The following is an 85,821-nucleotide window of genomic DNA, read 5'->3' on the forward strand; positions in this document are numbered from 1 at the left end:
GTCCCCCTATGCCCAGTACCCCTCCCAGCAGCCGCAGGCCACGTCCGGCATGCCCCAGCTCGTCAACACGGCCTTTTGGCTCATCGTCGCGTCCGGCGTGGTATGGATCCTCTCCCTGCTGATGGCCCTCGGCACCCTGGACTCCCCCGATATGCGGAACATGTTCGAAGAGCAGATGTCCGCAAGCGGCGCGGACGTCAGCTTTGAGGACATCCGGGGCGTCCTCGTTGGCAGCATCCTCGTGTTCGCCTTGATCAGTGCGGGGCTCTACGCCCTGGTCGCCCTGAACGTGCGCAAAGGCAAGAACTGGGCACGGATCCTCGGCACAGTCTTCGCGGCCTTGTCGATCTTCAGCATTTTCCCGCTGAGCCTCGGCACGCTGGCCGTTCTCCTCGGGATCGCCGGCATTGTGCTGTTGTACCTGCCGGCAGCGTCGCCGTACTTCAGTAAGCAGCAGCCGTTTGCCAACCCGTACGGGCAGCCGGGCGGCCCGTACTAGGCACCAGCACTAACGAAGCACCAGCACTAGGCAGGGAAACCCGGCCGCCGCATCCGGCGGCCAGGTGCCAGCGCTGAGGGCGCGGGAGCCGGACGGCTGACTGAAACTAGTCAGCATCCTCCGGGTCCTGCGCCCTTTGTGCGTGGTAGGCAAGGATCTGGAGTTCGGTGGCCATATCCACCTTGCGCAGGTTCACGCCGGGCGGCACCTGCAACATCACCGGCGCAAAGCTGAGAATACTGCGCACACCGGCGGCAATCACACGATCGCAGACGTCCTGGGCCACGGCGGCCGGCAGGGCCAAGACCACCATGTTGGCGCCGGTCCGTTGCAGCACCGGCTCCAGATCCGCGGCGTCACTGACACGCAGCCAGCCCACCTCGCTGCCCACCACCAACTGGTCGGCATCGAAAATCGCAACGATATCGAACCCGCGGGACTCGAACCCGCCATACCGGGCCAGGGCCTTGCCGAGGTTGCCGGCACCGACGATCGCGACCTTCCAGTCGTGCGTCAGGCCGAGCGCCGCGGCGATGTGCCGGTTGAGGTACTGCACTTCGTAGCCGACGCCGCGGGTCCCGTAGGAGCCGACATAGGAAAGGTCCTTGCGGAGTGTGGAGGAGCTGACGCCTGAGGCCTCGGCCAGGGATTCGGAGGACACCCTGTCCACGCCCTCCGAAAGCAGGGTGGTGAGGGCACGCAGATAGATGGTCAGCCGGGCCACGGCTGCGGGCGGAATCTGCTTGGAGGCAGTCCCTGCTCCCCCGGGCAGCGCCTCAGGGGATGAATCGAGCGAAGTCACTATCTGCTCCATTGAGTCGCGTTGTGACTTCCACTCTAGAGCCCCCGCGGTTCAGCGAACAAAGCAGTCTGTCCAACCGCTCCCGGCGCGTCAGGCCTGCCGGTCCAGCACCCGCCGCAGTGTCCGCTCCAGCCGGACTTCATCGATCTTCCAGAAGTCCCGCTGGACACCGTCCACCAGCACCACCGGGATCTCCTCCGCAAAGCGCTCCCGCAGTTCGGCGTCGTCATCCACCGGCTGTTCCCGCCAACCGATTCCCAGGCTCTTTGTCACGCGGTCGACGGCGGCCCGCGCCGCCGAGCATAGGTGGCAGTCGGCTTTGGTGATGAGGACGACGTCGGGGTTCGGCATGGCTCCACGGTAGCCCGGCGGCCCGTCCCGCGTCGACGCGACCCGACACATCCGGCACATCCGGCACCACCGCCGCGGCAGGGCGGCGGGAACGGGCCCCGGCGTTGACTAGACTCGTGGCATGCCCGAAGAGAAGTACGCCGCTGTGGTCACTGAGCCTGTTGCAGCACCGCAGCACGGCGAAGCCGCGTTCTTCGACGTCGACAACACCCTGATGCGCGGCGCCAGCCTGTTCCATGTGGCCCGCAAGATGCACCAGCGCGGGGCGTTCACCATTCCCCAGGCGGCCGGCTTTGCCTGGAAGCAGCTGATGTTCGTGCTGCGCGGGGAAAACATGGATGACGTCCACGCGGTCCGCGACACCGCCCTGGGCTTGGCCTCCGGATTCACCGTTGAAGACATTGAGGCGCTCGGCGAAGAAGTCTACGACGAAATGATTGAATCCCGGATCTGGCCGGGGGCCAAGGCCCTCGCCGAACAGCACCTCCGGGTGGGCCGCAAAGTCTGGCTCGTGACGGCGACACCGATCGAGGTGGCCACGGTGATCTCCACCCGGCTGGGCCTCACGGGCGCCCTCGGCACGGTGGGCGAAATCCTGGACGGCTCCTACACCGGCCGGCTGGTCGGCGAGATCCTGCACGGCCCGGCCAAGGCGGTGGCCGTCAGCGCGATGGCCGAGACCGAGGGCCTGGACCTGGCCCGCTGCTGGGCCTACAGCGATTCCCACAATGACATTCCGCTGCTGAGCATGGTGGGGCACCCCGTGGCCATCAACCCCGATTCCCGGCTCCGCCGCCATGCCCGCGAGCATAACTGGCCGGTCTACGACTTCCGCTCCGGACGGCGCGCGGCCACCCTGGGGCTCAAGGCCGCCACTGTTGGAGGAGCCATCTACGGCCTCTGGCGGGGGTTCTCCCGCTTCCGCGGGCCCACCGTCTGACCCGCACCGCCGACCGACCCGCCCGTTTCCGCTACGCTTCCTGCCTCACGCTGCACTTTCGGACGGACGCTGCGTGGATCCGCGTAGCGTCAGTCCGAACCCGCGGCGCATCTCCGAACCCGGAGCGCCCGTCCGAATCCGCGGCGCATCTCCGAACCACGGGTGGGACGCCAAAGAAAATGCCCGCTGCCATAACGGCAACGGGCATTCACATGGTGTGAAGTATCTCTACTTCTTATTGCGACGCTGGTGGCGCGTCTTGCGAAGCAGCTTGCGGTGCTTCTTCTTGGCCATACGCTTGCGACGCTTCTTAATAACTGAACCCACGAAAGTTCCTTACCGGCTAGATGCAGTACCTGCCTGTTGGAAAGGGTCCGCGGTCTAAGCAGCAGACTGTACAACTGACAGGTTCTTACAATGACGTAAAACGTTCCTTAACAGGGTACCGCCTATCGGGGGCACACCACGACCGCTGACGCCTCATGGTCTCCTGCAGGCCCTATTCCGGCCGCAGAAGACGCGGAAGGGTCAAGCTGTTTCCGTGTGCCCGTCGACAACAGCACCTTTGAGGTACTGCTCGACGGCGGTTTCCGGCACCCGGTAGGAGCGCCCGAAACGGACTGCCGGCATCTCGCCGGAATGAACAAGCCGGTACACGGTCATTTTGGACACGCGCATCACATCCGCGACTTCGGCCACGGTCAAGAAGCGTGCGTTGGAGAAGTTAGCCTCCGAAGACATTTCCTTATTCCTTTACTCAAGCGAACGACAGCCCCATCTGAGTGACATGGCGGTGTGCCGATGCTGAGTCATCAAACAACCATGTACTAGATACTGTAGGGGCTGATGGTGCCCATGTGAAAGACTTGCGCCGCAATCCCAGGTGCCGGAAACGGAAATTCCGCGGCTCCGCCCTGCCGGCACGACTTCCTAGGCCCGCGTCCGGCGGATGCGCGCGGACGCCGCAAGCTGCGTCAGTACCGAGGCCGTGACGTCCCAGTCCATGCAGGCGTCTGTCACGCTCTGGCCGTAGACCAGCGCGTCCGCTCCGGCGGCGTGCTCGTCGACGTCGAGGTTCTGGGCACCGCCCACGAGGAAGCTCTCCAGCATGACGCCGGCAATGGCCCCGGCCGAGGCACCTCCGTGCTCCAGCTGTGAGCCGATTTCGAGGGCGACTTCCGCCTGCCGGTGGTGGTTCTTGCCGCTGTTGGCGTGGCTCGCGTCAACAATGAGGCGCGGGTTGAGCTGCTTGGCCGCGAGCTTGGCGGTGGTGGCCTCGACATCGGCGGCGGAGTAGTTGGGCCCCTTTCGCCCGCCGCGGAGGATGATGTGGGTGTCCGGGTTCCCTGCGGTGGAGACCAGAGCCGCCCGGCCGTCGCCGTCGATGCCGAGGAACGCCTGCGCCGCCCCGGCGGCGCTGCACGCGTCGAGCGCGACCTGCAGGTCGCCGTCGGTCCCGTTCTTGAAGCCGATCGGCATGGACAGCCCGGACGCCAGCTGGCGGTGGATCTGGCTTTCGGTGGTGCGGGCGCCGATCGCGCCCCAGGAGACCAGGTCCGCCATGTACTGCGGGCTGATGGGTTCCAGGAACTCGGTCCCCGCCGGCAGGCCGAGCGCTGTGACCTGCTGCAGGAAGCGGCGCGCGGCGCGCAGCCCGGCGGCGATGTCGTGGCTGCCGTCGAGCCGGGGATCGTTGATGAGGCCCTTCCAGCCCACGGTGGTGCGGGGCTTCTCGAAGTATGCCCGCATCACGATCAGCAGGTCTTCCTTGTGCTGCTCGGCCTGGCTGACCAGCCGGCGGGCGTACTCCAGGCCGGCTTTCGGATCGTGGATGGAGCAGGGCCCCACAATGACGAGCAGGCGGTCATCGACCCCGTCCATGATGGCGCGCACCTCGTCCCGGCCCCGGGCGACGACGTCGGCCAGGCGGGTGTCCAGCGGCAGTTCCGCGACGACGTCCTGCGGGGTCGGCAGCGGGGTGAACTCGCTGACACGCAGGTTCGAGGTGGACTGCTGGGATTCGGGGGCTGCTTCGATGCTCATGTGCGGGGGTCCTGTTCCGGGGGTGCGGAGCGGGCCCAGATCAGAGCCCGCCGGGAAATGGCGAAGGGCAGAGAATGATCTCTGCCCTGTTGGCTCTGAAGGAAGGTTGGATGCGTGTCAGCTAGACGCGGGCCCCTCCAGAGCCAACGAAAAATACGCATACCAACGGTTAGTCATGACTCGACCATAGCCCGGCGATTGTCTCCTCGGCAAAGTCCGGCCCGTAACATAGTGGCCCTGGCCGAAAGATCAGCTGTGGGGTCACGCCCCGGGGCCCAGCCCGGCTTCCGCGTAGTAGCCCTCGATATGGTCCGCCACCAGCTGCGCCGCGCGGCCGCCGTCGTGACTGGTGATGGCCGCCAGGATCCCCCGGTGTTCCGCGCGGAGCCTGGTGGCAGTGGCATCCCAGTCAGGGAGGTTTCCGGTGAGGCGTCCGGCATAATCCTGGATGGCTTCGCGCAGGGAACCCATCATCGCGCTGACCACGGCATTGCCCGCGGCATCCGCGAGGGCCAGATGGAAGCGGACATCCAGGCCAAGGAATTCCTCCGTCCCGGCGCAGCCGTCCATCTGCTCCAGCAGCCGGGCCGCCTCGGCGAGGGCGGGCGACTCCGGCCGCGCCCGGGAGGCGGCCCAAGACTCCAGCAGCACGCGCGTCTCCACGACGTCCCGGACGGGCAGGTGCGAGGTGGCGACGTGCAGCCGGAGCGCCGAGCCCAGGGCCGCGGTGGGATCGGCGATGACGACGGTCCCCGCATCCGGGCCCGAACCCACCCCGGCGCGGAGCACACCCATAGCCTCCAGGACGCGGATGGCTTCCCGGACGGATGTGCGGGAGACCTGGAGCTGCTCGGCGAGCGAGCGCTCGGCCGGGAGCCGCCCGCCCACGGCCAGTTGGCCGCTGGACAGCTGGCCCTCGATCCACTGCAGGACAAGCTGGTGGGTACGCATGCGCTCATACTACTTGATGTGGTTGGACCACACGCCTAGACTGTGGTTGGACCACACTCCCCCGACGGCTGAGCTTAGCTCCTTGGTCCGGCGGGGTCCCGACATCCAGGAACACCAGACCTGCCCGGAGGCAGCAATGACGCAGACGATCGAACCCGGCATCCCCGAGGCGCCCACGACACCCGCAGACACCGGCACGGGCAGCCCCTTAGCCGCACCCGCCCCGGGGAGCATCCCGGCAGCCCTCAAGCGCCGAGTCCCCAAGTATTCGGACCTCGCCCCGCTGATGCAGTTCAAGAAGCCCGAGTTCAGCCGCGCCGCCAGGCTGCGGCGCGCCAGCACCATCTGGGACCTCAGGGAAATAGCCAAACGGCGCACCCCACAGGCCCCGTTCGACTACACCGACGGTGCCGCCGAAGGTGAAATCACGCTCCGCCGTGCCCGCGAGGCCTTCCTGGACATCGAGTTCCGCCCCGGTATCCTGCGCGACGTCTCCCGCGTGGACCTCGGGACGCAGATCCTTGGCAAGCCGTCCCGGTTGCCGGTCGGCATCGCACCCACCGGCTTCACCCGGATGATGCAGTCCGAGGGCGAGTACGCCGGGTCCCAGGCCGCCGCCGCCGCCGGCATCCCCTACACCCTCTCCACCATGGGCACGGCCTCCATCGAGGACGTGGCCGCCGCAGCACCCGACGGCCGGAACTGGTTCCAGCTCTACCTGTGGACGGACCGCGACCGTTCGCTGGAACTGATCGAGCGCGCCGCCAGGGCCGGCAACGACACCCTAATGGTCACCGTGGACACCGCCGTCGCCGGGGCCAGGCTGCGCGACGTCCGGAACGGCATGACCATCCCGCCGGCACTGACTGTCAAGACCGTACTGGACGCGTCCTACCGGCCGGCGTGGTGGTTCAACTTCCTCACCCACGAGCCGCTGACCTTCGCGTCACTGTCGCGCTACACCGGAACGGTCGCAGACCTGATCAACTCGATGTTCGACCCCACCCTGACGTTCGACGACCTCGACTGGCTGCGCGAAACGTGGAAGGGCAAGCTCGTGGTCAAGGGCATCCAGACCGTCGAGGATGCCCGGAGGGTGGTAGACCACGGCGCCGACGGCGTTGTGGTGTCCAACCATGGCGGCCGCCAGCTGGACCGGGCGCCGATCCCGTTCCACCTGCTTCCGGACGTCTCGGCGGCGCTCAAGGCGGACAACAGCGACGCGGCGGTCATCCTGGACACGGGCATCATGAGCGGCTCGGACATCATCGCCGCACTGGCCCTGGGCGCCGACTTCACACTGATCGGCCGCGCCTACCTCTACGGGTTGATGGCCGGCGGACGGGCCGGCGTGGACCGGGCCATCGAGATCCTGGAAAAGGACATGCTCCGCACGATGGCCCTGCTGGGCGTCAGCCGAATCTCGGAGCTGACCCCCGACCACGTGCGGATCCTCAAGAAGTAGCCCGCAGTTCCGCGAGTGGGGCGGCGCGGGAGGTCCTAGATGAGGCCTTGGGCGAGCATCGCGTCGGCCACCTTCACGAAGCCGCCGATGTTCGCGCCCAGCACGTAGTTCCCCGGGTCCCCGTACTCGTCCGCGGTGGCCGCGCAGCGGTCATGGATTCCGACCATGATCTCGGTGAGCCGCTCTTCTGTGTGCGCGAAGGACCAGGAATCGCGGCTGGCGTTCTGCTGCATTTCCAGCGCGGAGGTTGCCACGCCTCCCGCGTTCGCGGCCTTGCCCGGGCCGAACAGGATGCCGGCCTCCTGGAACACCGCAACGGCGTCACGGGTCGAGGGCATGTTGGCGCCCTCCCCCACCGCGAGCAGCCCGTTGCGAACCAGCCGCGCGGCCGCGTCGCCGTCGAGCTCGTTCTGCGTGGCGCACGGCAGGGCCACAGTCGCGTCGAGGTCCCAGACGGAGCCGCCGTCAACGTAGGTGACGGCGGAACGCCGGGCTGCGTACTCCTTGAGCCGGCCGCGCTCCACCTCCTTGATCTGGCGCAGCAGCGCGACGTCGATCCCGGCCTCATCCACGATGTAACCGGAGGAATCGGAGCAGGCGACCACGCTGGCGCCGAGCGTCTGCGCCTTGGCGATCGCGTTGATGGCGACGTTGCCGGACCCGGAAACCACCACGCGCTGGCCGTCCAGGGAAAGGCCCCGGGTCTTGAGCATTTCCTCGGCAAAGATCACGGTGCCGTAGCCGGTGGCTTCGGGCCGGACCAGGGAGCCGCCCCAGGAGATGCCCTTGCCGGTAAGGACACCGGATTCGTAGCGGTTGGTGATCCGCTTGTACTGCCCAAAGAGGTAGCCGATTTCGCGGCCGCCGACGCCGATATCCCCCGCCGGGACGTCCGTGTACTCGCCGATGTGGCGGTACAGCTCGGTCATGAAGGACTGGCAGAAGCGCATGATCTCGGCGTCGGAGCGACCACGGGGGTCGAAATCGGAACCGCCCTTGCCGCCGCCGATCGGCATCCCGGTGAGGGCATTCTTGAAGATCTGTTCGAAGCCGAGGAACTTCACGATGCCAAGGTTCACCGTGGGGTGGAACCGCAGTCCGCCCTTGAAGGGACCAAGCGCCGAGTTGAACTCCACCCGGAAACCGCGGTTGATCTGGAAGCGGCCCGCGTCGTCCACCCACGGGACGCGGAAGATGATCTGCCGTTCGGGCTCGCAGAGCCGCTCCAGGACGGCGCCCTCCAGGAATTCGGGGTGCCGGTCATGGACCGGGCCGAGGCTTTCGAAGACCTCGGTGACGGCCTGGTGGAACTCCCCTTCGCCGGGATTCCGTGCCAGCACCGTGTCCCGGATGGCTTCAAGCCGTGCGTCCATTGCAACTCCCTAAACTTCAGCGCCCCTCATCGGGCGCACCAAAACAAGCCTTTCCATGGTTGCACCGGGCCGGAAGGGATATCCATTCGGGCACCGCTAATCGCCCCGTGTGACAGGAATGCCGGTGACGCGGGTCACAAACGGGCAGGGTTACTTCTTGCGGCCGAACTTCGGCAGGTTGGCCAGGAGGTCGGCGGCTTTGGTGGCCGCCCGGCCGACGGTCCGGCCGATCTGCTGCGGCATTTTATCCTCGCCGGCCGTCCCCACGGGGAGAACGACGGCGGGACTCAGCGGGCTGCCGGCGGCCCGTCCGGCGAGCGCGGCGGCAGGCTGCGGAGCCGGAGCGGCGGTGGCGGCGGCGGCCAAGGTGTCCGGGACGGGTTGCAGCCGGTGGTCGGGCATCCGCGCCGGCGACGGCGCAGATGACGTTTCCTGTGCCGGTGGCTGTGCTGGTGCCGAGGCGGCGCTGGCGACGTCGAACGTCTCCAGCCAGCTGGCGATCCCGGCCAGCGGCTTGGGATTGAGTGTGTAGTAGCGTTTCTGGCCCTGGGCGCGCATGCTCACCAGGTCCGCTTCGCGGAGTACCTTCAGATGTTTGGAAATGGTGGGCTGGCTGGCCTCGAGCTCCTGGACCAGCTCCCCCACTGCTTTGTCCCCCTTGCGAAGGGATACCAGAATGTCACGCCGGGTTGCCTCAGCAATGACGGCAAATACGTCGTCTGTCACCATGCCCTCCACACTAGCGACATATACGCCGGATGGCATCCACTAATTGCGGCCCTCACTGCATGCGCCGGGCATTGCCCCGTGCCCGGCGCGGTGCTAGAACGGGACCCACCGCCTGCCCGGCGGGTGGGGCCGCAGCCTGAGGACGCAGAGGAGTGCACGACCATGGGCGACATCTTCCGGAAACAGCTGTTCAACATCATCGCTGCCGTGTTCCTGGCCCTCTTCGTGATCGTCTGGGGCAACGTGCTGATCCAGGTCTGGGTGTTCATCCCGGAGATTCCGGGCACGCCGCCCAAGCTGAACGGGGCCGTCGTTTGTGCGGCCGGGGCGCTGTCCACGTCGCTGAGCTCACTGACCGCCTCCGCGCTCGGCTTCACCATGGCCGAGGTGCGCCGGGAGGAACAGGCCGGCGGGGGGTCCGCCGGACAGGCCAGCGAAGGCATCTTCGACGCCGGCGGGATCACCACAAAGCTGTCCGGCCGGGTCATCACGGCGTTGATGGTCTATCTGGTGATCGGGATGCTGGTGCTCGGCGTGTGGCTCGTGAAGGGCACCGCCTCCACCGATCTGATCGGGGCATTCTCGCTGTCGCTGCTGGGCTGGATCATTGGCGCGGCGGGGGTCGTGTTCCAGACCGAGAAGCCTAGCCCCCAGCCGTCCGCTGGTTAGCCGCAACTGCCGGTCCCCGCTAGTCGAACCAGGGATCCAGCCCGTAGAGCGGAAAGACTTCCTTGCGGGTGGCCATGACCGTCCGGTCCACGGCGTCGTTCGGATCGAAACCGACTTCCCACGAGCGCCACCAGAGGTCGACGTCGTCGCCCATCATCTCCGGTGCGGCCACACCGTATTTGGCCCCGTACTTCTCCTTCACGTAACTGCGCCAATCCTCCGGCACAGGCGTGCGCAACGGCACGGGGCGCCCGGCCGCGATGGCGATCAGGTGGCTCCAGGCCCGCGGCACCACGGTGACCACGTTGTACCCCCCGCCGCCTGTGGAGATCCAGCGGTTGTCGCAATAGCGGTCCGCGAGGTTGCCGATGGCGGTGGCGGCCTCCCGCTGGCCGTCGACGCTGATGTTCAGGTGCGTGAGCGGGTCCAGCCGGTGGGAGTCGCAGCCGTGCTGGCTGACGATGACCTCCGGTTCGAACGCCCCGACGAGCTGCGGCACTACCGCGTGGAATGCCCGGAGCCAGCCGCCGTCACCGGTCCCGGCCGGCAGTGCCACGTTCACGGCGCTGCCTTGGGCGCTGGGCCCGCCGATCTCGTTGGCGTAACCGGTTCCCGGGAACAGGGTGAGCCCCGTTTCGTGCAGGGAAATCGTCAGTACCCGCGGATCGTCCCAGAAGATGCTCTGGGTTCCGTCGCCGTGATGGGCGTCGATGTCGATATACGCAACGCGCTGCACACCGCCGTCGAGCAGCCGCTGGATGGCCAGGGCCGCGTCGTTGTAAATGCAGAAACCGCTGGCGCGTTCGCGGGCCGCATGGTGCATGCCCCCGCCGAAGTTCACCGCCCGGACGGCGGTGCCGTCCAGAAGGGCGGCGGCTGCCAGGAGGGAGCCGCCCGCCAGCCGGGCACTCGCCTCGTGCATACCGGCGAAGGCCGGGTCGTCCTCAGTACCGAGTCCGCGGTCCAGGTCCGGGGTCCCGGGATCCGCGCTCACGCGCCGCACCGCGGCGACGAAGTCCGGGCTGTGGACCGTGCACAGCTCCGCGTCGCTGGCGACATCCGGGGCCGCCACCGTGACGTGGTCCAGGTCCAGCAGGCCAAGGCTTCCGGCCAGCCGGGCGGTGAGTTCCATCCGCTCCGGGGCCATCGGGTGGCCGTGGCCGAAATTGTAGGCGGTCATGGCTGGATCCCACACCACCGTCGTTGGCAGTGCGGTCTGTGCGAGCCCCGGCAGGTATGTCATCAATCACAGGCTACCCGAGCGTGGGAGCCCCCTCCCCGGTCATTGCGCGGGGTTTAGTGGTTTACTACTGAAGGAAACAGTTTCTAGCAAGGAAATGTCACACATGACGCAGAGCCAGTCGAGGTCCAAGAGCCCGGCCAGCTGGCACCCCGGCACTCCGGAGCGGGAAGGCCTGTGGATCTTCACACGCCTTCGCGACTTCATCGACAACATCGCCAACACCTCTCCCGCCCGCCTGGCCCTGTCCGCGTTCGGCATGGTGATCCTGGTGTTCACCGCCCTGCTGTCCCTGCCGATGGCGTCGGCGACGGGTGATTTCACCCCGCTGTACCAGGCCATGTTCACCGCGGTGTCTGCGGTCTGTGTCACGGGCCTGACCGTGGTGTCCACGGCAGTGCACTGGTCCTTCTTCGGCCAGCTCGTCATCCTGGTCGGCATTTTCGTGGGCGGCCTGGGCACCCTGACCCTGGCCTCGCTGCTGGCCCTCATGGTGAGCAAGAAGCTGGGTGTCCGCGGCAAGCTGATCGCCCAGGAGGCCATGAACGCCGGCCGCCTCGGCGAGGTGGGCACCCTGCTGCGGATTGTCATCGTGACGTCAGTGGTGATCGAGGCGACGCTGGCGCTGGCGCTGATCCCGCGGTTCCTGATGCTGGGCGAAAGCTTCGGCCAGTCCGTGTGGCACGGGGTGTTCTACGCGATTTCTTCGTTCAATAACGCCGGTTTCACCCCGCACTCTGACGGCATCGTCCCTTACGAGACCGATTTGTGGATCCTCGTCCCGCTGATGGTGGGCGTCTTCCTCGGCAGCCTCGGGTTCCCGGTGGTCATGGTGCTGCACCAGAACGGTCTGAACTGGAAGAAGTGGAACCTCCACACCAAGCTGACCATCCAGGTCTCGCTGATTTTGCTGGTCGGCGGGACAGTGCTTTGGGGGTTGATGGAATGGGAGAACCTGCGGACCATCGGCGGCATGAACGTGGCGGACAAGGTCATTCATTCGCTCTTCGCGTCCGTGATGACCCGGTCCGGCGGCTTCAACCTCGTGGACCAGAACCAGATGGATTCCACCACCATGCTGCTCACCGACGCGCTGATGTTCGCCGGCGGCGGTTCAGCGTCGACGGCGGGCGGCATCAAGGTGACCACCATCGCCGTGATGTTCCTGGCGATCGCCGCCGAGGCCCGTGGTGACTCCGACGTGAAGGTCTACGGCCGCACCATCCCCGAGGGCACCATGCGGGTGGCCATCTCGGTCATCGTCGCCGGCGCCACCCTCGTCGCAGTGTCGGCCATGCTGCTGCTCCACATCAGCGGGGCGTCCCTGGACCGGGTGCTCTTTGAGACAATTTCCGCCTTCGCCACGGTGGGCCTCAGCACGAACCTCAGTGCCGAGCTGCCGCCGTCGGGCGTTTATGTCCTTACCGCCCTTATGTTTGCCGGACGCGTCGGCACCGTCACCCTGGCCGCCGCCCTGGCCCTGCGCCAGCGCAGCCAGCTGTACCACTACCCGGAAGAGAGACCGATCATTGGCTAGTTCCTCAGGCGCCGTCAACCGCCCCGCCCACAACGCCCCCGTGCTGGTGATCGGGCTGGGCCGCTTCGGCGCATCCACGGCCGAACAGCTGGTCAAGCAGGGCCGCGAGGTGCTGGCCATCGAACGCGACCGGAGCCTGGTGCAGAAGTGGTCCAGCGTCCTGACGCACGTCGTCGAGGCCGACGCCACCAACATCGATGCCCTCCGCCAGCTCGGCGCGCAGGAGTTCAGTTCCGCCGTCGTGGGCGTGGGCACGTCGATCGAATCCTCGGTGCTGATCACCGTGAATCTCGTGGACCTCGGCATCGAGCACCTCTGGGTCAAGGCAATCACGCCCTCGCACGGCAAGATCCTGACCCGGATCGGCGCCAACCACGTGATCTACCCGGAGGCCGACGCCGGCGTCCGCGCCGCGCACCTGGTCTCCGGCCGCATGCTGGACTTCATCGAGTTCGACGACGACTTCGCGATCGTGAAGATGTATCCGCCGCGTGAAACCGTGGGCTTCACGCTGGACGAATCCAAGGTCCGGTCGAAATACGGTGTCACCATTGTGGGCGTCAAGTCCCCGGGCGAGGACTTCACCTACGCCCGGCCGGAGACGAAGGTGTCCTCACGGGACATGCTCATTGTTTCCGGGCACGTGGACCTGCTGGAACGGTTCGCCGCCCGGCCGTAGCGGCCGTCAACAGCGCCCCGGCGCTAGGCACCTTACCGGGCGGACTTGGCGCGGTCCGGCGCCGGGCCGGCCAGGTTCCTCGTGGCCGGCCCCTGGATAACGATGCCATCAGTGGTGAACCGGGAGCCGTGGCAGGGGCAGTCCCACGTCACGTCCGTCGAGTTGAACTCCACAGTGCAGCCAAGGTGTGTGCAGACTGCCGAGACAGCTTGGACGTCCCCCGCGGGGCTGACGTACACGGCAGTTCTGGCCCCGTCGACCTCCACCACCTTCCCCTCGCCCGGGGCTACCTCGAGCACGGCCATCTCCGAGGGAGCAGCACCGTCGGCGTCAGGCACTGGCTCCTTCGGCACCGCCGGTACCGCACCTGTTGCATGTGCGCTTCTGGTGCTGTCGAAGACGGCGGCCCACGGGTTGTCGGTGCCGCACAGTGTGTCCCGCAGGATCAGGGCTGCGGCCGTGCCGTTGGTGAGGCCCCATTTTCGCAGCCCGGTGATCACGTGGACATGCCGGAACTCCGGAGCCATGAGGCCCACGTAGGGCAGCCCGTCGGCAGGCATGGCGTCCTGGGTGGACCAGCGGAAGGCGATCTCCCCGGCGCCAAGGCGGTCGCGGGCAAAAGCCGCGAGCCTTCGGTACCGTTCGGCGGAATCAACGCTTTCGGCGGCCGGGTGTCCTTCACCGCCGGCCAGCACGTAACTGCTGCCCTCGACGTCGACGGTCAGGATGGAGCGCATCGGCTCATCTACGCTGACAAAGGTTGCGTCCAGCGGAGGAACGGCGCTCCGGCCGGCGACGAGATACGAGCGGTGCGCGTAGCATCGCCCGGCGAAAAGTCCGTGGTCACCGAACGGCAGGTTGGTCGCCACAATGATTTCCGTGGCCCGGATTGATCCCCGCTCCGTAGCCACCACGGCCGGGGAGCCGTCACGGAAACCCGTGGCGGGCGACTCCTCAAAGACAAAGCTGCCGTTCCCGTCCACGGCACGGGCCAGGCCCTGCACGTACCTGAGCGCGTGGAGCTGAGCCTGGCCGTCGAAACGGACGGCGCCCCGGACTGCGAAAGGCAGCGGAACATCTGTGGTGAAGGATGCCGGCAGCCCCAGCCGCGCGGCCAGCGCCGCTTCCTCCCGGACCAGCGCAAGCGCCCGCCCGGATTCGGCGTAGGTGTAGTTGGCCACCCGCCGGAAGCCGCAGTCAATTCCCTCCGCCGCCACGACGCCAGCAATGTGTTCAATTGCCGCCTCGTTGGCCTGCCCGTAGGTGCCGGCGGTGCCGGCGCCGTGGCGGGCCGCCAGTTCGGAGTAGGCAAGCCGGTGCAGGGAGGTGACCTTGCCCGTGGTGTTCCCGGTGACGCCGGTGCCCACCCGCGCCGCCTCTAGCACGGCCACCGTCTGGCCAGCCCGTTTCAGGGCCAGTGCGGCAGTCAGTCCTGCGACGCCGCCGCCAATCACGGCAACGTCCACGTCCAGGGACGCCTCGAGGGGCGCGTACGAGGCGGTTCCGCCGGTGGCCGACCAGAGGGAGAGGAGTCGTCCTACCGGCTGTTCGTTCATGGTCCCGACCTCCACGCACTAGGGGTTCCTCCGCCGTCGGGCGCACTCATCCCGGCAACGCTGGCTGAGCTGCCGCAGGATCAGGGCCCGGCGGTCTTCGCCGCCTTGGCCGCGGCCTTGGCTGCCTGCTTGCTGGCGCGCACCCTGCTCAGCGACTCCGGATCCACAATGTCGGCGACGGACAGGAAGGCGTTCTCCTGGCCATAGTGTCCGGCGGCCTCCCGCCAGCCTTCAGCCTGGAGCCCGCACTGCTTTCCCAGCAGGGCCAGGAAGATCTTCGCCTTTTGCTCGCCGAATCCCGGCAACGCCTTGAGCCTGCGCAGCACCTCCTGCCCGTCAGGGTCACCCTGCGTCCAGATGGCGGTAGCGTCGCCGTTCCAGTCGCTGTGGACCGTCTCGGCAAGGGCTTGGACGCGGCCGGCCATGGATCCGGGGAACCGGTGGACGGCCGGGCGCTCTTTGAACATCTCGACGAACTCTTGGGGATCGTAGCCGGCGATCGCGGCGGGGTCCATGGACCCAAGGCGCGTCCGGATCTTTTCGGGACCGGCAAAAGCCGATTCCATGGTCACCTGCTGGTCCAGCAGCATGCCGGTCAGCAGGGCAAACGCGTCGTCGCTGAGAAGTTTATCCGCCGCGGGGTCCCCCGTGATGTGCAGTTCCATGGGTCCTATCCTGCCACTCGGTCCGGCCTGGGTCTTGGGTTCCGCCTGCGGGGCGGCTAGGCGAGCTGCTGGGTGATCTCCGCGGCCCGGGCAGCGGCGGAGCGGGCGCCGTCGGCAATGATCGCGGGCAGGCCGCGCTCGTCGAAAGTGGCGATCGCGCGTTCGGTGGTGCCGTTGGGGCTGGTGACGGCTTTGCGCAGCGCCGCCGGATCCGCACCCGGTTCGGCCAGCATGAAGCCTGCCCCGGCGACGGTTTCGCGCGCAATCAGCAGCGATAGTTCCCGGTCGAGTCCCAGTTCGACGCCGGCGTCCGCCATTGCTTCGGCCAGGTAGAACGCGTACGCCGGGCCGGACCCGCTGATCGCGGACAGCGCGTCGACCTGGGACTCGGGGATTTCGACGACTGTGCCCGCGGCCGCCAGGACGTCCTTGGCCAGCTGGAGCTGCGCCGCGGAGCAATGCGTCCCCGGCGACACCGACACGACGCCACGGCCGAGCTTCGCAGGGGTGTTCGGCATCGTCCGGATCACGGCCTGGCCAGCCGGCAGGGCGGCTTCCAGCTGCTCCAGCGAGACGGCTGCAGCGACGCTGATAACGATCGCGTCAGGAGCCAGCGAATCGCCAATCTCGCGGGCCAGATCCGCGATGCCCACGGGCTTGACGCCCAGGATCACGACGGCGGCGCCGGTGGTGGCCTGCTTGTTGTTCTCAGGCTCTTCCTCGCCGGCGATGGCCGTGATGCCGTGATGCCGTTTGGCGAGTTCGTCGGCCCGTTCGGCGCGGCGAACGGTGGCGACAATGTCTGCCGGGTCGGCGCCGCCCGCGATCAGGCCGCCCATGATGGCCTCGTTCATTGATCCACAGCCCAGGAATGCGATTCGGTTGCTCATGCCCCCATCATTGCAGTCCGCCCCGATTCACAGCCAGCTCCCATCTTCGGGTCAGCATCTTCACAAACTCCGTGACTAACGTAGTTATTACCTCATTGAGGGTGCGAGTGATGCGGCAGACATGCGGATGTCTGCCCGGCACCGGTGGTCTGCAGCGGGTTTCCCCCCATTTTCCCGCAGCAGACGGCCGGTGCCTTCGTCGTTAACTCCCCTGTTCACATTGCGCGGTCAATTGCCGGGTCATGGAGCCCTGCCCGGTCCCAGGGCCCGCAATCGGTCTTCCAGGAATGTCCTGTCCGCCTCGTTGCGGGCCAGGTTCAGCGCAGACCGGTATGCCGCGGCAGCCTCGGCGCTGCGGCCCAGCCGGACCAGGAAGTCGGCCCGGACGGCGTGGGCCAGGTAATAGTTCTCCAGCCCGAGCGCGTCGACGACCACCAAAGCAGGTTCCGGGCCCTCGAGCTCGGCCAGCGCGACTGCCCGGTTGAGAGCCACCACGGGTCCGGGCGCGACGCCGGCGAGCTGGTCGTAGAGCCGGAGAATCTGCCCCCAGTCCGTTGCTGCGGCATCGTACGCGTCGCTGTGGACGGCGTTGATCGCGGCCTGGAGCTGGTACGGGCCGGGCCGGTTCCTCCGCAGGCATTGACGCAGCAGCTCCTGGCCTTCGGCGATGAGGGCCCGGTTCCACAAGCGCCGGTCCTGCTCCGCCAGGAGCACCAGACCGCCGTTGGAGTCTCTCGCGGGGCGTCGTGATTCGGTCAGCAGCATCAGCGCCAGCAGGCCCGTCGCTTCGGGTTCGTCAGGCATCAGCGCTGCCAGCAGGCGGCCCAGCCTGATCCCTTCCCTGCAGAGGTCCTCCCGGATCAGCGGGCCACCGGAGCTGGAACTGTAGCCCTCGTTGAAGATCAGGTACACCACAGCAAGCACCTGCGGCAGGCGGGCCGGCAGTTCCGCGCCTTGCGGCACCCGGTACGGAATCCTGGCATCCCGGATCTTCGCTTTGGCCCGGACAAGGCGCTGGGCCATGGTGGTTTCCGGCACCAGGAACGCATGGGCGATCTCCGCCGTCGTGAGCCCTCCCAACAGCCGCAGTGTCAGCGCCACTTGCACGTTGGTGGCCAGGGCGGGGTGGCAGCAGGTAAAGATCATCCGCAGCCTGTCATCGTCCACCGTGCCCTCCCTCGTGAGTTCAGCGATGACTTGATCCTCGGGCGTCAAGGGTTCCGGTGAGCGGCCGGCCTGCAACAGCGCGGCCTTGATCTGTTTGTCCCCGCGCCCGGCCTCACGGCGTAACCCGTCGATGGCCCGGTTCCGGGCAGTGGTGATGATCCAACCTGCCGGGCTTGGCGGGATGCCGGTTGACGGCCAGTGCCGGACGGCGAGGGAAAAGGCATCTTGGACGGCGTCCTCGGCGGTGTCGATGTCCCCGAGCACACGGGTCAGGACGGCGACCGCACGCCCGTATTCCTGCCGAAAGACGCGGGCGATGTCCGCCTCCAGGGCCCCGGCGCCGGGAACCCTGGCCAGGGCGGGTGCGGGGGTCCCGCCGGGCTCCGGCGGAGATCGGTCTGGCGTGGCTTCGCGGACCATCCCGGAATACCTAGTGCTGGATGGGGCGCACTTCGATGGGAAGGGTGGTGGCGCGGGCCAGCTTGCCGGCCCAGCCGAGGGCGGCGTCCAGGTCCGCCGCTTCGATAACGGTGAACCCGCCCAGGTGCTCCTTCGTCTCAGCGAAAGGACCGTCGGTGATTAGCAGTCCGGCACCCTGCTGCCGCACCACCGTGGCGGTATCGGTGGGATGGAGACCGGCCGCGAACACCCAGACGCCAGCGGCCTTCATTTCGCGGTTCAGGACCTCGAGGTCCTGCATAATGGGCTCAAGAAATTCCGGCGTCGGAGCGGGGCCGACGGGCTGGTAAACGCTGAGCAGATACTGTGCCATGGTGGTGTCCTCCTTGACGATGCGGTCGGCTCCCTGCCGGCCTCTCACCTTCTAGACGAACGGTACGGGCCAGGATCGACACGACGCCGGTAACCGGGGCACCGAGTCTCACCGGGAGTCGGCTGGTGCGGCTTGCGTGGCGTCCGCCGGGTCACCGTCGGGTGACTGTGGCTCGGCGGGGTGGTCGATCTGCGTCACGTGGGGTGCGGGATCCAGCGGCCCCTCGAAGACCAGCTGGTCCAGCCTCCGGAGGATGAGGCCTTCGCGGAGCGCCCAGGGGCAGATCTCCATGCTGGGGAACTCGAACAGTTCCAGGGCGGCCTCGGCCACGAGGGCGCCGGCCAGTAGCTGGGGTGCCCGGGCTTCAGAAACGCCGGGAAGATTCAGACGGTCCTCCACGTCCATGGCCGAGATGCGCTGAGCCCAGAGTCCCAGATCCGAGGCGAACAGTTCCCGCTTGACGTAGGGGCCGGCGGCACTGGGCGCGGCCCCTGCGATCCGGGCCAGCGAGCGGAAGGTCTTGGACGTGCCTGCCACGTGGTTCGCCTTGCCGAGCTTCCCCAAGTCGCGCACCACCGGCTTGAGCGTGGTCCGGATGTAGCGGCGGAGTTCCTTGACGCTCTTGGCCGAGGGCGGGTCCTCCTGCAGCCAGTCCCGGGTGAGCCGGCTCGCTCCAAGCGGGACGGACGTTGCCAGTTCGGGGAGTTCGTCCTCCCCGTAGGCCATTTCGAAGGAACCACCGCCAATGTCCAGGTTCAGGATGGGCCCGGCACCCCACCCGTACCAGCGGCGGACGGCGAAGAATGTCATTGAGGCCTCTTCGCTGCCCGTCAGTTCCCGGAGCGTCACGGTGGTCTCATGTTTGACCCGGGCCAGCACCGCAGGACCGTTGGCGGCCTCGCGGATCGCGGAAGTACAGAACGCCAGCAGGTCTTCGGCTTTGTGTTTGGCTGCGAATTCCCACGCTTCCAGGACGAACTCAATCAGCTCGTGCTGGCCGGCGTCGTTGATGCTGCCGTCGCTCTCGAGGTACTGCACGAGGGACAGCGGGCGCTTGTGCGAGGCGAACGGCACAGGGCGCGCACCGGGATGGGCGTCCACGAGCAGAAGGTGGACGGTGTTTGATCCGATATCAAGGACGCCTAGACGCATAGTGCCATTATTCCCCCGGGAACACGGCCCGCCTAACGGACCGGCCGTGCCCGGAGCACCAGTTTAGGGCTGGCTGTTCCCGCCGGTGGCCTCATCGGGACCATCGGCCTCGTCGGCCGGCTTGAAGTCGCGGCGGATGTTCGCCACGCCTTCCGGATCGATCTCGAAGCCGAAGGCCGCCCCGGGGTTGATGACCATGCCGAGGTCGTCGCCGAGGTTGCCGAGGATCGCGGCGCCCTGGGTGCCGAGCACGTTGGGTGCGGCCTCCAGGTACTGCTCGGTGACGCGGCTCGGGTGGGAGAACACGGCCAGGACAGGCTTCCCGGCGGAGTTGGCCAGCACCAGCGGCTCCACCTGCGAATCGGCTCCCTCGAGCGCATCGGAGCTGACAATGTAAACCTCGTTGTTCAGGAAAGCGAGGATGACGTCAACGGGGTTGGCGTCCGGCTGCTCCCCCCGGGCAAGCTTCTCTTCGAGGTCGTTCAGCGGCTGGAGGTCCAAGTGATCGGGCTGTTCAGTCATGTCTCTACTCGATCACGTTGCGCCCGGGTCCGCAATTCCTAACTCTCTCCCCGCTGCCCAAACCGGAGTGATCCGGCAGCGTGCGTCTAAGCGAGGAACGAGCGAGCACGCAGAGGATTGCACCGGTTCGGGCAGCACCTTCTACTTCTTGGCGGCAGCCTTGCGGGCAGGGGCCTTGCGGGCCGTCGTCGTGCGCTTGACCGGTCCCTTGGCGCGCTTCTCGGCGAGGAGTTCGACAGCCTGTTCCCGGGTGAGCTCTTCCAGTGAGGTGGAGCGCGGCACGGTGATGTTGGTGACGCCGTCGGTGATGTACGGGCCGAACCGGCCTTCCTTCACCACGATGTTCTTCTCCGAGACAGGATCCGGGCCAAACTCGGCCAGCGGCGGGACGGCGGCGCGGGCGCCGCGCTGCTTCGGCTGGGAGTAGATCTCCAGGGCCTGCTCCAGCGTAATCGTGAAGATTTCCTCTTCCGAGCCGATGGACCGGGAGTCCGTGCCCTTCTTCAGGTACGGGCCAAAGCGGCCGTTCTGCACCGTGATCGGGTTGCCTTCAGCGTCCTGGCCGAGCACCCGGGGCAGGCTCATGAGCCGCAGGGCCTCGTCCAGGGTAATGGTGTCCACGCTCATCGACGCGAACAGCGATCCCGTGCGGGGTTTGGCCTTCACGGGCTTCTTCGGCGGCTTCGGCTTGCCGTTCTTGTAGTACTCCACCGGCTGGTTGGCGAGCTGCTCCTCGGTCATTTCCGGGATGATCTCGGTGACGTAGGCGCCGTAGCGGCCGTTCTTGGCCACGACGGCGTGGCCGGTGTGGGGGTCCGTGCCGAGCACGCGCTCCTCGGGGGCGGCGGTTTCCATCAGCTCCACCGCTTTGGTCGCGGTGAGCTCATCCGGGGCCAGGTCCTCGGGCACGTTGGCGCGGGCGGCCTCAACCACTTCTCCGGTCTTCGCATCGACGGTCGGGACGGAGCTTTCCAGGTACGGCCCGAACTTCCCGACCCGCAGCGTGATGCCCTCGGTGATCGGAATGGAGTTGATTTCGCGGGCGTCGATCTCGCCGAGGTTGTTGACGATGCTCAGCAGTCCCGGGTTGGAATCCTCGCCGAAGTAGAAGTGCTTGAGCCAGGCGGGCCCCTCGGCCTGGCCGTTGGCGATCTTGTCGAGGTCCGCTTCCATGTCGGCGGTGAACTCGTAGTCCACGTAGTCGTGGAAGTGCTGTTCGAGCAGACGGATGACGGAGAATGCGATCCAGCTCGGGACCAGCGCGGAGCCCTGCTTCCGGACGTAGCCGCGGTCCTGGATGGTGGAGATGGTGGAGGCGTAGGTGGACGGGCGTCCAATCCCCTTCTTTTCCAGTTCGGCGGTCAGCGAAGCTTCGGTGTAGCGCGGCGGCGGGGACGTTTCGTGCCCGACGGCGGCAATCTCCGAGGCGGTCAGCGCGTCGTCCTTCGCCACGTTCGGCAGCCGGCGGGCTTCCTCGGAGTCGTCGTCGCGGCTTTCGTCCTTGCCCTCTTCGTAGGCGGCGAGGAAGCCCGGGAAGGTGATGACGGTGCCGGAGGCCGAGAATTCGGCGTCACGGCCGTCGGCAGCGACTGCGCCGAGGCGGATGGTGGCGGTGGAGCCCTTGGCGTCGGCCATCTGCGAGGCGACGGTGCGCTTCCAGATCAGCTCGTACAGGCGGAATTCGTCGCCCGAGAGCTGCTTGGCCACCTGGGCGGGGGTGCGGAACGAGTCACCGGCGGGACGGATGGCCTCGTGCGCCTCCTGCGCGTTGGCTGCCTTGCCGCTGTAGACGCGCGGTGACGCGGGGACGTATTCCGGGCCGTACAGCTCGGAGGCCTGGCGCCGCGCGGCCGTGATGGCCTCGTTGCTCAGCGCGGAGGAGTCCGTACGCATATAGGTGATGTAGCCGTTTTCGTACAGCCGCTGGGCCACCTGCATGGTGCTCTTCGAGGAGAAGCGCAGCTTGCGGCCGGCCTCCTGCTGCAGCGTCGAGGTGGTGAACGGCGCGGCCGGACGGCGCGTGTACGGCTTCGTGTCGACGGAGCGGACCCGGAAATCGGCGTCCTGCAGCCCCGCGGCCAGGGAGGTGGCGAGTTCCTCGTTGAGGTGCACGGCATTGCGGGAAGTCAGCTCGCCGCTGTCGTTGAAGTCACGGCCGCTGGCGACCTTGGCGCCGTCGACCATGGCCAGTTTCGCCTTGAACGAGCCGGAACCGGCGCCGAACTGTCCGGTCAGGTCCCAGTAAGAGGCTGCTTTGAAGGCCATCCGCTCACGCTCGCGGTCCACCACCATGCGGGTCACAACGGACTGCACCCGGCCGGCGGAGAGGCCGCGGGCCACCTTGCGCCACAGCACCGGGGAGATCTCGTAGCCATAGAGGCGGTCCAGCACACGGCGGGTTTCCTGCGCGTCCACGAGGTCCTGGTCCACGTCGCGCAGGTTGTCCATGGCGCGGTGGATGGCTTCCTTGGTGATTTCACCGAAGGTCATCCGGTACACCGGGACCTTGGGCTTGAGCACTTCCAGCAGGTGCCACGCGATGGCCTCGCCCTCGCGGTCCCCATCGGTCGCGAGATAAAGAGCGTCAGCGTCTTTGAGTTGGGCCTTGAGCTCGGCGACCTTTTTCTTCTTGTCCGGAGACACCACGTAGTACGGCTTGAAGTCGTTTTCAATGTCGACGGCGAACTTGCCCACCGAGGTCTTCTTCAGGTCCGCAGGCAGTTCCGAGGGCTGCGGAAGGTCCCGGATGTGACCAATGGAGGCCTCAACAATAAAGCCCTCGCCGAGGTACTTGGCGATGGTCTTGCTCTTGGCGGGAGACTCCACAATCACGAGTTTCTTACCGGTTTTGGCCTTGCTTGGCACGGTGCTCCTACAGAAAAAGGTTTCTCGGGCAGATGCGCCCATACCCGCCTAGTTCACCATATTTTGCGGATTCCCGCGCATCCCGCATGAAAACGCGGGCCTCCGGGCACGACTTCCGGACGTAATGAAGGCCCGCAATTCCAGCCTTCTGCCGGGCGCGGCCCACGCGGCCGGGAGGCTGTCAGGCCGGGGTTCCGGGAGGGGTGCCAGCTGGGGTCGCAGGAGCCTTTCCCCGGTCATCCGGGATCATGGACCACATGGTCGCCATACGCTCCGCACCTGCGGGGACATGGTCCGGGTCCTCCAGTTCATAGTCCCGAAGCAGGTCGAAGAGCCGGTTGTTCAGTTCCGCCCGCTGGTCCGGCGTCAGGTAGAGCAAATTGCTGGCCAGCACCACGGAGGAGGGCCCGTCCACGGCTTCGCCGCGCTGGCGCTGCTCGTCCCGGGTCTTGGCGTAGGCATTGACACGCCGGCGGTAGGCGTCCAATTCGAGGTCCAGCACGGCGAACTCAGGGCTCGCCACACCTCCGCCCGAGTTAATAGTGAAGTCGGTGCCCGCGGCCTTCCAGCGGCGCTCCCTGGCGTCGCCCGCGGTGGCGGCCGGCACCACGATGCCCCACTTCTGCAGGGCGCGCAGGTGATAGCTCATGGCGCTCGGGGTGAGGCCGGTCTGGGCGGCGAGCTCCGTGGCCGTCCGGCTCACCTGGGTTGAATACAGTTCGGAAATTACCTCCAGCCGGGCAGCGTGGGCCAGCGCCCGGATTGCCTTGGGGTCGGTGATTTCCACTTTCTTTTCCGGGCGCTGCCGGCGTTTGGCGGCCGGAGGTACCGGTGGCTCCGCCGTGGGGGATTCTGCATTCACCCCACCAGTCTATCGAGCGGCACCAAACTATGAAAGAACTGCTTGACACTGCATTCCGGGAAAGAGTAGCTTGCTATTTATGAAACAGATACTTCATAACTTGCCGGACGAGTCCCGGGCGGCGCGGCCCCTCTGGCGAAACCACGATTTCCTCCTCGCCAGCAGCGCCCGCTTTGTCGCCACGGCCGGCATGGGCGCCGTCATCGTCAGCGTCATGCTGCACCTGCAGAACCTCGCCGCCGCGGGCCAGACCTCGGTGGCCGGGCCCTGGCTCGTGGCGGCCTATCTGTTCTGCTCGGCGCTCCCCCTCGTGCTGCTCGCCCCGTGGGCCGGCCGGCTGGCGGACACTAGGGATTCCCGGACGCTGGCGACGGCGTCGTCCGTGGTAAGTGCCGCGGCGGTTGCCGGCATGGGTCTGGGCATGCAGTATCTGGACAACTACCTTCCGGCACTGTTCGCCATGACTTTCCTCCTCGATACCGCCCAGGCGGTGGCCGGGCCCACCTGGCAGGCGCTGCTGCCCAGGATCGTCGGGGAAGAACGGACCCCCCGGGCGCTGGGCACCATGCAGGCAACCATCATGATCGCCGGCATGGTCGGACCGGCCGCAGGCGGGCTGCTCAGCGGCTGGGGCGGATCCGGCCTGGTGTTCGCCGTGGCCAGTGCCAGCTACTTGGCAATGGGTGTGGCCGCCATGCTCATCCGGACCCGTCGTGGAACTGCCGCCGAGCGGGTCGGTAAGGACGTTCCCGCCCTGCTGGACGGCCTGCGCATTATCCGCCGGGACAGCCTGGTCTGGGCCCTGGTCCTCGGGGCCCTGTTCTTCATCACCGTCGGCGAGGCGACCAACGTCCTTGAAGTGTTCCTGGCCCGCGACGAGCTCGGCGCCACCGAAACCCAGTACGGGCTGCTGGCAGCCTCGTTCGGTCTCGGCATGGCTGCCGGGGCCGCGATGGCCGGCCGGATCAAGTCCCCGCCAACCAGGCTGCGCGTGCTGCTGGCCTCGATGGCACTGACCTCCGCGTTCCTGGGAATCATGGCCCTGGTGCCGAGTGTGGAACTACTGTTCGTGGCCTACACCGCCATGGGGGCCGCCTGCGGTGTGCTGAACGCGTGCTTCGGGGCGATCGCGATCCTGCGGATCCCGGAAAGCGGGCGCGGCCAGGCGATGGCGATCCTCGGAGGCCTGACCCGGGCCGTCTCCATCGGGGCGCTGGCCCTGGGCGGGCTGCTGGGCGCTCTGCTCCCCATCCGGATGAGTTTCCTGGTCACCGGGGTGGCCGGGGTCTTGGTGGCCCTGGGCGTCGCCGCGTATGTCCTGCCCCGCTTCGGCAGCGAGGGGGCAGCGGAACCGGCAGCCGACGCGGGGCCGGAGGCAGACGCCGCCCCGTCAGCCGGAATTAGCGCCTCAGGCAGGCAGCAGGAAGCCGTCGCGAACCAGGTTCGCCACCTCGGTGAGGAGACCAGCGCGGAAGGTCTCGCCGTTCCAGTCCTCGCCCCCGCCCAGCAGCGCCTCCAGGGCGCCGATGATCTGCCCGACGGACAGGTCGCCGTCGCACGCTGAAACAAAGCCGGCCAGCTCGGTGCTCAGCAGGTTGGTGCGACGCAGGCCAGCACCCTGGCGCAGCAGGATGACGCCGGGGTGTTCGGCGCCCGGGCGCTGGTGCCGCTCCTCGGTGACGTCCTCGGCCACCAGCAGGTGCGCGGCCGCCAGATCGTTAACGGCCAGCCAGTCGGCGCGTTCCACCGCGGCACCCAGGTGCGAGCCGACGGGCTGCTCGATCGGATAGGTGATCTCCTCGAAGCGCCTCAGGACCGGGTCCCCGGCGGGACGCCTCAGCCAGATCATTCCGAAGCCGATGGCATCAACGCCGCGGGAGGCGAAGTCGTCCAGGTAGGCGGCGTACGAGTCCTGGTAGAGCCTCCGGTCCCTCGCCTCGGAGGCGTCCTGCAGCCAGGTCTCGGCGTACTGCTCCGGGCTGACCTGCTCACGCTGGATGAACCAGACGTCCGCGTCCGGACTGGCCCAGCTTTGCGGCCGTTCGGCCCAGTCAGCGCCCGCCGGGATCTCCCAGTTGCCCAAAAGCTGGGCTGTTCCGCCAGGAGCCAGCACCAAAGGCAGGGCCCGGACCAGCGCGGCGACGATGTCATCGCCCGGCAGGCCGCCGTCGCGGTACGTGAACTGGTCCGCGGCGGACTCGCCCGGGGTGCGCGGCGTGATCACGAACGGCGGGTTGGAGACCACCAGCTCAAACTCCTCACCCGTCACGGGGTCGAGCAGGGAGCCCCTGCGCAGGCTCACGCGGGCTTCCAGATCGGCCGGGTCCAGGTGGAGCTCGCCGGCGTTGAGCAGCAGGTTGAAGCGGGTGAACGCCAGGGCGCGGTCCGAGATGTCGGTGGCCGTCACGTGCTCAGCGTGGTGCAGCAGGTGGAATGTCTGGATGCCGCATCCGGTGCCGAGGTCCAGCGCCCGGGCCGCGTGCCGTCGGGCGGTGACCTGCACCAGGGTGGTGGACGCCTGTCCGATCCCGAGCACGTGGTCGTGGCGCAGGACGCCCGGGCGCTGGTGGGCGGCCAGATCGCTCGCCACCCAGAGTTCCGCCCCGCCGCCAGTGTTTTCCCCCTGGGCGTTTTCCCCTTGGGCGTTTTCCCGCTGGGCGTTTTCCCGCTGGGCGTCTTCCCCGGCGGCTCCGTCCCAGCCGTACGGCCGCAAATCCACCTTCGCCTGGACCCGGCCCTCCGTTGCCGGCTCTACGAGGCCCAGCTCCAGCAGCCCCTGCGTGCGGACCCCGGGCAGGGCGGCGTCGAGTGTTGCGGCCGGCTGCGGTTCGGCCAGCAGCCAGAGACGGACGACGGCGGCGAGCGCCGCCGTCGTCGGCTCCCCGTGGCACGCCTTTTCGGTGACAATCAGCGCGGGAACGAGCTGATCCCGGCTGAGGGCGCTGTGCGCGGCAGGGCCGAGGAGTGCGGCGACGCCGTCAACGGTGTAGCCGATGCCGCGCAGGTCCCGGGCCAGGGAATCGAGCAGGTCGGGGAGATCGCTGCGGGGGGCGTCGGGGGTGTTGCCTGCCGTGAAATGCGTTGAGGGAGTCACCGGACAAGTTTAGTCCCGGCCGCGGCGGCCGCGGCGGTCCCGGGCGCCGGGCACTTAACGGCCGGCCACCGGAGCCGGCACAAAAGGGTCCGACCCCCGGGCGGGCACAAAAGGGTCCGACCCTAGAGGTGCTTCGCGGCATAGATCTGCAAGGCGTCACGGACGAACATTGCCCCGGCTTCGCCGCCGTAGTTCGCGGCGAAGCGCGGATCGGCAACGTACATCTCGCCGAGTCCGGTGACGTAGTCCTTCACATCGCCGCTGCCACCAGCCGCGGACGCCGAGGCAGGTGTGCCGGGAATCCCGGTCAGCCATTCGACCTGTCGCCGGGCCAACTCCTGCGCCTCCGCACTGCCCGCTGAGACACCCGATTCGGCCGCCGCAATCCAGTCGCTGCCCAGCTGCCGGGAACGCTGCTTCCACGTCTCCTTCTCGGCAGGAGCCATCCCGCGCCACCACGCGTCGCTTTTCGCGAACGCGTCCTTGCCCCAGCGCTCCTCCACCTCGTCCTTGTAGCGGGTGTGGTCGAAGCCGTCGAACATGTGTTCCGCCATGATCTGTCCTCCATCCTTTAGTGCTTCCATCGTCTGCCGGACCGACACAATCTGACGTGCCAGCCGGTCCTGTTCCTGCCGCAGCCAGTCAAGGTGGCGGCCCAGCGCCTGTTCGGCATCGGGCTCGTGGTCGAGGATTTCGGCGATTGCCGGCAGCCCGAGCCCGAGGTCCCGCAGGAGCAGGATGCGCTGCAGCCGCACCAGAGTCGGCTGGTCGTAAAACCGGTAGCCGTTGCCTCCAGTCCTGCTGGGTTTGAGCAGCCCGATGTCGTCATAGTGGCGCAGCGTCCGGCTGGTAGTCCCAGCGGTTCGGGCGATCTGCTGCACGGACCATTCCATCTGGCTGCCTCCCTCCGCTTCGCCGCCGGCCCTGTCCGGGCCTGGCCGGCCCCGTCCAGGCCGGTAATCCGATGCTAGATGTTGACGCCACGTCAAGGTCAAGGGGTGTGCGCCGGCCGGGAGGGCCCCTGCGGCCTGCAGTAGCATGGGGGCATGCACACGCAGCAGCGATTTATCAGCCCTCGGCCGCTTTCCGGCCGCACGGGCTTCCAGTCGCGCGCATGACTGCAGCCGCCGGGGTCCGTCCGGTGCAGCGGCTGAGGGTGAAGCTCCCCCTCCCGCACTCACGACCAAGGACCCCACATGAAGACCTATCTGACCCCCACCGAGCTGCAATCCGCCCTGGAACTCCGCGATTTGGCCGATCCCGAGCAGGGGCCTCACGCGATGTCCCTGCTACTGGCGGACATCACAAGGGCACTGGAACGCCTTTGGAACATCGAGGCGGAAACCCACCGGCTCAGCCCCCTCGTCGCGACCGCCGACAACTACGACCGCCTGGGCTACTCCCCTCACGACGCCACCCGTGATTCGCGCTACTCCCGCCATGTCAGCCCCACGGTGATGCTGCGGAGCCACACCTCGGCCGGCGTGCCGGCCTTGCTGGACTCGCTCCGCACAGAAATGGGTCACTATGACCGGCTGCACGCATTGCCCGGCCTGGTGTACCGGCGGGACTCGATCGACCGCACCCACGTCGGCGCTCCGCACCAGGTGGACCTGTGGAGACTGAAAGCGCGCGGCCTGCTCGGCGCCGCCGAACTGGACCAGATGATGGCTGCCGTCGTGGAGGCGGTCCTTCCGGCCTCCTTGCACCCGGATGTCGAATGGCGCGCGAGCCCCGCAACCCACCGCTACACGGACACCGGCAGGCAGCTTGACGTGCTGGTGACCCAGCCGGACGGCGGCCGGGAATGGCTGGAACTGGCCGAATGCGGCCTTGTCGCCGCGCAGGTTCTCCGCGGCTCCGGGCTGGATCCGCGTCGCTGGGCCGGCCTCGCCCTGGGCTTGGGCCTGGACCGTGCGCTGATGCTGCGCAAGGGAATCCGGGACATCCGGCTCCTGCGCGCAGCGAACCCCGACATCCAGGCGCAGCTGCTGGACCTGCTCCCCTACCGCCCGGTGTCGGTCATGCCGGAGGTCAGGCGCGATCTGTCCCTCGTGCTCGGCTCCGCGGCCGAGGCCGACGTCGAACTGCTGGGTGATCGCGCGCGGACGGCCCTCGGGACGGAGGCCGACGTCCTGTCTGCGCTGGAGGTCAGGGCAGTCACCTCGGCGCCGGCGCTTCCGCCGGCCGCCGTCGAACGGCTCCGTCTCGCTCCGGACCAGGTGAATGTGCTGCTGCGGCTAGTGCTGCAGCCGCTGGACCGGACGCTGACGGACGGCGAGGCCAACCGCTTGCGGGACCGCGTGTACCTGGCCCTGCACCGGGGCCGCGGGCTGGAGCTCACCGCGGAGTAAGGCGGGTCCGGGCGCGGGAGGAACCGGGTGCCGCCGTCATCGGCGGTAAGTTGGAGGAATGCTCTTCCCCATTTCCCGCCGCGCCCGGGCCATCCTGCAGCGCGCATCTGGCGTCGCGGCGGGCGCCGCCATCGTACTTGCCGCCGCAGCATGCTCCCCGGCCGGTTCCATCGAGTCGGCCGATGTGCCGGCGTGGAAGGCCACCGCCCTTCCTTCGGCCGACGGCACGGTGCTCGAGGACGCGGGCAAGATCCTCAACCGGGAACCGATCGTGAAGACCGCCCCCGGGTTCGGGGCGGGCACCTACATCCTGACGATCACCTGCGACGGCGGGGGCAAGGCCTTCTTCGACGTCACCCTCGACGGCGCCCGGCTGGCCGAGGCCGGAGCGGCCTGCAACGGCAGCCGGGAGACGGCACGCATCAAGGTCCCCGCCGACGGCACGCTCCGCATCAGTACATCGAGTGTTGACGCTCCGCTGATCTACGCCTACCAGCTGGCGCCTGCGGCGTAGGAGCGCGCCGGCCACGAGGGCCGCTGTGACTTGCGCCCGCGACCCCCGCGGCTAGGCTCGGTGCATGTCTGCTACTGGGGGTACGCACTGGAAGGTCCGCACTGCGCTGCTGCTGACGGCGGGCGCCGTCGCTGCGGGGCTGGCGGGGTGTGAATACGCCGACGACGTCGGAACCGTACCGGCCGCGGCCGGCCCGTCCGCCCGCACTCCCGCGGCCAGCGCGCCGCTGCCTACCCGGGATCCGGAACTCGTTGCCGCCGAAACCCGCAACCTGTTGACGTTGGATGCCGTCCTCGGCGGGTTGCCGGAAGGTCTCCTGTTCGGCGGCTCGGGCGGAATCGGCGACACGAGCAGCGGGGGATTCTCGGTGTCGGGCGAAATTTCCCGGGCCGGCCGATACAAGATCTCCGCGGCCTGCATCGGGGCGCCGGACGCGCATTTGTCCGTCATCCAGGGCGCCCGCGAGGGCGGCACCCTCCTGGAGCGCAACCTCGACTGCGGCAGCGTGACCGGAGCGCTGCTGGTCCTGGAACCCGGGGATGTCTCGGCTCACCTTGTCCGCTATGGCGGAGGCGTCCCCGGGCCAGCGACCGGCGCTGTCGCAGGCATCCGGATCAGCTTCGACGGGCCGGGGCGGTAATCACCGGAGCGCCGCGTCCGGCGCCCGCCGTAGGACTCTGGCGGACAGGACGCCGGCGGGCTTAAAGTCAGCATATGCCCGCTCTTCCAGCGCAGGGCGTTCCCCGCACCCGCACGGCATCCGCCGTGGGAATCCTGCTTGTGCTGGGAACGGCACTGTCCGGCTGTGCCTACGAATACGACGAGGACTTTTCCAGCGGGAGCTCGTCCGCCTCCGCCCCGGCATTCACCGACGCGGCACTGCCGCGGGACCCCGCCTTGAACCGGCCGGTCTCCGGCGCGGAACTCGACGAGTGGGCCGCGGAGGTGCTGCCCGACGCCGACGGGGAAGTCTTCCACTCCAACTACGGTGTCTTGGAGGCCGGGGAGGAACGGGAGGAGACCACCGCGAAACTGCCCGAGGGCACGTATGCCTTGACCTTGGCCTGCCGGGGCCCGCGACGGGTGTCGTTCAACGTCAGCCATGGCGACCTCGACCTGGTGGACTTGAACCTTCGTTGCGGGACCTCACGGGTCAACGTGGTCTACCTGCCCGCCGACGCCGTGCTCCACATCGCGGTGGAGGCGCGGAGGGGCGCCAACTTCGCCTACCGCGTGAGCCTGATCTGACGCTTCCGGCTCAGCGGTCAGCCAGGGCAAGGGCCCGGCCGGACGCGAGGCCGCAGGGTGTCAGGCCGCGCAGCCGTCCGGGCAACGGAGCGTCTCCGGGCTGGCGCCGCAGTCCTTGCAGTAGAGCGTCAGCGTGCGGCAGGACGGGTTGGAGCAATTCTCGAATTTGCTCGTGGGCGCCGAGCAGCGGACGCATTCGCCGATGGTTTTCGCGTCCTCGCTGAATTCCAGGTGCATGCGCTTGTCGAACACGTAGAGGGAGCCCTCCCACAGGCCCTGGTCCTTGAAGGTTTCGCCGTAGCGGACAATCCCGCCGTCCAGCTGGTAGACCTCCTTGAACCCGCGGTTCACCATGAGGCTGGAAAGGACCTCACAACGGATACCGCCGGTGCAGTAGGTCACCACCGGTTTGTCCTTGAGCGCGTCGTACTTGCCCGAGTCGAGTTCCTTGATGAAGTCGTGGGTGGTGGCCACGTCCGGAACGATCGCGTCCTTGAATTTGCCGATCTGGGCCTCGAAGCCGTTGCGGCCGTCGAAAAACACGACCTCCTCGCCGGACTCCTTCCGCTCTTCTACGAGCTGGTGCAGTTCCTCGGGTTTGAGGTGCTTTCCGCCGCCGACGACGCCGCCGGCATCGACCTTGAGCTCGCCCGGCGCGCCGAAGGACACAACCTCGTCGCGGACCTTGACGCTTAGCCGGGGGAAGTCCGCGGCGCCGCCGTCGGACCACTTCACGTCGATGCCGTGGAAGCCCTTGTACTCGCGGGTTGTCTTGACGTACTGCTTGACGGCGTTCAGCTCGCCGCCGACGGTCGCGTTGATGCCGTCCTTGGAGATGATGATGCGGCCCGTCAGGCCGAGCTTCTCGCAGAGGGCACGCTGCCAGAGCCGGATGGCGTCCGGGTCCGCGAGAGGGGTAAAGCCGTAAAAGAGCACAATTCTGTTCAAAGCCACGTTTTAAGGGTACTGGGTGGACAAAAAAGCAGGGCAGCCGGGGCACCCCCGTGGCCGTCCTGGGGCCCTTCAGCCGGGCAGTTCCGCCAAACCGGAGCCGTTGTCCAGTCGCGGCCGCACCGGCAGCGACGGAGACTTGGATCACAATTGCGTAAGCAAGGCCCGTTCCCGGACCCGGCCCCTGTTACTTGTGGCGGGGCTGGAATACGCTCATCACATGAGTCTTGAGGCCATGGTTGAAGACACCCGCCATTTGCTGGAAATCTGGGTCACCGGCTGGGCCGGGTGCCGGGGATATGAGACGCGCAAGGAGGGCACTTTCCCTGCTGTCCGCAGGGCGGACACCACCCACGAGTGGGAATACTTCGCCCACGACCCCTCCGATGCGGAGTTCACCGCGCTGGCCGCTATCACCGCTGAAATACCCGCCCGCATCCTCACGATCCTCACGAATGATGTGGCGCGCTACACCAACCTCGCCCAGCAGCACGGGCTCAATGTCACGTCAGCCTCGCAGACGATGATGATCGTGGACATGGAGACACAGGACGCCGAGGATCCCTGGCTTCCGGATGATGACCTCCGGTGGGTACCGTCCCGAACGGACGGTGTCCACCATGCCGTGGTCTACGCCGGGGACGAGGTTGCGGCGAGCGGCCGGGTGTTTGTAGTGGGCCATACCGCTATCTTCGACAAGATCGTCACGGAGCCAGGATTCCAGCGGCGGGGCCTGGGAAGTTTCATCATGCGGGCACTGGCCGCCCAGGCTTTCGAGCACGACGTCGAATCCGGGCTGCTGCTCGCTTCGCTCGACGGGCAGAAACTGTATTCGCACCTCGGCTGGACCGCCGTCTGCCATGTGCTGATGCTCTCCGCCTCGGATGAGGGCTCCGACCTGTCCGTGGTCTGAGTTCCAGGGTGGTGCGTCCCGGACGATTTGAGGCCGGGTGAAAGAATGGACGAGTGAACCCACATGAGTCCCTGATTCCTTTGCTGGGCCGCGGCCCGGACCCGGAACAGCTCCGTCATGTGCGCACCATCGCCGCCCGCCAGGCCGTCCACGCGCCGTGGCCCGAGTGGGCGCACCCCGATCTCGTGAACGCCTACGGTACCCTCGGCATCCACGAGCCGTACCGCCACCAGATCCAGGCCGCCGACCTCGCCCACGCCGGCGAGCACGTGGTCATCGCCACCGGCACCGCTTCCGGAAAATCGCTGGCCTACCAACTGCCGGCCCTCGATGCGGTCCACCGCTCCGAGCTGCGGGTCCTCGCCGATCCGGGCAAGATCCACGACGACGGCGCCGTCACCCTTTATCTGTCCCCCACCAAGGCCTTGGCGGCGGACCAGCTGGCCGCCATCCGGGCGCTGAAGCTCCCCACTGTCCGGGCCGAAACCTACGACGGCGACACCGACCCCGCGTCCCGCCGGTGGATCCGGGACCACGCGAACTTCATTCTGGCCAACCCGGACATGCTGCACTTCGGGATCCTGCCCAACCATGCCTGGTGGGCCCGGTTCTTCCGCCGGCTGCGCTACGTGATCGTGGACGAGGCCCACAGCTACCGCGGCGTCTTCGGATCCCACGTTGCCAACCTCATGCGCCGCCTGCGCCGCATCTGCGCCTACTACAGCCCGGACGGCTCAGGACCGGTGTTCATCGCAGCCTCCGCCACGGCGTCCGAGCCCGGTACGTCCTTCGGCCGGCTTATCGGCGCGCCCGTCCGTGCGGTGGCCGAGGACTCCTCACCCCACGGTTCCACCACCGTCGCCTTCTGGGAGCCTGCCCTGACCGAACTCCGCGGCGAGAACGGCGCCAAGGAACGGCGGACGGCCGTAGCTGAAACCGCGGACCTGCTGGCCAATCTGGTCTCCTCGCGGGTACGGACCATCGCCTTCATCAAGTCCCGGCGCGGCGCGGAGACCATCGCCACCATCACCAAGCGCCTCCTCGACGAGGTGGACCCCAGCCTGCCGCAGCGGGTGGCGGCCTATCGTTCCGGCTACCTGCCGGAGGAGCGCCGTGCCCTGGAGAAATCGCTGCGCTCCGGCGAGCTGCTGGGCGTCTCCAGCACGTCGGCCCTGGAGCTGGGCATCGACATCTCCGGCCTCGATGCCGTGCTGGTCGCCGGCTGGCCGGGGACCCGCGCGTCGTTGTTCCAGCAGATCGGCCGGGCAGGCAGGGCTGGCCAGGATGCCATTGCCGCCTTCGTCGCGAGCGATGACCCGCTGGACACCTACCTGGTGAATCACCCCGAGGCGATCTTCGACGTCTCCGTGGAGGCCACCGTTTTCGACCCGTCCAATCCCTATGTGCTTGGGCCGCACCTGTGTGCCGCCGCCGCCGAACTGCCGCTGGGGTACGCCGAGCTGGGGCTGTTCGGCGCCACGTCCGAGAAATTGCTCGATCAGCTGGTGACCCAGGGCTACCTGCGACGCCGGCCCGCCGGATGGTTCTGGACCCACCCGCAAAGCGCGGCGGCAATGGTGAACCTGAGGGCCGACGGCGGCGGCCCGGTGAGCATTGTGGACGCCGACACCGGGTCCCTGCTGGGGACCATGGATTCCCCGCAGACGCACTACCAGGCCCACACCGGTGCCATCTACGTCCACCAGGGCGAGAGCTACGTGGTGGAGGACCTGAACGAGGACGATCACTGCGTGATGGTGCGGCGGGCGAATCCGGACTACTACACCACGGCCCGGGACGTGACCCAGATCGAGGTGCTCGAGACGCAGCGCACCACCCAGTGGGGCGACGTGGCGGTGCATTTCGGTGATGTGAAGGTGACAACGCAGGTAGTTTCCTTCCAGCGCAAGGCCCTGATTTCGAATGAGATCCTTGGTGAGGAACCGCTGCAGCTGGGTGCCCGGGACCTGTTCACCAAGGCGGTGTGGTTTGTCATGGACAACCGCTCGTTGACCGGTGCGGGGTTGATCGAGGCGCAGTTCCCCGGCGCCCTCCACGCCGCGGAACACGCGGCGATCGGACTCCTGCCCCTGGTTGCGTCCAGCGACCGCTGGGACATCGGCGGGGTGTCCACGGCCATCCACGCCGACACCGGAGTGCCGACCATCTTTGTCTACGACGGCCACCCCGGCGGGGCTGGCTTCGCCGAGCGCGGCTACGACAAGGCCAAGGTCTGGCTCGCTGCAACCCGTGACGCAATCAAGGCCTGCGAGTGCGAGTCCGGCTGTCCGTCCTGTGTGCAGTCGCCCAAGTGCGGCAACAAAAACAATCCGCTCGACAAGGACGCCGCCGTTACCCTCATCGACGTGCTGCTCGAGGACGCGACGGACCAGATGCGCACCGGGCAGCCGGACCACGCGGCTCCGCTGCAGGCCTAGCCGAGGTTGGCGGGAAATGCCCCCGGCGGCGGCTGGCACCGGCTCACGGCGGCGGGCCGGCTCTGGCCAGTCCGGTTGCCCCGCCCACGGGCGTCCGGATTTCCAGCTCAGTGCGGACCTGCACGGTACTTCCCGTTCCTTCCGAACAGCTGAGGATCCTGGCGCCATTCCTGCGCGCGACATCCGCGGCTACTGCGCACGGTTCCCCTGGAGTGATCCCGCGGGCCGCATCCGCGGCGGCGAGGGCCGCCAAGTCCGCAGCCGCCGCCGCGCGGAACGCCATTGCCCCCGACTGGGCCAGCAGCACAATCAGGACCGCCGCAAGAACGACCAGCATCCCCAGGCCCAGCGCCAGGACGGTTCCGGCACCACGTTCCAGGTGTCCCGGGCTTTCCGGGTTTTGCGAGTGCTCGCCCGGGGCCGACCCGCGCGTCGCCAGCCTGCTCATGCGGCGAGACCCTGCACCTGATGGTGCCAGACCGAGGGCACCCCGGCCGCGGCTGACGGACCGGACGATTCGCCGCGGACCCACGCGCGGGCCGAGAGGGTCCACGGAAGAAGAGAGCCGACCGCCCCGGGAACTCTGGCCGAGACCGTCACACTGAGCCACCCGCCGTCGGACGCCACGGCTGATGCCGCCGCGTTGCCGGCGAGGCGGCGAACGATGACGTCCACCGCGGCGGCATCTTCACCGCGGGCCAGGGCGCGGGCGCCCGCCCTGGCTGCCTCCTCCAGCCGCAGCTGGGTGACGCCCGCCGCTGAGCCGGCCAGCAGCAGGGCGAGCAGGAGCAGGACCGAGGGCAACGCCACGGCGAATTCGGCCGTCACGGCGCCGCGGCACGTCCGGCCGCCCGATCCCGGCCGCCGCCACGCGGTCGCTGCTGCGCGAGGAGTTGCCGCTGCCGCGTTCCTTACCTTGGCCGGCTGTCCCGGGCTCATGGCAAGGCGAGCGCCGTGCGGATGAGGTTCAGCAGGAAACCCCGGACCTCATCACTGCGCATGATGAACACGAGAATGCCGGCAAACCCGACAGCGGCAAGCGTGGCGATGGCGTACTCGGCCGTCGCCATGCCTGCCTCGGAGCCAAAGAGCTTTCCCGGCCTTCGGGTCCGGAGCGCGTCACTTGCTCCGGGATAGATTTCGCGGATCTCGGCGTCCTCCGGCCCGGTGTGAACCTTCCCGGACGTGCGGGTGGGCGCAAAATGATGAGATGACATGGGACGTTCCCTTCGTTGGATTCCGGCGGGGCTGCCGGCAGTTTCCACTCTTCCGTTTGCGTACACCGCCAGTAAGGTGCGCTTCCTGCCAAGTGGAAAAGATGCGGCACACGCAGGCTGTGGGGGAATAGTCTCGGCCAACCGCGCCCTGGGGCCAGTAAGAATCGGCCTTGAGAATTAGCCCGGGAGCATCGCCAGCAGCACAGGAACCACGCCCAGGCAGACGAAGGCTGGCAGGGAACACAGGCCAAGCGGGACAACGAGCTTTACCCCCAAGGCTGCGGCCTGTTTCTCCGCGGCCCGGAACCGCTCGCGGCGCATGCGTGCCGCCTGGGCATAGAGGATGGCGGACGAGGGAGCGCCGGTGAGCGCGGCAAATCCCAGGGCATCGCGCAGGGCAAGAAGTCCCGGCGACCGGACACTGGAGCTGCGCCAGGCGGTATCCCAATCGGCACCGACGGCGAGCGCCGCGACGACTGGCCGCAGGGGACCCCGGAGTTCCGAGTCGGCCAGGTCGGCCACCAGGGCGAGGGCACGGCCGAGCCCGGCTCCCGCGTCGAGCATCGCGCCGATCAGTTCCAGCATCATCGCCGTGTCACGGAGCCCGGACTGCCCGGAAGGGTCATCGTTGCGGCGGTCCTGGCCCGGCTCTGCGTCGTCCGGAGCACGCTTCATCCGGCGTCTGAGTCGCCGGCGGGTCCTGCCCCGGTCGGACAAGGCAATAGCTGCGGCGACCCCCAAAAGCGCAACCACCATCACTCCCGCTGCGCTTGGTGTCATGGCTGAAGCCCCTCCGCTGACCGGACCAGCCGCGCGGACCAGAATCGGCCCGCGACTGTGAGCGCCAGGCCCGCCGCGAGCGCCGCCACGCCCCAGGGGGTTCCCAGCAGGACCTCGACGGGGTCGACGCCCAGGAGCAAGCCCAGGCCCAGGCCGAGGAACGGCAGCCAGGTCAGGAGCCGTACGGTCGCGCGGGGTCCCGCCAACGCCGTCTGACGGGCGGCCTCGGCGTCGTCCTCCGCCTCCAGCTGGGCGGCAAAACGCGTCAACACGTCCGCCAGCGGGCAGCCGGTGGCTTCCGCAACATCAAAGCAGGCGGCGAGTTGAAACCAGACTCGGCGCTCGAACACCCACGCGCGGGCACCGCTGGTTCTGGTGGCCCCGGCGGTTCGGCCGGATGCCGCCGCTCCGGCGGAGCGGATGGCGGCACCCACAGGAGCCCCGCGCATCGCGGCCGCGCGGGCCGCAGCGAGCATCCGCACGGATTCCGGCGCCAGGACCTGCTGGCCGGCAGTGGCTTCCCCGGACACGGACGCGGCGGGATCGCCCACATGCAGGAGCCACAACTCATCCCACAGGCGGGCGGGAGTGCGGCCACCCCTCAGCAGTGCCGCCAACTGCTGAACGATCAGGTTCATCGATACCGCAGGAGCGCTCCTGCGCGGCCATCGGGACGCCGGGCCGGGACGCGTTTCCGCGCTGCCGGCAGCAACCCCCCGTACGCCGGCAAGGGCCCCACGAATCCGCTGGTGTGGGGCACCCGCCGGCGAAAACGCCAGGCACACAGCGAGTGCCAATACTCCCACGAGTAGGGCCGTCATCCCTCGCCCCCGCCCCGGTCCCCCCGCCCCGCTCTCTCCGGCGGCCGCGCTGGTCCCGCGGGGCCGGCCGCGTTCTTGCCGCCGGGGTCCAGTTCGTCCGGGTCCCATCCGCCAGGGTCCAGCCCGAGACGTTCCGCGAGTTTGGGCCAGGCTGGCCCCGCGCGGACAGCCCCGCGGCAAATGTCCAGCGCGGAGCCGACCACCAGGCCCGCGGTGCTGCCTTGGAGCACGCCGATGCAGGACACAGTCCGCCTGTTGTTCAGCCTTTCCACATGGACCACAGCGTCGAGGGCGCTGGCCGCCTGCAGGCGCACCGCGTCCTGCCCCATCCCGGCCAGCGCCCCGAGCGCTGTCAGCCGGGCGGGGACGTCGGCCGCGGTGTTGGCGTGAATTGTGCCGCCGCCTCCACTGTGGCCCGTATTCATGGCAGCGAGCAGTTCCCGCACTTCGGCACCCCGGCACTCCCCCACCACCAGCCGGTCCGGCCGCATCCTCAATGACTGCCGCACGAGCTCGCTCAAATCCACGACGCCGCCGCCTTCCAAGTTGCCGTGCCGCGCCTCCAGCGAGACAACGTGCGGGTGAACCGGGTTCAGTTCCGCGGCATCCTCAATGAGGACCAGCCGCTCACCCGGCGCACACAGGCCGAGAAGTGTGGCGAGCAGCGTTGTCTTCCCAGAGCCTGTGGCCCCGCTGATCAGGAAACTCAAACGGCGTTCCAGCATCCGTTCCAGCACGCCCTGCACCCTGGCTCCGAACATCCCGTTCCGCCGCAGCTCGTCCATGGAGAAGACCCGTTCACGCCGGATCCTGATACTCAGGAGGGTCCCCGCCGTGGAGATGGGCGGCAGGACAGCATGGACCCGGAAGCCGCCGTCGAGCCTGATGTCGACGCAGGGCGAACCATCATCGAGGCGCCGTCCACCGGCAGCCACGAGCCGCGCGGCCAGCGCACGGACCTGCGGCTCACCGGAGAAGGCCACCGGCGCCCTTTCGAGGCCGTCCCCGCGGTCCAGCCAGACGGCGCCGGGGCCGTTGACGAAAATGTCTGTCACGGATGGGTCCCGGACCAGCGCCTGCAGCGGTCCGAGGCCGTTCAATTCCGCGCTGATCCCTTCGACCGCCGCCAAGGCACCGGCAGTCCCCAGCAGGCGTCCGCTCGCCTGCACGGCGGCCGCCACGCGCGACGGGGTCACCGGCCCGGCGTCGGACATCACGGATTCCCGGACGGACTCCAGAAGCCGCGCATCAACGGTGGCGCGGGCGGGCGGGCGGTACCGCGGAACCCCCGGGCGTCCGCTGACGTCTGGCGGGCCCGGCGCAGAATGGGCGCTCATGCGGGGCGTCCCGCGCCGAACTCAAGCACCATGCCGGCGAACCGCCGCACATTGCGCTGCCGTCCGGTGTCCAGCAGCCGCCCGTTCTCCGTGGCGGCCGCGGCCCTCCGGACGTCCGGCATGATGCCGGCGAGGGGCAGCCCGACGGATTCTGCCACCAATTCCGCATCCAACGCGGTCCCCGGTCTGCCCCGCACCACCAACACAGTTTCCACCGGAGGAAGGTCCTGCAGGAGCCGGGCCGTTGCCACGGCAGCCCGCAGCAGCGCGGGCGCAACCACGATCATCCTGTCGCAGTCCCACGCGAAAGACCGCAGCGTTTCCCGGCCCCGGCCGATGTCCACGACCACCAGCTCGAAGCCGCGCCGGGCGGCGTCCAGCACTCCGGCCACGACTTCGGGGGCCACCCCGCTGTGGGGTTGCTTGTTCCCGGGCCAGGACAGGAAGGGGAATCCCCCGGCCAGGGGCAGGGAATCGGCGAGCTGGCGGGGATCGATCGTGCCACTTGCGTCGGCCAGATCCGGCCAGCGGAGACCGGCCGTTTCTTCGGCGGCGAGCGCCAGTTCCAGCCCGCCGCCCCACGGGTCTCCGTCCACCAGCAGGACACGCACACCCTCCCGGGCGGCGGCGTGGGCCAGCCAGACCGCGGCGGTGCTGGATCCCGCGCCGCCACAGCCGCCGACAATCCCCAGGACCAGTCCGCCCGGCTCAGGTGTGCGGACGCGGCTGAGATACTCGGCGAGCCAGGTAGCGGCATCGGGCAACACTGCGACGCGTTCAGCGCCGATGGCAGCTGCCAGGTGCCACAGCCGGTCGCCGTCGTCGTTGAGGCCGACGAGGACCGCGGGCGACCGACCCCGCGGCGGCAACTCGCTGATGTCACTGCCGACCAGCACCGCAGCGGCTGTGTCCCAGAAGGGCACCGCTTCCCTGAGGTTCCCCACCGTGCGCAGCTGGCCGCCCGAGGCCGCCACGATCCGTTCCACCTCGCCGCGCAGCAGCTCGAACCCCGTCACCAGCAGCGTCTCCGACGTCCCGTCCGGGAGCCACGGCCCGGCGCCCACCCCGGCTCCGGTCCCGGAGCTGGTCACCGTACCGGCGCCGTGCAGAAGGCCAGCCCCGGGACCGGGTCGGTGCGTGGGTAACTCGTGACGACTCATGCGGCAACTCTTCCCGTCGCGCAAACCCGCCGTAACCCGGGCCAGCCGCTATGTGGACAAGCCACGCGGACAATCCTGCGGACAGGCCGACTGGCAATCCGGTGGACAAAGGACCCCGCGCCGCAGGGCAGAATTGACCCTATGTACCTGCTGCTCGCCGCCCACGCCGACGGCGCAGCTCTCCAGGAAGTCACCGCGGACGGCGCGCCGCACCCGGCTGCACCGGCACCGCAGATCGTCAGCGCCGCCGGGCTGTCCGGCGTCGTGCGTGAACTCGAACAGCGGCGGCCGCGCTGGATCTGGCACCGCACCCAGGACTGGTACCCCGCCCTGCTGGCCGCCGGGGTGGAGCTGGAACGCTGCTACGACCTCACGTTGTGCGGCGCGATCCTGGCGCACTCGGAGTTTACGGCCCACACCGCGTACGCGCAGAACGCCGAGAAACTGATCCAGGACGACGAGCTGCAGCAGCCTCCGCGCGCCCTGCAGCCGCCGCCACCGCCGGCCGACCAGGGCGCCCTGTTTGATGATCCCGGCTGGCGGAACGCGCCCCGCCACACCCCTGAAGACCTTCGCCTCGAATACGCCGCCCAGCAGGACGCGCTCAGTCAGGCGGGAGGGACCGCCGTCGAGCGCCCCGGTGACAACCGCAGGCAGCGCCTCCAGCTCCTGCTCGCGGCCGAGTCCGCCGGCGCCATGATCGCGGCGGAAATGCAGCACACCGGTGTGCCGTGGCGCGAGGAACTGCACGAGCAGATCCTCGCCGACTACCTCGGACCCAGGCCTCCCCAGGGCCACCGCCCGGCCAAGCTGGAAGCGCTCACCGCCGAGCTGCGGCAACTGCTGAATTCGCCCGCGCTGAACCCCGATTCCCCGCAGGAGCTGATGCGGGCGCTGCACCGGAACGGCATCGAGGTGAAAACTACCCGACAGTGGGAACTGAAGGAATCCAGCCACCCGGCGATCGAACCGCTCCTGGCCTTCAAGAAGCTCTCCCGCCTTCACGCCGCCAACGGCTGGGCCTGGCTGGATGTCTGGGTCAAGAACGGCCGGTTCCAGCCGGAGTACGTGGTGGGCGGTGTTGTCTCCGGACGCTGGGCGTCCCGCGGCGGCGGGGCCCTTCAAATTCCGCGGCAGATCCGCGGCGCAGTGCACGCCGATCCGGGGCACAAGCTGATCGTCGCGGACGCCTCGCAGCTTGAGCCCCGGGTGCTCGTGGCGCTGGCGCAGGATTCGAAGATGGCCGAGGCTGCGCGGGACAAGGACCTGTATGCCGGCATCGCCGCGCAGGGCTTCGGCGGCGACCGCGCCAAAGCGAAGGTTGCCCTGCTCGGGGCGATCTACGGGGCAACGACCGGCGAATCGGGGCGCCTGATGCCGCAGCTGACCCGCACGTATCCACGCGCGGTCGGTTTCGTGGAGCATGCCGCCCGCGAAGGTGAGGCCGGACGGACGGTCACCTCACGGCTGGGCCGCAGCAGCCCTCCGCCGTCCGAGCGATGGCTGCAAAGCCAGCAGTCGACCAGCGCCGAGGAACAGCGCAGGGCTGATTCGATCGCCCGCTCGCGCGGCCGGTTCACCCGCAACTTCGTCGTCCAGGGTTCCGCGGCGGACTGGGCCGCTTGCTGGCTGGCAGAATTACGACGGCGGCTCCGCTCCATGCGTGCTGACGGGACGCCGGGCGGGGAACTGGTCTTCTTCCTGCACGACGAAGTAATGGTCCACTGCCCGGAAGCCGCCGTGGCCGACTGCATCCGGGCGATCGAGCAGGCCGCGACCGTGGCCAAGGAACTGCTGTTCGGCAGGATTCCGGTGGAATTCCCGGTCAGCGTGGCGGTCGTGGACTCGTACGATACCGCCAAATAGGCCCTGGCGTCCCCCGCCGTAACGTACCCGTCGGTAGCGTTGTGCCCGCCTGTGACGGCGGTTACGCTCGGTAGGGCCGGTGGCTGATCCGATAGTCCGCCGGCAATGCAACGACGCATATTTTTTGGGGAGGCAGCACATTGGCTGGCATTTTCGAGATCGCCATGGCCGGCGAGAAGAAGTACTTCTTCAAGCTGACGGCATCTGACGGAACGGTGGTTGCCGTTTCACCACTGTTCAACACCATCAAGGGCGCTGCCGCGGGCATCAACGCCGTGCGGGAGAACGCCGCCACCGGGTTTGTCGTGGACAAGTCCGGTGCCCGCAGCAAGTCCGTCCCCCCGCAGGCTGCCACCCGTAGCGCCGCCGCCCGGGCCAGGGCCAGCCTGGCCTCCGGCTGAGCGCCCGCCCGATATCCAGGCGGGGACGCGTTTGAGGCCCAGTCTTAGCCGTGGAGCCGACTCCACGTGTCGACGCTGAGCAAGCTCGAGCGGTCCCAAGGAACCGCCCATCCCAGCTGGTCGAACAGCTGGTTGAGGATCATCCCGGTAAAGCCCCACACCACCACGTCATTGACGGTGAATGCGGGGCTTTGGAACGTCTGTCCGGCCCGGGTCACCGTGGCCATCACGCGGTTGTCCGGGTCCAGCAGGTCGCGGACCGGGACACGGAATACCTGGGAGGATTCGCCATAGTCCACCACCCGCACGGGTGACTGGGACGCCCACCAGCCGAGGACGGGGGTGACCAGGAAGTTTCCGCGCGGCAGGGCCAGTTCCGGCATCACGCCGAGGACGTCGACGCCGGCCGGGTCCAGCCCGGTTTCCTCTTCCGCTTCCCGCAGAGCGGCATCGGTCACGGACTCGCCCGGGTCAATGCCGCCGCCGGGGAAGGCGACCTGCCCGGGATGGTCATCCAGGGTCTGCGCGCGTTGCAGCAGCAGGACGTCCAGATCGGCCGGGGCCAGGGCTTTGACCGACGCCGCCGGGACATTGTCGAGGGAGCCGAAGAGCATCAGCACGGCCGCCCGGCGGACCCTTTCCCCGGGTTCGACGACGAGTTCACGCCACCGGGGATCCGGTGACGGCGCCGTTCCGGCTTCCACTGCGGCCACCAGGTCGATGAGGTCCTGCCGGGCCGTCATAGCGGCTTCCTCTGCGATTCCATCCGGATTTCCGCGGCCCGGTGCGTCTCTGCGAGAAGCTTTGACAGCAGCTCCTCCTGGCCCGGTGCCAGTTCGTACTTCAACAGTTTCTTCGCTTTCTCCGGGTCGGTCTCCCCCATGCCGTAGCTGGGGCACCAGTTTGCCACCGCGCAGGCCCCGCAGGCCGGTTTGCGCGAATGGCACACGCGCCGGCCGTGGAAGACCACCCGGTGCGAGAGCATGGTCCAGTCCCTCGGTTCGAACAGTTCCCCGACGTCGGATTCGACCTTCACCGGATCATCCGAATCCGTCCAGCCGAACCGCCTCGCGAGACGGCCGAAGTGGGTATCCACCGTGATCCCCGGGACGCCGAAGGCGTTGCCGAGCACCACATTGGCGGTCTTCCGCCCGACGCCGGGAAGCGTCACCAGATCAGCGAGCCGTCCGGGCACCTCGCCGTCGTACTCATCCACCAGCCGGTTGCACAACGCCATCAGGTTCCGGGTTTTGGCCCGGAAGAACCCGGTGGGCTTGATGATGGCCTCAAGATCGTCAGGGTCCGCCTCTGCCATGCTCCGCGCGTCCGGGTAGCGCCCGAACAGCAGCGGCGTGATCTGGTTGACTGTCACGTCGGTGGTCTGCGCGGAAAGCACCGTAGCCACCACCAGCTCGAACGGATTGCGGAAATCCAGTTCCGCGTGCGCATACGGATATTGCTCCGCCAGCGCCTTGTTGATCCGCCGGGCACGCCGTTTCAGGGCCAGCAGGGACTCCCCCGCAAGCCGCGGCCCGGCGCTTACGGTCCCGCTGTTCCTGGAACCGGCGTTCGTGCGACCAGCGCTTTTGGGTGCCGGCGTGGCGCTGCCGGCGGCAGGATCGCTGGAGTCGGTGGCCACGGGTGCCGGCTAACCGCGTTCGATGTTGCTGAGGTCCCGGAGCACGCCCACGCGGCCGTCGGTGTGCTGGACCAGGAATTCGTGGCCGCGGTCCTCCAGGGCGAGCACCCAGCCGCCGGGTTGGATTACGAAGGCGGCGGCACCGCTGTGCTCGTCCATGGCGGTGCGGGGCTGGGCGACGGCGAACCAGAAGGCTTCGTACGCGGGCTGGGCGGCGTGTTCCTCGGGACGGCTGGCCGGGTCGATGGTGGCCCCGATCGGCTCCTGCTGGCGCACCTGCGGGTTCACCGTTGTGGGGGCGCTGTGATCGGAGGCCGCGGGAACCTCTGCGGCTTGGGTCTGTTCAGCGGCGGGAGGCACGACGGCGGCAGCCTGGGTCTGCTCGGCGGCGGGAGGCGCGACGGCGGCAGCCTGGGTCGGCTGGGCAGCCGACGGCGCGGGGGCTGCGGACGGCGCCCCCGGGCCCGTCGCGGCGGCCGGCGTCGCGGAGGCCGCGGGAACGGTGCTCGCAACCTGGGTTGCCGGGGAGCTGACGGCCGGGGCGGGGCCGGCAGCCTGGGCAGGCTTTTCGTGGGCGGACGGTTCGGGGGCGGGCTTGCCCTGGGCAGCGGCGGGGGCGGAAGCCGCGGAACCGGCAGCTGCAGCTGCCGCACCCGAGGCGGCAACGGCGCCCGATCCTGGACCGAACGACGCGTCGCCATGCGGGGCAGTACCCGTGGCCGCGGACTGTCCGCCGGGGGTCATGCGCTTCGCCCAGCCGGCGACGGCACTGGTGCCGGCGGCCTTGGGCGCCTTGTCATCCTTGGCCTCTTTCGGAGCCTTGGGCGCGCGGGGTTTGTGGACGGGGACGGCTGAGTCGCGGGCCACAATATGGGCGGGCACTTCAGCGCGGTCGAGGAAATCTCCGGCGAAAAAGGGGATCAACCGGGCCAGGACGGTGGCCGAGAGGAGACCGAGGGCGCCGATGAGGGCCAGCAACATGCTGGGCACGAACGCGCCCGCGACGGACAGGAAGAAGAAAGCAACGGCGAAGGACGCCACCACGGAGCCGAACTGGTCCACTGACAGCGAGCCGATGCGGATCTTGGTTCCCGGGCTGACACGGCGTGCCACGAACAGGGCGGCCACGATCACGGGCAGGATGATCCCGAGGCCAAGGAAGAACAGGCTGCCCAGATTCCACAGGTTATACCGGACGGCGAACATCGGGATCAGCGAGGCGATAAAGAGGATCAGCGTCGAGCCGAAAACCGTCAGGTCGCGGATGGTGAAGGGTCCGAGGACCGCCTCGTTCTTCTTGCCGGCCTTCTTGCTGGCCTTGTCCACCGTGAAACGGGGGGCTTCCCCGTAGCCGGCGGGCCGGTCCGCTCCGCCGTTCGCCTGGGTTTGGGCGGGCGCCTTGAGCTGCCCGTTTGCTTGCTCGTTCATTCGGTTCTCCTTACACGGCGGCGCTCTGGACAGCACCGTCTAACGGCAGACCAAAACGGGACCGCGCGCGGTCCCGTCGCCTCCATCGGATGTCACAACTTCATCTCAGCCTAGTCAAGTGGCTGGCCGATCACTAGCTGACGAGCCGGGGACATGGGCATGGAATAAGGCCGCCCTTCCCGGCGCCGCGGCTCCCGGCGTGCGTCATTCCAGCACCAGAGTGTGCATCGCCTGACCCTGGCTGTCGGCCAGCGTCACGGCCAGGGGCAGGGAGTCCGCGCCGGCCGGAACCGTAAATTCGTACGTCGTGGGCGCAAGGTCGGCGGTGCAGGCCCTCTCGCGGGCCTCCTCGAAGGTGATGGTCACCCGGTCCGGGCCGGTCGCTTCAATCCGGGTCGGGACGGGCGGGCAACTGGAGCTTCCCCACACCGTGAGGCCGAACCGCCGGGGCCTGTCCACCCACCCCGCCAAGGGCGTTCCGAGTCCGGGAGGCGGTGCGGCGGACGCCGTCGTCGAGGGACCCGCGGACACTGTGGGCGCGACGGAGGGCGACGCCACCACTCCGCGGTAGCTGCGGTCGGCGGCGTTCGGTGGCCCGGCACAGGCCCCCACACCGAGCACGACGCCGGTCGCAAGGATGCAGGCCAGCGCCCGCATCCGCCGTCGTTGTCCCGGAGGCTGATTCATGACTCTCCGGTTGCCTGCGGCGGCGTGGTGCCGGCTGCTGCCCGCAAGGCCCGGCTATACGCGGCCGGTTCATTGCGGGTGGCAGCTGAAACCGCAAGGTGCCGGACGGTCAGGCGTCGGGCGAAGTAGCCTTCGTACGGCAGGACCACCACGGTATCCAGTCCGCTCTCCCAAGCGGCGATCAGGGCAGCCAGGCTCTGAGGCTCCGGGGACGCGGCAGCGTTCCGGCGAGGACGGGCGTAGGCGCGCGGGCTGGACGCCATTTCCCACGCATTGTAGGCGTGGACGTCGATCCCTTCCCAGCCGTGGTCCGCCTGCCAGAACGGCGGAATCAAGGGATCGAGGACATGACCCGGCTGCGAGGCGGCCCGGATGTACTCCGGAGTGGGGTGGATCGTCGGGTCGGGCTCCTCCACGGAATACCAGTCCCAGGCCCGCTTCCAGGCCCGGCGCCAGCGGGCGTCCCACCCCGCGGGCGCGGCCGTCTCAGGGATCCGGGAGAGGCCCACCTCGGGCAGCGGGTCCAGGCGGGGCACATCGACGTCGGCCGCTATGACCCAGGCGTGGCGGATGAACAGCAGGACAGTCAGCTGATGCGGCGTTTCGTCCACTCGGATGGCCATGTCATTCGGCCACGGGTTATCCGGCGCCCGGCCCAAAAGTCTCACGATCCCCTTCCCCCAACTGGCAGTGCGTCCTCCTAGGCCCCATTGTGACGACGTAAGGTCACCAGCACCAGATCCCCGGGTGCCCCACCACCATTCGGCGCTTAACAAACACCGCTCACGGTTCGCTGTGTGACGCGGCACACGTCGGGAAGGGCTCAGGCGATAGTGTGTATTTCGGAACAGCTTTAGCGGTCCGACCGTGACCAGCCGATGCCCAACGCCGCGCATGCGGCACGGTGCTGCGGCGGGACGGGGGTCCCGCGCAGCACGGATCGATGAATGATGAGGTTCACCATGTCCCAGCAGTCACCCGGCTCCACTACGACGCAGGCGCCCCAGGGCGATGCCTTCGAAAACCTGTCACAGGAGAACCGGAAGTTCGCCCCTTCCCCCGAGTTCGCCGCCAACGCGGTGGTCACCGCTGCGGACTATGCCGAGGCCGACGCCGACCGGCCCGCCTTCTGGGCGAAGCAGGCCCGCGAGCTGCTGAGCTGGAGCAAGGACTTCACGCAGGCCCTGGACTGGTCCACACCACCGTTCGCGAAGTGGTTCGTCGGGGGCGAGATCAACGCCGCCTACAACGCGCTGGACCGCCACGTCGAGGCCGGCCACGGGGACCGGGTTGCCATCTACTTCGAGGGTGAACCGGGCGATACCCGGACGTACACGTACGCCCAGCTCACCGAAGAGGTCAAGAAGGCCGCCAACGCCTTTGAGTCCCTCGGCGTCGCCAAGGGCGACCGGGTGGCCGTGTACCTGCCGATGATTCCCGAGGCCGTCATCACGCTGCTGGCCTGCGCCCGGATCGGCGCCATCCACTCGGTGGTGTTCGGCGGCTTCTCCGCCGAGGCGCTGCGCTCCCGGATCGACGACGCCGAAGCCAAGCTCGTCGTCACCGCGGACGGCACGTACCGGCGCGGCAAGCCCAGCGCGCTCAAGCCCGCCGTCGACGAGGCGTTGTCCCACGAGGGAGACGGCAGCGGCCACACCGTGCAGAACGTCGTCGTCGTCAAGCGCAACGGCCAGGACATCGACTGGCACGAGGGCAGGGACCACTGGTGGGCGGACACGGTCGGGACCGCCTCCGCCGAGCACACCGCCGTCGGGCATGACTCCGAACACCCGCTCTTTATCCTTTACACCTCCGGCACCACCGGCAAGCCCAAGGGCATCCTTCACACCACCGGCGGCTACCTCGCCCAGGGCGCCTACACGCACAAGGCGGTCTTCGACCTCAAGCCCGAAACCGACGTCTACTGGTGCACGGCCGACGTCGGCTGGATCACCGGGCACTCCTACGTCGCTTACGCCCCGCTCATCAACGGCGCCACCCAGGTGATCTACGAAGGCACCCCGGACTCCCCGCACCAGGGCCGCTGGTGGGAGATCGTGGAGAAGTACAAGGTCTCCATCCTCTACACCGCCCCCACCGCCATCCGGACGTTCATGAAGTGGGGCAAGGAGATCCCGGCGAAGTCGGACCTCTCCTCGATCCGGGTCCTGGGCTCGGTGGGCGAGCCCATCAACCCCGAAGCGTGGATGTGGTACCGCGAGGTCATCGGCGGCAACGCCGGCAAGAACGGCGAACGGAAGGAAACTCCCGCGCCGATCGTGGACACCTGGTGGCAGACCGAAACCGGCGCGCAGATGATCGCCCCGCTGCCCGGTGTCACGGCCACCAAGCCCGGCTCCGCCCAGGTCCCGTTGCCCGGCATCGCCGTGGACGTTGTGGACGAACTCGGCGAGTCCGTGCCCAACGGCTCCGGCGGATACCTCGTGATCCGCGAACCGTGGCCGGCCATGCTGCGTGGCATCTGGGGCGACCCGGAGCGCTTCAAGGAAACCTACTGGTCCCGTTTCGAGACCATGTACTTTGCCGGGGACGGCGCCAAAAAGGACGAGGACGGCGACATCTGGCTGCTCGGCCGGGTCGATGACGTGATGAACATTTCCGGCCACCGGCTATCCACCGCCGAAATCGAATCCGCCCTCGTAAGCCACCCCGCCGTCGCGGAGGCCGCCGTCGTGGGCGCCGCGGACGAAACCACCGGCCAGGCCGTTGTCGCCTTCGTGATCCTGCGCGGGGACGCCGTGGACACCGGCGATGCGATCGTGCAGGAACTCCGGAACCACGTGGGCAAGGAAATCGGGCCGATCGCCAAGCCCAAGACCATCCTCGTGGTGCCGGAACTGCCCAAGACCCGCTCGGGCAAGATCATGCGGCGCCTGCTCAAGGACGTCGCGGAAGGCCGTGAGGTGGGCGATGCCACCACACTGGCCGACAATACGGTCATGGCGCAGATCGCGCAGTCGCTGAGAAAGTGAGCAGGCACCGGCCCGGGCTGCCCGGATGAGCTTCTCCGTGTCGCGCCGGATTGACGCGTCCGCGGAGGACATCTGGGATCTGCTCACCGATACCGGGAAGTGGCCGGCCTGGGGGCCGTCGATCACCGGTGCCGAGCCGGCCGCGGACGGGCCCGGGTCCGGGCCCTTCCGCGGAGGGCTTGCCTTCGGCAGCCGCGGCAGGGTCAGGACCGTTCTGGGCGTGGCGCTGCCGTACACCGTGACGGCGTTTGAGCCCGGACGGTACTGGTCCTGGTCCGTGGCGGGGATCCCGGCCACCGGCCACCGGATCGTTCCGCAGGGCGGCGGATGCGTCGTTACCTTTACGGTCCCGTGGTGGGCGCCCGCCTACCTTCCGGTGTGCGCCCTGGCGCTGCGCCGGATTGAGCGGCTCGCGACACATTAGGGGCTCGCGGGCCTTCAGTCGCCGGAGCGGGCCCTGACGAGGACTGCCTCGAAGCTCTTGGCCGCGGGCGTGGTGAATTTCGCGTTGACGAGTGCGAGGGTGTTGCCGAACAGCGCCGCCGTGGTGGGGACGTCGAAGTTCTTGCTGGTGATGACTTCCTCCACCTCACCGGAGCTCACGCGTCCGTTCAGGTCGATCCGGCTGACTTGGTTGAGGAGGTTCTGGACGGCCCAGAGGGTGTCACCGCGGACGACGATGCCATCGACATTCGGCAGTGCGACCGGGTCCCCGGCGGAGTTAGTGACCTCGATCTTCTTATTGGATCCGTCGCGCGTGTCCACGGCGTACAGGGCGCAGCGGCCGGTGTGGGCGACGATCAGTGTGCGGCCCTCATCAGCGGCGGCGATGCCGTTGAGGTTGAATCCTTCGTCCACGGTCCCGGCAGGCGCTTCAAGGGCGACTGTCCGGGCTTTGCCCGGGTTGCCGTCATGGCTGATCGGGATCCGGTAAAGCTCACCGGCGCGGGAATTGGTGAACCACGCGACGTCGCGGGTCAGGATGACGTCGTTGATGAACTTGTCGCCGCCCTTGGCCAGTTGATACACGGCCACGGTCTTCCTCGTCTCCAGGTCGTACACATAGGCCTGGCCGGTGGCGCCGCCGGCGACGAAGAGAAGCTCATTGTCCCGGTCGACCTTCATACCCAGGGCTGCCCGGCCTTTCGGCGCCGTGATGAACAGCATTGCGGTGCCTCTGTCGATATCTCCGCGGAAGATGTTGCCGTTGAGCCGGTCGCCGGCGAAGAAGGTGCTGCCCTCCCCTGCGGCGATGCCCTCAGCACCGGTGGCGCCGGGGAGTTTGATCACCGAGGACCGCTCATCGCCGTGCGTCCGGTCGGCGGTCGCGAGGGGTGCCGGCACGAGAAAGGCCGCCAGGGCGAGGATGCCGACGGCGATCCAACGGATTGGTTTTACCTGAATATTGCGCATGATGTGCTCCGAGATCGGGCTTTCCGCGCGGGTCGGCCAGCACGGGAGCTCCGCGCGATGGTCATTCCAGTGTAGGCACGCCGCCCGGCGCAGGCCAGAGCCCGCGGGCCGGTCCCGGGCTGTCATCTGAGCGCCCGGTCCGCGGCCGGGTGCGGCGGCCCGCGGCGCAACGCGATACATTGGCAGGCATGAGCGAAGCCACCCCCGACGGCGCCGGCCGCGGCACCATCCTGGTCCTCAACGGGCCCAACCTGAACCTGCTCGGCACCCGCGAACCGGAGAAGTACGGCACCGCCACCCTGGCCGACGTCGAACAACTCGCCAAGGACACCGGCGCGGCGCACGGCATCGACGTCGAGTGCTTCCAGTCGAACCACGAGGGTGCCCTTGTGGATGCCATCCATGCCGCCCGCGGAAAGGCTGTCGGCATCGTGATCAACGCCGGCGCTTACACCCACACCTCGGTGGCCATCCGGGACGCCATCTCCGCGGTGCAGCTGCCCGCCGTCGAGGTCCACATCACGAATGTCCACGCCCGCGAGGCGTTCCGGCACCACTCGTACCTCTCGGACATCAGCAAGGCAGTGATCGCCGGCGCGGGGATCCTGGGCTACCGGTTCGCCGTTGAGTTCCTCGCCGGGCTGCAGGCCAGCCGGGACTGAGCATGTCCCCCGCTGATCCCGCCGGCAGGGAGCCGGCCGCTCCCCGGCCCGGCCCAACGGAACCAGGCCCGGCGGTATCAGGCCGAGCGGAGTCCGGGACATCGCAGTGGTACCGGCACTTCGGCGCCGTCGACGCGCCTGGGAATTCCGCGTGCTACGCCGAATGGTCGGTGGGCATCGCGGACGACCCGGAGCTGCTCCGGCGGATCGACGAGTGGCCGCACAACAAGCGCCAGCCCCTGCTGATGCTCGCGGCGGCACGCTTCCTCGGCGCACAAATCAGCCCCTACCCGGATTTCCGGGCGTTCCTGGACGCGCACTGGGAGGACGTCTCCCGGATAGTGCTCACCCGGGCCACCCAGACCAACGAGGCCGGCCGCTGCGCCACCCTGCTGCCCTCCCTGGCGCAGATCGCCGCCGCCGGCGGGCGGCCGCTCGCTCTGCTTGAGGTCGGGGCCTCGGCCGGGCTCAACCTGTTTCCCGAACGCTACGGCTATGAGTACGACGCCGGCCCCGGGCTCACCCGGCTGGACCCGGCCGGCGCTGCTCCCGGCAGTTAGCCGGTCCTGGGCTGCGCCGTCACCGGCCCGGTCCCGCTCCCGGCGGCGCTCCCGCCGGTGGTGTGGCGGGCGGGGATCGATCTGAACCCCCTCGACGTCCGGAACCCCGACGACGTCGCCTGGCTGGAGGCGCTGATCTGGCCGGAGCAGGACTTCCGCCGCGAGCGGCTGCGCCGGGCGATCGCCGTGGCGCGGGCCGACCCGCCCCTCCTGGTGGCCGGGGACCTCAACGACCGGTTCCTCGACTTGGCCGCGCAGGCGCCGTCGGACGCCATTCTGGTGGTCTTCCACAGCGCGGTCCTGGCCTACCTCGATGCGGCCGCCCGGGACCGGTTCCGCGCCGCAATGGCGCGGCTCGCCGTCGATACCGGCTGCCACTGGCTCTCCAACGAGGGGCACACCGTCATCCTCCAGGCCGACGGCTCCAGCGTGGTCCCGGAGATGGACGACGAGCGGCTCCGCGGCCGGTTCCTGCTGCTTCACAACGGGAAGCCGGTGGCGATCACAGGCCCCCACGGCCAGAGCCTGGAGTGGCTCTGACCGGCCGCATTCCGGCGCCCAGTGAGTTCTGGCCCGCTACTTCTGGCCCGTTACTTCTGGATGCACTGGCCCGGGGAGACCGCGTTCGCAAGGCCCGGCGCCTGGGCGGCGACCGGTCGCAGGTCCGCCATAGTGATGGCGTAACCGAGCGGGGATCCGCTGGTGGCCTTGGCGAAAATTACTCCGGCCACCTGGCCGTCGTTGGTCAGCAGCGGGCCTCCCGAGTTGCCCGGCTGGACGTCCCCGGCGATCCGGTAAACGTCCGCCGGCGCGGGGTTGTTGCCGTAAATGTCCGGCACCAGCACTGTCGCGATGTCCTGCACCGTGGCAGGTTTGGACTGGAACGGGCCGCCGTGGGGGTACCCGGCGAACGCCGCCGGGCTGCCGGCCGCCAGGTCGGAACTAAGGGGCAGCGGGGCGGTCCGCAGGCCGTCCACGGCCACGACTGCGAGGTCATGCTGGGTGTCGAAGTACACCACGCGCCCGGGCAGGGCACCGGCGCCGGGGATCTCCACAACCGGCTCCGGCACGCCGGCAACCACGTGGGCGTTCGTGACCACGCGGCCGGGCGAGACCACGAAACCGGTCCCGGTCTGGTTCTGTCCGCACTGGTAGGCGGTGCCGGCGATCTTCAGGACCGAATCCGCGGCCCTGTTCAGCGCCGGGGTGTCGGTGCTGGTATCCGGAATGGCCACCGGCTGGCCTTCCCCGATGCCCTCGAACAGCGTCGGGATGCCCTCACCGATCACCGCGGACCGAAGCTGGGCCATCGAGGTTTTCAGCGGTACGGGGGTTACGCCGTCGATGAAGCGGATCACTTTGGATTCGGCGAGCGGCTGGGAGACGAAGGGCACGCCGAGTGCGCCGATACTGAACGCCAGCATCGACATCACCAGGGCGGATACCACCACGTTGACACCTCCGCCGGCCAACCGGTCCACGGACCGCAGCGGGTTGATTTTGACGACGCTGCGGATGTTGCGCCCGATGGCGGTGCCAATCCCATGCCCCAGCATCATCAACAAAACGGCGGTGGCAATGATCGCCGTGAGGCGCCAGCCGCTGTCCTCCACCAGGCCGCTGACAATGGGGACGGACACAAACGCGGCCACGGCGCCCGCGGCGAACCCGGCGATGCCGCCGACTGTGACGAGGAAGCCGTTGCGAAGGCCGTGGAACAGGTAGGACAGCAGTGTCAGAATCAACACGAGGTCCAGGATGGTCAAGCCGAACACCGAGGCTCCTTAAAGGCGGGTAAGCCCCAATTCTACCGGCGCAGACTGACAATTTGCCGAGCGTCCGCGGAGGCCACGGACAGCCGGGCTGGCTCCCCCTCCACGACGTTTGGCGCGTTTCGGTGCCAAGTACGTCACAGAAGCGCCAAAATTCTGAAACAATGGCTGAAGCGCCCCAGCCGACACAGTTTTAGTCAGGAGATTTCATGGATATCGAGGTATTGCGCCGCGCCCCCCTTTTCGCCACGCTCGACGACGAGGCGTTCCGTCTGCTGACGGACGAACTCACCGAGGTGGACCTCTCACGCGGAGCCTCGGTATTCCGGGAAGGTGACCAGGGCGACCAGCTCTATTTCATCGTCTCCGGCAAGGTCAAGCTCGGCCGCACGTCCCCTGACGGCCGGGAGTCCCTGCTTGCCATCCTCGGCCCGGGTGAGCTCTTCGGCGAGATGGCACTGTTCGATCCGAGCCCGCGGACCGCCACGGCAACGGCCGTCTCTGAAACGCGGCTGGCCGGGCTGAAGAACGAGAGCCTCAACGCCCTGCTGCGCACCCGCCCTGAGGTTTCCGCACAGTTGCTGCAGGCCCTGGCACGCCGCCTGCGCCGCACCAACGATTCCCTGTCCGACCTGGTGTTCTCCGATGTTCCGGGCCGCGTCGCCAAGGCGCTGCTGGACCTGGCAGACCGCTTCGGCCGTCCCGCGACCGACGGCGTCCTGGTGGCCCACGAGCTCACCCAGGAAGAACTGGCCCAGCTGGTCGGGGCGTCCCGCGAGACGGTCAACAAGGCCCTCGCCGAATTTGTGCAGCGCGGCTGGCTGCGCCTGGAGGCCCGCGCCGTCGTCATCCTCGACATGCAGCGCCTCCGCCAGCGTTCCCGCTAGGCCCGTTTGGCAGCACACCCGCAGTTCGCCCGAAGGCCGGCCCGTGAAAACGGCGCCGGCCTTCGGTGGTTAAGCCCGAAAGAACGCCCGCCCGCCGGACATGCCCAGCGGTGGACTCACGTCCCGCCGGACATGCCCATCCCTGGGCTCACATCCCACCGGACATGCCCGTTCCTGGCAGCTAGGAGTGGCCATAATGCCACTATGTCCACTGGCTCGGGCCCGCGGAGGGCATGTCCAGTGGCAGGGCGGGATGAACGGGCGGCATGTCCACTGTTGGGGCACTGCACAGGGCATGTCCCTTGAGCGGTCCTGCCAGCCAGTGCCCCGGCCCTTCAGCGCCCCGGGGTCAGCGTTCGCGCTGGGGTTCTCCGGCGACCGTCTTGGCCGCCTCCACCTCGAGCAGGAGCTGTCCGTTTTCCTCGACAAGCTTCGGCTGGTAGACGTGGGCCTTGCGCTTGTAGCTCAGGTAGGCGATGCAGCCGTTGGCCGCCGCCATCTTCTCCAGCATGATCTCCGAGCCGGGCACCAGCAGCTGGCTCAGGGTGAGCCCGACGGTGTTCTCCTGGCCCGCCTCGTCGCCGAGCTCGGTGGTGTCCCGGCCGTCGATGACCTTCCGGGCGCACACCCAGCGGCCCCACACGCCCTTGCTGGCGAGCAACGAGGGCTGCTGGTTCATCGGCACGGTGGCCGCGAAATACCGGGTGTTGAAGCGGCGGTGCGCGAAGTCCGGGCTGAGCCAGTTGACCAGGGGTTTGAGCAGGTCCGTCCGCACCGAGAGCCCGCGCTTGGCCAGCACCTCGGTAAACGACTTCTCCTGCTCCGCCACGGCCACGCGGGCCCGCATCCACTCGGCCGAGGACGTGGCCTCCACCGTGGTGGACAGGTCCGGGCCGGCCAGGAGGATGCCGGTTTCCTCAAACAGTTCACGGATGGCGCCCACCACGTGGCGGCGCGCCAGTCCGACGTCGACGGTCCCCATCTGCTCGGCCCAATGCTGCGGTGAGGGGCCCAGCCAGCCGACCGCGTCGTCGTCGGACGCCTCCAGCGACCCGCCCGGAAAGGCGAGGACACCCAGCGGTGACGATCCCGGCCGGTAACCCAGCCAGGTCTCCAGGCCCGTGGGCGAATCGCGAAGCAGCACCACCGAGGAAGCGAACCGTGCCGCGCGGGGCGTCCGTTCGCCGTGTTCAAGCCAGCTGCGGGCCGCCCCCTCAAGATCCGGGGGAAGGACAAACAGTCGTCGGGCTAACTGAGGCAAGGAACTGACCGGCCCTCTAGGCGAATTCGGCGATCAGTTCGACTTCAACCGGTGAGTCGAGCGGAAGGACGGCCACGCCGACGGCGGACCGTGCGTGCTGGCCGGCGTCGCCGAGGACCTTGCCCAGCAGGTCGGACGCGCCGTTGATCACACCGGGCTGGCCGGTGAAGGACGGGTCGGAGGCGACGAACCCCACAACCTTGACGATCCGCGTGATCCGGTCGAGGTCCCCGATGACGCTCTTCACGGCTGCCAGGGCGTTGACGGCGCACACCGCGGCGTACCGCTGGGCGGCGTCCGGTGAGACCGTGGCCTCGTCCGAGGCGCCTTCAGTGCCCGAGGACACCTTGCCGGTCGCTTCCAGCTGGCCGTTGATGAACGGCAGCTGACCCGAGGTGTAGACATGGTTGCCGGAAATCACAGCCGGGACGTAGGCGGCCACCGGGGCGGCAACCTCCGGCAGGGTCAGGCCCAGCTCGGCGAGGCGCTGCTCGACGGCGGACGACGCGCCCGTTCCTGAGGTGCTGCGGTCCGGAGTTTCGGAGTCTCCGGACGCGCCCGGAGCGGAAGATGCGGGGGTGCTCATGGCTACTGCTTCTCCCTCTTGAGATAGGCAACCAGGCCGTTTCCTTCGGGGCCCGGAACAACCTGGACAAGCTCCCAGCCGTCGTCACCCCACTGGTCCAAAATCTGCTTTGTGGCGTGGATAATGAGCGGAATCGTGGCGTACTCCCATTTGGTCATGAGCTAAAGCCTAGTCCTTGCCGGTAAAGTGGAAAACATGGCGACTGGTAAGAACCCTTTATTTGACACGGCCACCACCCTCGGAAAGATCCTTCTTTTCCTGGGCGTGAGCGCCATTTGTGGCGTCCTGGTGGCGGGACTGCTGGTCCCTGCGGCCGCCGTCACCGGCAGCTCGGCCAGCGGGTCGATCAAATTCTTCGACACCCTTCCGGCGGAGCTGAAGGTTGATCCGCCAAGCCAGTCCACCAAGATTCTGGCGGCCGACGGCAGCGTCATCGCCAACCTCTACCTCGAGAACCGCACCCGCGTGTCGCTGGATGACATGTCCCCGCACATCAAGAACGCGGTCATCGCCATCGAGGACAGCCGCTTCTACGAACACGGCGGCGTGGACACCACCGGCATCATGCGCGCGCTGGTCAGCACCGCCCGGGGCAACAAGCAGGGCGCGTCGACCATCACGCAGCAGTACGTGAACAATGTCATCAACTCTTCCCTCGAGGCCGAGGGCAAGGGCGACGAGGTCCTCCTGAACGGCGTGAACAAGGGCGTCGGGGACAAGCTCCGCGAGATGAAGCTCGCCATCGCTCTGGAGAAGAAGTTCACCAAGGAGGAGATCCTTGAGGGCTACCTCAACATCGTCTTCTTCAACCGCGACGCCTACGGCATTGAGGCAGCCTCACGGTTGTTCTTCAGCACCACCGCCAAGAAACTGACCCTCCCGCAGGCGGCGCTTCTCGCCGGCGTTGTGAATAGCCCGTCGTTCTACGATCCGATCACCAACCCGGAGAACGCCAAGAACCGCCGCGACCTGGTGCTGAAGGCCATGTACACGCAGGGCAAGATCAAGCAGGCGGACTATGAAGCCGCCGTCGCCACGCCGGTCACCACCAAGGTGACCCAGCCCCGGCAGGGCTGCGCCTACTCGCCGACGTCGCCGTACTTCTGCGATTACGTGCTGCACCTGCTGCTCAACAACCCGGCGTACGGCGCGGACGCGAAAGAACGTGAGCGGAAGGTCTTCCGCGGCGGCCTGACGATCAAGACCACCCTGGAGCCCGCCGCCCAGAAGGCAGCCCAGGCGCAGGTGGATGCCGCGGCCGGCGCGAACCCGGACAAGTGGGGCGCCGCCCTGGTCTCCGTGGAGCCGGGCACGGGCAAAATCACCAACATGGCCCAGAACACCTCGTGGCTGCCGGCCAAGGGGAAGTTCGACACCCAGTTGAACTTCAACGTCGACAAGTACGACGAAAAAGGCAATGACATCAACGGCCTCGGCGGCGCACAGCCGGGATCCACGATGAAACCGTTTACCTTCGCCCAATGGCTGGACGAGGGCAAATCCATGAACACCGTGGTCGACGGCTCTGTGCGGAAGTACCCCCTGAACTTCCAGTGGCGGAACTCCTGCGGCACCACCACGGGCGCCTACAACTCCGCCGAAGAAGGCCTGGGCGCCGCGCCCGACCTGCAGAACGCCGAAGAGGGCTACTACAAGCCCATGACGGTCCTTCGGGGCCTCTACAACTCCATTAACACGGTCACGTTCGCCTCCGCCGCGCAGCTGGACTTCTGCGGGATTCAAAAGATCGTGGACGCGGTGGGCATCCACAACGGCCTCGACAACAAACCGGTCAACATGTCTGTTGTGGCCAACCTCCTGGGTTCCACCCAGACCTCGCCGCTGACCATGGCCAGTGCGTTCGCCACTTTCGCCAACGACGGCCGGTACTGCGCGCCGATCGCCATCACGTCCGTGACGGATGCAACCGGTGCCCAGCTCCCCGCCCAGGCCACCAACTGCCGGGACGCGCTCAAACCGGAGGTCGCCCGCGGCGTCAACTACGCGCTGCAGGAGGTCCTGAACCGCGGGTCCGGCTCGCTCATTCAGCCGAGGATCTCCACCCGGACAAACTTCCCGATCGCGGCCAAGACCGGTACGTCGAACAACAACGGTTCCACCTGGGTTGTCGGCCACACCACGGGCCTCGCGACGGCCGCCTGGTTCGGCGACCCGCTGACCAACCAAAAGCGCGCCGGGCAGAACATCACGATCAACGGGAACTTCTACACGGGCATCGACGGTTACATGATCGCCGGCCCCATGTTCTCCCAGTTCATGGCGCAGATCGCCCCCTCGCATGGCACGGAGCCGTTCCCGGAACCGCCGTCGAACCTGTTGTACGAAGCCGCGCCGTACCAGCCGCCCAGCAACAACAACAGCGACACCAAGGCTCCGTCGACGGAGAGCGCTACTCCCAAGGAGCCGGCGCCGTCCGCGCCGCCGGAAAAGAAGAAGTAGCCCGTGGCCGGGGGATTTGATCTGGCAAGCCGCGTCCGAAGCATTGGGCGCGGCTTTGCCGTAACCGCCGCAGCCGGTGCCGTGACGGGCGCCGCCGTGACCGGCTACGGGCTGTGGGAAAAGAACCAGTTCGTCCTGCGCGAGGAGACCCTGCCCATCCTCCCGGCCGGTTTTGGCCCGATCCGGGTGCTGCACCTCAGCGACATCCATTTCGTGCCCGGGCAGCACCGGAAGGCCGAGTGGCTGTCCTCGCTGGCGGAACTGCGGCCGGACCTGGTGGTGAACACCGGCGACAACCTCAGCCACGCCAAGTCAGTGGAGCCCCTGCTGGAGTCGCTCCATCCGCTGATGGAGTTCCCGGGCGTCTTTGTTCCCGGCTCAAACGACTACTTCGCCCCGACGCTGAAGAACCCGGTGTCGTATTTCCAGGGCCCGTCCTCGCACACCAGGGAGCCGGCCAGGCTGGACTGGCCCCGGCTCCGTGCAGGCTTCGGCATGGGCGGCTGGGTGGACCTGACCAACCGCTGCCAATCGCTCGTGATCAAAGGCCTGCGCGTTGATTTTTCCGGCGTCGACGATCCGCACTTGGGCCTCGAACGCTACGCGGGCTGGCCCCGTGGCACGAAGGGCAGGGACAGCAGACCGCATCTTCGCGTCGCAGTCATCCACGCCCCCTACCAGCGTGTCCTGGACCGTTTCACCGAGGACGGCGCCGACCTGCTGCTGGCCGGGCACACCCACGGCGGCCAGATCTGCGTCCCGGGTTTCGGCGCCCTCGTCGCCAACTGCGACCTCCCGACCTGGCGCGCCAAGGGCCTGCATGACTGGGAAAGCAAGGGACGCACGACGCCGGTCAACGTCTCGGGCGGCATCGGCACCTCCCGTTTCGCTCCGGTCAGGATCGCTTGCCGGCCCGAGGCCGTTCTGCTGACGCTCACTCCGCGTTCCTGAGCCGCCCGCTCCCCTCGATACTCACTGGACATGCTCTCCCCTGTGCTGCACGGATGGACATAGTGGGCCTATGTCCACGCCCTGCGCTATGGACCGGACATGTCCCGCGGCACGGCAGCGCTTATGTCCACGCCCTGCGCCGGGGACCGGACATGTCCCGCGGGGCGCGCCGCGCAGCCATTGCGGAATGTAATTACTGGGCGAGATCCTGATGCTGTCGATTTTCATGTGAACCCGGTCACCCGATGGCCTAGGGTAGTTGCTACAGGAAACTACATCCAGTTGCGTTAGCTATTTCGCAGTTGCGTTTTAAGAAGCAGGCATGGCCAAGCAGACCTCATTTTTCTCCTCCATCAGCCGTCTCTATCCGCACGTCAAGCCGATCATTCCGCGGCTGGTCATGGGCCTGCTCTGCGCCCTGCTCGCCAGCGTGGTGGCCCTGACCATCCCCCAGGTGCTGCGGGTGCTGATCAACCAGTCCCTGGAACCCGGGGGCAGCACGGACGCGGTGTGGACCGCCTCCCTCGTGATCCTTGGCCTGGGCATCGCCGAGGCCGGACTCGTGGCGCTGCGCCGGCAGTTCGTGATCAACCCCGCCACCACGGTGGAGACCCGGATGCGGGTGTCCCTCTACGGCCACCTGCAGGACCTGACCGTCTCCTTCCACGACCGGTGGGGCTCCGGGCAGCTGCTCTCCCGCGCCATGACCGATCTGAACTTCCTGCGCCGCTGGATGGCCTTCGGCGCCATCATGCTCGTGGTCACCACCCTGACCGTCGTGATCGGTGTGGCCGTGATGTTCGCCATGAGCTGGCAGCTGGCACTGATCTTCCTCGCCGCCGCGGTACCCATCATGGTCTACGGCTTCCGCTTCCGCACCCGCTTCAGCAAGGTGGCCCGGCGCAGCCAGGACCAGGCCGGCGACCTCGCCACCACGGTGGAGGAATCGGTCCACGGGATCCGCGTGCTCAAGGCGTTCGGCCGCAGCCGCGAGGCCCTGGAGAACTTCAACGAACAGGCGGAGGAGCTCCGCCAGACGGAGATCGCCAAGGCCAAGCACGTTGCCACCTTCAGCCTGGTGGTCACCCTCCTGCCGGAGCTGGCCCTCGGGACCGGCCTCGTCGTCGGCATCATGCTGGCCTCCACCGGCGAGCTGAGCATCGGCGCATTGGTGGCATTCTTCGCCACCGCCGCCGTGATCGCCGCCCCGGTGGAATTCTGCGGCATGCTGCTGGCCATGGCCCTCACCGCCAAGACCGCCGTGGACCGGCATTTCGAGGTGATGGACTCGGTGAACACCATTACCAGCCCGGAACATCCGCGCCACCCCGCCGAGCTGCAGGGCGCCCTCAGCTTCAACCACGCCACGTTCGCCTACGAGGACGCCCCGGACAAACCGATCCTCAACGACGTCAGCCTGGACATCAGGCCCGGCGAAACCATGGCCTTGGTGGGAATTACGGGCAGCGGCAAGAGCGCCCTGCTCCAGCTGGTCCCCCGGCTGTACGACGTCACCGCCGGCTCCATCACCATCGACGGGGTGGATCTGCGCGAGTTCAGCGTCGAGGACCTCCGCACGGTGGTCGCCGTCGCGTTCGAAGACACCACGCTGTTCTCCAGCTCGGTCCGCGACAACGTCCTGCTCGGCGCCCCGGCGGGCCTCCCGCCCGAGCGCCGCGAGGAGGCCCTCGAAGAGGCGCTCGACGTCGCCCAGGCCCACTTCGCGTACTCGCTCCCGGACGGGCTGGACACCCTGATCGGTGAGGAAGGGCTCAGCCTTTCCGGCGGGCAGCGGCAGCGCATCGCCCTGGCCCGTGCCATCGCCGCCCGGCCCAGGGTGCTGGTGCTGGACGATCCGCTGTCCGCCCTCGATGTCCACACCGAGGAGCTCGTCGAGACCAGGCTGCGGGAGGTGCTCACCGCCACCACGACGCTGATAGTGGCCCACCGGCCCTCCACCGTCGCGCTGGCGGACCGCGTGGCGCTGCTGGAGGACGGACGGATCACGGCTGTCGGCACCCACACCGAACTGCTCGCGGAAAATTCCCACTACCGCTACGTGATTGCCAGCCTCGACCCGGAACCGCGCGACCTGGACTCCGATCTGCTGGACTCAGAGCTGTCCGGCCTCAACGCCGAGGAGGTTTCCCGATGAGCAGCGCAACCTTCGGAACCGCGAACGAGGACAACGCGCACCTGTCCAGGACCGAGAGCAAAACCGTCCGGCGCCGCTCCCTCGCCTTGCTCCGCTCCCTGATCCGCCCGGTCCGCCGGCGGTTCTGGCTGACGATTGCCGCCGTCGTGCTGTCCCAGGCCGCCCGCGTCGCCGGGCCGGCGCTGATCGCCTTCGGCATCGACCGGGCCCTCCCTGCCCTGATCGCCGGCGACAACGTCCCCCTGATGCTCACGGGCGCCGCCTACCTCGCGGCCGCTGTCGCCACGGCGTGCCTCACCGCCCTGTACGTGACCTCGACGGCGAGACTGAGCCAGGCGATGCTCCTGGACCTGCGAGTCCGGGTCTTCCGGCACACCCAGCGGCTCAGCCTCGAATTTCACGAGAAGTACACCTCGGGGCGGATCATCGCGCGGCAGACCTCGGACCTGGAGGCGCTGCGCGAACTCCTGGACTCCGGGGTCAGCTCGCTGGCGTCCGGGATGCTGTTCATGGTGTTCACGGCCGCGACGGTGTTCGCGCTCGACTGGCGGAGCGGACTCCTGGTCCTGGCCGCCGGCGTGCCGATGTACTTCCTGGCCCGCTGGTACCAGAAGCACTCCCAGATCGCGTTCCGCGAATCCCGGGTGGTCTCGGCCCGGCTGATCGTGCACTTCGTCGAGACCATGACCGGCATCCGCGCGGTCAAGGCTTTCCGCAAGGAACGCGAAAATGCCGCGCTCTACGCCGAACTCGCCGAGGACTACCGCAAGGTCACGGTCCGGTCCATCAACCTCAACGGCGTCTTCCAGCCCGGCCTGGTGCTGATCGGCAACGTCTGCGTCGCCGTCGTCCTGCTGTTCGGCGGCTTCCGGGTGCTCAGCGGCGACCTCGCCGTCGGCGTGCTGCTGGCCCTGATCCTGTCCACCAAACGCTTCTTCCAGCCGGTGGACCAGATGGCCATGTTCTACAACTCCTTCCAGAGCGCCCAGGCGGCGCTGGAGAAAGTCTCCGGACTGCTCGAGGAAGTCCCCACTGTCCGGCCGCCGAAAAACCCGGTGTCCCTGCACGATGCCCAGGGAACCATTGATTTCAAGGGGGTCGAATTCCGCTACGGCGACGGGCCCGTCATCATCCCGGCCTTGGACCTGCACATCCCCGCCGGCCAGACGGTGGCGCTGGTGGGCCAGACCGGTGCCGGCAAGTCAACGCTCGCCAAGCTGATCGCCCGCTTCTACGACGTCTCCGCCGGCTCGCTCACGCTCGACGGCGTGGACCTGCGGGAGCTCGCGACGGCGGATCTGCGCCGGAACGTCGTGATGGTCACCCAGGAGGCGTTCCTGTTCAGCGGCTCCGTCGCGGACAACATCGCCCTCGGCCGGCCCGGGGCCTCCCGGGAGGAGATCGAGGCCGCAGCCAAGGCCGTGGGGGCGCACGAGTTCATCCACGCGCTCCCGGAGGGCTACGACACGGACGTCAACAAGCGCGGCGGCCGCGTGTCCGCCGGGCAGCGCCAGCTGATCAGCTTCGCCCGGGCGTTCCTGGCCCGCCCGGCCGTGCTGATCCTGGACGAGGCCACCTCCTCGCTGGACATCCCGTCCGAGCGGCTCGTCCAAACCGGCCTGGCCGGGCTGCTGCAGGGCATCGGCGCTGACAGCGGCCGCACCGCCCTCATCATCGCGCACCGGCTGTCGACGGTGGAGACCGCCGACCGGGTGCTGGTGGTCCACGACGGGCGGGTGGTCGAGGACGGCACCCCGGAGCAGCTGATCGGCGGCGGCGGCCGCTTCGCGCAGCTGCACGGCGCTTGGAAGGACTCGCTGGTTTGATTCGCACCGGCGCTTCGCGGCCCGGTCTCGCGCAAGGTGCGTCCTGCTGCGCGGCCGTCCGTGGCACGATTTCGCATCCGGGGCCCTGATCGGATACTCTTGTGAAGTTGCTTTTGAAGTAACGGATCGGGATGTGGCGCAGCTTGGTAGCGCGCGTCGTTCGGGACGACGAGGTCGCAGGTTCAAATCCTGTCATCCCGACCAATCAAGAAGAGGGCCTTCCATCCGGAAGGCCCTCTTCTTTGTGTGTCTGGGTATTTTGACGCCTCAAACGGGCGGCAACGGAGCAGTCGATGAGTGTCACGGCAAAAAAAATAGCTCCGGGACATGGTTCGCGCATGTCCCGGAGCTATCAAAGCTATTGCTTACATCGGGTCGGGCCAGTTGCCGACATTCGTGGAGTACGTCATCGGGTCGGGCCAGTTGCCGACATTCGTGGAGTACATCATCGGGTCAGGCCAGTTACCGACGGCCTGGGGTGCCTTCATGGGATCCGGCCAGTTGCCGACGGCGGTGAAGCCAGCGTCACCGGTGGAACCAATGGACAGGACGGCCGGAGCCGCAGCGGAGAATGCCAGAGCGCCTGCCAGGACGGCGCCGGCCGCAATCTTCTTCAACATAGAGTTCCTCAATATGAGTCGGGGTCCTTACCAAGTCAGCACTACCCTTGTTGACACACATTGTAAAATGATTTCCACAGAGACTGTCAAGCATTTAGTACAAAGATTGTCCGGAATTAGGAGGTATCCGTGGGGAACGGATTCGGGGAGAAACTCCGAGCGGAACGGCTTGAGCGTGGCCTGACGCAAGCGGAATTGGGCCGGGACCTTTACTCGCCCAGCTACATCTCCCTGCTGGAGACCGGACGCCGTGAACCGACGGCCGACGTCATCGAGGAGCTGGCCCGACGGCTCGAGCTTGCGCCTAAGGCGCTGGAAGCGTGGAGCCAGCCAGTGTCCGTCAGTGACGCGGAATATGTACTCTCGGGCCTGTATGCGCGCCAGGCCTGGGATCTGCGCGACTACTCCTTGGCAGCGACCCATGCCGCGGCAGCGGCCCAAATCGCCCTCGAAGCCAGGAACACCAGCGCTTGGTGGAACATGACCTATATGCAGGCTGAATGCCTGATCAAGCAGGGTCAGTGGCAAGAATGCAAGGACATCGTCCAGCGGCTCCTGGATCACCCTATGGCCGCCGAATCGGCAGGCTTGGGGGTGCGTGCCCGGCAGATGCTCGCCGCGGCCTCACAGGGGCAGGGGCAGCTGACCGCCGCCGTCGAGCATGCTCAGCAGGCCGTGCGGCTCTGCGCCGAACTGCCCAAGGGCTCCACGCTGGTCATTGGCGCACTGCGGGCGCTGATCGGGGCGCTGGCCGAAAGCGGCCGGCTGGACGAGGCCTGGGAATACTGCCAGGCCATGAACGATCAGATGGACGAGCATTCCATGACCCAGCTGGCCGGCGAGGTCGCCTGGGTGATCGGCAACGTGGCCTTTATGCGCCATGACTACCCGGAGGGCATTAAGTACCACGAGCGGGCGGCTCAGCTGCTCTCCCCCGCGAACGACATTGACCTCTGGGCCCGGTTTAACAAGGCCTCCGCGGCCGTCCGCCTGTCCTCCGGGATCGTGGAGCCGGAGACGCTGACGTCGATTGAGCGCGCTGAGCTGGCGCTCTCGATCGTGGGCGGCAACAAGACGGACCAGCTTGAGGTGGCGTTCATCCGGGCCCGCTGGCTTTACCTGACCGGGGACATCGTCGCAGCCGTCCAGAAACTGCGCGAGATCCACGCCGACAAGGACGCACTCGCCAAGCACACCGCCGGCGAAGTGTCGCTTCTGCTCGGCAAGGCGCTCAAGGCGGCCGGCGATTCCGAGGAGGCCCTGGTCTATCTCGAGGAAGCCCAGAAGGAGTTCAGCGCGGCCGGCGCCTCGGACCGGGTCCAGCAGTCGATGGACGCCGTACTGGAAATCCGGCTGGCCCAGCGCCGAGCGGAGGCCGCCTCGTCGTCCGGAGCCTAAGCGGGCCGCGTCCTGACACCCTAGGCGAACGTCCGGCCGGTGAGTTTCTCGTAGGCCTCGACGTAGCGGCTGCGGGTGCGGGCCACGACGTCGGCCGGCAGCGCCGGAGGTGCCACGTCCGAGGACTTGTCCCAGCCGGACGCGGCCGAGGTCAGCCAGTCGCGGACGTACTGCTTGTCGTAGGAAGGCTGGGCCTTGCCGGGCTCGTAAGTGGCGGCATCCCAGAAACGTGAGGAGTCCGGGGTGAGCACCTCGTCGCCCAGCGTGATGACGCCGGTAGCGACGTCGAAGCCGAATTCCACCTTGGTGTCGGCCAGGATGATGCCGCGGCCACGGGCGATGGCCTCTGCCTTGGTGTAGATCTCCAGGGTGAGTTCGCGCAGCCGGGACGCGATGCCCTCCCCGACGGTCGCCACGACGGCGTCAAAGGTGATGTTCTCGTCGTGCTCGCCCACCTCGGCCTTCGCGGAGGGGGTGAAGATGGCCTCGTCGAGCCGGGACCCGTCCACCAGGCCCTCCGGCAGCGGGATGCTGCACACAGTGCCGGACTCCCGGTACTCCACGAGCCCGGAGCCGGTGAGGTAGCCTCGGGCGATGCACTCGACGGGGAACATGTCCAGTTTCTTGCAGATCATCGCGCGGCCCTCCACCGCGGCGGGCACGCCGGCGTCGACTGTGGACGCGAGCACGTGGTGCTCCACGCCCAGCTGTTCGAACCACCACAGGCTCAGCTGGGTCAGGATGCGGCCTTTGTCCGGGATCTCGCTGGCGAGGACGTGGTCATAGGCACTGATGCGGTCGCTGGCGACGACCAGGACGCACTCCTGGCCGATGCGCTCCGTGATGGACTCGTCCACCGGAACATAGAGGTCGCGGACTTTGCCGGAGTAGATGTGTTTCCAGCCCGGCAGGTCCAGCGTCGCGGTGTCCAGGCCGCCCTTCGGCGCGGACGGTGTGGGTTCGGTGGCATCCGGCAGGGATTCACGGGTCATGCTCAGGCCTTCGCTTTCGTGGCGGCAGGGGCGCCGGGCGTCTGCACTTTGATCTCGCCGCGGGCCGCCTTGCCGCCGATGTCGGTGCGGAACTGGCTTCCGTCGAGCTGGACCAGTTCGACGCCGTCGTACGCCCGTTCCCGGGCCTCGACAAGGTCCGTGCCGAGCGCCACCACGGCGAGGACCCGTCCGCCCGCGGACACAACCTTGCCTTCGTCGTCCAGCTTGGTGCCGGCGTGGATCACGTGGACGCCTTCGATCGACTCGACCTTCTTCAGCCCCCGGATCCGGTCACCGGTGCGCGGGGCGTCCGGGTAATTTTCGGCCGCGACGACGACGGCGACGGCGGTCTCCCTGGACCAGCGCAGGGGCTGGACCTTGTCCAGTTCGCCCTTGGCCGCTGCCATGAGGAGCCCGCCGAGCGGGGTCTTGAGGCGGGCGAGGACCGCCTGGGTTTCCGGGTCGCCGAAGCGGACGTTGAACTCGATCACACGGGTGCCGCGGGACGTCAGGGCCAGTCCGACAAAGAGCACACCGACGAACGGGGTGCCGCGGAGTGCCATCTGGTTGACCGTGGGCTGGGCGACGCGGTCGAGAACCTCCTGGACGAGGCCTTCGGGGGCCCATTCCAGCGGGGTGTAGGCGCCCATGCCGCCGGTGTTGGGGCCCTCGTCGTTGTCGAAGATCCGCTTGAAGTCCTGCGCCGGGGAGAGGGCCACGGTGTTCCGGCCGTCGCACAGCACAAAGATGGAGACCTCGGGGCCGTCCAGGAACTCCTCGATCACCACGGTGCCGCCGGCATCGAAGCAACTCTGCGCGTGGGCGAGGGCCTCGTCCCGGTTGTTGGTGACCACCACGCCCTTGCCTGCGGCGAGCCCGTCGTCCTTGACGACGTAGGGCGCGCCGAACGTGTCGAGCGCGTCGGCGGCTTCCTCGGCATTGCCGGCCACCCGGGCCATCGCGGTGGGGACACCGGCCTCGGCCATGACTTCCTTGGCGAACGCCTTGGAGGCCTCAAGCTGGGCCGCGGCCTTGCTGGGGCCGAACACCGGGATGCCCGCGGCGCGGACAGCGTCGGAAACGCCCGCGGCCAGCGGCGCCTCGGGGCCGACCACCACCAGGTCGACGGCGAGCTTGGTGGCCAGGGCGGCGACAGCGTCGGGGTTGCTGGCGTCGATGGCGTGTGTGGGGACCAGTTTGCTGATGCCGGCGTTGCCCGGGGCCGCGTGGACCTCGGTAACGTTCGGGTCTGCAAGCAAGGATCGGACAATGGCGTGTTCGCGGCCGCCGGGGCCGATGACAAGTACCTTCACAGTTCCCAAGGGTACTTTGTGGACCCGGCAGGCTCCTAAGCTGTGACCACCGCGGGACATGCCCAGCGTTGGCCGGACCCACTGGACATAGTGCCCACGTGCTCATCCTTCCGCCCGAGGGGAGGGCATGCCCCACGCGCAGCCACCTCCGCCCACGGAACATGCCCAGCCCCGGCCGGACCCACTGGACATAGTGCCCACGTGCTCATCCTTCCGCCCGAGGGGAGGGCATGTCCCCACGGAAGCCCCGCCCCGGGCCATCCGCGGCGCGTGCGGCTGCGAAGACTAGTTATGGAGAAGCCCAGCACGCAGACGCCCCCCGCGGAAGAACTCAGCCTAGGGAAGCCCGCCCGGAAACATCCCGGCAAGCACAGGCCGGCCCGGCTTCTGTCCGGTCCCACCGCTCTCGCCGCACTGGCCGGGGTCGCAGCGGCGGCCGTCGTACTGTCAGTGGCGGAGCTGATCGGCGCGTTCTTCACGGCGCGGGCGACGCCGGTGATCGCCCTGGGCTCGACCTTCATCGATTTCACGCCGTCGTGGATGAAGGATTTCGCGATCGCCACGTTCGGCACCAATGACAAGCTTGCGCTGTTCGTCGGCATGGCGGTGACCATCCTGCTGCTCGCCTGCGTCCTGGGCATTGTGGCCTACCGCAAGTGGGCCCTCGGCGTCGCGGGCGTGCTGTTGATGGGCGCCGTGATCGTCGGGAGTGTGGTGACCCGGGCCAGTGTGCGGCCGCTGGATGCGATTCCTACGCTGATCGGCACCGCGGCCGGACTCATTGCGCTCCGGTTCCTCGTCACGAGGTTGTGGCGGATGCAGCCGTGGCCGGAGATGGACGCTGACCTGGCCGCCAAGGACCCGGAGCGTCCCGCCACCAGCCGCCGCGCCTTCTTCGCCGCGACAGGAGTCACCGCGGCGGCATCGGCCATCGCCGCGACCGGCGGACGTATGCTCAGCGCGGCCCGCAGCAACGTGGCCCAGGCCCGCGAATCCCTCCAGCTCCCGACGCCGGTGAAGCCTGCTCCCGCGGTGCCCGCCGGGGTGCAGTCCAAGGCGCCCGGGGTCACGCCGTGGCTGACGCCCAACAACGACTTCTACCGCATCGACACCGCCCTGAGCGTGCCCGAAATCAACGCCCAGGAGTGGGAGCTGCGCATCCACGGTCTCGTGGAACAGGAAGTCCGGCTCAGTTTCCAGGACCTGCTGGACGCGAACCTGATCGAGTCCCATGTCTCCCTGACCTGCGTGTCCAACCCGGTGGGCGGGAACCTGGCCGGCAATGCCAAATGGCTGGGCATGCCCATCCGTGACGTGCTCAAGATGGCCCGGCCCAAGGAAGGCGCGGACATGGTGCTCTCCACCTCGGTCGACGGCTTCAGCGCCTCGACCCCGCTGGAGGTCCTCCAGGATGACCGGGACGCCATGCTGGCGATCGGGATGAACGGTGAAGCCCTGCCGCTGGAACACGGCTATCCGGTGCGGATGGTTGTTCCCGGCCTGTACGGCTTCGTCTCCGCCACCAAGTGGGTGGTGGACCTGGAGGTCACCCGTTTCGCGGACAGCAAGGCCTACTGGACGCAGCGCGGCTGGTCCGAGCGCGGCCCCATCAAGACCATGGCCCGCGTCGAGGTCCCCAAGTCCTTCGCCAAGGTGCCGGCCGGGCGGGTCGCGATCGGCGGGACCGCCTGGGCCCAGACGCGCGGCATCACCAAGGTTGAGGTGCAGATCGACAACGGCCCCTGGGCCGAGGCCACCCTCTCCGAGGAGGCCTCGCTGGTCACCTGGCGGCAATGGTCCTACGACTGGGAAGCCACCCCGGGCCCGCACTACATCAAGGCCCGGGCCACGGACGGAACCGGCGAGGTCCAGACAGACAAGCGCGCGGATCCCGTGCCCGACGGCGCGTCCGGCTGGCAGTCGCTGATGGTGACCGTGGAATAACCGGGTATCCCCGCCGGGCACCATAGACTTGCTGCATGCCCTTGAATTCGCATGCCACCTTCACCGTCGAGTCCGCCGTCGAACTGGCCGTCGTCGAACGTAGCGGCTTCGTGGAGTCCCGGCACATCGGCTCCGCCGTCCTCATCGCCGGGGACGGCACCGTCGTCACCGAACTGGGCGACATCACCACGCCGATCTATGCCAGGTCCACGCTGAAGCCGCTGCAGGCCCTCGCCTCCATGCAGGCCGGCGTCCCCCTGCGCGGCGCGCAGGCGGCGATCGCCTGCGGCAGCCACGTCGGCTCACTGGACCACATGGACGTCGTCGAAGGCATGCTCAAGGCCGCCGGCGTCAAGGAAGAGCAGCTCCAGTGCCCGGTGGCCTGGCCCGAGGACGAGACCGCTCGCACCTGGCTGGTCCGCACCGAGCGGGGCCAGTCCAAACTCGCTTTCAACTGCTCCGGCAAGCACGCCGCGTTCCTCTGGGCCTGCACCGAAAACGGCTGGGACACCCGCAGCTACCTCGAACCGAACCACCCCCTGCAGCAGCGCATCCGCTCAGTGATCGAGGAGTACTGCGGCGAGAGCATCGCCCACCTTGGCATCGACGGCTGCGGCGCCCCCGTGGCCGCCGTCTCCCTGACCGGGCTGGCCCGGGCCTTCTCCAAACTCGCCAAGGCCCCCGGGGACAAGAACTCCAATGCCCGCGCCGCCACGATTGCCACGTCGATGCTGGACTACCCGTGGGCAGTGCAGGGCAAGGGCGAGTGCAACACGGTGGTGATGGACGACCTCGGGATCCTCGCCAAGATCGGCGCCGAGGGCGTACTGGTGATGGCCACCCCCACCGGCGCCTCGGTCGCGATCAAGATCCTGGACGGAAACATCCGCGCCACCACGCTCGTCGGGCTGACCCTGCTGGCCGCAGCCGGCGCGGTCGAAGTCCCGGAGGTGGCCAGTGTCCTGGACAAGGTGGTCACCCCCGTACTCGGCGGCGGCCGGCCGGTGGGCAAGATCCGGCTGGGCCACGCCGTCTCGGCCCTGCTCGACTAGCCATGGCCGTAGCCCGACGCCGGATAGCCATCGATGAGGGCCGCGCGGCCCTCGCCGCATGGCAGGCGAACAGCGGCCCCGAGGCCGGCACCCCGGTCCCCCGCAACACGCTCGCGACGGCGGTCCGCTACTCCCTGGAGGAGGTCACCGCCCGTGCCCCCGGAAACTCGGTGGAGGTGCGGGTCCCGCCCTTCGGCGTGACGCAGTGCGTGGAAGGCCCGCGCCATACCCGCGGCACTCCGCCGAACGTCATTGAGTGCGACGCCGCCACCTGGCTGGCGATGGTCAGCGGGCGGCTGAGCTGGGCAGACGCCGTCGACGCCGGACGCGTGGCTGCCTCGGGGCTGCGTGCCGATCTGTCCGCCCTGCTGCCGCTCTAAGCTGTCAGCGCCCGGCTAGCCCCGTCCGATGAACGGCATCCCGGCTGCGGTGATGACGAGGGATCCGACGCTGGCCGAAGGCGGCATCCCGGCCATCAGCAGCACCGCACGGGCGGCCTCGTCCACCGGGAAAGTCGGTTCCACACGGCTGCTGCCGTCGGCCTGGACCGCGCCGGAGCCGACGCCGATCGTGTCCATCAGCTCCGTGGCCGTGTTGCCGATGTCAATCTGGCCGCAGGTGATCCCGAAGCCGCGGCCGTCGAGTTCGATGCTCTTGGTCAGCCCGGTCATGGCGTGTTTGGTGACCGTGTAGGCCACGGTCCGGGGCCGGGGCGAATGTGCGGCGATCGAGCCGTTGTTGATGATCCTCCCGCCCTGCGGCGACTGGGCCTTCATTGCCCGGACGGCGGCGGCGGCGCACAGCATGGAGCCGGTCAGGTTCACCGACACGGTGGCATCCCAGTCGGCCAGGCTGATCTCATCCACGGAGGCGGCGGGGCCGAACACACCGGCATTGTTGAACAGCACATCCACGCGGCCCCACAGCTTGAGGGTCTCGGCAAACAGCCGTTCGACGTCGTCGGGCACTGTCACATCGCACGGAACGGCGAGCGCCTGGGCATGTCCCGCGCCGGTTTCCAGCAGCGGCGATTCCCGGCGGCCGGCCAGCACCACCCGGTAGCCGTCGGCGAGCATGAGCCGGGCTACCGCCCGTCCGATCCCCGATCCGGCGCCGGTGACTACGGCGACTCGGCCGGGCAGGTGATGTCGTGTCATCCGGCTAGCGTATGCCGAGTTCGCATTTCACGGCAGTGTTCGGCGACAACATTGCGGCGACGTGTCATCTCGCGGAGCGGACCACTCAGTGGTGGGCGCGCGCCCGCTTTCCTGCGGCCAGCGATCCTCCGGACAGCGAGGTCCCCCGGCCGGCGCCGCCGGCGGTTCTTCTGGTCACCCGGGAGAGCGGACCCACCGGCGCGGCCTGACTGCCGGCGCTGCGGTCCCGGATGAGTCCCGTTCCGGCGATTTCGCGGGCCTGGGCGATACCGGCCACGGCTGCCCGCTTCGTGGGAAAAGTGACGGAGACGGCCATCAGGCTGCCGGTTCCGTCCAGCATGCGGATCCTGTAGCCGCCGTCGGGCGCGTCCACGAGTTCAAAATAGCCAGCCATCGCACACTCCTTTATCCTCCACCCCACGTTGGGATATTAGTAAGTATACTTATCTACGGCCTGGAGGAACAACGCCAGGGACTCAAGAACCGGACTTCACCGTCAACGCCCCGGCAGCGGAGTGTCGCTGCGGTGTACGCCGTCTTCCTGCAGCTCCAGGGCGCTCTTCACGAGCGCAAAATGACTGAACGCCTGCGGGGTGTTTCCCAGCTGCCTCCCGTCCTCGATGCTCCATTCCTCGCTCATGAGACCGACGTCGTTGCGCAACGCCAGCAGCCGCTCGAACAATTCGTGCGCCTCGTGGTGCCTGCCCGCCCCCAAGAGGGCCTCGACCAGCCAGAACGAACAGGCCAGGAAAACCCCTTCCTCGCCGGGCAGGCCGTCGTCGCATTCTGCCGGGTTGTAGCGGCGCAGGAAACCGTCGCGGGTGAGCTCGCGCTGGACGGCATCAATGGTGCCGATCACGTGCGGGTGATCCGGGGGCAGGAACCCGACGCGCGGGATGAGCAGCAGGCTGGCGTCGAGCTCGGGCCTCCCGTAGGACTGGACGAAGGTGTTGCGTTCGGCATCGAATCCCCGGGACATCACCTCGGCATGGATCGTGTCCCGGAGTTCCTCCCAGCGGTCCGCCGGGCCGGGCAGGCCGAAATCCCTGACGCCCTTGACCATCCGGTCGGCGGCCACCCACGCCATGATCTTGGAATGGGTGAAATGCCGCCTCGGCCCGCGCATCTCCCAGAGCCCGTTGTCGGGCCGGTCCCAGACTGACTCCAGGTGCTCCATCAGTGCCAGCTGCACGTCCCAGGACTCGTCGGTGCTTGTCAGCAGCGAATTCCGGGTCAGGGACAGGCAGTCCAGGACCTCGCCCCAGACATCCAGCTGGAGCTGTCCGGCCGCGCCGTTCCCGGTCCGGACCGGGGCGGAGTTCTCGTACCCCCGCAACCAGGGCAGCTCCACCTCGGGCAGGCGGCGCTCGCCGTGGATGCCGTACATGATCTGCAGGTCCTTGGGGTCCCCCGCTACGGCCCGCAGCAGCCAGTCGCGCCAGGAAGCGGCCTCTTCCGTGTAGCCCGCCGCGAGCAGCGCCTGCAGCGTCAGGGTGGCGTCGCGGAGCCAGCAAAAACGGTAGTCCCAGTTCCGTTGGCCGCCCAGTTCTTCCGGCAGGGAGGTGGTCACGGCCGCCACGATTCCGCCGGTAGGTGCGAACGTCAGCGCTTTCAACGTGATCAGGGAGCGCTGCACTGCGGCCCGGTGGGGCCCGGAGACAGTGCACTTGGCAGTCCACTGCCGCCAGAATTCCTCGGTGGACGCAAGGACTCGTTCCGGGTCGACCGTGCGCGGCCGGGACAGGTGGCTCGGCGTCCAAGTGAGGACGAACGGCACCCGGTCCCCCGCGCTGACGGTGAAGTCGCTGATGGTCCGCAGGCGCTCGCCGCGCAGCGGCGCCTCGGTCACGAGGTACGCGGCATCCGGACCGGCGACCGCATGGATGCCGTGTTCGTCGTGCCGGACCCAAGGGACGATGTGCCCGTAGTCGAAGCGCAGGACCAGCTCACCGCGCATCCTGACCGCACCGCGGACGCCCACCACAATCCGCACGATGTCCGCCACCCCGTCGCGGGGCGGCATGAAGTCGATGATCTTGACCGCCCCGGTGGGGGTCACCCATTCGGTCTCCAGGATCAGGGTCTCCTGGCGGTAGTGCCTGCCGGTGCATTCGCCGCCGCCCTCCGGCGCGAGCAGCCAGCGCCCGGCACTGGGCGTGTCCAGCAGGGCGTTGAAGCACGCCGGTGAGTCGAACCGCGGCAGGCAGAGCCAATCGATCGAGCCTTCGGTGCTGATCAGGGCCGCAGTGTGCAGATCGCCGACCAGTGCGTAATCCTCGATGCGAGCCATGGACTTACAGTGCCACACGCGGTTCCCTTGGGACTAGGATCCGTAGATGCTGAAAAGGCACCAGGCCGGACGTGTGCACGTCGGAACCAGCGGTTGGAGCTATGACCACTGGGAGGACGTGTTCTACCCGCCCGGGCTGCCGGCGCGGGAGCGGCTGGCGTACTACGCGGCCCATTTCGCCACGGTGGAGCTCAACGCCAGCTTCTACCGTTGGCCCCGGGAGACCACGTTCGCCAGTTGGCGCCGGCGCCTTCCGCCCGGGTTCCTGCTGTCCGTCAAGGCCCCCCGCGGCTTGACGCACGGCAAGAAGCTCTTCGCTCCGGAGGTGTGGATCGAGCGGATCTCCCGGAGCTGGCATGAACTGGGTGAGAATCGGGCGGTGCTGCTGGTCCAGCTGCCCCCGGACTTCCCCCGGGACGACAAGCGGCTGGAGTACTTCCTGGCGGCGCTTCCCGACTGGATCCGCGTCAGCGTGGAGTTGCGCCACCCCAGCTGGGACGAACCCGCGGTCTACGCGCTGCTGGAGCGGCACGGCGCCGCATACTGCATCATGAGCGGAGCGGGCCTCCCGTGCGTCCTCCGCGCCACCGCCGGGTTCGTCTACGTCCGGCTGCACGGACCGGACCGGGAGCACCTCTACGGAGGCTCCTACCCGGACGACGACCTTCGCTGGTGGGCGGACCGGATCCGCGAATGGCAGGAGGCCGGCAAGGAGGTGTTTGTGTATTTCAACAACGACGGCGGCGGCAACGCCGTCCGTAACGCCATGGGGCTGCGCCACATGCTGGGCGACACCTGAACCGTGGCACCCCCGGACGCAGACGGCTGTGGAACAGGCCCATGTGGGAGAGTGGAGGCATGGAATTGGCGTCACAGCAATCACCCGCCCAGCAACCGGCCACCGGCAACCGGGCTTTCCGCCTGGCGCACTGGGTCTCGGATACCGTCAACACTCTGCGTCTGAAAACTGCCCGCCGCTGGGACTTCGTCCCGCAGACCGTCGCATACCAGGGCTACGGCTCCACCACGTGGGTCCGGGTACTCGGCCGGGTGGTGCTGACCAGCAAGCCGAACCCCGGCAGCCGGGCGGAGCAGGCAGCGCAGAACGGCAACCAGAACATCCGCGGCTGGCGGGCGTTCACGTCCGTACCGATCCAATACTCCGAGGTGGAAATCGAGATCGGCGGCGTTACGGCCCGGGTGCAAGCGGACCGCGGCGGGCTGGTGGACACGGTGGTGCAGGTGGAGCTCACGCCGGGCTGGCACTCGGCCGTGCTGCGCGCCGAGGGGACCGAGCCTGCCACCGCGAAGATCTTCGTCATTTCCCCCGACACCAAACTTGGAATCGTCTCCGACATCGATGACACGATCATGGTCACCGCGCTCCCCCGGCCGTTCCTCGCGCTGTGGAATACCTTTGTGCTCAACGAGCGGGCCCGGATGGCGACGCCGGGGATGGCCGTGCTGATGGATCGGCTGATGGTGGAGTACCCGGAGGCGCCGGTGATTTACCTGTCCACCGGGCCGTGGAACGCAGCCCCCACCCTGGGCCGCTTCATCACCCGGAACATGTACCCCTCGGGCGCCCTGCTCCTCACGGACTGGGGCCTCACCCAGGACCGCTGGTTCCGCAGCGGCCAGGAGCACAAGCGCCGCAACCTGGAACTGCTCGCCGAGGAGTTTCCGAACATGCGCTGGCTGCTCTTCGGGGACAACGGGCAGCACGACGAGGCAATCTACTCACACTTCGCCCAGCAGCACGGCGACCTGGTGGCCGCCATCGGCATCCGCCAGCTCTCCGCCAGCGAATCCGTCCTGGCCGGCGGCCACTCGGAGACCGGCGACCACACCGGCTCCCAGGTCCCGTGGATCTACTCCCCGGACGGCGCAGGCATGGCGAAGAGTCTGCAGGACCTGGACCTGCTCTAACCTGCCCCGGCTGGGCTCAGCCCACAGGGTGGGGGCGTTCGACGTCGGAAGCCCCCACCGCGGCGGCGGCAGACTGGACGCCGGCCTCCGGCGCCGCGGCGGCGACGGGAGCCTCCGGGACGGCACTCCGGTGCCGCGCCTTGAGGACTTCCCGGAGCCAGTAGAACGAGGCTTTCCTCGTGCGCTCCTGGGTTTCCCGGTCCACGTGCAGCAGCCCGAACTGCTGCCTGTAGCCGGCCGACCATTCGAAGTTGTCCATCAGTGACCACACGTAGTAGCCGCGCAGGTCGACGGACGCTGCCGCGCCTCCGGGTGACGTCGCCTCAAGGGCGGTGGCAATGTGGTCCGCCAGGTAGCGCACCCGTCGCTCGTCCGGGATGATGAGCCCGCCGTCGGGGCCCTGGATCTCAAGGTCCTCGAAGCTCGCCCCGCCCTCGGTGATATAGACCGGCGGAAGGTCAGGGTATCGCTCGGCCATCTCCGCGAGCGCGACGGCCATGTACTCCGGTTTGATGGGCCAGCCGTACGCGGTGGTCTCGGTGTCAGGGAAGGACGCAATATGGAACGGTGAGCCGGGCGTGGTGCCGCTCAGGTCGTCGCCCATCGCCTCCGCCATCCCCTTGGGCACGGCGCCGTCCCCCGGACCGGAGGCCACGCGGGTCGGCATGTAGTAGTTGAGCCCATAGAAGTCCAGCGGCTGCGAGATCAGCTCCATGTCCTCGCTGGACGGGCTGAACGAGGAGAAGAAGGTGGCGGCCCGGATGGTGTCCGGGTACTTGCCAAGCAGCACGGGGTCCGCATAGAGCCGGTTCTGGGCCATGTCCATCAGGCCGGCGCTGAGCTTGTCCAGCGGATTGACCGAAGCGGGCACCATTGGTGAATAGACATTGGTGATCCCGATTTCGCCGGGCACGTTGGCGGCCCGGAGTGCCTGCAGCGACAGCCCGTGGCCCAAGAGCTGGTGGTGGACGCTGGGCAGGGCTTTGAGCATGAGCGCTTCGCCCGGCGCGTGCATCCCCAGCATGTAGCCGTTGGTGCTGACCGTGGCGGGCTCGTTCACGGTCACCCAGCGGGTGACCCGGTCTCCGTACGCGGCCGCCGCGATCGCGGCGAACTCTCCCAGCCGGTAGGCCGTGTCCCGGTTCATCCAGCCGCCCGCTTCATCCAGCTCCAGCGGCGTGTCCCAGTGATACAGCGTGGCCATCGGTGCGATCCCGTTGGCCAGCAGCAGGTCGATCAGCCGGTCATAAAAATCAAGGCCCGCGGGGTTGACCGGGCCGCTGCCGCCGGGCTGGATGCGTGACCAGGACAGGGAAAAACGGTAGGAATCAACCCCGAGTTCCTTCATCAGGGCCACGTCCTCGGGCATCCGGTGGTAGTGGTCGCACGCTACGGCGGGGCTGTGGTCCCCTACGATCGCACCGGGCCTGGCCGCGAAGTGGTCCCAGCCCGAGGGGCCGCGGCCGTCCTCGTCCAGGGCGCCTTCGATCTGGAAGGCGGCGGTGGCCACGCCCAGCGTGAAGCGCGGCGGCAGCAGCGCGGCCAAGTCCTTGGCGGATGCTTTCATCAGTGGATTCCCCTATGTAATTTCCGGCAGTGGACTGATTTTAGGCCGTGGCGCACCCCCGCGCCACGACCGGCGCCCGCGGGCCGGTCCGGGTCCCTGACCGCGCAAGCATTCACCGCGCCTCAGTACGACGCGGCCTCAGGCCCGAACAGGAATTCCTTGGCGTGCGCTACGGCCTTCTTGAAAGCGTCGTTCCGCAACGAGTGAAGCTGTTCGGTCTCGTCAGCGGTAGGTTCCAGGTAACTCGTGTAGCCCGGCCGCAGCACCCAGATGTCCCCGCCCGGAGGCAGGTAGAAGACGCCGAAGGAACGGTGCTGGCTGTCATCGATTGTCCAGATGGGAACCACCGCGAGGGCGGCCCCGGTGTCGACATTGATCCACTGCGCCCGCGGAAGCGGCGCTTCGTGGGCTTCCGGGTCCAGGAACGGCGCGGTGCCTTGGCCCCACCGGGCCTCGAAGCGCTCGTGGAAGACCGGCATAAGATGCGAATCGTAGCGGCGCCATGCGCTCATGGCCGCCCTCCTTCTGTGGTCCTTCTGAAGTGTGTTTTCGGCCGTCGTTTCATGGCTGGTGCTGCGCCCGGCCATGGCCCGAGGTCACGACGGCCCCCGTTCCCAGCGCACCGGGGTGGCCCGGAACAGCGGCTGGGCATCCCTGTGCAGCCTCACCGGAACGTTCCGGCTCCCGGCAACGGCACCGCCGGGGCCGGGAACGCCGCCGTCGGGGTCGTATTCCGCCCGGGATTTCGGGTCCCGCAGGACTGCGAAAGCCTCCAGGATGCGCCGCGCCTCGTCGCCGTCGTGCACGTCACCCTGGCCACCTCCGGCGGACAGTCCGACGTCGGGATGGCGGAGGCGCATCAGCGCCCGGAAAGCATGCCGGATCTGGGCGGCCGTCGCATCCGGCGGTACGCGCAGTGCAGCGTAGTAGCCACGGGGATCTCGGTTCATGCCATTCACCGCCCTCTGGACGGACCGGTGTACGGACCGGGCGGGAACCAGGCGCCGCTGGCGCCGGCTGGTTCCCGCCCGCATCGGTGAACTGGCGGGGTCCGTCCGCCGCCCAGTTACGTCCCGATCTCCTGCATCTTGTCCTGCGTGTGCGTGATTTCAATCTTCCGCGGCTTGGCCCGTTCCAGCACCGGAATGCGGAGGGTCAGCACACCGTCGGCGTACTGCGCCCTGACCTTCTCGGTGTCCAGGGTGTCGCCAAGGATGAGCTGGCGGCTGAAGACGCCGCGCGGCCGCTCCGCGGCAATCAGTTCAACATTGGGGGGCGTCGGATCGCGCCGTTCAGCCCGGACGGTCAGGACATTGCGCTCGATATCGAGGTCCACCGAGTCAACGTTGACGCCGGGAAGATCGAATGCGACGACGAACTCGTCGTCTTCCTGCCACGCGTCCATAGGCATGGCCGCCGGCCGTGCCGTCGTTCCAAAGACCTGCTGCGTCAGCCGGTCCAGTTCACGGAACGGGTCCGTACGCATCAACATCATTTCCCACTCCTTTATGGGAGATAAGTGTGCCATTTTCCTGTATCCAAACCACCCGATTATCTGTAGTGGTGGATATAGATTTTTTATAGCACCGGTGCGAAACTGATGCAAGAGGGAAACCGAACATCGAATATCTGCGAAGGAGCGCCATGACCGAACGTGGTGAGGAGCTGGGCGTTTACGCGATCTCCGTGGTGGCCCAATTGGTCGGGACCGGGCAGCAGAACATCAGGCTCTACGAGCGGAAGGGCCTGTTGACGCCGGACCGCACCGCCGGCGGAACGCGGCAGTACAGCAACGCGGACCTGGCCGTGCTGCAGCGGATCGGCGAACTGCTGGAGGAGGGGCTGAATCTTGCCGGGGTGGCCAAGGTGCTGGAGCTGGAAGCCGTCAATGCCCGGCTGCAGGGCGAGCTGAGTCGGCTACGGTCACGCCGGACCTAGGTCTGGCTGGTATCGGCCTTGGAGAGTGTTCCGGTGATCTCCTCGCCGCGGACCCGGGCGGTCCGCCAGGTGTCCAGGGCGATCACGCCGCCCAGGATCACGAACGAGATGGACAGTGAGGCCAGCGCATCGGTCAGCCAGTGGTAGCCCAGGTACAGCCGGCTTACCGCGGCGAAGAAGATCCCGACGCCGGCCAGCAGGAAGCCTGCGACGGCGGCCATGCGGTTGTGCCGGCGGGAGAAAATCAGGAAGGTGCTGACCAGCAGGAAGTCGCAGGCGCCCAGGACGTGGCCGGACGGGAAGGAAAAGGTGAAGTCGGCGCCGAAGAGCATAAGGTCCACGGGCGGGCGCTGGCGGTCAATGGTGCGCCCGATGATCTGGGCCAGGATCACCCCGGTGAGCATGGCCCCGGCCAGGAGCATCGGTCGCCAGGCGTGCTTGGCCAGCAGCCCCCAGGCGACCGTCACCACCAGGATGATGATCGGCAGTGCCACGGGTCCGAAAACGACCGCGAGAATGATCATGATGGTCGTCAGCGGTTCGGAACGGAGAGTAAGGAGCCAGGAGCGGACCGGTTCGTCGCCGGCGGTCAGGCCGCCCTGCTGAAGGACACCGGCGAGGATCGAGAGGAACAGGACGACGCCAAGAATCACCAGGCCGACGGCGATCCGGTACAGGTTCTTCCGGTCCCGGACCTCCATGTAGCGTTCCTCCACCACGAACTTGTCGTGGAATACGCGCCACCGGCCGGGCGATTTCCCGGTAGTTTCCTTAGCCATTTCCGCATCCGCCTCTACGCCGTGTCTGGACATTTCCTTTGTGAAGAATATCCCGGTTCGGCAGCAGCGGGGGCGCAAGGCCCCGCTGCTGCCGCGCAGCGCTCCCCGGTAGCCTGATGCCATGGGCGTCATGAATGAACTGATCAACGCGGGCACCGTCCGCTCGCTGGAGCGGATCCTCGGTGCTGCCTCGCCGGGACGCACATTCCCGGGCCTCGCCGGCACGGGCGGGCACCTCGATCCACTGAGCCTGCGGGGGCGCACCGACCTCCTGAGCCGCGCCCTGTTGGCTGACCTGCCGGAAGATTACGCCGGCACGGCGGCTATCTTCCGCCGGGCGCTGGAGGATCCGGATTTCACCGGCTGGATGATCTGGCCCGTGACCGAGGCTGCGGTGACCCTCGCTCTGACGCGCGCGGAACCCGGCGATTTCGAGGACTGCCTGGCGCTCCTCGCCGAGCTGACGCCGCGGCTCACCGGGGAATTCGCGATCCGGCGGCTCCTCGCGGCCGATCTTGACCGGGCCCTGGCCGTCATCCAGGACTGGACCTCCCATCCGGACTGGCACGTCCGCCGGCTCGCGAGCGAGGGCACCCGGGCCTACCTGCCGTGGGCGATCCGCGTCCCGGAGATCACGGACAGGCCCGCCGCCACCCTGCCGATCCTCGACGCCCTGTACCGGGACCCGGTCGAAGATGTCCGGCGCTCGGTGGCCAACCACCTCAACGACCTGGCCCGCCACGCCCCTGACGAAGTGGTTGCCACGGCGGCCAGATGGATGGCCGAGCCCGACGGGAACACGTCCAAGGTGGTCCGGCACGGGTTGCGTACCCTGCTTAAGAAGGCCCACCCCGGCGCGCTGGAACTGCTGGGATTCCCGCCTGCTTCGCTCGCCGTGACGGCACCGCAGCTGGACCGCGCCGTCGTCGAGCTTCCCGGGGAGCTCGGCTTCACGTTTGCGGTGTCCAATACCGGACCGGCGGAGGCGCGGCTCGCCGTCGACTACGTGGTGCACTACGCCAAGGCCAACGGCACCCGCGCGGAGAAGGTGTTCAAGCTGGGAACGGCCGTCCTGGCCCCGGGCGAGTCACGGACCTTTTCGAAGCGCCACGCCTTCCGCCAAATGACCACGCGCGTCCACCACCCCGGCGGCCACACCCTGCAGCTGCAGGTCAACGGAGTCCGTTATCCCGCGGAAGAATTCACCGTCCTCACCTAAGAGGCGCCACCGATGGCGCAACGCCTGCCGCCCTTGCTGTGAGCCGCTTCACAATGTAGCCTTCCAATCAACTTGTGATGCTTATTAAGCAACTCACCCTGGATGATGAGCTGGATGGAGAACACCATGTCCGACGCACGGCGCGGCCTTGCCGCCCCCGATACACGGAACCGAGGCAAGGTCACCGAGGTGGAGACCTACGGCATCGAGCGGATCCCCGAGAAGGACCGGAACGCCAGCCCCTTCGATCTCTTCAGGGTCTCATTCGGAGGCGCCAACACCTTCGCGACGGCGTTCCTGGGTGCTTTCCCCATCCTCTTCGGGCTCTCCTTCTGGCAAGGCCTCGCCGCGACGGTCACAGGGCTGGTGGTCGGCGCCCTCCTGCTGGCCCCGATGGCTGTGTTCGGCCCTACGAACGGGACCAACAACGCAGTGTCCTCCTCCGCGCACCTGGGCGTGCACGGCCGGGTTGTGGGGTCGTTCCTGTCGCTGCTGACAGCCACGGCGTTCTTCTCCATCTCCGTCTGGAGTTCCGGCGATGCCTTGGTCGGCGGCCTGAACCGGCTGGTGGGTCTGCCGCAGGAGATGGGTTCGTTTGCCCTCGCCTACGGCGTCTTCGGAGTTCTGGTGCTCGCCGTCTGTGTTTACGGATTCAAGTTCATGCTGCTGGTGAACAAAATTGCCGTCACCGCAGCCACGCTGCTCTTTATCGTTGGCTTCGTTGCCTTCGCCGGTGACCTCAACCTGAATTTCGAGGGCGCTTTCGGGACCGGATTTGACGGCGTGGGCATCGCCGGATTCATCCCGGCTTTCATCGGCGCCGCACTAATCGTGATGTCCAACCCGATCTCTTTCGGCGCGTTCCTGGGCGACTGGGCACGTTACATCCCCACCAGCACTCCCAAGCGCCGGGTCATGGGTGCCGCGCTCCTCGCCCAGCTGGCCACACTGGTTCCGTTTGTCTTCGGGCTCGCGACGGCCTCCATTATCGCCACGAAGGCGCCGGAGTTCATGGATCCTGCGGCTCCCAACTACGTCGGCGGCCTGCTGGCAGTTTCCCCGGCCTGGTACTTCGTGCCGCTCTGTGCCATCGCCCTCATCGGTGGAATGTCCACGGGCGCGACCTCCCTCTATGGCACCGGCCTGGACTTCAGCAGCGTCTTCCCGCGCTTCAACCGCGTGCAGGCCACCCTGTTCATCGGTGTCCTGGCCATCGCCTTCATTTTCGTCGGCCGCTTCGCCTTCAACCTGGTGCAAAGCATCTCCACCTTCGCCACGTTGATCGTCACGTGCACTGCACCTTGGATGGTGGTTATGATCATCGGTTTCATCACCCGTCGGGGCTGGTACGACGCCGATGCCCTCCAGGTCTTCAACCGTCGCCAGACCGGAGGCCGGTACTGGTTCAACCACGGCTGGAACCCCCGCGGGATGGTCGCGTGGCTGGTCAGCGCCGTAGCCGGCCTGAGCATGGTCAACATGCCCGGCCAGTTCCAGGGACCCCTCGGAAATCTGGCCGGGGGCGTTGACATCAGCCTGCCGGCATCGCTGGTGCTAGCCGCCGTACTCTACCTGGGCCTGCTGTGGGCCTTCCCTGAGCCGCGCGAAGTGTTCCCGGCCGCCGGGCCGCGCTGGATCCCCTCGAAGAACACCGCTGTGCCGCCCGTCCGCGACGCGGCAGGCAACATTGTGCCGGTGGGCGGCACCGGCACGGGCCTGCAGCGTCAGGTCGAGCGCGACGCGGAACTGGCGGCAAGGCCGTGACCTGGATGGATCTCAGTGTTCCGCTGGTCACCGGCATGCCCGTCTACCCCGGGGACCCCGAAGTTCGCATCGAATCAGCCCTGACCGTGGCCGGAGAAGGCGCCAACGTGCTCTCGCTCGCCATCGGCACCCACTCCGGCACCCACGCCGACGCGCCGCTGCACGTCAGTGACAGCTGGGCGTCCCTGGACAAACTTCCCCTGGAGCTGTTCAGCGGGACCGCCGAGCTGGTGGATCTCCGCGGCGTGGAACACGGACGTCCCATCACCGCCGCTCATCTCTCGGGGATTGCCCCGGCCGCTGCTGCCTCAGCGGGCCCCGGCCACCCGGCAAGGCTCCTCCTGCTGCGGACCGGGTTCGCTGAGGCATGGGGAACGGAAGGCTACCTGAAACACCCGTGGCTCGACGCCGAAGCGGCGCAGCTGATCGTTGACCGCGGCTACCGCGCCGTGGGCCTCGACGCCTTGAGCGTGGATCCCACCCCCCATGCCGGAGCGGTCGTATCCGCGGCCGCCCACGATTTCCCGGCGCACGACATCCTGGCCGGAAACGGCTGCATCATCGTGGAGAACCTCACGGGCCTCGAGCAGGTTCACGAGGCCCTGGAGTCGGGCTCCGGGGTCGAGGTTTTCCTCTTTCCGCTGAGTATCCCCGGCGCCGACGGTGCACCCATCCGGGCAGTGGCACGGACGCTGGCGGCAGCAGAGCCCACGGCTTCGGCCAGGCCCGTTGACCACGACCTCAGCCTCAGGGAGGTCCAAGACGCTGCGGACCGTCTGATCGCAGCGTTCGCGGCCTGCGACACTGAATCCTACTTCGCTACCTTTAGCCCGGATGCTACCTTCATCTTTCACCCGGAAGCGGAGAGCCCCGCGTCAAGGTCCGACTACCGCGCCCTCTGGGACGGCTGGCTGGCATCAGGCTGGCAGGTGCTGGAGTGCAGCAGCCAGGATCAGCGCATTCAGCTGCTCGGGCCAACCGCGGTGTTTTCCCATCGTGTGGTCACGACGGCCCGGACAGACGCGGACGGAGGACGCCACACGAGCGACGAACGCGAGACAATCGTCTTCAGCCGCAGCGGGGAAGGCAGGGTCTGGTGCGTGCATGAACACCTTTCGCTCTTCCCCGGCTGATCCGGGGTGAGCATCCTCACGACCGGGACGGCGGCGGCGGTGGAACTGCAGGTCAGCGCCACGTGGTCGGAGCCTGTCGAATCTTCGGCTCCGACAGGCTCCGAGGAGAGCCCGCGTGGTGATTTGACTGGCCGATAAATATGACGTTATTGTCGCTTCAATTATTGGGGCCAACGAGTAACTCCCAAGAAAGAACAGAGCGATGACCACAATAACCGAGTGCATTGAAATCCAAGTCGACAGCCGCCAGGTCCTGGACGAACGGCTCGACGACGCCGTTCGCGGACTCCAGCAGATCGCCATGGCAACAGGGACGCACGGCATCCTGATCACCCGGCACAAGCCCGGCCACTACACGGCCGCGCTGTCCGATCAGGTCCCCTTCGGCATGACCAGGGAACTCATTCACTAACCCCGAGTTTTCCTGGGGAGCATACCCAGGCGCACAAAGCCAGGTCCCGGGCGGCTGAGCCTCGACTCCCGCCCGGGACCTTCTTTGCGCCCGGCACTATTTCCTGACTACCAGCCGTGCCCGGTCATTAGTGGTGCCCGGTTACCAGTCATGGACGGTTCCGTCGACGAGGCGGTTGTAGGGCAGGTAGGCCTGCTGGTACGGGAACGCG

General features: G+C 68.0%; 82 protein-coding genes, 1 tRNA gene and 2 pseudogenes (1 of these 85 cut by a window edge). 36 read left to right on the forward strand and 49 right to left on the reverse strand.

Annotation, left to right across the window (positions count from 1 at the left end; all coding sequences use genetic code 11):
- Positions 1 to 499: the 3' portion of a hypothetical protein gene (locus tag AC6EUH_RS02905; protein WP_056433638.1), read on the forward strand. 317 nt of this gene lie to the left of the window's left edge; 499 of the gene's 816 nt are visible here — the last part of the coding sequence; its start codon lies beyond the left edge, outside the window; it ends in the stop codon at positions 497 to 499.
- A gap of 106 nt (positions 500 to 605) precedes the next feature.
- On the opposite strand, the gene AC6EUH_RS02910 is transcribed toward AC6EUH_RS02905, so the two are convergent.
- On the reverse strand, positions 606 to 1,301 hold the full coding sequence (locus AC6EUH_RS02910) for a redox-sensing transcriptional repressor Rex (protein ID WP_056433856.1): 696 nt from the start codon (positions 1,299 to 1,301) through the stop codon (positions 606 to 608).
- A gap of 90 nt (positions 1,302 to 1,391) precedes the next feature.
- Positions 1,392 to 1,652 carry a glutaredoxin family protein gene (locus AC6EUH_RS02915; protein WP_056433640.1) on the reverse strand — a complete coding sequence of 87 codons (261 nt, stop codon included), beginning with the start codon at positions 1,650 to 1,652 and terminating at the stop codon, positions 1,392 to 1,394.
- Between the two features lie 121 nt (positions 1,653 to 1,773).
- On the opposite strand from AC6EUH_RS02915, the gene AC6EUH_RS02920 reads away from it, so the two are divergent.
- The gene (locus tag AC6EUH_RS02920) at positions 1,774 to 2,592 is read left to right on the forward strand and encodes an HAD family hydrolase (RefSeq protein ID WP_056433643.1); all 819 of its coding nucleotides are present in this window, start codon (positions 1,774 to 1,776) and stop codon (positions 2,590 to 2,592) included.
- A 228-nt stretch (positions 2,593 to 2,820) separates the two neighbouring features.
- On the opposite strand, the gene AC6EUH_RS02925 is transcribed toward AC6EUH_RS02920, so the two are convergent.
- The 4 genes from AC6EUH_RS02925 to AC6EUH_RS02940 all read right to left on the reverse strand — a co-directional run bounded on the left by AC6EUH_RS02925 (position 2,821) and on the right by AC6EUH_RS02940 (position 5,586).
- Positions 2,821 to 2,919, reverse strand: coding sequence for a 30S ribosomal protein bS22 (locus AC6EUH_RS02925; protein ID WP_003792170.1), 99 nt, complete (start codon positions 2,917 to 2,919; stop codon positions 2,821 to 2,823).
- Positions 2,920 to 3,120: 201 nt separating this feature from the next.
- Positions 3,121 to 3,333, reverse strand: a complete 213-nt coding sequence (locus tag AC6EUH_RS02930) for a helix-turn-helix domain-containing protein (protein WP_024365616.1) — start codon at positions 3,331 to 3,333, stop codon at positions 3,121 to 3,123.
- A 189-nt stretch (positions 3,334 to 3,522) separates the two neighbouring features.
- The gene (locus AC6EUH_RS02935) at positions 3,523 to 4,635 is read right to left on the reverse strand and encodes a 3-deoxy-7-phosphoheptulonate synthase (RefSeq protein WP_056433646.1); all 1,113 of its coding nucleotides are present in this window, start codon (positions 4,633 to 4,635) and stop codon (positions 3,523 to 3,525) included.
- 261 nt (positions 4,636 to 4,896) lie between these two features.
- On the reverse strand, positions 4,897 to 5,586 hold the full coding sequence (locus AC6EUH_RS02940; protein ID WP_056433648.1) for a FadR/GntR family transcriptional regulator: 690 nt from the start codon (positions 5,584 to 5,586) through the stop codon (positions 4,897 to 4,899).
- Positions 5,587 to 5,722: 136 nt separating this feature from the next.
- Between AC6EUH_RS02940 and AC6EUH_RS02945 the strand changes: the two genes are divergently transcribed.
- Positions 5,723 to 7,051: an alpha-hydroxy acid oxidase gene (locus tag AC6EUH_RS02945; RefSeq protein ID WP_499737749.1), complete on the forward strand. Its 1,329-nt coding sequence runs from the start codon at positions 5,723 to 5,725 to the stop codon at positions 7,049 to 7,051.
- Positions 7,052 to 7,086: 35 nt separating this feature from the next.
- On the opposite strand, the gene gdhA is transcribed toward AC6EUH_RS02945, so the two are convergent.
- Both gdhA and AC6EUH_RS02955 read right to left on the reverse strand, forming a co-directional pair.
- Positions 7,087 to 8,424: an NADP-specific glutamate dehydrogenase gene (gdhA, locus tag AC6EUH_RS02950; protein ID WP_056433654.1), complete on the reverse strand. Its 1,338-nt coding sequence runs from the start codon at positions 8,422 to 8,424 to the stop codon at positions 7,087 to 7,089.
- A 150-nt stretch (positions 8,425 to 8,574) separates the two neighbouring features.
- The gene (locus AC6EUH_RS02955; protein ID WP_499737750.1) at positions 8,575 to 9,153 is read right to left on the reverse strand and encodes an ArsR/SmtB family transcription factor; all 579 of its coding nucleotides are present in this window, start codon (positions 9,151 to 9,153) and stop codon (positions 8,575 to 8,577) included.
- A 162-nt stretch (positions 9,154 to 9,315) separates the two neighbouring features.
- On the opposite strand from AC6EUH_RS02955, the gene AC6EUH_RS02960 reads away from it, so the two are divergent.
- Positions 9,316 to 9,822 carry a hypothetical protein gene (locus AC6EUH_RS02960; protein WP_056433660.1) on the forward strand — a complete coding sequence of 169 codons (507 nt, stop codon included), beginning with the start codon at positions 9,316 to 9,318 and terminating at the stop codon, positions 9,820 to 9,822.
- A 19-nt stretch (positions 9,823 to 9,841) separates the two neighbouring features.
- Here AC6EUH_RS02960 and AC6EUH_RS02965 read toward each other — a convergent pair whose 3' ends face one another.
- On the reverse strand, positions 9,842 to 11,065 hold the full coding sequence (locus AC6EUH_RS02965; protein WP_056433664.1) for an acetoin utilization protein AcuC: 1,224 nt from the start codon (positions 11,063 to 11,065) through the stop codon (positions 9,842 to 9,844).
- A 103-nt stretch (positions 11,066 to 11,168) separates the two neighbouring features.
- Here AC6EUH_RS02965 and AC6EUH_RS02970 point away from each other — a divergent pair, with 103 nt between their 5' ends.
- Positions 11,169 to 12,599, forward strand: coding sequence for a TrkH family potassium uptake protein (locus tag AC6EUH_RS02970; RefSeq protein ID WP_056433667.1), 1,431 nt, complete (start codon positions 11,169 to 11,171; stop codon positions 12,597 to 12,599).
- A gap of 40 nt (positions 12,600 to 12,639) precedes the next feature.
- The gene (locus tag AC6EUH_RS02975) at positions 12,640 to 13,278 is read left to right on the forward strand and encodes a potassium channel family protein (RefSeq protein ID WP_175558467.1); all 639 of its coding nucleotides are present in this window, start codon (positions 12,640 to 12,642) and stop codon (positions 13,276 to 13,278) included.
- Between the two features lie 32 nt (positions 13,279 to 13,310).
- Here the strand turns inward: AC6EUH_RS02975 and AC6EUH_RS02980 are convergent, their stop codons facing one another.
- The 9 genes from AC6EUH_RS02980 to AC6EUH_RS03020 form a co-directional block, all read right to left on the reverse strand.
- Positions 13,311 to 14,834: an FAD-dependent oxidoreductase gene (locus AC6EUH_RS02980; RefSeq protein ID WP_499737751.1), complete on the reverse strand. Its 1,524-nt coding sequence runs from the start codon at positions 14,832 to 14,834 to the stop codon at positions 13,311 to 13,313.
- Positions 14,835 to 14,914: 80 nt separating this feature from the next.
- On the reverse strand, positions 14,915 to 15,499 hold the full coding sequence (locus tag AC6EUH_RS02985) for an HhH-GPD-type base excision DNA repair protein (protein ID WP_056433669.1): 585 nt from the start codon (positions 15,497 to 15,499) through the stop codon (positions 14,915 to 14,917).
- Positions 15,500 to 15,555: 56 nt separating this feature from the next.
- The gene (proC, locus tag AC6EUH_RS02990) at positions 15,556 to 16,389 is read right to left on the reverse strand and encodes a pyrroline-5-carboxylate reductase (protein ID WP_056433673.1); all 834 of its coding nucleotides are present in this window, start codon (positions 16,387 to 16,389) and stop codon (positions 15,556 to 15,558) included.
- 240 nt (positions 16,390 to 16,629) lie between these two features.
- A complete protein-coding gene (locus AC6EUH_RS02995; protein WP_499737752.1) occupies positions 16,630 to 17,976 on the reverse strand; it encodes an RNA polymerase sigma factor in 1,347 nt (448 codons plus the stop codon).
- Between the two features lie 10 nt (positions 17,977 to 17,986).
- Positions 17,987 to 18,328, reverse strand: a complete 342-nt coding sequence (locus tag AC6EUH_RS03000; RefSeq protein ID WP_056433676.1) for a YciI family protein — start codon at positions 18,326 to 18,328, stop codon at positions 17,987 to 17,989.
- A 108-nt stretch (positions 18,329 to 18,436) separates the two neighbouring features.
- The gene (locus AC6EUH_RS03005; RefSeq protein WP_056433679.1) at positions 18,437 to 19,480 is read right to left on the reverse strand and encodes a Ppx/GppA phosphatase family protein; all 1,044 of its coding nucleotides are present in this window, start codon (positions 19,478 to 19,480) and stop codon (positions 18,437 to 18,439) included.
- Positions 19,481 to 19,543: 63 nt separating this feature from the next.
- On the reverse strand, positions 19,544 to 20,002 hold the full coding sequence (locus AC6EUH_RS03010; RefSeq protein ID WP_056433682.1) for an SseB family protein: 459 nt from the start codon (positions 20,000 to 20,002) through the stop codon (positions 19,544 to 19,546).
- A gap of 141 nt (positions 20,003 to 20,143) precedes the next feature.
- The gene (topA, locus tag AC6EUH_RS03015) at positions 20,144 to 22,867 is read right to left on the reverse strand and encodes a type I DNA topoisomerase (protein ID WP_499737753.1); all 2,724 of its coding nucleotides are present in this window, start codon (positions 22,865 to 22,867) and stop codon (positions 20,144 to 20,146) included.
- 181 nt (positions 22,868 to 23,048) lie between these two features.
- Positions 23,049 to 23,729 carry an ArsR/SmtB family transcription factor gene (locus tag AC6EUH_RS03020; protein WP_056433688.1) on the reverse strand — a complete coding sequence of 227 codons (681 nt, stop codon included), beginning with the start codon at positions 23,727 to 23,729 and terminating at the stop codon, positions 23,049 to 23,051.
- Between the two features lie 214 nt (positions 23,730 to 23,943).
- Between AC6EUH_RS03020 and AC6EUH_RS03025 the strand changes: the two are divergent.
- Positions 23,944 to 24,996: pseudogene (locus AC6EUH_RS03025) on the forward strand (MFS transporter); the annotation flags it as partial.
- A gap of 141 nt (positions 24,997 to 25,137) precedes the next feature.
- Here the strand turns inward: AC6EUH_RS03025 and AC6EUH_RS03030 are convergent.
- The gene (locus tag AC6EUH_RS03030; protein ID WP_499737754.1) at positions 25,138 to 26,823 is read right to left on the reverse strand and encodes a DUF7059 domain-containing protein; all 1,686 of its coding nucleotides are present in this window, start codon (positions 26,821 to 26,823) and stop codon (positions 25,138 to 25,140) included.
- Between the two features lie 122 nt (positions 26,824 to 26,945).
- On the reverse strand, positions 26,946 to 27,716 hold the full coding sequence (locus AC6EUH_RS03035; RefSeq protein WP_499737755.1) for a MerR family transcriptional regulator: 771 nt from the start codon (positions 27,714 to 27,716) through the stop codon (positions 26,946 to 26,948).
- A 303-nt stretch (positions 27,717 to 28,019) separates the two neighbouring features.
- Between AC6EUH_RS03035 and srmL the strand changes: the two genes are divergently transcribed.
- The 4 genes from srmL to AC6EUH_RS03055 all read left to right on the forward strand — a co-directional run bounded on the left by srmL (position 28,020) and on the right by AC6EUH_RS03055 (position 30,939).
- Positions 28,020 to 29,177: a PheS-related mystery ligase SrmL gene (gene srmL, locus AC6EUH_RS03040; RefSeq protein ID WP_499737756.1), complete on the forward strand. Its 1,158-nt coding sequence runs from the start codon at positions 28,020 to 28,022 to the stop codon at positions 29,175 to 29,177.
- A 58-nt stretch (positions 29,178 to 29,235) separates the two neighbouring features.
- Complete coding sequence (locus AC6EUH_RS03045; RefSeq protein WP_499737757.1) at positions 29,236 to 29,691, forward strand: DUF6023 family protein; 456 nt, start codon at positions 29,236 to 29,238, stop codon at positions 29,689 to 29,691.
- 64 nt (positions 29,692 to 29,755) lie between these two features.
- Positions 29,756 to 30,331 carry a hypothetical protein gene (locus tag AC6EUH_RS03050; protein WP_056433702.1) on the forward strand — a complete coding sequence of 192 codons (576 nt, stop codon included), beginning with the start codon at positions 29,756 to 29,758 and terminating at the stop codon, positions 30,329 to 30,331.
- Between the two features lie 74 nt (positions 30,332 to 30,405).
- Positions 30,406 to 30,939 carry a DUF6023 family protein gene (locus AC6EUH_RS03055; protein WP_056433703.1) on the forward strand — a complete coding sequence of 178 codons (534 nt, stop codon included), beginning with the start codon at positions 30,406 to 30,408 and terminating at the stop codon, positions 30,937 to 30,939.
- 60 nt (positions 30,940 to 30,999) lie between these two features.
- Here AC6EUH_RS03055 and trhO read toward each other — a convergent pair whose 3' ends face one another.
- Entirely contained in the window at positions 31,000 to 31,893 is an 894-nt protein-coding gene (gene trhO, locus AC6EUH_RS03060; protein WP_056433706.1) for an oxygen-dependent tRNA uridine(34) hydroxylase TrhO, read from the reverse strand.
- Between the two features lie 217 nt (positions 31,894 to 32,110).
- On the opposite strand from trhO, the gene AC6EUH_RS03065 reads away from it, so the two are divergent.
- Complete coding sequence (locus AC6EUH_RS03065; RefSeq protein WP_056433711.1) at positions 32,111 to 32,803, forward strand: GNAT family N-acetyltransferase; 693 nt, start codon at positions 32,111 to 32,113, stop codon at positions 32,801 to 32,803.
- A gap of 53 nt (positions 32,804 to 32,856) precedes the next feature.
- Complete coding sequence (locus tag AC6EUH_RS03070) at positions 32,857 to 35,241, forward strand: DEAD/DEAH box helicase (protein WP_499737758.1); 2,385 nt, start codon at positions 32,857 to 32,859, stop codon at positions 35,239 to 35,241.
- A 43-nt stretch (positions 35,242 to 35,284) separates the two neighbouring features.
- Here the strand turns inward: AC6EUH_RS03070 and AC6EUH_RS03075 are convergent, their stop codons facing one another.
- The 7 genes from AC6EUH_RS03075 to ssd form a co-directional block, all read right to left on the reverse strand.
- The gene (locus AC6EUH_RS03075) at positions 35,285 to 35,689 is read right to left on the reverse strand and encodes an Rv3654c family TadE-like protein (RefSeq protein WP_499737759.1); all 405 of its coding nucleotides are present in this window, start codon (positions 35,687 to 35,689) and stop codon (positions 35,285 to 35,287) included.
- Positions 35,686 to 36,069 carry a TadE family type IV pilus minor pilin gene (locus tag AC6EUH_RS03080; RefSeq protein WP_056433717.1) on the reverse strand — a complete coding sequence of 128 codons (384 nt, stop codon included), beginning with the start codon at positions 36,067 to 36,069 and terminating at the stop codon, positions 35,686 to 35,688. Before AC6EUH_RS03080 ends, AC6EUH_RS03075 begins: the two co-directional genes overlap by 4 nt.
- A gap of 107 nt (positions 36,070 to 36,176) precedes the next feature.
- Positions 36,177 to 36,506 carry a DUF4244 domain-containing protein gene (locus AC6EUH_RS03085; protein WP_442853915.1) on the reverse strand — a complete coding sequence of 110 codons (330 nt, stop codon included), beginning with the start codon at positions 36,504 to 36,506 and terminating at the stop codon, positions 36,177 to 36,179.
- A 129-nt stretch (positions 36,507 to 36,635) separates the two neighbouring features.
- Positions 36,636 to 37,238 carry a type II secretion system F family protein gene (locus AC6EUH_RS03090; RefSeq protein ID WP_499737760.1) on the reverse strand — a complete coding sequence of 201 codons (603 nt, stop codon included), beginning with the start codon at positions 37,236 to 37,238 and terminating at the stop codon, positions 36,636 to 36,638.
- On the reverse strand, positions 37,235 to 38,059 hold the full coding sequence (locus AC6EUH_RS03095; RefSeq protein WP_499737761.1) for a hypothetical protein: 825 nt from the start codon (positions 38,057 to 38,059) through the stop codon (positions 37,235 to 37,237). The genes AC6EUH_RS03090 and AC6EUH_RS03095 overlap by 4 nt, the downstream gene beginning before the upstream one ends.
- Complete coding sequence (locus tag AC6EUH_RS03100; RefSeq protein ID WP_499737762.1) at positions 38,056 to 39,396, reverse strand: TadA family conjugal transfer-associated ATPase; 1,341 nt, start codon at positions 39,394 to 39,396, stop codon at positions 38,056 to 38,058. Before AC6EUH_RS03100 ends, AC6EUH_RS03095 begins: the two co-directional genes overlap by 4 nt.
- Positions 39,393 to 40,487, reverse strand: a complete 1,095-nt coding sequence (gene ssd / locus AC6EUH_RS03105) for a septum site-determining protein Ssd (RefSeq protein WP_499737763.1) — start codon at positions 40,485 to 40,487, stop codon at positions 39,393 to 39,395. Before ssd ends, AC6EUH_RS03100 begins: the two co-directional genes overlap by 4 nt.
- A 210-nt stretch (positions 40,488 to 40,697) precedes the next feature.
- Here ssd and AC6EUH_RS03110 point away from each other — a divergent pair, with 210 nt between their 5' ends.
- Together AC6EUH_RS03110 and AC6EUH_RS03115 are read left to right on the forward strand one after the other, a co-directional pair.
- On the forward strand, positions 40,698 to 42,422 hold the full coding sequence (locus AC6EUH_RS03110; protein ID WP_499737764.1) for a bifunctional 3'-5' exonuclease/DNA polymerase: 1,725 nt from the start codon (positions 40,698 to 40,700) through the stop codon (positions 42,420 to 42,422).
- A gap of 140 nt (positions 42,423 to 42,562) precedes the next feature.
- Entirely contained in the window at positions 42,563 to 42,823 is a 261-nt protein-coding gene (locus tag AC6EUH_RS03115; protein ID WP_499737765.1) for a YegP family protein, read from the forward strand.
- Between the two features lie 44 nt (positions 42,824 to 42,867).
- Here AC6EUH_RS03115 and AC6EUH_RS03120 read toward each other — a convergent pair whose 3' ends face one another.
- The 5 genes from AC6EUH_RS03120 to AC6EUH_RS03140 all read right to left on the reverse strand — a co-directional run bounded on the left by AC6EUH_RS03120 (position 42,868) and on the right by AC6EUH_RS03140 (position 47,200).
- Positions 42,868 to 43,566 carry an NUDIX hydrolase gene (locus AC6EUH_RS03120; RefSeq protein ID WP_499737766.1) on the reverse strand — a complete coding sequence of 233 codons (699 nt, stop codon included), beginning with the start codon at positions 43,564 to 43,566 and terminating at the stop codon, positions 42,868 to 42,870.
- Complete coding sequence (gene nth / locus AC6EUH_RS03125; RefSeq protein ID WP_056433874.1) at positions 43,563 to 44,333, reverse strand: endonuclease III; 771 nt, start codon at positions 44,331 to 44,333, stop codon at positions 43,563 to 43,565. The genes AC6EUH_RS03120 and nth overlap by 4 nt, the downstream gene beginning before the upstream one ends.
- A gap of 138 nt (positions 44,334 to 44,471) precedes the next feature.
- On the reverse strand, positions 44,472 to 45,890 hold the full coding sequence (locus tag AC6EUH_RS03130) for a hypothetical protein (protein WP_499737767.1): 1,419 nt from the start codon (positions 45,888 to 45,890) through the stop codon (positions 44,472 to 44,474).
- 204 nt (positions 45,891 to 46,094) lie between these two features.
- Positions 46,095 to 46,577, reverse strand: a complete 483-nt coding sequence (locus tag AC6EUH_RS03135) for a hypothetical protein (protein WP_499737768.1) — start codon at positions 46,575 to 46,577, stop codon at positions 46,095 to 46,097.
- Positions 46,574 to 47,200, reverse strand: a complete 627-nt coding sequence (locus tag AC6EUH_RS03140; protein ID WP_499737769.1) for a hypothetical protein — start codon at positions 47,198 to 47,200, stop codon at positions 46,574 to 46,576. Before AC6EUH_RS03140 ends, AC6EUH_RS03135 begins: the two co-directional genes overlap by 4 nt.
- A 339-nt stretch (positions 47,201 to 47,539) precedes the next feature.
- On the opposite strand from AC6EUH_RS03140, the gene acs reads away from it, so the two are divergent.
- Entirely contained in the window at positions 47,540 to 49,570 is a 2,031-nt protein-coding gene (acs, locus tag AC6EUH_RS03145) for an acetate--CoA ligase (protein WP_056433877.1), read from the forward strand.
- A gap of 25 nt (positions 49,571 to 49,595) precedes the next feature.
- On the forward strand, positions 49,596 to 49,994 hold the full coding sequence (locus AC6EUH_RS03150; RefSeq protein WP_499737770.1) for an SRPBCC family protein: 399 nt from the start codon (positions 49,596 to 49,598) through the stop codon (positions 49,992 to 49,994).
- 14 nt (positions 49,995 to 50,008) lie between these two features.
- Here AC6EUH_RS03150 and AC6EUH_RS03155 read toward each other — a convergent pair whose 3' ends face one another.
- Positions 50,009 to 50,983, reverse strand: a complete 975-nt coding sequence (locus tag AC6EUH_RS03155; RefSeq protein WP_499737771.1) for an SMP-30/gluconolactonase/LRE family protein — start codon at positions 50,981 to 50,983, stop codon at positions 50,009 to 50,011.
- Positions 50,984 to 51,171: 188 nt separating this feature from the next.
- Here AC6EUH_RS03155 and aroQ point away from each other — a divergent pair, with 188 nt between their 5' ends.
- Together aroQ and AC6EUH_RS03165 are read left to right on the forward strand one after the other, a co-directional pair.
- The gene (aroQ, locus tag AC6EUH_RS03160) at positions 51,172 to 51,645 is read left to right on the forward strand and encodes a type II 3-dehydroquinate dehydratase (protein WP_499737772.1); all 474 of its coding nucleotides are present in this window, start codon (positions 51,172 to 51,174) and stop codon (positions 51,643 to 51,645) included.
- A gap of 2 nt (positions 51,646 to 51,647) precedes the next feature.
- Positions 51,648 to 52,745, forward strand: a pseudogene (locus AC6EUH_RS03165) (DUF2332 domain-containing protein).
- 50 nt (positions 52,746 to 52,795) lie between these two features.
- On the opposite strand, the gene AC6EUH_RS03170 reads toward AC6EUH_RS03165, so the two are convergent.
- Positions 52,796 to 53,980 carry a MarP family serine protease gene (locus AC6EUH_RS03170; protein ID WP_499737773.1) on the reverse strand — a complete coding sequence of 395 codons (1,185 nt, stop codon included), beginning with the start codon at positions 53,978 to 53,980 and terminating at the stop codon, positions 52,796 to 52,798.
- Positions 53,981 to 54,186: 206 nt separating this feature from the next.
- Between AC6EUH_RS03170 and AC6EUH_RS03175 the strand changes: the two genes are divergently transcribed.
- Entirely contained in the window at positions 54,187 to 54,864 is a 678-nt protein-coding gene (locus tag AC6EUH_RS03175) for a Crp/Fnr family transcriptional regulator (RefSeq protein WP_011693220.1), read from the forward strand.
- Positions 54,865 to 55,213: 349 nt separating this feature from the next.
- Here AC6EUH_RS03175 and AC6EUH_RS03180 read toward each other — a convergent pair whose 3' ends face one another.
- The 3 genes from AC6EUH_RS03180 to sp36 are packed head-to-tail and all read right to left on the reverse strand — an operon-like array spanning position 55,214 to position 56,869.
- Positions 55,214 to 56,125: an NUDIX hydrolase gene (locus AC6EUH_RS03180; protein ID WP_056433754.1), complete on the reverse strand. Its 912-nt coding sequence runs from the start codon at positions 56,123 to 56,125 to the stop codon at positions 55,214 to 55,216.
- Between the two features lie 16 nt (positions 56,126 to 56,141).
- Positions 56,142 to 56,711 (reverse strand): RidA family protein, encoded by a 570-nt coding sequence (locus AC6EUH_RS03185; RefSeq protein ID WP_056433757.1) that lies wholly within the window; start codon positions 56,709 to 56,711, stop codon positions 56,142 to 56,144.
- A gap of 2 nt (positions 56,712 to 56,713) precedes the next feature.
- Positions 56,714 to 56,869: a Sp36 family protein gene (gene sp36, locus AC6EUH_RS03190; RefSeq protein WP_144671455.1), complete on the reverse strand. Its 156-nt coding sequence runs from the start codon at positions 56,867 to 56,869 to the stop codon at positions 56,714 to 56,716.
- 37 nt (positions 56,870 to 56,906) lie between these two features.
- On the opposite strand from sp36, the gene AC6EUH_RS03195 reads away from it, so the two are divergent.
- From AC6EUH_RS03195 to AC6EUH_RS03215, 5 genes are all read left to right on the forward strand, one after another.
- On the forward strand, positions 56,907 to 59,171 hold the full coding sequence (locus AC6EUH_RS03195; RefSeq protein ID WP_499737774.1) for a transglycosylase domain-containing protein: 2,265 nt from the start codon (positions 56,907 to 56,909) through the stop codon (positions 59,169 to 59,171).
- A gap of 3 nt (positions 59,172 to 59,174) precedes the next feature.
- Complete coding sequence (locus AC6EUH_RS03200) at positions 59,175 to 60,122, forward strand: metallophosphoesterase (RefSeq protein ID WP_499737775.1); 948 nt, start codon at positions 59,175 to 59,177, stop codon at positions 60,120 to 60,122.
- Between the two features lie 322 nt (positions 60,123 to 60,444).
- Positions 60,445 to 62,277: an ABC transporter ATP-binding protein gene (locus AC6EUH_RS03205; protein ID WP_499737776.1), complete on the forward strand. Its 1,833-nt coding sequence runs from the start codon at positions 60,445 to 60,447 to the stop codon at positions 62,275 to 62,277.
- Positions 62,274 to 64,103 carry an ABC transporter ATP-binding protein gene (locus AC6EUH_RS03210; protein WP_499737777.1) on the forward strand — a complete coding sequence of 610 codons (1,830 nt, stop codon included), beginning with the start codon at positions 62,274 to 62,276 and terminating at the stop codon, positions 64,101 to 64,103. Before AC6EUH_RS03205 ends, AC6EUH_RS03210 begins: the two co-directional genes overlap by 4 nt.
- Before the next feature lie 127 nt (positions 64,104 to 64,230).
- A tRNA-Pro gene (locus AC6EUH_RS03215) sits at positions 64,231 to 64,307 on the forward strand.
- 161 nt (positions 64,308 to 64,468) lie between these two features.
- Here the strand turns inward: AC6EUH_RS03215 and AC6EUH_RS03220 are convergent.
- On the reverse strand, positions 64,469 to 64,723 hold the full coding sequence (locus AC6EUH_RS03220; protein WP_056433769.1) for a hypothetical protein: 255 nt from the start codon (positions 64,721 to 64,723) through the stop codon (positions 64,469 to 64,471).
- A gap of 129 nt (positions 64,724 to 64,852) precedes the next feature.
- Between AC6EUH_RS03220 and AC6EUH_RS03225 the strand changes: the two genes are divergently transcribed.
- Positions 64,853 to 66,121, forward strand: a complete 1,269-nt coding sequence (locus tag AC6EUH_RS03225) for a helix-turn-helix domain-containing protein (protein ID WP_499737778.1) — start codon at positions 64,853 to 64,855, stop codon at positions 66,119 to 66,121.
- A 20-nt stretch (positions 66,122 to 66,141) separates the two neighbouring features.
- Here the strand turns inward: AC6EUH_RS03225 and AC6EUH_RS03230 are convergent, their stop codons facing one another.
- Positions 66,142 to 67,113: a phosphoribosylaminoimidazolesuccinocarboxamide synthase gene (locus AC6EUH_RS03230; protein ID WP_056433776.1), complete on the reverse strand. Its 972-nt coding sequence runs from the start codon at positions 67,111 to 67,113 to the stop codon at positions 66,142 to 66,144.
- A gap of 2 nt (positions 67,114 to 67,115) precedes the next feature.
- Positions 67,116 to 68,426, reverse strand: a complete 1,311-nt coding sequence (gene purD, locus AC6EUH_RS03235; protein ID WP_056433779.1) for a phosphoribosylamine--glycine ligase — start codon at positions 68,424 to 68,426, stop codon at positions 67,116 to 67,118.
- Positions 68,427 to 68,717: 291 nt separating this feature from the next.
- On the opposite strand from purD, the gene AC6EUH_RS03240 reads away from it, so the two are divergent.
- From AC6EUH_RS03240 to AC6EUH_RS03250, 3 genes are read left to right on the forward strand one after another with little or no spacing between them, the layout of a single operon-like run.
- Positions 68,718 to 70,370, forward strand: coding sequence for a molybdopterin-dependent oxidoreductase (locus AC6EUH_RS03240; RefSeq protein WP_499737779.1), 1,653 nt, complete (start codon positions 68,718 to 68,720; stop codon positions 70,368 to 70,370).
- Positions 70,371 to 70,405: 35 nt separating this feature from the next.
- Positions 70,406 to 71,422, forward strand: coding sequence for an asparaginase (locus AC6EUH_RS03245; protein WP_056433782.1), 1,017 nt, complete (start codon positions 70,406 to 70,408; stop codon positions 71,420 to 71,422).
- Between the two features lie 2 nt (positions 71,423 to 71,424).
- Positions 71,425 to 71,802, forward strand: a complete 378-nt coding sequence (locus AC6EUH_RS03250) for a sterol carrier family protein (protein WP_056433784.1) — start codon at positions 71,425 to 71,427, stop codon at positions 71,800 to 71,802.
- A gap of 15 nt (positions 71,803 to 71,817) precedes the next feature.
- Here the strand turns inward: AC6EUH_RS03250 and AC6EUH_RS03255 are convergent, their stop codons facing one another.
- From AC6EUH_RS03255 to AC6EUH_RS03265, 3 genes are all read right to left on the reverse strand, one after another.
- Positions 71,818 to 72,579 (reverse strand): SDR family oxidoreductase, encoded by a 762-nt coding sequence (locus AC6EUH_RS03255; protein ID WP_499737780.1) that lies wholly within the window; start codon positions 72,577 to 72,579, stop codon positions 71,818 to 71,820.
- An 85-nt stretch (positions 72,580 to 72,664) separates the two neighbouring features.
- Positions 72,665 to 72,973: a YegP family protein gene (locus AC6EUH_RS03260; protein ID WP_056433790.1), complete on the reverse strand. Its 309-nt coding sequence runs from the start codon at positions 72,971 to 72,973 to the stop codon at positions 72,665 to 72,667.
- A gap of 102 nt (positions 72,974 to 73,075) precedes the next feature.
- Entirely contained in the window at positions 73,076 to 74,869 is a 1,794-nt protein-coding gene (locus AC6EUH_RS03265) for a glycoside hydrolase family 15 protein (RefSeq protein ID WP_499737781.1), read from the reverse strand.
- Between the two features lie 46 nt (positions 74,870 to 74,915).
- Here AC6EUH_RS03265 and AC6EUH_RS03270 point away from each other — a divergent pair, with 46 nt between their 5' ends.
- Together AC6EUH_RS03270 and AC6EUH_RS03275 are read left to right on the forward strand one after the other, a co-directional pair.
- The gene (locus AC6EUH_RS03270) at positions 74,916 to 75,668 is read left to right on the forward strand and encodes a DUF72 domain-containing protein (RefSeq protein WP_499737782.1); all 753 of its coding nucleotides are present in this window, start codon (positions 74,916 to 74,918) and stop codon (positions 75,666 to 75,668) included.
- Positions 75,669 to 75,727: 59 nt separating this feature from the next.
- Entirely contained in the window at positions 75,728 to 76,798 is a 1,071-nt protein-coding gene (locus AC6EUH_RS03275) for an App1 family protein phosphatidate phosphatase (protein WP_056433799.1), read from the forward strand.
- Between the two features lie 16 nt (positions 76,799 to 76,814).
- Here AC6EUH_RS03275 and AC6EUH_RS03280 read toward each other — a convergent pair whose 3' ends face one another.
- From AC6EUH_RS03280 to AC6EUH_RS03295, 4 genes are all read right to left on the reverse strand, one after another.
- Positions 76,815 to 78,365, reverse strand: coding sequence for a GH1 family beta-glucosidase (locus tag AC6EUH_RS03280; RefSeq protein WP_499737783.1), 1,551 nt, complete (start codon positions 78,363 to 78,365; stop codon positions 76,815 to 76,817).
- A gap of 122 nt (positions 78,366 to 78,487) precedes the next feature.
- Positions 78,488 to 78,877, reverse strand: a complete 390-nt coding sequence (locus AC6EUH_RS03285; RefSeq protein WP_056433804.1) for a hypothetical protein — start codon at positions 78,875 to 78,877, stop codon at positions 78,488 to 78,490.
- An 84-nt stretch (positions 78,878 to 78,961) separates the two neighbouring features.
- Positions 78,962 to 79,315: a J domain-containing protein gene (locus tag AC6EUH_RS03290; protein ID WP_499737784.1), complete on the reverse strand. Its 354-nt coding sequence runs from the start codon at positions 79,313 to 79,315 to the stop codon at positions 78,962 to 78,964.
- A gap of 116 nt (positions 79,316 to 79,431) precedes the next feature.
- Positions 79,432 to 79,857, reverse strand: a complete 426-nt coding sequence (locus tag AC6EUH_RS03295; RefSeq protein WP_056433883.1) for an Hsp20/alpha crystallin family protein — start codon at positions 79,855 to 79,857, stop codon at positions 79,432 to 79,434.
- A 152-nt stretch (positions 79,858 to 80,009) separates the two neighbouring features.
- Between AC6EUH_RS03295 and AC6EUH_RS03300 the strand changes: the two genes are divergently transcribed.
- On the forward strand, positions 80,010 to 80,303 hold the full coding sequence (locus AC6EUH_RS03300) for a MerR family transcriptional regulator (RefSeq protein ID WP_056433810.1): 294 nt from the start codon (positions 80,010 to 80,012) through the stop codon (positions 80,301 to 80,303).
- On the opposite strand, the gene AC6EUH_RS03305 is transcribed toward AC6EUH_RS03300, so the two are convergent.
- On the reverse strand, positions 80,300 to 81,082 hold the full coding sequence (locus tag AC6EUH_RS03305; RefSeq protein ID WP_499737785.1) for a phosphatase PAP2 family protein: 783 nt from the start codon (positions 81,080 to 81,082) through the stop codon (positions 80,300 to 80,302). The two genes, AC6EUH_RS03300 and AC6EUH_RS03305, sit on opposite strands and share 4 nt — an antisense overlap.
- Positions 81,083 to 81,203: 121 nt before the next feature.
- On the opposite strand from AC6EUH_RS03305, the gene AC6EUH_RS03310 reads away from it, so the two are divergent.
- The 4 genes from AC6EUH_RS03310 (at position 81,204) to AC6EUH_RS03325 (ending at position 85,610) form a co-directional block, all read left to right on the forward strand.
- Positions 81,204 to 82,301: a DNA alkylation repair protein gene (locus AC6EUH_RS03310; RefSeq protein WP_499737786.1), complete on the forward strand. Its 1,098-nt coding sequence runs from the start codon at positions 81,204 to 81,206 to the stop codon at positions 82,299 to 82,301.
- 126 nt (positions 82,302 to 82,427) lie between these two features.
- Positions 82,428 to 84,065, forward strand: coding sequence for a purine-cytosine permease family protein (locus tag AC6EUH_RS03315; protein WP_499737787.1), 1,638 nt, complete (start codon positions 82,428 to 82,430; stop codon positions 84,063 to 84,065).
- Between the two features lie 5 nt (positions 84,066 to 84,070).
- Entirely contained in the window at positions 84,071 to 85,198 is a 1,128-nt protein-coding gene (locus tag AC6EUH_RS03320; RefSeq protein WP_499737788.1) for a cyclase family protein, read from the forward strand.
- A 202-nt stretch (positions 85,199 to 85,400) separates the two neighbouring features.
- A complete protein-coding gene (locus AC6EUH_RS03325) occupies positions 85,401 to 85,610 on the forward strand; it encodes a hypothetical protein (protein ID WP_056433817.1) in 210 nt (69 codons plus the stop codon).
- Positions 85,611 to 85,821 lie beyond the last annotated feature (211 nt).

The sequence above is a fragment of the Arthrobacter sp. 001422645 genome, from assembly GCF_059816125.1.

Coding starts and splice junctions, on each gene's coding strand:
- AC6EUH_RS02980 (WP_499737751.1), bottom strand. CDS start 14,834: ATGAACGAACAGCCGGTAGGACGACTCCTCTCCCTCTGGTCGGCCACC.
- AC6EUH_RS03230 (WP_056433776.1), bottom strand. CDS start 67,113: ATGACCCGTGAATCCCTGCCGGATGCCACCGAACCCACACCGTCCGCG.
- AC6EUH_RS03280 (WP_499737783.1), bottom strand. CDS start 78,365: ATGAAAGCATCCGCCAAGGACTTGGCCGCGCTGCTGCCGCCGCGCTTC.
- AC6EUH_RS02945 (WP_499737749.1), top strand. CDS start 5,723: ATGACGCAGACGATCGAACCCGGCATCCCCGAGGCGCCCACGACACCC.
- AC6EUH_RS03140 (WP_499737769.1), bottom strand. CDS start 47,200: ATGGCCATCCGAGTGGACGAAACGCCGCATCAGCTGACTGTCCTGCTG.
- proC (WP_056433673.1), bottom strand. CDS start 16,389: ATGAGCAACCGAATCGCATTCCTGGGCTGTGGATCAATGAACGAGGCC.
- AC6EUH_RS03250 (WP_056433784.1), top strand. CDS start 71,425: ATGGCCGTAGCCCGACGCCGGATAGCCATCGATGAGGGCCGCGCGGCC.
- AC6EUH_RS03095 (WP_499737761.1), bottom strand. CDS start 38,059: ATGACGGCCCTACTCGTGGGAGTATTGGCACTCGCTGTGTGCCTGGCG.
- AC6EUH_RS03265 (WP_499737781.1), bottom strand. CDS start 74,869: ATGGCTCGCATCGAGGATTACGCACTGGTCGGCGATCTGCACACTGCG.
- aroQ (WP_499737772.1), top strand. CDS start 51,172: ATGAGCGAAGCCACCCCCGACGGCGCCGGCCGCGGCACCATCCTGGTC.
- AC6EUH_RS03110 (WP_499737764.1), top strand. CDS start 40,698: ATGTACCTGCTGCTCGCCGCCCACGCCGACGGCGCAGCTCTCCAGGAA.
- AC6EUH_RS03155 (WP_499737771.1), bottom strand. CDS start 50,983: ATGCGCAATATTCAGGTAAAACCAATCCGTTGGATCGCCGTCGGCATC.
- sp36 (WP_144671455.1), bottom strand. CDS start 56,869: ATGACCAAATGGGAGTACGCCACGATTCCGCTCATTATCCACGCCACA.
- AC6EUH_RS03175 (WP_011693220.1), top strand. CDS start 54,187: ATGGATATCGAGGTATTGCGCCGCGCCCCCCTTTTCGCCACGCTCGAC.
- AC6EUH_RS03150 (WP_499737770.1), top strand. CDS start 49,596: ATGAGCTTCTCCGTGTCGCGCCGGATTGACGCGTCCGCGGAGGACATC.
- AC6EUH_RS03000 (WP_056433676.1), bottom strand. CDS start 18,328: ATGGCACAGTATCTGCTCAGCGTTTACCAGCCCGTCGGCCCCGCTCCG.
- AC6EUH_RS03320 (WP_499737788.1), top strand. CDS start 84,071: ATGGATCTCAGTGTTCCGCTGGTCACCGGCATGCCCGTCTACCCCGGG.
- gdhA (WP_056433654.1), bottom strand. CDS start 8,424: ATGGACGCACGGCTTGAAGCCATCCGGGACACGGTGCTGGCACGGAAT.
- AC6EUH_RS03195 (WP_499737774.1), top strand. CDS start 56,907: ATGGCGACTGGTAAGAACCCTTTATTTGACACGGCCACCACCCTCGGA.
- AC6EUH_RS02955 (WP_499737750.1), bottom strand. CDS start 9,153: ATGGTGACAGACGACGTATTTGCCGTCATTGCTGAGGCAACCCGGCGT.
- AC6EUH_RS02960 (WP_056433660.1), top strand. CDS start 9,316: ATGGGCGACATCTTCCGGAAACAGCTGTTCAACATCATCGCTGCCGTG.
- AC6EUH_RS03240 (WP_499737779.1), top strand. CDS start 68,718: ATGGAGAAGCCCAGCACGCAGACGCCCCCCGCGGAAGAACTCAGCCTA.
- AC6EUH_RS03010 (WP_056433682.1), bottom strand. CDS start 20,002: ATGACTGAACAGCCCGATCACTTGGACCTCCAGCCGCTGAACGACCTC.
- AC6EUH_RS03035 (WP_499737755.1), bottom strand. CDS start 27,716: ATGGAATGGTCCGTGCAGCAGATCGCCCGAACCGCTGGGACTACCAGC.
- AC6EUH_RS03210 (WP_499737777.1), top strand. CDS start 62,274: ATGAGCAGCGCAACCTTCGGAACCGCGAACGAGGACAACGCGCACCTG.
- AC6EUH_RS02915 (WP_056433640.1), bottom strand. CDS start 1,652: ATGCCGAACCCCGACGTCGTCCTCATCACCAAAGCCGACTGCCACCTA.
- AC6EUH_RS03185 (WP_056433757.1), bottom strand. CDS start 56,711: ATGAGCACCCCCGCATCTTCCGCTCCGGGCGCGTCCGGAGACTCCGAA.
- AC6EUH_RS03290 (WP_499737784.1), bottom strand. CDS start 79,315: ATGAACCGAGATCCCCGTGGCTACTACGCTGCACTGCGCGTACCGCCG.
- AC6EUH_RS03300 (WP_056433810.1), top strand. CDS start 80,010: ATGACCGAACGTGGTGAGGAGCTGGGCGTTTACGCGATCTCCGTGGTG.
- AC6EUH_RS03135 (WP_499737768.1), bottom strand. CDS start 46,577: ATGAATCAGCCTCCGGGACAACGACGGCGGATGCGGGCGCTGGCCTGC.
- AC6EUH_RS02970 (WP_056433667.1), top strand. CDS start 11,169: ATGACGCAGAGCCAGTCGAGGTCCAAGAGCCCGGCCAGCTGGCACCCC.
- AC6EUH_RS03275 (WP_056433799.1), top strand. CDS start 75,728: ATGGAATTGGCGTCACAGCAATCACCCGCCCAGCAACCGGCCACCGGC.
- AC6EUH_RS03310 (WP_499737786.1), top strand. CDS start 81,204: ATGGGCGTCATGAATGAACTGATCAACGCGGGCACCGTCCGCTCGCTG.
- AC6EUH_RS03075 (WP_499737759.1), bottom strand. CDS start 35,689: ATGAGCAGGCTGGCGACGCGCGGGTCGGCCCCGGGCGAGCACTCGCAA.
- AC6EUH_RS03045 (WP_499737757.1), top strand. CDS start 29,236: ATGCTCTTCCCCATTTCCCGCCGCGCCCGGGCCATCCTGCAGCGCGCA.
- AC6EUH_RS03205 (WP_499737776.1), top strand. CDS start 60,445: ATGGCCAAGCAGACCTCATTTTTCTCCTCCATCAGCCGTCTCTATCCG.
- AC6EUH_RS03130 (WP_499737767.1), bottom strand. CDS start 45,890: ATGAACGAGCAAGCAAACGGGCAGCTCAAGGCGCCCGCCCAAACCCAG.
- AC6EUH_RS03325 (WP_056433817.1), top strand. CDS start 85,401: ATGACCACAATAACCGAGTGCATTGAAATCCAAGTCGACAGCCGCCAG.
- AC6EUH_RS03255 (WP_499737780.1), bottom strand. CDS start 72,579: ATGACACGACATCACCTGCCCGGCCGAGTCGCCGTAGTCACCGGCGCC.
- AC6EUH_RS02965 (WP_056433664.1), bottom strand. CDS start 11,065: ATGACATACCTGCCGGGGCTCGCACAGACCGCACTGCCAACGACGGTG.
- AC6EUH_RS02935 (WP_056433646.1), bottom strand. CDS start 4,635: ATGAGCATCGAAGCAGCCCCCGAATCCCAGCAGTCCACCTCGAACCTG.
- AC6EUH_RS03305 (WP_499737785.1), bottom strand. CDS start 81,082: ATGGCTAAGGAAACTACCGGGAAATCGCCCGGCCGGTGGCGCGTATTC.
- AC6EUH_RS02985 (WP_056433669.1), bottom strand. CDS start 15,499: ATGGAACTGCACATCACGGGGGACCCCGCGGCGGATAAACTTCTCAGC.
- AC6EUH_RS03065 (WP_056433711.1), top strand. CDS start 32,111: ATGAGTCTTGAGGCCATGGTTGAAGACACCCGCCATTTGCTGGAAATC.
- AC6EUH_RS03315 (WP_499737787.1), top strand. CDS start 82,428: ATGTCCGACGCACGGCGCGGCCTTGCCGCCCCCGATACACGGAACCGA.
- AC6EUH_RS03090 (WP_499737760.1), bottom strand. CDS start 37,238: ATGACACCAAGCGCAGCGGGAGTGATGGTGGTTGCGCTTTTGGGGGTC.
- AC6EUH_RS03120 (WP_499737766.1), bottom strand. CDS start 43,566: ATGACGGCCCGGCAGGACCTCATCGACCTGGTGGCCGCAGTGGAAGCC.
- AC6EUH_RS03285 (WP_056433804.1), bottom strand. CDS start 78,877: ATGAGCGCATGGCGCCGCTACGATTCGCATCTTATGCCGGTCTTCCAC.
- AC6EUH_RS03295 (WP_056433883.1), bottom strand. CDS start 79,857: ATGTTGATGCGTACGGACCCGTTCCGTGAACTGGACCGGCTGACGCAG.
- AC6EUH_RS03270 (WP_499737782.1), top strand. CDS start 74,916: ATGCTGAAAAGGCACCAGGCCGGACGTGTGCACGTCGGAACCAGCGGT.
- AC6EUH_RS02930 (WP_024365616.1), bottom strand. CDS start 3,333: ATGTCTTCGGAGGCTAACTTCTCCAACGCACGCTTCTTGACCGTGGCC.
- AC6EUH_RS03260 (WP_056433790.1), bottom strand. CDS start 72,973: ATGGCTGGCTATTTTGAACTCGTGGACGCGCCCGACGGCGGCTACAGG.
- AC6EUH_RS03050 (WP_056433702.1), top strand. CDS start 29,756: ATGTCTGCTACTGGGGGTACGCACTGGAAGGTCCGCACTGCGCTGCTG.
- AC6EUH_RS02995 (WP_499737752.1), bottom strand. CDS start 17,976: ATGGTCCGCGAAGCCACGCCAGACCGATCTCCGCCGGAGCCCGGCGGG.
- AC6EUH_RS03220 (WP_056433769.1), bottom strand. CDS start 64,723: ATGTTGAAGAAGATTGCGGCCGGCGCCGTCCTGGCAGGCGCTCTGGCA.
- AC6EUH_RS03245 (WP_056433782.1), top strand. CDS start 70,406: ATGCCCTTGAATTCGCATGCCACCTTCACCGTCGAGTCCGCCGTCGAA.
- AC6EUH_RS03055 (WP_056433703.1), top strand. CDS start 30,406: ATGCCCGCTCTTCCAGCGCAGGGCGTTCCCCGCACCCGCACGGCATCC.
- AC6EUH_RS03005 (WP_056433679.1), bottom strand. CDS start 19,480: ATGCGTCTAGGCGTCCTTGATATCGGATCAAACACCGTCCACCTTCTG.
- srmL (WP_499737756.1), top strand. CDS start 28,020: ATGAAGACCTATCTGACCCCCACCGAGCTGCAATCCGCCCTGGAACTC.
- AC6EUH_RS03100 (WP_499737762.1), bottom strand. CDS start 39,396: ATGAGCGCCCATTCTGCGCCGGGCCCGCCAGACGTCAGCGGACGCCCG.
- acs (WP_056433877.1), top strand. CDS start 47,540: ATGTCCCAGCAGTCACCCGGCTCCACTACGACGCAGGCGCCCCAGGGC.
- AC6EUH_RS02940 (WP_056433648.1), bottom strand. CDS start 5,586: ATGCGTACCCACCAGCTTGTCCTGCAGTGGATCGAGGGCCAGCTGTCC.
- AC6EUH_RS02920 (WP_056433643.1), top strand. CDS start 1,774: ATGCCCGAAGAGAAGTACGCCGCTGTGGTCACTGAGCCTGTTGCAGCA.